The organism is Streptomyces sp. NPDC031100, assembly GCF_055570785.1.
This window is the reverse complement of the sequence record NZ_JBVIGN010000004.1, coordinates 301964-415630: the sequence shown is the minus strand read 5'-3', so window position 1 is coordinate 415630 and position 113667 is coordinate 301964. Positions and strand designations below refer to the sequence as shown.

The 113667-nt window shown below is 71.0% G+C and carries 99 protein-coding genes and 1 tRNA gene (2 of these 100 only partly in view); 38 read left to right on the top strand and 62 right to left on the bottom strand.

All coding sequences use genetic code 11. The features are described 5' to 3' along the window. Positions 1 to 889, bottom strand: the 5' portion of a protein-coding gene (locus ACZ5DS_RS13785) for an acetyl-CoA C-acetyltransferase (RefSeq protein ID WP_468237289.1). 311 nt of this gene lie to the left of the window's left edge; the window shows 889 of its 1200 coding nt (coding positions 1–889); it begins with the start codon at positions 887 to 889; its stop codon lies beyond the left edge, outside the window. Between the two features lie 149 nt (positions 890 to 1038). Between ACZ5DS_RS13785 and mce the strand changes: the two genes are divergently transcribed. From mce to ACZ5DS_RS13770, 3 genes are all read left to right on the top strand, one after another. After that, a complete protein-coding gene (gene mce / locus ACZ5DS_RS13780; protein ID WP_468237286.1) occupies positions 1039 to 1479 on the top strand; it encodes a methylmalonyl-CoA epimerase in 441 nt (146 codons plus the stop codon). A 275-nt stretch (positions 1480 to 1754) separates the two neighbouring features. After that, a complete protein-coding gene (scy, locus tag ACZ5DS_RS13775) occupies positions 1755 to 5603 on the top strand; it encodes a polarized growth protein Scy (protein WP_468237283.1) in 3849 nt (1282 codons plus the stop codon). Positions 5604 to 5787: 184 nt separating this feature from the next. Beyond that, entirely contained in the window at positions 5788 to 6723 is a 936-nt protein-coding gene (locus ACZ5DS_RS13770) for a cellulose-binding protein (protein ID WP_468237281.1), read from the top strand. Between the two features lie 67 nt (positions 6724 to 6790). Here ACZ5DS_RS13770 and ACZ5DS_RS13765 read toward each other — a convergent pair whose 3' ends face one another. Next, positions 6791 to 8302 (bottom strand): outer membrane protein assembly factor BamB family protein, encoded by a 1512-nt coding sequence (locus tag ACZ5DS_RS13765; protein ID WP_468237279.1) that lies wholly within the window; start codon positions 8300 to 8302, stop codon positions 6791 to 6793. Between the two features lie 150 nt (positions 8303 to 8452). Between ACZ5DS_RS13765 and ACZ5DS_RS13760 the strand changes: the two genes are divergently transcribed. The 4 genes from ACZ5DS_RS13760 (at position 8453) to ACZ5DS_RS13745 (ending at position 12398) form a co-directional block, all read left to right on the top strand. Then, entirely contained in the window at positions 8453 to 9406 is a 954-nt protein-coding gene (locus ACZ5DS_RS13760; protein WP_468237277.1) for an ABC transporter ATP-binding protein, read from the top strand. Positions 9407 to 9409: 3 nt separating this feature from the next. Next, entirely contained in the window at positions 9410 to 10183 is a 774-nt protein-coding gene (locus ACZ5DS_RS13755; RefSeq protein ID WP_468237275.1) for an ABC transporter permease, read from the top strand. A 131-nt stretch (positions 10184 to 10314) separates the two neighbouring features. Beyond that, the gene (locus tag ACZ5DS_RS13750; RefSeq protein WP_468237273.1) at positions 10315 to 11544 is read left to right on the top strand and encodes an ABC transporter ATP-binding protein; all 1230 of its coding nucleotides are present in this window, start codon (positions 10315 to 10317) and stop codon (positions 11542 to 11544) included. After that, on the top strand, positions 11541 to 12398 hold the full coding sequence (locus tag ACZ5DS_RS13745; RefSeq protein WP_468237271.1) for an ABC transporter permease: 858 nt from the start codon (positions 11541 to 11543) through the stop codon (positions 12396 to 12398). Before ACZ5DS_RS13750 ends, ACZ5DS_RS13745 begins: the two co-directional genes overlap by 4 nt. 10 nt (positions 12399 to 12408) lie before the next feature. Here the strand turns inward: ACZ5DS_RS13745 and ACZ5DS_RS13740 are convergent, their stop codons facing one another. Next, positions 12409 to 12741 (bottom strand): ATP/GTP-binding protein, encoded by a 333-nt coding sequence (locus ACZ5DS_RS13740; protein ID WP_468237268.1) that lies wholly within the window; start codon positions 12739 to 12741, stop codon positions 12409 to 12411. A gap of 220 nt (positions 12742 to 12961) precedes the next feature. On the opposite strand from ACZ5DS_RS13740, the gene ACZ5DS_RS13735 reads away from it, so the two are divergent. Further along, complete coding sequence (locus tag ACZ5DS_RS13735; protein ID WP_468237266.1) at positions 12962 to 13990, top strand: LLM class flavin-dependent oxidoreductase; 1029 nt, start codon at positions 12962 to 12964, stop codon at positions 13988 to 13990. A gap of 116 nt (positions 13991 to 14106) precedes the next feature. On the opposite strand, the gene ACZ5DS_RS13730 is transcribed toward ACZ5DS_RS13735, so the two are convergent. Then, the gene (locus ACZ5DS_RS13730; RefSeq protein ID WP_190188623.1) at positions 14107 to 14499 is read right to left on the bottom strand and encodes an SCO5389 family protein; all 393 of its coding nucleotides are present in this window, start codon (positions 14497 to 14499) and stop codon (positions 14107 to 14109) included. Positions 14500 to 14798: 299 nt separating this feature from the next. On the opposite strand from ACZ5DS_RS13730, the gene nucS reads away from it, so the two are divergent. Then, a complete protein-coding gene (gene nucS / locus ACZ5DS_RS13725; RefSeq protein WP_468237264.1) occupies positions 14799 to 15470 on the top strand; it encodes an endonuclease NucS in 672 nt (223 codons plus the stop codon). Between the two features lie 69 nt (positions 15471 to 15539). On the opposite strand, the gene ACZ5DS_RS13720 is transcribed toward nucS, so the two are convergent. The 4 genes from ACZ5DS_RS13720 to ACZ5DS_RS13705 form a co-directional block, all read right to left on the bottom strand. Next, the gene (locus ACZ5DS_RS13720) at positions 15540 to 17963 is read right to left on the bottom strand and encodes an ATP-binding protein (RefSeq protein WP_468237262.1); all 2424 of its coding nucleotides are present in this window, start codon (positions 17961 to 17963) and stop codon (positions 15540 to 15542) included. A gap of 302 nt (positions 17964 to 18265) precedes the next feature. Further along, positions 18266 to 18589, bottom strand: coding sequence for an STAS domain-containing protein (locus ACZ5DS_RS13715; RefSeq protein ID WP_365700581.1), 324 nt, complete (start codon positions 18587 to 18589; stop codon positions 18266 to 18268). A gap of 164 nt (positions 18590 to 18753) precedes the next feature. Continuing rightward, positions 18754 to 19602, bottom strand: a complete 849-nt coding sequence (locus ACZ5DS_RS13710; RefSeq protein WP_468237259.1) for a 3-hydroxyacyl-CoA dehydrogenase family protein — start codon at positions 19600 to 19602, stop codon at positions 18754 to 18756. A gap of 461 nt (positions 19603 to 20063) precedes the next feature. After that, a complete protein-coding gene (locus ACZ5DS_RS13705) occupies positions 20064 to 20705 on the bottom strand; it encodes a TetR/AcrR family transcriptional regulator (RefSeq protein WP_468237257.1) in 642 nt (213 codons plus the stop codon). A 79-nt stretch (positions 20706 to 20784) separates the two neighbouring features. Here ACZ5DS_RS13705 and ACZ5DS_RS13700 point away from each other — a divergent pair, with 79 nt between their 5' ends. The 3 genes from ACZ5DS_RS13700 to ACZ5DS_RS13690 are packed head-to-tail and all read left to right on the top strand — an operon-like array spanning position 20785 to position 22942. Then, positions 20785 to 21570, top strand: coding sequence for an ABC transporter ATP-binding protein (locus ACZ5DS_RS13700; RefSeq protein WP_468237255.1), 786 nt, complete (start codon positions 20785 to 20787; stop codon positions 21568 to 21570). A 36-nt stretch (positions 21571 to 21606) separates the two neighbouring features. Next, positions 21607 to 22356 (top strand): ABC transporter permease, encoded by a 750-nt coding sequence (locus ACZ5DS_RS13695; protein WP_468237253.1) that lies wholly within the window; start codon positions 21607 to 21609, stop codon positions 22354 to 22356. 13 nt (positions 22357 to 22369) lie between these two features. Next, the gene (locus ACZ5DS_RS13690; RefSeq protein WP_468237250.1) at positions 22370 to 22942 is read left to right on the top strand and encodes a cob(I)yrinic acid a,c-diamide adenosyltransferase; all 573 of its coding nucleotides are present in this window, start codon (positions 22370 to 22372) and stop codon (positions 22940 to 22942) included. A gap of 6 nt (positions 22943 to 22948) precedes the next feature. Here the strand turns inward: ACZ5DS_RS13690 and ACZ5DS_RS13685 are convergent, their stop codons facing one another. Then, the gene (locus tag ACZ5DS_RS13685) at positions 22949 to 23218 is read right to left on the bottom strand and encodes a type II toxin-antitoxin system RelE family toxin (RefSeq protein ID WP_390855613.1); all 270 of its coding nucleotides are present in this window, start codon (positions 23216 to 23218) and stop codon (positions 22949 to 22951) included. Continuing rightward, positions 23215 to 23502 carry a type II toxin-antitoxin system Phd/YefM family antitoxin gene (locus tag ACZ5DS_RS13680; RefSeq protein ID WP_390855614.1) on the bottom strand — a complete coding sequence of 96 codons (288 nt, stop codon included), beginning with the start codon at positions 23500 to 23502 and terminating at the stop codon, positions 23215 to 23217. The genes ACZ5DS_RS13685 and ACZ5DS_RS13680 overlap by 4 nt, the downstream gene beginning before the upstream one ends. 119 nt (positions 23503 to 23621) lie before the next feature. On the opposite strand from ACZ5DS_RS13680, the gene ACZ5DS_RS13675 reads away from it, so the two are divergent. From ACZ5DS_RS13675 to ACZ5DS_RS13665, 3 genes are all read left to right on the top strand, one after another. Further along, complete coding sequence (locus ACZ5DS_RS13675) at positions 23622 to 24794, top strand: sensor histidine kinase (RefSeq protein WP_468237247.1); 1173 nt, start codon at positions 23622 to 23624, stop codon at positions 24792 to 24794. Next, positions 24791 to 25432, top strand: a complete 642-nt coding sequence (locus tag ACZ5DS_RS13670) for a response regulator (RefSeq protein WP_468237244.1) — start codon at positions 24791 to 24793, stop codon at positions 25430 to 25432. The genes ACZ5DS_RS13675 and ACZ5DS_RS13670 overlap by 4 nt, the downstream gene beginning before the upstream one ends. A 140-nt stretch (positions 25433 to 25572) precedes the next feature. Beyond that, positions 25573 to 27393, top strand: a complete 1821-nt coding sequence (locus ACZ5DS_RS13665) for a glycosyl hydrolase family 18 protein (protein ID WP_468237242.1) — start codon at positions 25573 to 25575, stop codon at positions 27391 to 27393. 7 nt (positions 27394 to 27400) lie between these two features. Here ACZ5DS_RS13665 and ACZ5DS_RS13660 read toward each other — a convergent pair whose 3' ends face one another. From ACZ5DS_RS13660 to ACZ5DS_RS13540, 25 genes are all read right to left on the bottom strand, one after another. After that, positions 27401 to 27847, bottom strand: a complete 447-nt coding sequence (locus ACZ5DS_RS13660; RefSeq protein ID WP_468237239.1) for a DUF2550 domain-containing protein — start codon at positions 27845 to 27847, stop codon at positions 27401 to 27403. Between the two features lie 152 nt (positions 27848 to 27999). Beyond that, the gene (locus ACZ5DS_RS13655; RefSeq protein ID WP_468237236.1) at positions 28000 to 28377 is read right to left on the bottom strand and encodes a F0F1 ATP synthase subunit epsilon; all 378 of its coding nucleotides are present in this window, start codon (positions 28375 to 28377) and stop codon (positions 28000 to 28002) included. 110 nt (positions 28378 to 28487) lie between these two features. Further along, positions 28488 to 29924, bottom strand: coding sequence for a F0F1 ATP synthase subunit beta (gene atpD, locus ACZ5DS_RS13650; protein ID WP_468237234.1), 1437 nt, complete (start codon positions 29922 to 29924; stop codon positions 28488 to 28490). Further along, a complete protein-coding gene (locus ACZ5DS_RS13645) occupies positions 29924 to 30841 on the bottom strand; it encodes a F0F1 ATP synthase subunit gamma (protein WP_468237232.1) in 918 nt (305 codons plus the stop codon). Before ACZ5DS_RS13645 ends, atpD begins: the two co-directional genes overlap by 1 nt. A gap of 21 nt (positions 30842 to 30862) precedes the next feature. Next, positions 30863 to 32458: a F0F1 ATP synthase subunit alpha gene (gene atpA, locus ACZ5DS_RS13640; RefSeq protein ID WP_468237230.1), complete on the bottom strand. Its 1596-nt coding sequence runs from the start codon at positions 32456 to 32458 to the stop codon at positions 30863 to 30865. A 129-nt stretch (positions 32459 to 32587) separates the two neighbouring features. Next, positions 32588 to 33403 carry a F0F1 ATP synthase subunit delta gene (locus ACZ5DS_RS13635; protein WP_468237228.1) on the bottom strand — a complete coding sequence of 272 codons (816 nt, stop codon included), beginning with the start codon at positions 33401 to 33403 and terminating at the stop codon, positions 32588 to 32590. Next, entirely contained in the window at positions 33400 to 33951 is a 552-nt protein-coding gene (locus tag ACZ5DS_RS13630) for a F0F1 ATP synthase subunit B (protein WP_468237225.1), read from the bottom strand. Before ACZ5DS_RS13630 ends, ACZ5DS_RS13635 begins: the two co-directional genes overlap by 4 nt. Before the next feature lie 38 nt (positions 33952 to 33989). Continuing rightward, positions 33990 to 34229: an ATP synthase subunit c family protein gene (locus tag ACZ5DS_RS13625; RefSeq protein WP_053670587.1), complete on the bottom strand. Its 240-nt coding sequence runs from the start codon at positions 34227 to 34229 to the stop codon at positions 33990 to 33992. Positions 34230 to 34300: 71 nt separating this feature from the next. Further along, positions 34301 to 35071 (bottom strand): F0F1 ATP synthase subunit A, encoded by a 771-nt coding sequence (gene atpB / locus ACZ5DS_RS13620; RefSeq protein WP_468238213.1) that lies wholly within the window; start codon positions 35069 to 35071, stop codon positions 34301 to 34303. 273 nt (positions 35072 to 35344) lie between these two features. Then, a complete protein-coding gene (locus ACZ5DS_RS13615) occupies positions 35345 to 35782 on the bottom strand; it encodes a hypothetical protein (protein ID WP_468237221.1) in 438 nt (145 codons plus the stop codon). A 280-nt stretch (positions 35783 to 36062) separates the two neighbouring features. Continuing rightward, entirely contained in the window at positions 36063 to 37394 is a 1332-nt protein-coding gene (locus ACZ5DS_RS13610) for an MraY family glycosyltransferase (RefSeq protein ID WP_468237218.1), read from the bottom strand. Between the two features lie 150 nt (positions 37395 to 37544). Continuing rightward, on the bottom strand, positions 37545 to 38783 hold the full coding sequence (locus tag ACZ5DS_RS13605) for a serine hydroxymethyltransferase (protein WP_468237216.1): 1239 nt from the start codon (positions 38781 to 38783) through the stop codon (positions 37545 to 37547). A 69-nt stretch (positions 38784 to 38852) separates the two neighbouring features. After that, positions 38853 to 39530: an arsenate reductase/protein-tyrosine-phosphatase family protein gene (locus ACZ5DS_RS13600; protein ID WP_468237213.1), complete on the bottom strand. Its 678-nt coding sequence runs from the start codon at positions 39528 to 39530 to the stop codon at positions 38853 to 38855. After that, a complete protein-coding gene (locus ACZ5DS_RS13595; RefSeq protein ID WP_468237210.1) occupies positions 39527 to 40174 on the bottom strand; it encodes an L-threonylcarbamoyladenylate synthase in 648 nt (215 codons plus the stop codon). Before ACZ5DS_RS13595 ends, ACZ5DS_RS13600 begins: the two co-directional genes overlap by 4 nt. 46 nt (positions 40175 to 40220) lie before the next feature. Continuing rightward, positions 40221 to 41066 (bottom strand): peptide chain release factor N(5)-glutamine methyltransferase, encoded by an 846-nt coding sequence (gene prmC / locus ACZ5DS_RS13590; protein ID WP_468237207.1) that lies wholly within the window; start codon positions 41064 to 41066, stop codon positions 40221 to 40223. A 30-nt stretch (positions 41067 to 41096) separates the two neighbouring features. Further along, positions 41097 to 42164 (bottom strand): peptide chain release factor 1, encoded by a 1068-nt coding sequence (gene prfA, locus ACZ5DS_RS13585; protein ID WP_468237204.1) that lies wholly within the window; start codon positions 42162 to 42164, stop codon positions 41097 to 41099. Positions 42165 to 42273: 109 nt separating this feature from the next. Beyond that, positions 42274 to 42498 (bottom strand): 50S ribosomal protein L31, encoded by a 225-nt coding sequence (gene rpmE / locus ACZ5DS_RS13580; RefSeq protein WP_014675000.1) that lies wholly within the window; start codon positions 42496 to 42498, stop codon positions 42274 to 42276. Between the two features lie 136 nt (positions 42499 to 42634). Further along, positions 42635 to 43771 carry an LCP family protein gene (locus ACZ5DS_RS13575; RefSeq protein ID WP_468237201.1) on the bottom strand — a complete coding sequence of 379 codons (1137 nt, stop codon included), beginning with the start codon at positions 43769 to 43771 and terminating at the stop codon, positions 42635 to 42637. Positions 43772 to 44125: 354 nt separating this feature from the next. Next, positions 44126 to 46132: a transcription termination factor Rho gene (gene rho / locus ACZ5DS_RS13570; RefSeq protein WP_468237198.1), complete on the bottom strand. Its 2007-nt coding sequence runs from the start codon at positions 46130 to 46132 to the stop codon at positions 44126 to 44128. 404 nt (positions 46133 to 46536) lie between these two features. Then, positions 46537 to 47454: a homoserine kinase gene (thrB, locus tag ACZ5DS_RS13565; protein WP_468237195.1), complete on the bottom strand. Its 918-nt coding sequence runs from the start codon at positions 47452 to 47454 to the stop codon at positions 46537 to 46539. A gap of 283 nt (positions 47455 to 47737) precedes the next feature. Then, on the bottom strand, positions 47738 to 48796 hold the full coding sequence (gene thrC / locus ACZ5DS_RS13560) for a threonine synthase (RefSeq protein WP_468237193.1): 1059 nt from the start codon (positions 48794 to 48796) through the stop codon (positions 47738 to 47740). Between the two features lie 6 nt (positions 48797 to 48802). Then, positions 48803 to 50095, bottom strand: a complete 1293-nt coding sequence (locus ACZ5DS_RS13555; protein WP_468237191.1) for a homoserine dehydrogenase — start codon at positions 50093 to 50095, stop codon at positions 48803 to 48805. A gap of 155 nt (positions 50096 to 50250) precedes the next feature. After that, positions 50251 to 51642, bottom strand: coding sequence for a diaminopimelate decarboxylase (gene lysA / locus ACZ5DS_RS13550; RefSeq protein ID WP_468237188.1), 1392 nt, complete (start codon positions 51640 to 51642; stop codon positions 50251 to 50253). 59 nt (positions 51643 to 51701) lie between these two features. Beyond that, entirely contained in the window at positions 51702 to 52673 is a 972-nt protein-coding gene (gene nrtL, locus ACZ5DS_RS13545) for an ArgS-related anticodon-binding protein NrtL (protein WP_468237186.1), read from the bottom strand. Between the two features lie 84 nt (positions 52674 to 52757). After that, positions 52758 to 53291, bottom strand: a complete 534-nt coding sequence (locus tag ACZ5DS_RS13540) for a response regulator (RefSeq protein WP_468237184.1) — start codon at positions 53289 to 53291, stop codon at positions 52758 to 52760. Positions 53292 to 53454: 163 nt separating this feature from the next. On the opposite strand from ACZ5DS_RS13540, the gene ACZ5DS_RS13535 reads away from it, so the two are divergent. Continuing rightward, positions 53455 to 53526, top strand: a tRNA-Arg gene (locus ACZ5DS_RS13535). 290 nt (positions 53527 to 53816) lie between these two features. Here the strand turns inward: ACZ5DS_RS13535 and ACZ5DS_RS13530 are convergent. From ACZ5DS_RS13530 to ku, 5 genes are all read right to left on the bottom strand, one after another. Next, positions 53817 to 55535 (bottom strand): DEAD/DEAH box helicase, encoded by a 1719-nt coding sequence (locus ACZ5DS_RS13530; RefSeq protein WP_468237181.1) that lies wholly within the window; start codon positions 55533 to 55535, stop codon positions 53817 to 53819. 86 nt (positions 55536 to 55621) lie between these two features. Next, entirely contained in the window at positions 55622 to 55825 is a 204-nt protein-coding gene (locus ACZ5DS_RS13525; protein ID WP_086728636.1) for a cold-shock protein, read from the bottom strand. A 367-nt stretch (positions 55826 to 56192) separates the two neighbouring features. After that, positions 56193 to 56579 carry a VOC family protein gene (locus ACZ5DS_RS13520; protein WP_468237178.1) on the bottom strand — a complete coding sequence of 129 codons (387 nt, stop codon included), beginning with the start codon at positions 56577 to 56579 and terminating at the stop codon, positions 56193 to 56195. A gap of 544 nt (positions 56580 to 57123) precedes the next feature. Then, complete coding sequence (locus ACZ5DS_RS13515; RefSeq protein ID WP_468237175.1) at positions 57124 to 58185, bottom strand: hypothetical protein; 1062 nt, start codon at positions 58183 to 58185, stop codon at positions 57124 to 57126. A gap of 412 nt (positions 58186 to 58597) precedes the next feature. Next, a complete protein-coding gene (gene ku / locus ACZ5DS_RS13510; protein ID WP_468237173.1) occupies positions 58598 to 59662 on the bottom strand; it encodes a non-homologous end joining protein Ku in 1065 nt (354 codons plus the stop codon). A 62-nt stretch (positions 59663 to 59724) separates the two neighbouring features. Here ku and ligD point away from each other — a divergent pair, with 62 nt between their 5' ends. Beyond that, positions 59725 to 60606: a non-homologous end-joining DNA ligase gene (gene ligD, locus ACZ5DS_RS13505; RefSeq protein ID WP_468237170.1), complete on the top strand. Its 882-nt coding sequence runs from the start codon at positions 59725 to 59727 to the stop codon at positions 60604 to 60606. 363 nt (positions 60607 to 60969) lie between these two features. Here ligD and ACZ5DS_RS13500 read toward each other — a convergent pair whose 3' ends face one another. Further along, positions 60970 to 61773 (bottom strand): nuclease-related domain-containing protein, encoded by an 804-nt coding sequence (locus tag ACZ5DS_RS13500; RefSeq protein WP_468237167.1) that lies wholly within the window; start codon positions 61771 to 61773, stop codon positions 60970 to 60972. A gap of 101 nt (positions 61774 to 61874) precedes the next feature. Between ACZ5DS_RS13500 and ACZ5DS_RS13495 the strand changes: the two genes are divergently transcribed. The 6 genes from ACZ5DS_RS13495 to ACZ5DS_RS13470 all read left to right on the top strand — a co-directional run bounded on the left by ACZ5DS_RS13495 (position 61875) and on the right by ACZ5DS_RS13470 (position 67907). After that, positions 61875 to 62381: a protein-tyrosine phosphatase family protein gene (locus ACZ5DS_RS13495; RefSeq protein ID WP_468237165.1), complete on the top strand. Its 507-nt coding sequence runs from the start codon at positions 61875 to 61877 to the stop codon at positions 62379 to 62381. A 104-nt stretch (positions 62382 to 62485) separates the two neighbouring features. Further along, positions 62486 to 63214, top strand: coding sequence for a hypothetical protein (locus ACZ5DS_RS13490; protein ID WP_468237163.1), 729 nt, complete (start codon positions 62486 to 62488; stop codon positions 63212 to 63214). Beyond that, positions 63211 to 64464, top strand: a complete 1254-nt coding sequence (locus ACZ5DS_RS13485) for an ATP-binding protein (RefSeq protein WP_468237161.1) — start codon at positions 63211 to 63213, stop codon at positions 64462 to 64464. The genes ACZ5DS_RS13490 and ACZ5DS_RS13485 overlap by 4 nt, the downstream gene beginning before the upstream one ends. 57 nt (positions 64465 to 64521) lie before the next feature. Then, positions 64522 to 65883 carry an FtsW/RodA/SpoVE family cell cycle protein gene (locus tag ACZ5DS_RS13480; protein WP_468237158.1) on the top strand — a complete coding sequence of 454 codons (1362 nt, stop codon included), beginning with the start codon at positions 64522 to 64524 and terminating at the stop codon, positions 65881 to 65883. Positions 65884 to 65906: 23 nt separating this feature from the next. Then, entirely contained in the window at positions 65907 to 67364 is a 1458-nt protein-coding gene (locus tag ACZ5DS_RS13475; protein ID WP_468238211.1) for a penicillin-binding transpeptidase domain-containing protein, read from the top strand. A 45-nt stretch (positions 67365 to 67409) separates the two neighbouring features. After that, on the top strand, positions 67410 to 67907 hold the full coding sequence (locus ACZ5DS_RS13470) for a DUF3291 domain-containing protein (RefSeq protein ID WP_468237155.1): 498 nt from the start codon (positions 67410 to 67412) through the stop codon (positions 67905 to 67907). On the opposite strand, the gene ACZ5DS_RS13465 is transcribed toward ACZ5DS_RS13470, so the two are convergent. Further along, positions 67891 to 68745 carry a hypothetical protein gene (locus ACZ5DS_RS13465; protein ID WP_468238209.1) on the bottom strand — a complete coding sequence of 285 codons (855 nt, stop codon included), beginning with the start codon at positions 68743 to 68745 and terminating at the stop codon, positions 67891 to 67893. The two genes, ACZ5DS_RS13470 and ACZ5DS_RS13465, sit on opposite strands and share 17 nt — an antisense overlap. A 37-nt stretch (positions 68746 to 68782) precedes the next feature. Then, positions 68783 to 69892 (bottom strand): ferritin-like domain-containing protein, encoded by a 1110-nt coding sequence (locus tag ACZ5DS_RS13460; protein ID WP_468237153.1) that lies wholly within the window; start codon positions 69890 to 69892, stop codon positions 68783 to 68785. 122 nt (positions 69893 to 70014) lie between these two features. On the opposite strand from ACZ5DS_RS13460, the gene ACZ5DS_RS13455 reads away from it, so the two are divergent. From ACZ5DS_RS13455 to ACZ5DS_RS13440, 4 genes are all read left to right on the top strand, one after another. Next, positions 70015 to 70953 (top strand): AurF N-oxygenase family protein, encoded by a 939-nt coding sequence (locus tag ACZ5DS_RS13455; protein WP_468237150.1) that lies wholly within the window; start codon positions 70015 to 70017, stop codon positions 70951 to 70953. 35 nt (positions 70954 to 70988) lie between these two features. Further along, complete coding sequence (locus ACZ5DS_RS13450) at positions 70989 to 71639, top strand: TetR/AcrR family transcriptional regulator (RefSeq protein ID WP_468237148.1); 651 nt, start codon at positions 70989 to 70991, stop codon at positions 71637 to 71639. A gap of 11 nt (positions 71640 to 71650) precedes the next feature. Beyond that, on the top strand, positions 71651 to 71968 hold the full coding sequence (locus ACZ5DS_RS13445; RefSeq protein ID WP_468237145.1) for a hypothetical protein: 318 nt from the start codon (positions 71651 to 71653) through the stop codon (positions 71966 to 71968). Positions 71969 to 72079: 111 nt separating this feature from the next. Beyond that, positions 72080 to 73147, top strand: coding sequence for a C40 family peptidase (locus tag ACZ5DS_RS13440; protein ID WP_468237142.1), 1068 nt, complete (start codon positions 72080 to 72082; stop codon positions 73145 to 73147). A 9-nt stretch (positions 73148 to 73156) separates the two neighbouring features. On the opposite strand, the gene ACZ5DS_RS13435 is transcribed toward ACZ5DS_RS13440, so the two are convergent. From ACZ5DS_RS13435 to ACZ5DS_RS13410, 6 genes are read right to left on the bottom strand one after another with little or no spacing between them, the layout of a single operon-like run. Then, positions 73157 to 73384, bottom strand: a complete 228-nt coding sequence (locus ACZ5DS_RS13435) for a hypothetical protein (protein WP_468237140.1) — start codon at positions 73382 to 73384, stop codon at positions 73157 to 73159. A 31-nt stretch (positions 73385 to 73415) separates the two neighbouring features. After that, complete coding sequence (locus ACZ5DS_RS13430) at positions 73416 to 74669, bottom strand: styrene monooxygenase/indole monooxygenase family protein (protein WP_468237138.1); 1254 nt, start codon at positions 74667 to 74669, stop codon at positions 73416 to 73418. 40 nt (positions 74670 to 74709) lie between these two features. Further along, positions 74710 to 75357, bottom strand: a complete 648-nt coding sequence (locus ACZ5DS_RS13425; protein WP_468237136.1) for a GTP-binding protein — start codon at positions 75355 to 75357, stop codon at positions 74710 to 74712. After that, positions 75338 to 75757 (bottom strand): DUF742 domain-containing protein, encoded by a 420-nt coding sequence (locus tag ACZ5DS_RS13420; protein WP_468237133.1) that lies wholly within the window; start codon positions 75755 to 75757, stop codon positions 75338 to 75340. The genes ACZ5DS_RS13425 and ACZ5DS_RS13420 overlap by 20 nt, the downstream gene beginning before the upstream one ends. Then, on the bottom strand, positions 75754 to 76251 hold the full coding sequence (locus ACZ5DS_RS13415; RefSeq protein WP_468237131.1) for a roadblock/LC7 domain-containing protein: 498 nt from the start codon (positions 76249 to 76251) through the stop codon (positions 75754 to 75756). Before ACZ5DS_RS13415 ends, ACZ5DS_RS13420 begins: the two co-directional genes overlap by 4 nt. Then, the gene (locus ACZ5DS_RS13410) at positions 76248 to 78983 is read right to left on the bottom strand and encodes a sensor histidine kinase (RefSeq protein ID WP_468237129.1); all 2736 of its coding nucleotides are present in this window, start codon (positions 78981 to 78983) and stop codon (positions 76248 to 76250) included. The genes ACZ5DS_RS13415 and ACZ5DS_RS13410 overlap by 4 nt, the downstream gene beginning before the upstream one ends. A gap of 372 nt (positions 78984 to 79355) precedes the next feature. Here ACZ5DS_RS13410 and ACZ5DS_RS13405 point away from each other — a divergent pair, with 372 nt between their 5' ends. Continuing rightward, positions 79356 to 80144 (top strand): protein phosphatase 2C domain-containing protein, encoded by a 789-nt coding sequence (locus ACZ5DS_RS13405; protein WP_468237127.1) that lies wholly within the window; start codon positions 79356 to 79358, stop codon positions 80142 to 80144. Positions 80145 to 80163: 19 nt separating this feature from the next. Here the strand turns inward: ACZ5DS_RS13405 and ACZ5DS_RS13400 are convergent, their stop codons facing one another. After that, positions 80164 to 80655 (bottom strand): MarR family winged helix-turn-helix transcriptional regulator, encoded by a 492-nt coding sequence (locus tag ACZ5DS_RS13400; RefSeq protein ID WP_468237124.1) that lies wholly within the window; start codon positions 80653 to 80655, stop codon positions 80164 to 80166. 219 nt (positions 80656 to 80874) lie between these two features. On the opposite strand from ACZ5DS_RS13400, the gene ACZ5DS_RS13395 reads away from it, so the two are divergent. Then, positions 80875 to 81699 (top strand): lysozyme, encoded by an 825-nt coding sequence (locus tag ACZ5DS_RS13395; RefSeq protein WP_468237122.1) that lies wholly within the window; start codon positions 80875 to 80877, stop codon positions 81697 to 81699. A 244-nt stretch (positions 81700 to 81943) separates the two neighbouring features. After that, positions 81944 to 84304 (top strand): SpoIIE family protein phosphatase, encoded by a 2361-nt coding sequence (locus ACZ5DS_RS13390; protein WP_468237120.1) that lies wholly within the window; start codon positions 81944 to 81946, stop codon positions 84302 to 84304. Positions 84305 to 84933: 629 nt separating this feature from the next. Here the strand turns inward: ACZ5DS_RS13390 and ACZ5DS_RS13385 are convergent. Both ACZ5DS_RS13385 and ACZ5DS_RS13380 read right to left on the bottom strand, forming a co-directional pair. Then, the gene (locus ACZ5DS_RS13385; protein WP_468237117.1) at positions 84934 to 85710 is read right to left on the bottom strand and encodes a hypothetical protein; all 777 of its coding nucleotides are present in this window, start codon (positions 85708 to 85710) and stop codon (positions 84934 to 84936) included. 26 nt (positions 85711 to 85736) lie between these two features. Beyond that, the gene (locus tag ACZ5DS_RS13380) at positions 85737 to 86321 is read right to left on the bottom strand and encodes a hypothetical protein (protein WP_468237114.1); all 585 of its coding nucleotides are present in this window, start codon (positions 86319 to 86321) and stop codon (positions 85737 to 85739) included. On the opposite strand from ACZ5DS_RS13380, the gene ACZ5DS_RS13375 reads away from it, so the two are divergent. After that, the gene (locus tag ACZ5DS_RS13375; RefSeq protein WP_468237112.1) at positions 86322 to 86990 is read left to right on the top strand and encodes a transposase family protein; all 669 of its coding nucleotides are present in this window, start codon (positions 86322 to 86324) and stop codon (positions 86988 to 86990) included. An 81-nt stretch (positions 86991 to 87071) separates the two neighbouring features. Here ACZ5DS_RS13375 and ACZ5DS_RS13370 read toward each other — a convergent pair whose 3' ends face one another. Continuing rightward, positions 87072 to 87407, bottom strand: coding sequence for a hypothetical protein (locus ACZ5DS_RS13370; protein ID WP_468237110.1), 336 nt, complete (start codon positions 87405 to 87407; stop codon positions 87072 to 87074). Between the two features lie 708 nt (positions 87408 to 88115). Here ACZ5DS_RS13370 and ACZ5DS_RS13365 point away from each other — a divergent pair. From ACZ5DS_RS13365 to ACZ5DS_RS13355, 3 genes are all read left to right on the top strand, one after another. Beyond that, positions 88116 to 88553 (top strand): hypothetical protein, encoded by a 438-nt coding sequence (locus ACZ5DS_RS13365; RefSeq protein ID WP_468237106.1) that lies wholly within the window; start codon positions 88116 to 88118, stop codon positions 88551 to 88553. A 172-nt stretch (positions 88554 to 88725) separates the two neighbouring features. Continuing rightward, a complete protein-coding gene (locus ACZ5DS_RS13360) occupies positions 88726 to 89241 on the top strand; it encodes a hypothetical protein (protein ID WP_468237108.1) in 516 nt (171 codons plus the stop codon). A gap of 921 nt (positions 89242 to 90162) precedes the next feature. Further along, the gene (locus tag ACZ5DS_RS13355) at positions 90163 to 90600 is read left to right on the top strand and encodes a hypothetical protein (protein ID WP_468237106.1); all 438 of its coding nucleotides are present in this window, start codon (positions 90163 to 90165) and stop codon (positions 90598 to 90600) included. Positions 90601 to 91451: 851 nt separating this feature from the next. Here the strand turns inward: ACZ5DS_RS13355 and ACZ5DS_RS13350 are convergent. The 3 genes from ACZ5DS_RS13350 to ACZ5DS_RS13340 form a co-directional block, all read right to left on the bottom strand. Beyond that, on the bottom strand, positions 91452 to 92441 hold the full coding sequence (locus ACZ5DS_RS13350) for a serine/threonine-protein kinase (protein ID WP_468237103.1): 990 nt from the start codon (positions 92439 to 92441) through the stop codon (positions 91452 to 91454). A gap of 130 nt (positions 92442 to 92571) precedes the next feature. Beyond that, the gene (gene lon / locus ACZ5DS_RS13345; protein ID WP_468237101.1) at positions 92572 to 94992 is read right to left on the bottom strand and encodes an endopeptidase La; all 2421 of its coding nucleotides are present in this window, start codon (positions 94990 to 94992) and stop codon (positions 92572 to 92574) included. 95 nt (positions 94993 to 95087) lie between these two features. Continuing rightward, entirely contained in the window at positions 95088 to 95891 is an 804-nt protein-coding gene (locus ACZ5DS_RS13340; RefSeq protein WP_468237099.1) for a rhomboid-like protein, read from the bottom strand. 244 nt (positions 95892 to 96135) lie between these two features. On the opposite strand from ACZ5DS_RS13340, the gene ACZ5DS_RS13335 reads away from it, so the two are divergent. From ACZ5DS_RS13335 to ACZ5DS_RS13320, 4 genes are all read left to right on the top strand, one after another. After that, the gene (locus tag ACZ5DS_RS13335; RefSeq protein ID WP_468237097.1) at positions 96136 to 96813 is read left to right on the top strand and encodes a spermine/spermidine synthase domain-containing protein; all 678 of its coding nucleotides are present in this window, start codon (positions 96136 to 96138) and stop codon (positions 96811 to 96813) included. 109 nt (positions 96814 to 96922) lie between these two features. Further along, positions 96923 to 97663 (top strand): response regulator transcription factor, encoded by a 741-nt coding sequence (locus tag ACZ5DS_RS13330; RefSeq protein ID WP_468237095.1) that lies wholly within the window; start codon positions 96923 to 96925, stop codon positions 97661 to 97663. Continuing rightward, the gene (locus tag ACZ5DS_RS13325) at positions 97660 to 98781 is read left to right on the top strand and encodes a HAMP domain-containing sensor histidine kinase (protein ID WP_468237092.1); all 1122 of its coding nucleotides are present in this window, start codon (positions 97660 to 97662) and stop codon (positions 98779 to 98781) included. The genes ACZ5DS_RS13330 and ACZ5DS_RS13325 overlap by 4 nt, the downstream gene beginning before the upstream one ends. Positions 98782 to 99083: 302 nt before the next feature. Further along, positions 99084 to 102893, top strand: a complete 3810-nt coding sequence (locus ACZ5DS_RS13320; RefSeq protein ID WP_468237090.1) for a multifunctional oxoglutarate decarboxylase/oxoglutarate dehydrogenase thiamine pyrophosphate-binding subunit/dihydrolipoyllysine-residue succinyltransferase subunit — start codon at positions 99084 to 99086, stop codon at positions 102891 to 102893. Positions 102894 to 103060: 167 nt separating this feature from the next. On the opposite strand, the gene fxsT is transcribed toward ACZ5DS_RS13320, so the two are convergent. The 6 genes from fxsT to ACZ5DS_RS13290 form a co-directional block, all read right to left on the bottom strand. After that, positions 103061 to 106063, bottom strand: a complete 3003-nt coding sequence (gene fxsT / locus ACZ5DS_RS13315) for an FxSxx-COOH system tetratricopeptide repeat protein (RefSeq protein WP_468237088.1) — start codon at positions 106061 to 106063, stop codon at positions 103061 to 103063. Between the two features lie 80 nt (positions 106064 to 106143). Next, a complete protein-coding gene (locus tag ACZ5DS_RS13310; RefSeq protein ID WP_468237085.1) occupies positions 106144 to 107415 on the bottom strand; it encodes an aKG-HExxH-type peptide beta-hydroxylase in 1272 nt (423 codons plus the stop codon). Beyond that, on the bottom strand, positions 107412 to 107669 hold the full coding sequence (locus ACZ5DS_RS13305; protein ID WP_468237083.1) for a hypothetical protein: 258 nt from the start codon (positions 107667 to 107669) through the stop codon (positions 107412 to 107414). Before ACZ5DS_RS13305 ends, ACZ5DS_RS13310 begins: the two co-directional genes overlap by 4 nt. Before the next feature lie 91 nt (positions 107670 to 107760). Then, on the bottom strand, positions 107761 to 111024 hold the full coding sequence (locus tag ACZ5DS_RS13300) for an SAV_2336 N-terminal domain-related protein (protein ID WP_468237081.1): 3264 nt from the start codon (positions 111022 to 111024) through the stop codon (positions 107761 to 107763). Positions 111025 to 111031: 7 nt separating this feature from the next. Then, positions 111032 to 112045: an AAA family ATPase gene (locus ACZ5DS_RS13295; protein ID WP_468237079.1), complete on the bottom strand. Its 1014-nt coding sequence runs from the start codon at positions 112043 to 112045 to the stop codon at positions 111032 to 111034. A 178-nt stretch (positions 112046 to 112223) separates the two neighbouring features. Then, on the bottom strand, positions 112224 to 113667 hold the 3' portion of the coding sequence (locus tag ACZ5DS_RS13290; RefSeq protein WP_468237077.1) for a VMAP-C domain-containing protein. The gene runs 716 nt beyond the window's last position; the window shows 1444 of its 2160 coding nt (coding positions 717–2160); its start codon lies beyond the right edge, outside the window — the gene reads right to left on this strand; the stop codon is at positions 112224 to 112226.

Here is a 113667-nt window from a genome sequence, read left to right as displayed (position 1 = left end):
GCTGGGACTGCAGGGAGTTGTCCGGGCCGGCCACGTTGCCGTGGGCGCCGATCTCGGCGAGCCACTCCAGGCCCAGCTCCTCGGCCTTGGCCTTGCTCATCACGACCACGGCCGCCGCACCGTCCGAGATCTGCGAGGAGGTGCCGGCGGTGATCGTGCCGTCCTTGGCGAAGGCCGGGCGCAGCTTGCCCAGGGACTCCACGGTCGTGTCGCCGCGGATGCCCTCGTCCTTGCTGAAGACGACCGGCTCGCCCTTGCGCTGCGGGATCTCGACCGGGGTGATCTCGGCCTCGAAGACACCGTTCTTCTGCGCAGCGGCGGCCCGCTGGTGGGACAGTGCGGCGATCTCGTCCTGCTCGGGACGGGCGATGCCGAGGCGCGTGTTGTGCTTCTCGGTGGACTCGCCCATGGCGATGCCCTCGAAGGAGTCGGTCAGGCCGTCGTAGGCCATCGCGTCGAGCATCTCCACCGCGCCGTACTTGAAGCCCTCACGGGACTTCGGCAGCAGGTGGGGGGCGTTGGTCATGGACTCCTGGCCGCCCGCCACCACGATGTCGAACTCGCCGGCGCGGATCAGCTGGTCGGCCAGCGCGATCGCGTCCAGTCCGGACAGACACACCTTGTTGACGGTGAGCGCCGGGACGCTCATCGGGATGCCGGCCTTGACCGCGGCCTGGCGGGCCGGGATCTGCCCCGCGCCGGCCTGCAGCACCTGGCCCATGATCACGTACTGCACCTGGTCGCCGCCGATCCCCGCACGGTCGAGGGCGGCCTTGATCGCGAAGCCGCCGAGGTCGGCTCCGGAGAAGGACTTCAGCGAGCCCAGCAGCCGCCCCATGGGCGTACGGGCGCCCGCGACGATCACCGAACTGGTCGTTCCAGAAGACATGAGCTGCGATCCCCTTCCAGCTGCGAAAGAGCCGAGGAGTGAACGAGGGTTTACCTCGAATGTACTGATGGCACTCCGTGCCGTCATCGGGCCGTCGGTGTGATCGCGCGCACGTTGCGTAACCACGTCCGTAGCGCTGCACTGAATCCATGCTGACGCGAATCGACCACATCGGGATCGCCTGCCACGACCTCGACGCCACCGTCGAGTTCTACAAGGCCACGTACGGCTTCGAGGTGTTCCACACCGAGGTCAACGAGGAGCAGGGCGTGCGCGAGGCCATGCTCAAGATCAACGAGACGTCCGACGGCGGCGCCTCCTACCTCCAGCTGCTGGAGCCCACCCGCGAGGACTCGGCGGTCGGCAAGTGGCTGGCGAAGAACGGGGAGGGCGTCCACCACATCGCTTTCGGTACGGCGGATGTGGACGGGGACTCCGAGGAGATCCGCGGCAAGGGCGTACGCGTTCTGTACGACGCGCCACGACGCGGCTCCATGGGGTCGCGGATCACCTTCCTGCACCCCAAGGACTGCCATGGTGTCCTGACAGAACTGGTCACTTCGGCCCCTGTTGAGTCGCCCGAGCACTGACCGCCGTACATAAGGGCCGGTAGGGTTGGGGGCGGTCGTCCTCACAACCGGGGCGACCCGGTCCCTCCATCAAAGGTGACGTCTGCCTCGCGACGCCTGGCACGCACGCTCGCCGCGTTACCGGAGGGACCGCCGGGGTCCGGGTTTCGGGGGACGAGCGTCGGGGCAGCAGCCCGTGCTCCGCCGTTGATCTGACACCATTCCCCGGGGGCCCCGTTCGGCGGATGGACGGAGCTCGTTGGAGATTGCGACCAGGGGACGGATGGGACCGCGCAGTGCGGGGCTACGAGAGCCAGGAGCGAGAGCCGGCGGCTGACGTCGACCACCTCTCTCGGTTCGAGGCCGAGATGAAGCGGCTGAAGACCGAGCGGGAAAAGGCGATCCAGCACGCCGAGGACCTCGGCTACCAGGTCGAGGTGCTGCGCGCCAAGCTGCACGAGGCGCGACGCACCCTGATGACCCGGCCCGCCTACGACGGCGGTGACATCGGCTATCAGGCCGAGCAGTTGCTCCGCAATGCCCAGATCCAGGCCGACCAGCTGCGCCAGGACGCCGAGCGGGAGCTGAGCCAGGCCCGCGCGCAGACCCAGCGCATCCTGCAGGAGCACGCCGAGCAGGCCGCCCGGCTCCAGGCCGAGCTGCACCAGGAGGCGGTCACCCGCCGGCAGCAGCTGGACCAGGAGCTGGCCGAGCGCCGGCAGACCGTCGAGTCGCACGTCAACGAGAACGTGGCGTGGGCCGAGCAGCTGCGCGCCCGCACCGAGTCCCAGGCCCGCCGGCTCCTCGACGAGTCCCGCGCCGAGGCCGAGCAGGCGATGGCCGCCGCCCGCGCGGAGGCCGAGCGGCTGACGAACGAGGCCCGGCAGCGGCTGCAGAACGACGCCGAGGCGGCCCGCACGGAGGCCGAACAGATCCTGCGCCGCGCCCGCACGGACGCCGAGCGGCTGCTGAACGCCGCCTCCACGCAGGCGCAGGAGGCCACCGACCACGCCGAGCAGCTGCGCACCTCCACCGCCAGCGAGTCGGATGCCGCCCGCCGGCAGGCCGCCGAGCTGAGCCGGGCCGCCGAGGAGCGCATGGCACAGGCCGAGGAGGCGCTGCGCAAGGCGCAGGCCGAGGCCGAGAAGCTGGTCACGGAGGCCGAGCAGGCCGCCACCAAGACGCTGTCGAGCGCCGAGGCCGCGGGCGAGGCCCGTACGCGCACGGCCAAGGAGCAGGTCGCCCGGCTGGTCGAGGAGGCCACCAAGGAGGCCGAGAACACCAGGTCCGAGGCCGAGCAGCTGGTCGCCGACGCGCGGGCCGAGGCCGAGAAGATCGTCGCGGAGGCCTCCGAGAAGGCCCGTACGGTCACCGCCGAGGAGAGCGCGACCCAGCTGTCCAAGGCCGCCAAGACCGCCGAGGACGTCCTGAACAAGGCGTCGGAGGAGGCCAAGAACACCACCAAGGCCGCGGCCGAGGAGGCCGAGCGGATCCGCACGGAGGCCGAGGCCGAGGCGGACCGGCTGCGCGCCGAGGCGCACGACATCGCCGAGCAGCTCAAGGGCGCGGCGAAGGACGACACCAAGGAGTACCGCGCCAAGACGGTCGAGCTGCAGGAGGAGGCCCGCCGGCTGCGCGGCGAGGCCGAGCAGCTGCGGTCCGACGCGGTCGCCGAGGGCGAGTCGATCCGCGCCGAGGCCCGCCGCGAGGCCGTGGTGCAGATCGAGGAGGCGGCCAGGTCCGCCGAGGAACTGCTGGCCAAGGCCAAGGCGGACGCCGACGAGCTGCGGCAGAAGGCGACCACGGACAGCGAGAAGGTCCGCACGGAGGCCATCGAGCGGGCCACCACGCTGCGCCGGCAGGCCGAGGAGACCCTGGAGCGCACCCGCAAGGAGGCCGAGCGGCTGCGCGAGGAGGCCGGCGAGCAGGCCGAGGCGGTCAAGTCGGACGCCGAGCAGGCCGCGCGCGAGCTGCGCGAGGAGACCGAGCGGGCGGTCGAGGCCCGTCGTACCGAGGCCGCGGAGGACCTGACCCGGCTGCAGACGGAGACCCAGGAGCGGCTGGCCGCGGCCGAGCAGGCGCTCACCGACGCCCGTGCGGAGGCGGCCCGGATCCGCCGGGAGACCGCCGAGGAGACCGAGCGGCTGCGCACCGAGTCCGCCGAGCGGATCCGTACGCTCCAGCAGCAGGCCGAGGCCGAGGCGGACCGGCTGCGCACGGAGGCCGCGTCCGACGCGTCCGCCTCGCGCGCCGAGGGCGAGGCCGTCGCCGTACGCCTGCGGTCGGAGGCCGCGGCCGAGGCCGAGCGGCTGAAGGCGGAGGCCCAGGACACCGCCGACCGGGTCCGTGCGGAGGCGCAGGCCGCCGCCGAGCGGCTCGGCACCGAGGCGTCCGAGACGCTGGCCGCCGCCCAGGAGGAGGCCGCCCGGCGCCGCCGCGAGGCCGAGGAACTCCTCGGCGCCGCGCGCGCCGAGGCCGACCAGGAGCGCGAGCGGGCCCGCGAGCAGAGCGAGGAGCTGCTGGCCTCGGCGCGCAAGCGGGTGGAGGACGCGCAGGCGGAGGCGGTCCGGCTGGTCGAGGAGGCCGACCGGCGCGCCACCGAGATGGTGTCCGCCGCCGAGCAACACGCCCAGCAGGTACGGGACTCCGTCGCCGGGCTGCACGAGCAGGCGCAGGAGGAGATCACCGGGCTGCGCTCGGCCGCCGAGCACGCGGCGGACCGTACCCGCAGGGAGGCCGAGGAGGAGGCGGACCGGGTCCGCTCCGACGCCTACGCCGAGCGGGAGCGGGCGAGCGAGGACGCGTCGCGGGTGCGGCGCGAGGCGAACGAGGAGGCGGAGGCCGCCCGGGCGCTCGCCGAGCGTACGGTCGCCGAGGCGATCGCGGAGTCCGAGCGGCTGCGTTCGGAGGCGTCCGCACACGCCCAGCGGGTGCGCACGGAGGCGTCGGACGCGCTCGCCGAGGCCGACCAGGCCGCGGCCCGCACCCGGGCGGACGCCCGCGAGGACGCCAACCGCATCCGCTCGGACGCGGCAACCCAGGCGGACACGCTCATCACCGAGGCGCGCAACGAGGCCGAGCGCCTCCAGTCGGAGACCGTCGCGGAGGCGGACCGGGTCCGCGCCGAGGCCGTCGCGGGTGCCGAGCAGCTCATGGCGGACGCCACCGACGACGCCGAGCGGCTGCGTGCCGAGGCCGCCGAGACGGTCGGCTCGGCCCAGCAGCACGCGGAGCGGCTGCGCAGCGAGGCCGAGCGGCACCGGGCGGACGCGGACGCCGAGTCCGAGCGGCTCGTCAACTCCGCGCGCGAGGAGGCCGAGCGGACCCTCGACGAGGCCCGCAAGGACGCCAACAAGCGGCGTTCGGAGGCGGCCGAGCAGGTCGACAAGCTCATCACGGAGACCACGGCCGAGGCGGACAAGCTGCTCACCGAGGCCCAGCAGCAGGCGCTGAAGGCCACCGCGGACGCGGAGTCGCAGGCCGACACGATGGTGGGCGCCGCCCGCTCCGAGGCCGAGCGGCTCGTCTCCGAGGCGACCATCGAGGGCAACTCGCTGGTGGAGAAGGCCCGTACGGACGCGGACGAGCTGCTGGTCGGCGCCCGCCGGGACGCGACCGCCATAAGGGAGCGCGCGGAGGAGCTGCGCGACCGCATCACCTCCGAGATCGAGGAGCTGCACGAGCGGGCCCGCCGGGAAGCCGCCGAGACGATGAAGTCCACCGGTGACCGCTGCGACGCGCTGATCAAGGCGGCAGAGGAGCAGCTGGCCAAGGCGCAGGCGAAGGCCAAGGAGCTGGTGTCGGAGGCCAACTCCGAGGCGGGCAAGGTCCGGATCGCCGCGGTCAAGAAGGCGGAGGGCCTGCTCAAGGAGGCCGAGCAGAAGAAGGCCTCCCTGATCAAGGAGGCCGAGGAGCTGAAGGCCGAGGCGATCCGCGAGGCCCGGCGCACGGTCGAGGAGGGCAAGCGCGAGCTGGAGGTCCTGGTGCGCCGGCGCGAGGACATCAACGCCGAGATCTCCCGTGTCCAGGACGTCCTGGAGGCGTTGGAGTCCTTCGAGGCCCCCTCGTCCGGCAAGGACGGCGGAGTCAAGGCGGGTGCCACCGTCGGCGCCCCCCGATCGGGTGGCAAATCGTCGGACGGCTAGCGCGCGCTGACGTTTTCCGTGTCTGCTGGGGGGCTTTGACCCAGTATTTGGCAAGCCGTCCGACGGTCAGCCACCCAAAAGAGGTGTCATTCTCCAGATCAAACACGTATCCGCTCGATGACACACCGCTTCGGCCCCTAGGATTCCCCCTATCACCTCACCGGTCTCTTTCGACAGGAACCCCATGAGCGACACTTCCCCCTACGGCTTCGAGCTTGTGCGGCGTGGGTACGACCGCGCTCAGGTGGACGAACGTATCTCCAAGCTCGTCTCCGACCGTGACAGCGCTCTTTCCCGCATCACCTCCCTGGAGAAGCGCATCGAGGAGCTGCACCTCGAGACGCAGAACGCCCAGGCCCAGATCACCGACGCCGAGCCGTCGTACGCGGGTCTCGGCGCGCGGGTCGAGAAGATCCTGCGCCTCGCCGAGGAAGAGGCGAAGGATCTGCGTGAGGAGGCCCGGCGCGCGGCCGAGCAGCACCGCGAGCTCGCCGAGTCGGCGGCCCAGCAGGTTCGCAACGACGCCGAGTCGTTCGCCGCGGAGCGCAAGGCCAAGGCGGAGGACGAGGGCGTCCGGATCGTAGAGAAGGCCAAGAGCGACGCGGCGCAGCTGCGGTCCGAGGCCCAGAAGGACGCGCAGTCCAAGCGCGAGGAGGCGGACGCCCTCTTCGAGGAGACCCGCGCCAAGGCCGCGCAGGCCGCCGCCGACTTCGAGACGAACCTCGCCAAGCGCCGCGAGCAGTCCGAGCGCGACCTGGCCTCCCGTCAGCAGAAGGCGGAGAAGCGCCTCGCCGAGATCGAGCACCGCGCCGAGCAGCTGCGTCTGGAGGCGGAGAAGCTGCGCACGGACGCCGAGCGCCGCGCCCGCCAGACGGTGGAGACGGCCCAGCGCCAGGCCGAGGACATCGTGGCCGACGCCAACGCCAAGGCCGACCGCATCCGTTCGGAATCCGAGCGCGAGCTGGCCGCTCTCACCAACCGCCGCGACAGCATCAACGCCCAGCTGACGAACGTCCGCGAGATGCTCGCCACGCTGACCGGCGCCGCGGTCGCCGCGGCCGGCTCCCCCGCCGAGGACGAGCCGATCTCCCGGGGCGTTCCGGCGCAGCAGTCCCGGTAGGTTCCGGCAGTCGTACGACGCCGTGAGGGGCGGTGGGACTCAGGTCCCGCCGCCCCTTCCGCATGTCCTAGCGCAGTCCCAGCAAGGGCGGTCTGCTCGTGCCGTCGCCGTTGACGACGACCCAGGTGTCGCCGGCGCGCAGCAGGTGGCCGCCGGTGGCGTACCGGTCCGTGCGCACCGTCGTTCCATCGTCCTCGCCGATGCGGTGGCCGTGGGCCACCTCGAGCGTCCACAGCCGGCCGTTCCCGAGCACCGCCACCCGGTCGCGGCCGGCCGGAGCCAGCGCGGCGACATCACCCAGGTCGGCGTGCCACAGGTGCCGGCCGTCGCGCAGCGCGTAGCCCGAGACGCGGTCGGGAGAGGAGGTACCCGGCTTGGCACCGGCGACGACGAGCGTGTCCCCGCTGACGGTCGCCCAGAGCGCCGGCCGCGCCGTGAAGGTGTCGTAGGTGTCCGGGAGCGGCGTGAGGTCCTCGTCGTCGCCGGTGAGCGGGATCTGCACCGGGTCGCCGTGGGGGTCGGGGTAGGCGAGGACGGCCGCGACACCGCGCTTGTCGCTCTCCTTCAGCAGGAGGGTGAAGGGGTCGGCGCAGAGCACCATGACCGTGTCGGCGGGGCTCTCGATGGGCAGGTCCAGGCTGCCGCGCTGCTTGCCGGTGGCGCTGTCCAGGGTCACCAGACGTCCGCTGCCGCCGTCCCCGGTTGTGCAGGTGACGACGACACGCGTGGTGCCGTCGCTCGCGGAGACGACGTTCGGCCCGCACGTCTCGCCGTCACGGCTCTTCTTGACCAGGTCGGCGTTCCAGCGCGGCCGGCCGTCGGCGAGGCCGTACGCCTGGACGCCCGTGTCGGTCAGCGCGAGGGCCACGCCTCCGTCGGCCGCGAGCAGGCTGTCGCTGCCGGAGGTGAACTGGGCGACGCCCTTGAGGGGCCGCTCCCACAGCTTGCGTCCGGTGCGGGTGTCGACGCCCCACACCGTGTCGCAGGGCATCTTGTAGCGCGCGAAGGCGACCAGTCCGACGCCGTCGACGACGCGCTCGCTCATGCCGCACACCGACTCACGCACGGGGGCGCGCAGCGTCCAGCGGCGGTCCCCGCCGTGGGAGTCGTAGGAGACGAGCGCGTCGTCGCGCACCCGGACGACGGTCGCGGCGTCCCGGCCCACGGTCCACACGCCCTGTGCCCGTACGGTCGTCGGTCGGTCCGGCGCGGCCTGCCAGGCGGAGTCGAGCACCGGACCGCGCATCCAGACGTACGCCTGCCAGCCGGGCCACAGCGCGAGCAGCACGCCCGTCGCGGTGAGGACGGCGGGCACGGCCATGCCAGGACGCCGCTCGGTGAACGCCTGGATCGCGCGGGCCAGGACACCGAAGCCGACGAAGGTCAGCAGGAACGCCAGAAGGAGAGTGGGCACGGTGCCCTCCGGGCAGGAGTCGCCGCCGCACTCGCCGCCGGGAATGGACGTCCACCCCAGCACATGGAACTCCACCGCGAGCCCGACCGAGGCCCCCGCCGCCACGACCGCCAGCCCCGCCCGCACCGCGCCCCACCCCGTGCGCGGTCTGCTGTCCTCAACCACTTCCGCCCCCGCCCGTGTTCTGTTTTCCGGCGCCCCCCGGCACCGCCCCGTCGATCAGGCGAGCTGGAGCATAACCCGCCGGTGGCGGCTCAGGGACTCCCTCCGACCCCTCAAGTGGCAGCCGCCCAACACCCGTCTTAGCGTGGCCGCATGATCGAGCTGGAGGGGCTGACCAAGCGGTACGGCGAGAAGCTGGCGGTCGACGGACTCACCTTCTCGGTCAGGCCCGGCATCGTCACCGGCTTTCTCGGACCCAACGGCGCCGGGAAGTCCACCACCATGCGGATGATCCTCGGTCTCGACCGGCCCACCGCCGGGGATGTCCGGATCGACGGCCGGCACTACGACCGGCTGAAGGACCCGCTGACGTACATCGGGGCCCTGCTCGACGCCAAGGCCGTGCACGGCGGGCGGAGCGCCTACAACCATCTGCTGTGCCTGGCGCAGAGCAACGGGATCCCCCGGCACCGGGTGGACGAGGTGCTCGACACCGTGGGGCTCACCGCCGTGGCCCGGAAGAAGGCCAAGGGGTTCTCGTACGGCATGGGCCAGCGGCTCGGGATCGCGGCCGCGCTGCTCGGTGATCCGCGGATCGTGATGTTCGACGAGCCGGTCAACGGGCTCGATCCCGAAGGCATCCACTGGATCCGGAACCTGATGAAGTCGCTGGCCGCACAGGGGCGGACCGTGTTCGTGTCCAGTCATCTGATGAGTGAGATGGCGCTGACCGCAGACCATCTGGTGGTCATCGGACAGGGGCGGCTGCTGGCCGACACCTCGATGGCGGACTTCGTCCGACAGAACGCGCGCAGTTACGTCCGGATCCGTACTCCGCAGCGCGAGCGGCTCATGGACGTGCTGCACGAGGCCGGCATCACCGTCGTGCAGGCGGGCGGCGGGGCGCTGGAGGTGGAGGACGGCAGGGCCGAGCGGATCGGGGAGCTGGCCGCGCGGCACGGGATCGTGCTGCACGAGCTGAGCCCGCAGCAGGCCTCACTGGAGGAGGCGTTCATGCAGCTGACGGCGGAGTCGGTGGAGTACCACGCACACGCCGGGCCCGCTCCCGTCCCGCAGGACTGGGGCGCCGGCTGGAAGGGGGCCTGAGCGATGGCGGCCGTGCAGGTGATCCGGTCCGAGTGGACCAAGATCCGGTCCGTTGCGTCCACCGTGTGGACACTCTCGCTCGCCGTCGTGGTCACGCTCGCACTCGGGATGCTCATCTCCGCGCTGTCGAGGAGTCAGTACGAGAACATGCCGTTGCGCGAGCGGCTCTCCTTCGACCCCACGGTCATCAGCTTCGCGGGCATGACCCTCGGCCAGCTCGCCATGATCGTGTTCGGTGTGCTCGTCGTCTCCAACGAGTACAGCACCGGCATGATCCGCGTCTCCCTGGCCGCCGTACCGCAGCGCGGCACGTTCCTGTTCGGCAAGATCGCCGTGGCCACCGCGCTCGCCCTGGCCGTCGGCATGGCCACCAGCTTCGCCGCCTTCTTCCTCGGGCAGGCCATGCTCGGCCCCCTCGGGACCCGGATCGACGAGCCCGGAGTGCTGCGCGCGGTGATCGGCGGCGGGCTCTACATGACCCTCATCGCGATGTTCTCCATGGGCGTCGCCACGATGCTGCGCTCGCCCATGCTCTCGCTCGGCATCCTGATGCCGTTCTTCTTCCTGATCTCCACGATCCTCGGCAACGTGGACGCCACCAAGAAGGTCGGCCGTTTCCTGCCCGACCAGGCCGGCCGCCGGATCATGCAGGTGGTGCCGAGTGCCGTCGACGACACGCCCTACGGCCCCTGGGGCGGGCTCGGGATCATGGTGCTGTGGGTGGTCGCGGCGGTCACGGGCGGCTACGTCCTGCTGAAGCGCCGGGACGCGCAGTAGCCCCTCCTGCCACGATCCGTAACGCTCTGGCTTTACTTTCTCTTGGGCGGAACCGTCAGCGCCCGGATATCCTCCTAACCCTTACGGGGGCGTGTGCCCCGCTGTCCTGAACCTTTCGATGGGTGCGGAGCATGATCGAGGCTGTAGGCCTGACGAAGCGCTACGGCGACAAGACCGCCGTGTACAACCTTTCCTTCCAGGTGCGACCGGGAGCCGTGACCGGCTTCCTCGGGCCCAACGGCTCGGGCAAGTCGACGACGATGCGAATGATCCTCGGGCTGGACAACCCGACGTCCGGCACGGTCACCATCGGCGGCTACCCGTACCGCAAGCTGCCCAACGCCCCCCGCCAGGTCGGCGCGCTGCTCGACGCCAAGGCGGTGCACGGCGGCCGGGCCGCCCGCAACCACCTGCTGAGCCTCGCCCAGCTGTCGGGCATCCCGGCCCGGCGGGTGGACGAGGTGCTCGGGGTCGTCGGCCTGCAGGAGGTGGCGAAGAAACGTTCCAAGGGCTTCTCGCTGGGCATGGGACAGCGCCTCGGCATCGCAGCCGCGCTGCTCGGCGACCCCCAGGTGCTGCTCTTCGACGAGCCGGTCAACGGCCTCGACCCCGAGGGCATCCTCTGGGTCCGCAACCTGATGAAGGCGCTCGCGGCCGAGGGCCGTACGGTCTTCGTGTCCTCGCACCTGATGAGCGAGATGGCGCTGACCGCCGACCACCTCATCGTCATCGGGCGCGGCCAACTGCTCGCCGACATGAGCGTGAAGGACTTCATTTCGGCCAACTCCGCCGACTTCGCGCGCGTCCGCACCCCCGACACCGAGCCCCAGCTGCGCGAGAAGCTGTCCTCCGCGCTCACCGAGGCGGGCGGCCATGTGCTGCCGGAGCAGGACGGCGCGCTGCGCGTGACCGGGCTGCCGCTGCCCCGCATCAGCGACCTCGCGCACGAGGCGGACGTACGGCTGTGGGAGCTGTCGCCGCACCAGGCCTCGCTGGAGGAGGCGTACATGCGCATGACGCAGGGCGCCGTCGACTACCGCTCCACCGTCGACCAGAAGGCGGGCCTCCAGCAGCCGCTGCCGCCGGGCGCCCAGCCGCCCATGCCGATCCCCGGCCAGGGCCAGCCGGGCTGGTACGCCCCGCCGCCGCCCCAGCAGGGCGGCCAGCCGTTCGCGATGCCGACGCCGCCCTCGGGGCCGTACGGCGGTGCGCCCGCGGGCGGGTATGCCGCTCCCGGCGCGGGAGCCAACCCGTACGCCGCACCGGCCGCACCGGCCCCGCAGGCCCCCCAGGGGCAGCCCCCGGTGGCCGCCTCCCCGGTCCCCACCGCCGACACGACCCAGCCCGAGGACGCCCGATGAGCACCCACCAGACCGCGATGCCGCAGGCCCCCGCCGCCGCGCCCGGCGGGGCCTACCCCGGCTACAGCTCGCCGATCCCGGTCGTGCGCACCCACCTGGGACACGCGCTGGCCTCCGAGTGGACGAAGATCAAGTCGGTGCGTTCGACGATGTGGACGCTCGGCGTCTTCATCCTGCTCGTGGTCGGCATCGGCCTGCTGGCCGGTTTCGCGGTCCGGGGCTCCGGCGACCTGTCCGGCCAGAGCCCGCTGACCCTCGGCTTCTTCGGCCTGCTGATCGGCATGATGTGCATCATCACGCTCGGCGTGCTCACCACGGCGTCCGAGTACGGCACGGGCATGATCCGTACGACGATGACCGCGTGCCCCAGCCGGGGCCGGGTGCTGGCGGCCAAGTCGATCGTGTTCTTCGTCATCGCCTTCGTGGTGACGCTGGCCACCGTGTCGTTCGTGGCGATGGTGCAGACGTCCATGCTGGAGGGCCACGGCGCGAGCAGCCCGACCGGCGGGGAGTGGCTGAAGGCCACCGTCGGCATCAGCCTCTACATCGCCCTGCTCGGGCTGCTCTCGCTGCTCGTCGGCTCGATCATCCGGCACTCGGCGGGCGCCATCACGATCATGATCGGCGCGGTGCTCGCCCCGCTCGTGATCGCGCTGTTCATGAACGCCTCGTCGCTGGAGAAGGTGCAGAAGGCGCTGCTCGAGTACTCGATCCCGAGCCAGATGGGCGTCTTCTACGACAACACCCTGAGCCAGTCCGGCCCGACGGGCTGGGACCCGCTGTGGATCATGCTGGGCGTGACGGCGGCCGCGTACGCCGGCGCCTACGCGCTGCTGCAGAGCCGGGACGTGTAAACCGGGCGGCTCAGAACTTCGGCGCGTTGCGGGACCGCTGCACCCGGGTGGTGCGGCGGTCCTTCGCGTTCCAGCACGCCTTGTGCCAGTGGCGGCGGTCGTCGACGCCCGCGTGCTCCGGCCAGGCCACCACGTGCGGGACGCCGGAGGGGATCAGCTGGTCGCAGCCGGGGCAGCGGTAGGTCTTGCCCTCGGCGCTCGCCCCGGCGACATGGCGCACGCTCCACTCCTCGCCCTGCCAGCTCTCGGTGGACTGCCAGCCGCCGTACCGGCCGGTCCGGTCGTCCTCGGCGCTCCGGCCGGACGACTCGGCTGCCTTCGGTCGGTTGCGACGCGGGGACACGGGACACCTCTCGGGGCTATACAGGAAGCACGGGCTGGATCCAGCGTACGCGGCCCCCGACGGGGTACGCGAAGCGCACCAACCCGCACAAGTCCCCCTCCAGGGCGGCCCATTCTGCAGACAATCCGCAAATCTCCCCGCCAGGCCGTGTCCTCGGCACGTGTCAGACGGTTATGCCGGGTGGGGGAGCTCCGGTCGGAGCCAAGGAAGCAGGAAAGCGATGCGCGTAGGAAGTTTTGTGCTGGCGGCCCAGTTCCCGGGCCAGGGCCCGGGGGAGGCCCTGTACCGGGCGGTCCGCTCGGCAGAAGTCACCGAGGAGGCCGGGCTGGACGCCGTATGGCTGGCCGAGCACCACTTCGTGCCGTACGGCACATGCCCGTCCGCCATCACCCTGGCCGCCTTACTGCTCGGCCGCACCGAGCGTATCCGGGTCGGCACGGCGGTCAGCGTACTGCCCACCGCCCACCCGGTCGCCCTCGGCGAACAGGCCGCGCTGCTGCACCTGACGAGCGGCGGTCGGTTCACGCTGGGCGTGGGGCGCGGCGGACCGTGGGTGGACCTGGAGGTGTTCGGCTCGGGCCTGGAGGCGTACGAGCACGGGTTCCCGGAATCACTCGATCTGCTGGTGCGCTGGCTGCGCGAACCGTCGGTATCGGCTTCGGGGGAACGGTTCTCCTTCCGTGAAGTCCCCGTCGTCCCCCGCCCGTCGGAGGCGCTGACGGAGATGCCCGGACCCGAGGTCGTCGTCGCCTGCACCTCGTCGGCGAGCGTACGGCTGGCCGCCGAGCGCGGGCTGCCGATGCTGCTCGGCATGCACGTCGGGGACGAGGAGAAGGCCGAGATGGTCGCCCTGTGGCGGCAGTTCGCGCGGGCCGCGGGCCGGCCGGCCGAGGAGATCGCCGACGCGGCCCATGTCTCGGCCGGTGTCTGCCAGATCGCCGACCGGCGCACGGACGCGGCGGAGACGCTGCTGAAGGCGATGCCGGGATGGCTCAAACAGGGCCTTGAGGCGCATGTGACGGTCGACGGCCGGGCGCGCTCGATGCGTGATCCGCTCGCCTACACCGAACTGCTCTGCGGGCTGCACCCGGTGGGCACCCCGCGGCTCGCCGCCGACCGGCTCGCGGCCACCTCGGAGCGCACCGGCATCTCCCGGTTCGCCCTGCTCGTCGAGGGCTCGGGCGACCTCGCGGCGACGGAGGAGAACCTACGGCGGCTGGGCTCCGAGGTGCTGCCGCAGCTGCGCTGACCGGCCGCAGACTCCCTTGCGCCACGGGTGGCTTGCCGCCCCAGGAGGTATGCACCTCCCACAGGTGGAGCGGCAAGCAAGCGGCTCACTGCGCCGGCGGCCCGGCAACTGCCCCGTCAGCAGTCCCGAAGCTCCGGCGACTGGTTCAGCAACTGACTGCGCACCGAGGTGAAGCGGGCCAGCGTCTCGTCCACCGAGGCGTCCAGTGGGAACACCGCCACCCGGTGGCAGTTCTGGAAGGCCAACCGCACTCCGAAGTGCCGCTGCAGCGCGCCGCGGATGGCGTCACTCGCGAGCGCACGCAGCAGCTGACCGCGTGCCTGCTCGTCCGGCGGGGGCGTCTGGTTGTCGGCGAATGCTCCGCCGTCCACCTTCAGCTGGGCCACCAGGGAGCTGATCATCTCCCACGCATAGGGCAGGGAGGTCCGGACGCAGTCGACGAATGCTGCTTCGTCGACCTCGCCTCGCTCGGCCTGTTCGAGTAGGGCCGGTGAGACGTCGAGCGACATGGGTTCTCCTCTCGCACCCCCGATGAGCAGGGGTTGCCGGACAGGTAACGGAGTTCGCGATATCGAACACGCTCAGTACACAGTTCGCGACCTCCCGTTCACTACGGTAGGCAACGGACGGTGACGGCACCAGCAGAATGGGTATATGGGACAGTCCCTTTAGGCGCACAATCGGCCAGGGATGAACAAGAGTTATCAGGGATGAAAGGGATGCCCGGGTGAGCCGCTGCGACCGGTGGGAAGGGGCGGACAGAGGGCGAATCGCGTGCACCGGTGTGTGTCGAGTAGCGTTGCCGACCATGCGTCTCGTCATTGCCCGATGCTCGGTCGACTACGCCGGCCGGCTCACCGCCCACCTGCCCTCGGCGCCCCGCCTGATCCTGGTCAAGGCGGACGGCAGCGTCTCCATCCACGCGGACGACCGGGCCTACAAGCCCCTCAACTGGATGTCGCCGCCCTGCACGCTGAAGGAGGGCGCGGGCGAGGACGAGGGGGTGTGGACCGTCGTCAACAAAGCGGGCGAGAAACTGATCATCACAATGGAGGAAATCCTCCACGACTCCTCGCACGAACTAGGCGTGGACCCCGGTCTGATCAAGGACGGCGTGGAGGCGCACCTGCAGGAGCTGCTCGCCGACCGCATCGAGACGCTGGGCGACGGCTACAGCCTCATCCGCCGCGAGTACATGACCGCGATCGGCCCCGTGGACATCCTGTGCCGGGACGCGGACGGGCAGACGGTCGCGGTGGAGATCAAGCGCCGCGGCGAGATCGACGGCGTGGAACAGCTCACGCGCTACCTGGAGCTGCTGAACCGCGACCCGCATCTCGCCCCGGTCCGCGGCGTCTTCGCCGCCCAGGAGATCAAGCCCCAGGCCCGCGTCCTCGCCACGGACCGCGGCATCAACTGCCAGATCCTGGACTACGACGCCCTGCGCGGCATCGAGGACGACAAGCTGCGGCTGTTCTGAACAGCTTCCCCGTACGAGCGTGAGGGCCGGCCCAGGAAAGGACCGGCCCTCGTGCTGTGTGCGGGAACGTCAGATCACGGAACCCGAGCTGCTCGACGACGGGCCGCCGGCCGAGTTGGTGGTCGACGGGGAAGTGGTCGAGGAGGTCGCCGAGGGCGACGTCGAGGGCGAGGTCGAGGGCGACCGCGAGGGAGACGGGGAACTCGACGGGCTCGACTTGCTCGGTGACGGTGATCCGCCCGGCCTCGTCGTCTGCGACCTGGACGGTGTGGGAGTCGTACCCCCGCCGCCCGTGCCCTTCGTGCCGGACGCACTCGGCGAGGGCGCCGTCGGCGGCGGTGTCGGGTCGTCCGAGGTGCCGGAACTGCCGTCCGGACCGGGGTCGGTCGGAGAGCCGGAGGGCCTCCCGGTGGGGCCGGCGGCGCCGTCGTCCTGCTTGGGGTCCGCGCCCAGGCTGCCGTCGTCGAGGCCCTGGCTCGCGGACGGGTTGACGTCCACGTTGCCGGCCGGGTTCCGGTTCGCGTTCTCGTTGGACGTCATGCCGAGGGTGACGACCGTGCCGAGTACGGCGGCGAGCAGGGCACCGGAGCCGACCGCCACCAGGTTGCGGCGGGCCAGGCGGCGGATGCCGCCCAAGGACTTGGCGGCCGGCAGCTCATGGGTGACCAGGACCTCGCCGGACGACCCGTAGGGCGGGTAGGCCGGGGGTGTGCCGCCGGGCGGCGAGGCGGACTCCTCCTGGCGTGCGTCCGGCACCTCCTCGCCCGCCATCGCCGCCGCCCCGGGCAGCTCGCCCGAGCGGTCGGCGACCAGCGCCAGCGCGCGGCGTCCGGCCACGGTGCCCCGCTTGTCGGCGAGGGCGCCGCGCAGACCGGCGGAGGCCTCCAGCTCGGCGCGGGCCCGGTCGAGCTGTCCGCCGCAGAGCGCAAGGATGCCCAACTCATGGTGGAAATAGGCCTGTTCGGAGACCTCGCCGGACAGCCGGGAGGCCTCGGCGCCGGCGCGCAGCGCGCGTTCCCAGGCGCTCCAGTGCAGTCCGGCGGCGAAGGCGGGCGCAGCCGTACGGGCGAGCCGTACCGCGACGCTCTCCTCGCCCTCCACGGGAGGCAGGGTGGACGGCACCACGACCGCGAGCGCGGCGAGGGCCGCGTCGGCCTCGGCACACACCCGCTCGGGCGTGACCGAGGGGTGCCCGGCCCACCAGGCGTAGTGCTCGGCGGCGGTGAGGGCCTGCGCGGGGGCGTCGGCTGCGTAGCCGGCGGCCTCCAGCTGGGTCTGCACGCCGGCCGCGAGGCGGTAGCGGGAGCCGACCGGGGAGACCAGGCCACAGCCCGCGAGTTCGCCGAGGGCCGCGTCCGCGTGGGTGTCGCCGACCAGCGCGGGCAGGTGCGCCTGGTGCGGCAGTTCGCCGCCGAGGGCGACGGCGAAACGGAGGGTGGCACGGGCGGAGGCGCTGAGCCGGGAGGCGAGCAGCGGGGCGGGCGCGGCGGCCTCGCCGAGGGAGGGCAGCGGGACGTCCTCCGCCTCCGCCGTCTCCACGGGTGCCTCGGCGGGGTGGCGTACGTCCTCGAAGACGCCGTACTCGTCCACCGCGCCGGCGCTGGCGCGCAGCTCGTCGCGCTGCCGGAGCAGGGCGCCGGCCTGGACGAAGCGCAGCGGCAGGCCCTCGGACTCGAACCACAGGTCGCCGGCCCAGTTGGACTCCTCCTCGGTGAGGACCCGGCCGACGGCCAGCTCCAGGATCTCCACGCCGGCCGCGCGGTCCAGGCCGGCGAGGAAGACCTCCTCGACCTCGGAGTCGGCGGCGGGCGCGGGGACGTCCGGGGTCGCGCCGAGCAGGAAGGCGCACTCGGGGGTGGCGTCGAGCAGCTCGTCGAGGGCGGCGCCACCGAACTCCAGGTCGTCCACGACGACGACCGCGCCGATCTCGCGGACGAGGGCGCGCAGGTGCTCCTGCTCGGGCCGGTACCGGGGGGCGTCGTAGACGGCGTGGAAGAGGTCGTGCAGGAGGTCGGTGGCCGTGCGGTGGAAGCCGGTGAGCCGGACCACGCCGTCGGGGGCGAGATCGGAGCAGTCCTCGGCGACCAGGTCGAGCAGGGCGGTGCGGCCGGAGCCGCCAGGGCCGGTGAGGCGCACGGAGCGGCCGCGGGCGAGGAGGCGGACCAGGCGTTCGCGTTCGTCCTGGCGCTCGAGGAGGGCGGGCGTGGGCTGCGCCGGGCCCGGCGGTACGGGCGGCCGGGCGGCGCGCTCGGTCTCGGCGCGCTCGGCGGCGGTGCGCTTGCGCGGCCGCTCCGGCCGCTCGAGCGGCGGGCAGGGCTCTATCTCGCTGCCGTCGACGGGGTTGACGGTCAGCAGGAAGTCGCCGGAGACGAGCTGCGCCGTCCGCGCGAGCGCGGGCGTGCTCTGGCCGAAGTCGGAGGTGAGGGATTCCCGGGGCGGTCGGCGGCTCGGAGCCTGGCCGTGCTCCCCGGGTCCCGGAGTCGTCGGGTCCATAGGTTCAAGCCCCCAAAAGCGTCGTGTGCCCTGGCAAATACCGGCCCCTCCCGGCCTGCTGCACGCCGCGCTGTCGCTTCTGGTCCGGGCCCGCTCGAGGGTGGCTGAGGCAGCGGGCGACCGAACCCTAAACCTTCGCACAGTATCTACGACAGAGCGGGGGTCCGTGCGGTCCGAGACATCACAGTCCGGTGAGGATTGCCCTCGACGTACGGTTCGGCGGCTGCGTCCGGGTCTCCCCCGTCGCCCGGTTCACACCCGATCGGGGTGTTGCGTTCCGGGCGGGGCACCGGCTGGGCGCATCACACCCGGGGCAGCGACTCCACGCCGATGCCCCCCTCGATGGCGAGGATGCGGTGCAGCCGGGTGGCCACCAGCAGGCGCTGCATCTGCGGCGGGACGTCGCGCAGCACCAGACGGCGACCGCAGCGGCCGGCCCGCCGGTGGGCACCCATGATCACCCCGAGGCCGGTGGCGTCCCAGGAGTCCAGCTCGGACAGGTCGAGCACCAGGTCGCCGACTCCGGTGTCGACGGCCGAGTGCAGGGCCGTACGGGCGTCCGCCGCGCTGCGGACGTCGAGGCGGCCCCCGACGACCAGCTCGGCGTGGTCGCCCCTGATGTACATATGCGCTCCCCGTTGAGTGCGGTCTGGCGTACTCCGTGACGGTGCTGGTGCTGTGCAACGTCTGACTGCCTGGGTGGCAGACCGGTTGCTGTTTGTAAGCGAACCGATACCGAATTCACCCCCGGGAGTGATGCTCCCGGGGAGTGTGTCCGGTCTTGGACGGATCAGTACTTGTAGAAGCCCTGCCCGCTCTTGCGGCCGATGTCACCGGCATCCACCATCCGGCGCATCAGCTCCGGCGGGGCGAACTTCTCGTCCTGGGACTCGGTGTAGATGTTGCTGGTGGCGTGCAGCAGGATGTCCACGCCGGTCAGGTCCGCGGTGGCCAGCGGGCCCATGGCGTGGCCGAAGCCCAGCTTGCAGGCGAGGTCGATGTCCTCGGCGGTCGCGACGCCGGACTCGTAGAGCTTGGTCGCCTCGACGACGAGGGCGGAGATGAGCCGGGTGGTGACGAACCCGGCGACGTCCCGGTTGACGACGATGCAGGTCTTGCCGACCGACTCGGCGAACTGCCGTGCGGTGGCGAGGGTTTCGTCGCTGGTCTTGTAGCCGCGGACGAGCTCGACGAGCTGCATCATCGGCACCGGCGAGAAGAAGTGCACGCCGACGACCCGCTCGGGGCGCTCGGTGGCCGCCGCGATCTTGGTGATCGGGATGGCGGAGGTGTTGGAGGCGAGCACGGTGTCCTCGCGCACGAGCTTGTCGAGCGCGCGGAAGATCTCGTGCTTGACCTCCAGCTTCTCGAAGACGGCCTCCACGACGATGTCGGCGTCGGCTGCGGCGTCCAGGTCGGTGGTCGCGGTGATGCGGGCGAGGGCGGCATCGGCGTCGTGCGCCTCCAGCTTGCCCTTGGCGACGAACTTGTCGTACGAGGCCTTGATGCCGTCGGTGCCACGCCTGAGTGCCTCATCCGTGACGTCACGCAGGACGACGTCCCAGCCCGCCTGCGCGGCGACCTGGGCGATACCGGACCCCATGAGTCCGGCCCCGATGACGGCGAGCTTCCCTGCCACTCCGACTCCCTGAACGCTGTTGACGTCTGCCTCTTCGGCGGACCATAGCGCTCGTGAGAGGCTGTGTGAGGGGTTAGTAATGCGTGTCACGTCTCAACGCGTGAGACGCCCGTCACGTCTCAATTGACGGACTTGGCGATCCTCCCGCCGACCGAGGCCGGAGGGATTGCGACCTCGCGGCCGCAGTGCTAATTCCTTGCGGGTTCGCACTGGTTGGCGCTTCACGGACCGGCCTACGCCGAGGTCTCCACGCCCTGTGACCCGCGTGCCCGCGGGCCAGAGTGTTCTTCGCGCCTACGGTGTCCGCGTGTAGCAGCCGCCACCACAGCAGGCCTTGACCCAGGGTGTGATGCAGGGCCCGCTGAGCCGGCGCGCCATCAACCACGCGCCGGCCAACGAAGTATGGGAGGAGTCCGCAACGCCGTACCGGCAGGCGGTCGCCATGCTCTCCCCTGTGGGCCTCAGGAGGCGCTACGGACGGCGTAGTTGAGGACCTTTTCGCTCAGCAGGTCCTCGATGTCATCGAGGAGAACGAGCACCTCTCGTGATACTTCGCGCGGTTCGCGCCCCTTGACCATCTCGCGTGAGATGACCGCCATGACCGTACTGTGCACCCAGCCGATCTGACCCGCCATCAGGGTGGGCAGTTCGTCGCCGTCGGCCGCGCCGGTCTCTTCGCGCAGCGCCTGCTCCAGGTTGGCCTGGACCTCCTGGGCGATGGCCCACAGCCGGGAGCGCAGCGCGGGGGTCTCCTCGATGACCCGCATGAAGCTCGCGTACCCGGGGATCAGGCCGACCCGGGGCGAGACCGCCTCGACCTCCTCGCGCAGCTCGCGCAGGACCGCGCCGACCGCGGACTCGCCGGCGGGGCGGCCCCGCACCCAGCGGGCGAGCCGGTCGACCATGCCCGCGGAGCGGTCGAAGAAGAGGTCCTCCTTCGCGGGGAAGTAGTTGTAGACGGTGTTGACGGAGACGTTCGCGGCCTCGGCGATCTCCGCGACCGTCACGGCGTCGAAGCCGCGCTCCAGGAACAGCCCGGTGGCGACATCCGAGATGTACTGCCTGGTCTGCCGTTTCTTCCGTTCCCTGAGTCCCTCAGCCATGCCCGCATCCTAACTTCGCTGGACCCACTGAAAACTTGGTGTCATTGCAAAATTTCAGGGACTCTGTTTTTCTGTGGACATGGCAGCAGTCATCAGCGCGGCCGGACTGGCCCGCACCTTCCAGACGAAAACCGGCCCCGTGGAGGCCGTGCGATGCGTCGACCTCACCGTCCGCGAAGGCGAGATCCTCGGCTTCCTCGGTCCCAACGGCGCCGGCAAGACGACCACCCTGCGCATGCTCACCACCCTGCTGAAGCCCACCGGCGGCGCGGCCACCGTCGCCGGGTGCGACCTGGCGACCAACCCGGCCGGGGTACGCCGGGCGTCCGGCTATGTCGCCCAGTCCGGCGGGGTGGACCCGCAGATCACCGTCCGGGAGGAGCTGGTCACCCAGGCCCGGATGTACCGCCTGTCGAAGGCCGAGGCCGTCGAGCGCACCGCGGAACTCGCCCGGGAGCTGGACCTCACCGGACTGCTCGACCGGAAGACGGGCGCCCTCTCCGGCGGACAGCGGCGCCGCCTCGACATCGCGATGGCGCTCACCCACCGCCCGAAGGTGCTGTTCCTGGACGAGCCGACGACCGGACTGGACCCGGGCAGCAGGGCCGACCTGTGGGACCTGGTCCGCCGGCTGCGCGACGAGCACGGCACCACGGTGTTCCTGACCACCCACTACCTGGACGAGGCCGACGCCCTCGCCGACCGGCTGGTCGTCGTCGACCGGGGCGTCGTCGTGGCCGACGGCACTCCGAGCGCGCTCAAGCTGGCCCACGGCGGCTCGATCGACGCCACCCTCCAGGACACCTTCCTCGCCATCACCGGCCGCGGGCCCTCACCGGCCGACACCGCCCCCGTCGCCGTATAGGACCGCTCACCTCGGACCGCTCACGGAATCAGAGAGATGCTTCTTCACGACACCGGCCTCGTCTACGGCCGTTACCTGCGCCAGTCCCTGCGCTCCCGCTTCGCGCTGCTCTTCGGCGTGCTGACCCCGCTCCTCTATCTCCTGTTCTTCGGCCCGCTCCTCACCGACCTGCCGCTCGGCGGGAAGGGCAGCTCCTGGCAGGTCCTCGTGCCGGGGCTGCTGCTCCAACTCGGCTTGTTCGGGGCGCTGTTCGCGGGCTTCACGATCATCATGGAGAACGCCCAGGGAGTGGTGGAGCGGATGCGTGTGACGCCCGTCAGCCGGCTCGCCCTGCTCCTGGGCCGGGTGCTGCGGGACGCCACGGTCTTCGTCTTCCAGGCGGTGCTGCTGGTGCTCGCCGCGGTGGTGATGGGCCTGCGCGCACCTCTGCCGGGCGTCCTCATCGGCTTCGTGTTCGTCGCCCTGCTCACACTCTCGCTGGCCTCGCTTTCGTACGCGCTGGGCATGCGGGTCCGCACCCCGCAGGAGTTCGGTCCGCTGATCAACGCGCTGTCGATGCCGTCGATGCTGCTGTCCGGCCTGATGCTCCCGATGACGCTCGCGCCCACCTGGCTGGACGTGCTCTCGCACTTCGTCCCGTTCCGCTATCTGGTGGACGCGGTGCGCGACGCGTACGTCGGCCAGTACACGAGCGCGCACATGCTGTACGGCGTGCTCGTCGCGGTCGGCTTCGCGGGACTCGCCGTGACAGTGGGCACACGCGTGTTCCGGACGGCCGGAGCGTAACTACGCTGGTCACATGGTCAATCTGACGCGCATCTACACCAGGACCGGCGACAAGGGCACCACCGCCCTCGGTGACATGAGCCGGGTCGCCAAGACCGACCTCAGGATCTCGGCGTACGCCGACGCCAACGAGGCCAACGCGGTGATCGGCACCGCGATCGCGCTGGGCGGCCTGGACGAGGAGGTCGTCAAGGTCCTCACCCGCGTCCAGAACGACCTGTTCGACGTGGGCGCGGACCTGTCGACGCCGGTGGTGGAGAAGCCGGAGTTCCCCCCGCTCAGGGTCGAGCAGTTCTACATCGACCGGCTGGAGGCGGACTGCGACCGCTTCAACGCGCAGCTGGAGAAGCTGCGCTCCTTCATCCTCCCCGGCGGCACCCCCGGCGCGGCCCTGCTGCACCAGGCCTGCACGGTGGTCCGCCGCGCCGAGCGTTCCACCTGGGCGGCCCTGGAGGTGCACGGCGAGATCATGAACCCGCTCACCGCGACCTACCTGAACCGGCTCTCCGATCTGCTGTTCATCCTGGCCCGGATCGCCAACAAGGAGACCGGGGACGTGCTGTGGGTGCCGGGTGGGGAGCGGTAGCGGCCTTCACAGGCGCCGGTAGATGTCCCTGCGATGACCGACCTCGACCACGAGGATGACGAGCTTGCCGTCGTCGATCAGGTAGGCGATCCGGTATGCACCGACGCGCAGGCGGTACAGGTCGTCGTGGCCGGACAGCTTCTTCACGTCGGCGTCATCGCGGTACGGGTCGTCGCCCAGGCGGCTGAGCGCGTGCAGGATGCGCAGCGCGGTCGTCTGGTCGATGGTCCGGAGCTGGCGGCGCGCCGCGGCGGTGAACTCGAAGGCGTACTTCACGCGGCACCGGTTGAGGACGCGTCCGAGGGCGGTCCGAAGATGTCCGCCAGTACGTCCGCCAGCGAGGCTCGCGGCGCGTCGCCCTCCTCCTGAAGCGTTCGCAAAGCCTTACGCGCGAGCACCTCGTCGGCAGCTTTCTCCAGCGCGTTGTACTCCTCTATAGGCACGATCGCGGCCACCGGGGTGCCGCCACGGGTGATCACCGTGGGCTCCCCCTCCTCGGCCTGGTCGAGCAGCCTGGCAAGGTTGGCTCGGGCTTCGCGCATGGATACGGAGTCGTCCATGGCATCGAGTGTACTCACATTCGTGTACACCGGCGCTCCGACGCCTGCACCCTTCGATGTACTTGCGGACCCTCCTCCCGGCCCACGAGAACCATGCCGTCCCCGTGTTGGATGGACCCATGCCCCTCGCACTCCCCCGCCCGCACCGCGACGACCTGCGCATTGCCGTGGGCGGGCTGCTCGGCGGAGTGCTGCTGTGGGCGCTCGGCATCCACCCGCGCGTGGCCTCGGACAGCCTCGTGCTGTGGCACGCGCCCTGGGCTCCGCTGGTCCCGCTCGCGGTGACCGTCGCCTGCGAGCCGCTGCGCCGCATCCGGCCCCGCGTCGGTCTGCTGATCGGCACCGCCGCGCTGACCCTGGACACGATGACCCTGGGCAGCATCGTCACAGTCGTGCTGTACACCGACCTGGTCTACGCGGCCGTCCTGTACGGCAGCCCCGCCGCCGCCCGGCGCATCCCCTGGATCACCGGGATGCTGACGGTCCTCGGCGGAGTCGTGCCCGCCGCCCTCTGGCGCGATCCGCAGGGGCTGCTGATCGGTGTGGGCGTCGGCGTGGTCGCGTTCGCGCCCGCCTCCACGGGCTGGGTGGTCCGCAACCACCGCGACGCGGCCGAGGCGGCCCGGCTGCGCGCCGAACAGACCGCGCTGCTGGCCGAGAGGGACCGTGTCCAGGCGGTCACCGCCGAACGGGCCAGGTTCGCAAGGGAGTTGCACGACATGGTCGCGGGCCGTCTGTCGGCGATCGCCATCCACTCCACGGCCGCGCTCTCCCTGGACGACCCGAAGACCTCCCAGGAAGCCCTGGCCGTCATCCGGGAGAACAGCGTCGAGGGGCTGGCCGAGATGCGGCGGCTGATCGGGATCCTGCGGGACAGCTCCGGCGACCATGAGCCCGCCGCGTCCCCCACGCTCGACGGCCTCGGTGCCCTGGTGGACGGCGCCCGCGCCAACGGCCTGGACATCACCCTCGACGCCGGCCACGACAGCGTGCCCGCGCCGGTCGAGCTGGCCGCCTACCGGATCGTGCAGGAGTCGCTGACCAACGCACTGAAACACGCGGCGCCGGGCCACGTCCACGTCGGCCTCAGCCAGCAGAGCGGCACCCTGCACGTGCGGGTGACCAGCCCCTACCGGGCCGGCGACACCCCACGCGCCCCCGGCTCCGGCTCCGGTCTCGCCGGGATGCGGGAACGGACGGCGCTGCTCGGCGGCAGCTTCGAGGCCGGGCCCGAGGGCGCCCTGTGGGCCGTACGCGCCACGCTTCCGCTCACCGAAGGAGACCCCGCATGATCCGCGTCCTCGTCGCAGAGGACCAGTCCGCCGTACGCGCCGGGCTCGTTCTGATCCTCCGCAGCGCGCCCGACATCGACGTGGCCGGCGAGGCGGCGGACGGCGAGCGGGCGGTCGAACTGGCCCGGGAGCTGCGGCCGGACGTGGTGCTGATGGACGTGCAGATGCCGCGTCTCGACGGGGTGTCGGCGACCCGGCAGATCGTCGCCGAGCAGAGCGCGGACGTGCTGGTGCTGACCACCTTCGACCTCGACGAGTACGTGTTCGGGGCGCTGCGGGCGGGTGCGGCCGGGTTCCTGCTGAAGAGCACCGAGGCGAAGGACCTGCTCCAGGCGGTGCGGACGGTGGCGCGCGGGGAGGGGATCGTCGCGCCGGCGGTCACCCGGCGGCTGATCGCCGAGTTCGCCGCGAAGCCGGTGCGCGAGCCGACGGCCGACCCGGCCGTGCTGGCCGGGCTCACCCGGCGCGAGCGCGAGGTGCTGTCGTGCATCGGCGAGGGGCTGTCCAACGCCGAGATCGCAGAGCGGCTGGAGATGGCGGAGGGCACGGTGAAGACGCACGTCAGCCGACTGCTGGCGAAGCTGGAGCTGCGCAGCCGTGTCCAAGCGGCCGTATTGGCGCAGGAGTTGGGGATTTAGCGGGAACTCGGGGGCAAGTGGTCCAGACCTATTGACCTGTGGTCCAGACCTTTCTATTCTCGCGGCACCGTGGGCGTGAAGGCTCAGTCATGCCCCTGACACCCCCAAGGGAACATCCCCATACAAGAGGGAGGCGCCGCATGCGCTTCAGACACAGAGCCGCGGCAGGGTTCGCGACCCTGTTGCTCCCCCTGGCCGGCCTGGTCGGCCTCGCGAGCCCCGCCCAGGCCGCGGGCAACGCCACCGCCACGTACGCCAAGACCCAGGACTGGGGTACCGGCTTCGAAGGCAAGTGGACCGTCAAGAACACCGGTACCACCGCGATCAGTTCATGGACGATCGAGTGGGACTTCCCCTCCGGTACGTCCGTCACCTCCGCGTGGGACGCGGACGTCACGAACTCCGGCACCCACTGGACCGCCAAGAACAAGTCCTACAACGGCTCCATCGCCCCGGGTGCCTCCGTCTCCTTCGGCTTCAACGGCGCCGGCTCCGGTTCCCCGTCCAACTGCAAGCTCAACGGCGACAGTTGTGACGGCACCACCGTTCCCGGCGACGCGGCCCCCTCCGCCCCCGGCACCCCGACCGCGTCGAACATCACCGACACCTCGGTGAAACTCGGCTGGAGCGCGGCCACCGACGACAAGGGCATCAAGAACTACGACGTGCTGCGCGACGGCACCAAGGTCGCCACGGTGACGACGACCTCGTACACGGACACCGGCCTCACCGCCGGCACCGACTACTCCTACACCGTGCAGGCCCGTGACACCGCCGACCAGACCGGCCCGGTCAGCAGCGCGGTCGCCGTACACACCACCGGCGGCGGCACCACGCCCCCGCCCACCGGGAACAAGGTCAAACTCGGCTACTTCACCGAGTGGGGCATCTACGGCCGCAACTACAACGTCAAGAACCTGGTGACGTCCGGCTCGGCCGCGAAGATCACGCACATCAACTACGCGTTCGGCAACGTCACGGGCGGCCAGTGCGCCATCGGCGACTCCTACGCCGACTACGACAAGGCGTTCACCGCCGACCAGTCGGTGAGCGGCGTCGCCGACACCTGGGACCAGCCGCTGCGCGGCAACTTCAACCAGCTGCGCGAGCTGAAGGCCAAGTACCCGAACATCAAGGTGCTGTGGTCCTTCGGCGGCTGGACCTGGTCCGGCGGCTTCGCGCAGGCCGCGGCCAACCCGGCCGCCTTCGCCCAGTCCTGCTACAACCTGGTCGAGGACCCGCGCTGGGCCGATGTCTTCGACGGCATCGACATCGACTGGGAGTACCCGAACGCCTGTGGTCTGAGCTGCGACACCAGCGGGGCCGCGGCCTTCAAGAACCTGATGTCGGCGCTGCGCGCCAAGTTCGGCTCGAACAACCTGGTCACCGCGGCCGTCACGGCCGACGGCTCCGCCGGCGGCAAGATCGAGGCCGCGGACTACGCGGGCGCCGCCCAGTCCGTCGACTGGTACAACGTGATGACGTACGACTTCTTCGGTGCCTGGGACGCCAAGGGCCCGACGGCTCCGCACTCCCCGCTCACCTCGTACAGCGGCATCCCGAAGGCGGGCTTCACCACCGCCGACGCGATGGCCAAGTACAAGGCGATCGGCGTCCCTGCGAGCAAGCTGCTCATCGGCATCGGCTTCTACGGCCGCGGCTGGACCGGCGTGACACAGGACGCCCCGGGCGGCACGGCGACCGGCCCGGCCACGGGCACCTACGAGCAGGGCATCGAGGACTACAAGGTGCTGAAGACGTCCTGCCCGGCGACCGGCACCGTCGCCGGTACGGCGTACGCGCACTGCGGCAGCAACTGGTGGTCGTACGACACTCCGGCCACCATCGCGACGAAGATGGCGTGGGCCAAGAACCAGGGCCTCGGCGGTGCGTTCTTCTGGGAGTTCAGTGGTGACACCGGCAACGGCGAGCTGGTGAGCGCCATCAGCAACAACCTGTAAGAGCGCCTCAAGCGACGTTGACGCGCTGACCGGGCGGGGCTGCCTCCAGCCACGCGAGGAAACCGGTCAGCGCGTCTTCGCTCATGGCGAGTTCGAGGCGCGTGCCCCGGTGGGTACAGGCCAGGACCACCGCGTCGGAGAGCAGCGCCAGCTCCTCCTCGCCCTCGGGCAGCCGGCGGCCGACCACCTCGATCGCGGCGCGCTCCAGGGTGCGGCGCGGGCGAAAGGCGTAGGAGAAGACGCGGTACCACTCGATGCGGTCGCCGTTGTAGCGGGCGACGCCGTAGCTCCAGCCCTTGCCGCTGGTGTCCGGTTTCTCGGGCAGGTCCCAGCGCAGGGAACAGTCGAAGGTGCCGCCGGAGCGCTGGATCAGTCTGCGGCGCAGTCCGAACAGGAAGAGTCCCACCACCACGAGCGCGATCACGATTCCGCACACAGTCAGAGCGAGGACCATCGGCACCGACCTCCTCGTCTCCCAGGTACTGGAACTAGGCTCGAACTAGGTAATGGAACGGAAAAAACACCCACATCTGCCTCAGCCGCGGTCAGCACCGGATTGCTCCGGGCCGACCGCGGCTGAGTGACGTCATCACACGGCGCGATGGATCAACGCGCCGCCTCCGCCGCCCGCAGGCGGACGTCCGCGCGGCGCTCGGCCTCCGCGTCATCCTCCGCCTTCGCGCGCTCGAGCTCGCGCTGAACGCGCTGGACATCGATCTCGTCCGACAGCTCGGCGACCTCGGCCAGCAGGGACAGCTTGTTGTCCGCGAACGAGATGAAACCGCCGTGCACCGCGGCGACGACCGTTCCACCATCACTCGTACGGATGGTCACCGGGCCCGACTCCAGCACACCGAGCAGCGGCTGGTGACCGGGCATGACGCCGATGTCGCCGGACGTGGTGCGCGCGACGACCAGGGTGGCCTCGCCGGACCAGACCTGGCGGTCGGCGGCGACCAGCTCGACGTGCAGCTCAGCAGCCAAGGTTGGCTCCTCGGGTCACCACCCGGCGGTAGTGCCGGGTGTTGGGGTCAATTCTAGTAGGCGTGGATGAGGGGGCGGGACGCGCCCGCCCCCTCACACGAGCGCGAGGCTCAGGAGACGCCCAGCTCCTTGGCGTTGGCCTTGAGGTCCTCGAGGCCACCGCACATGAAGAACGCCTGCTCGGGGAAGTGGTCGTACTCACCGTCGCAGATCGCGTTGAACGCGGCGATCGACTCGTCGAGCGGCACGTCCGAGCCGTCCACGCCGGTGAACTGCTTGGCGACGTGGGTGTTCTGGGACAGGAAGCGCTCCACACGACGGGCACGGTGGACGACGAGCTTGTCCTCCTCGCCCAGCTCGTCGATACCGAGGATCGCGATGATGTCCTGGAGGTCCTTGTACTTCTGCAGGATCGTCTTCACGCGCATGGCCGCGTTGTAGTGATCCGCAGCGATGTAGCGCGGGTCCAGGATCCGGGACGTGGAGTCCAGCGGGTCCACGGCCGGGTAGATGCCCTTCTCGGAGATCGGACGGGACAGAACCGTCGTCGCGTCGAGGTGGGCGAAGGTGGTGGCCGGGGCCGGGTCGGTCAGGTCGTCCGCGGGGACGTAGATCGCCTGCATCGAGGTGATCGAGTGACCACGGGTCGAGGTGATGCGCTCCTGGAGGAGACCCATCTCGTCGGCCAGGTTCGGCTGGTAACCCACCGCGGAGGGCATACGGCCGAGCAGGGTCGACACCTCGGAGCCCGCCTGGGTGAAGCGGAAGATGTTGTCGATGAAGAACAGCACGTCCTGCTTCTGGACGTCACGGAAGTACTCGGCCATGGTGAGGCCGGCCAGCGCGACGCGCAGACGGGTGCCCGGGGGCTCGTCCATCTGACCGAAGACCAGGGCGGTCTTGTCGATGACGCCGGAGTCCGACATCTCCTCGATCAGGTCGTTGCCCTCACGGGTGCGCTCACCGACACCGGCGAACACGGAGACACCGTCGTGGTTGTTGGCGACACGGTAGATCATCTCCTGGATGAGCACCGTCTTGCCGACGCCGGCGCCGCCGAACAGACCGATCTTGCCGCCCTTGACGTACGGGGTCAGCAGGTCGATGACCTTGACGCCGGTCTCGAACATCTCGGTCTTCGACTCGAGCTCGTCGAAGTTCGGGGCCTTGCGGTGGATGCCCCAGCGCTCGCCCTCGTAACGCTCGTCGACGTTCAGCACCTCACCGAGGGTGTTGAACACCTTGCCCTTGGTGAAGTCACCGACGGGCACCGTGATGGAGTTGCCGGTGTCGACGACCGGGGCCTGGCGGACCAGACCGTCGGTGGGCTGCATGGAGATCGCGCGGACCAGGCCGTCACCCAGGTGCTGGGCGACCTCCAGGGTCAGCGTCTTCTTCTCGCCGGCGTTGGCCGGGTCGGCCACCTCGACGTGAAGGGCGTTGTAGATGTCCGGCATCGCGTCGACGGGGAACTCCACGTCGACGACCGGGCCGATGACCCGGGCGACGCGGCCCGTGGCCGTCGCGGTCTCAACAGTGGTGGTCATTATCGGTCACTCCCCGCGGTCGCGTCGGCCAGGGCGCTCGCGCCACCGACGATCTCGCTGATTTCCTGGGTGATTTCGGCCTGGCGGGCCGCGTTGGCAAGACGGGTGAGGTTGTTGATCAGCTCACCCGCGTTGTCGGTCGCCGACTTCATCGCGCGCCGCGTGGCGGCGTGCTTCGAAGCGGCCGACTGGAGCAGCGCGTTGTAGATACGGCTCTCCACGTAGCGCGGCAGAAGGGCGTCGAGGACGTCCTCCGCCGAGGGCTCGAAGTCGTACAGCGGGAGGATCTCGCCCTTGGGGGCGGCCTCCTCGGCGACCTCTTCGAGGCGCAGCGGCAGCAGGCGGGCGTCGAGCGCCGTCTGCGTCATCATCGAGACGAACTCGGTGTAGACGATGTGGAGTTCGTCCACACCGCCGTCCGCCGTCTCCTTCTCGATGGCCTCGATCAGAGGCGCCGCGACCTTCTTGGCGTCCGCGTACGTCGGCTCGTCCGTGAAGCCCGTCCACGACTCCGCGATCTTGCGCTCACGGAAGTTGTAGTGGGCGACACCGCGCCGGCCGACGATGAACACGTCGACCTGCTTGCCGTCGCGCTCCAGGCGCTCGGTCAGCTGCTCCGCCGCCTTGATGGCGTTGGAGTTGAAGGCGCCGGCCAGACCGCGGTCGCTCGTGAGGAGCAGGACCGCGGCACGGGTCGGGTTCTCCGCCTCCGTGGTGAGCGGGTGCTTGGTGTTCGAACCCGTACCGACCGCCGTGACCGCGCGCGTCAGCTCGGTCGCGTACGGCGTGGAGGCCGCCACCTTGCGCTGCGCCTTGACGACGCGCGAGGCGGCGATCATCTCCATCGCCTTGGTGATCTTCTTGGTCGCGCTGACGGATCGGATGCGACGCTTGTAGACCCGGAGCTGGGCTCCCATGAGTCAGGTCCCTTCCTTACGTCACTTGGACACGGAGACAGCCGGAGCTTCCTCGCCGAGCAGCTTGCCGTCGGAGGTCTCGAACTGCTTCTTGAACGCGGCCACGGCCTCGTCGATCGCCTGGATCGTGTCGTCGGACATCTTGGCGCCCTCGCGGATCGAGGTGAGCAGACCCGACTCCTGGCGCTTCAGGTAGTCCAGCAGCTCGCGCTCGAAGCGGCGGATGTCGGCGACCGGGACGTCGTCCATACGGCCGTTGGTGCCGGCCCAGACGGAGACGACCTGCTCCTCGGTGGCCATCGGCTGGTACTGGTCCTGCTTCAGCAGCTCGACCATGCGCTGACCGCGCTCCAGCTGGGACTTGGAGGCCGCGTCCAGGTCGGAACCGAAGGCGGCGAACGCCTCCAGCTCACGGAACTGGGCGAGGTCCACGCGCAGACGGCCGGAGACCTGGCGCATCGCCTTGTGCTGGGCGGAACCACCGACTCGGGAGACGGAGATACCGACGTTCAGCGCGGGACGCTGACCGGCGTTGAACAGGTCCGACTCCAGGAAGCACTGGCCGTCGGTGATGGAGATGACGTTGGTCGGGATGAACGCCGAGACGTCGTTGGCCTTGGTCTCGACGATCGGCAGACCGGTCATCGAGCCGGCGCCCATGTCGTCGGAGAGCTTGGCGCAGCGCTCCAGCAGGCGGGAGTGCAGGTAGAAGACGTCACCCGGGTAGGCCTCACGGCCCGGCGGGCGGCGCAGCAGCAGCGACACGGCGCGGTAGGCGTCGGCCTGCTTCGACAGGTCGTCGAAGATGATCAGGACGTGCTTGCCCTGGTACATCCAGTGCTGGCCGATGGCCGAACCGGTGTACGGCGCCAGGTACTTGAAGCCGGCCGGGTCGGACGCCGGGGCGGCGACGATGGTCGTGTACTCCAGAGCACCGTTCTCCTCCAGCGCGCGGCGCACGCCGGCGATGGTGGAGCCCTTCTGGCCGATGGCGACGTAGATGCAGCGGACCTGCTTCTTCGGGTCGCCCGAGCGCCAGTTGTCGCGCTGGTTGATGATCGTGTCGACGGCCAGGGCGGTCTTGCCGGTCTGGCGGTCACCGATGATCAGCTGACGCTGACCACGGCCGATCGGGGTCATCGCGTCGACGGCCTTGTAGCCCGTCTCCATCGGCTCGTGCACCGACTTGCGCTGCATGACCGTGGGGGCCTGCAGCTCGAGGGCGCGGCGGCCGTCGGTCTCGATCTCGCCGAGGCCGTCGATCGGGTTGCCGAGGGGGTCGACGACACGGCCGAGGTAGCCCTCGCCGACCGCGACGGAGAGGACCTCACCGGTGCGCTGCACCGGCTGACCCTCCTCGATGCCGCTGAACTCACCGAGGACGATGGCACCGATCTCGCGCTCCTCGAGGTTGAGGGCGAGGCCGAGGGTGCCGTCCTCGAACTTCAGCAGTTCGTTGGCCATGGCCGAGGGCAGGCCCTCGACCTTCGCGATGCCGTCGCCGGCAAGGGTGACCGTACCGACCTCCTCGCGCGAGGCCGCGTCCGGCTTGTACGACTGGACAAAGTTCTCCAGCGCGTCCCGGATCTCCTCCGGCCGGATCGTGAGCTCCGCCATCTGGGTTCCCTGCTCTCCTTGTTGGGCCCGAAGTTTCACTTGGGGGGATGGGGACTCCCCCCATAAAGAGGTGAATCCTCTGCACGGCCCAACCAGGGCCGTAGGTACGTACTGCTTCTTGAGTTGCTGCTAGCTCGCCATGCGGCGGGCGGCGTCGTCCAGCCGGTCCGCGAGGGAGCCGTTGATGACCTCGTCACCGACCTGCACCCGGATCCCGCCGATCACGTCGGGGTCCACGTCCAGGTTGAGGTGCATCCGGCGGCCGTAGAGCTTCGCCAGGGCGTCGCCCAGGCGCTGCTTCTGCCGGTCGCTCAGCGGCACCGCCGAGGTGACGGTCGCCACCAGACGGTCCCGGCGGTCGGCGGCGAGCTTGGACAGGGACTCCAGTCCCGCTTCCAGGCTACGTCCACGCGGAGCGGTGACCAGGCGTGCCACCAGACGCTCGGTGGCGGGCTTGGCCCGGCCGCCGAGGAGCCGGCGCAGCAGCTCGACCTTGGCCGCGGCGCTCGCGGCCCGGTCGGTCAGCGCGGCGCGCAGCTCGGTGTTCGAGGAGACGATCCGGCCGAACCGGAACAGCTCGTCCTCGACGTCGTCGAGCGTGCCCGTCTTCTCCGCGGCGGTGAGGTCGGCGATGTTCGCCAGCTCCTCCAGCGCGTCGACCAGGTCGCGGGGCTGCGACCAGCGGGCACGGGCCAGCCCGGACACCAGGTCGGCGGTCGCGCCGCCCACCTGGCCGCCGATCAGGCGCTGGACCAGCTCCGCCTTGGCCTCTCCGGGCTGCGCCGGGTCGGTGAGGACCCGGCGCAGGCCGGCCTCGCGGTCGAGCAGCGCGGTGACGGCCGCCAGCTCGTCGGCGAGCTGCACGGCGTCCACGGACGTGGAGTCCGTCAGCGCGTCGAGACGCTCGCGTGCGGCTGCCAGGGCCTCGCGGCTCGCTCCGTTCATCGCGCGGCCTCGGCCTTCTCCTCAAGCTCGTCGAGGAAGCGGTCGATCACACGGCTCTGGCGGGCGTGGTCCTCGAGGGACTCGCCGACGAGCTTGCCGGCCAGGTCGGTGGCGAGCCTGCCGACGTCCTGCCGCAGCGACTGAGCGGCGGCGTTGCGGTCGGCGTCGATCTGCGCGTGGCCGGCGGCGACGATCTCCTCGCGCTGCCGCTGGCCCTCGGCGCGCATCTCGGCGATGAGCGCGGCACCCTGCTCCTGCGCCTCCTGGCGCAGGCGCGCGGCCTCGTGCCGGGCTTCGGCGAGCTGGGCCTTGTACTGCTCCAGAACGCTCTGGGCCTCGACCTTCATGGCGTCGGCCTCTTCGATACCGCCTTCGATCGCCGCGCGGCGCTCCTCCAGAACCTTGTTGATGTTCGGAAGCAGCTTCTTCCAGAAGAAGAAGAACACGATGGCGAAGGCGATGGTGCCGACGAGCAGCTCGGGACCGGCCGGGATGAGCGGGTTCTGCTCAGTCTCCTCGGCCGCCAGCTGTGCCAGGTTGGCGATCACATCAGTGCCTTTCGTCGATACGTGTCGGTACGGAGGTCTTACTTGGTACCGAACACGAACGGCATGACGATGCCGATGAGGGCGAGCGCCTCACAGAAGGCGAAGCCGAGGATCTGGTTGGCACGGATCAGGCCGGCGGCCTCGGGCTGGCGGGCGAGGGCCTGGGTGCCGTTGCCGAAGATGATGCCGACGCCGATGCCGGGGCCGATAGCCGAGAGGCCGTAACCGACGGAACCGATGGAACCGGAGACAGCGGCAAGGGTCTCAGTGGCAGCCATGCTGAATCTTCCTTCTCTTTACGGACCGGTGGGGGTTGGCCACCGGACGACCGGGGGGGTGTGGGAGGGGCTCAGTGGTGCTCGGCGAGAGCGCCCTGAATGTACGAGCAGGCCAGCAGTACGAAGACGTACGCCTGGACGGCCTGGACGAAAAGCTCGAAGCAGATCATGGCCATGGTCATCACGAAGGAGACACCGGCGGCCGGGATCATCCAGCTGTTCAGCAGGTACCAGGAGGCGACGGTGAACATCACCAGCATCAGGTGACCGGCGAACATGTTGGCGAAGAGTCGCACCGCGTGCGTGAACGGGCGGACCAGCAGGTTCGAGAAGAACTCGATGAGCATGACGAGCGGGAGCACCCCGCCCAGCGACTTGTCGTAGCCCGTGATGTTCTTGAAGAAGCCGACGAAGCCGTGGCGCTTGAAGGTGAGCCCGACCCAGAGGATCCAGACCGTGACGGCCAGGACCACCGGGAACGCGAAGACCGAGGAGACCGGGAACTGCGCCAGCGGGATCACGGACCAGATGTTCATGATCCAGACGAAGAAGAAGAGGGAGACCATGAACGGCACCCACTTCTCGCCCTCGCGCTTGCCGAGGGTCTCGTACACGATGCCGCGGCGCACGAAGTCGTAGCCGGCCTCGCCGATCATCTGGAGCTTGCCGGGGACGACCTTGGCCTTGCCGAACGCCGCCCAGAAGAACGCGACGACGAGCACGGAGGTGACGAGCGCGAGCAGCATCACCTTGTTGAACTCGAACCCGCCGACCGTGGCGAGCGGCTTGAACAGGAACGAGTGCAGGCCCGGAGCCGGGAAGCCACACCCGTTGTCGGACATGATCCGACAACTCCAGTCAAAGGCGAGCTGGGTCTGGTCAGCACTCACCGCGGGCTCCTTCGGCGTGACGCATGGGTACGGCAACCTCGTTGTGTCGGCGCGGCGCGCGGCCGCGGATCGGCACCGGACTGGTGTTACGGATGTGGGGGCGGCTTGGGGGCATCGAGCCTCGCGAATGAGCAGGCGTCAGCTCAGATGCCCGCGCCCGCGATGCCGCAGTTGGCACCGGACGATAGCAGGAGATCTCACAGGCCTTTATCCCGCCCCTACTCCTCACGACGACGGCCCTGTCTTCTCGTGCTTCTCGCTCTTCGCGGAGTCGGGATCGACGTAGAAGATCTTGGCCTTCATGTGGGCGCGCGCCTGCGCGGCCATCCACACGACGGTGGTGACGACCAGCGACAAGGCGAACGCCTTCGCGTTGAAGAGGGAGGTGCCCTTGAAGACGGCGACGAAGATGAAGAGGAGCAGCAGCTGGGCCATGTAGAGCATCAGGCCCATGGCCTGGAAGAGCTGCGGGAGCGTTTTTGCCGTCCACTGCAGCACGTAGAGGCCGATTCCCATGAACAGGATGGCCAGCAGCGTGCCGAGAGCCGCACCGAGCGCGCCCTTGCCCCCCGCGACCGCGGCGCTCACGGCGACGGCGATCACGCCGGCGGCCGCTGAGGGCACAGCGATCTGCAGAAGGTTCCGGGCGTCATTGGACGGCATGGCGGCAACTCCGCTTTCACAGGGGGGCAGGTGTCGTCATGGACGAGCGTAGTCCCGGGCTGAGTGATCGAGACCTCACACCGATGGCCCGTCGCACTACGGTCCTTCGGCTCCATCCCGGGTTCTCGTGAACCGTATCACAAACTATTTGATGAGGTCTTTACCTGCTGGGTGTGCTTGCTGTCACACATGAGAGTGACAGCGCCCGTCTGTGCAAAAACCGTGCCCACTTGTCTGGTATTGGGGAAGTTTGCTCCCCCATGAGTCGGCAATGCTCTCGTCAGATTCTTACCTTGCGGCCCTTACCGAGACGCGAACGGGGGCCAATGGCAGTCGCCCCGTTGACGCCCGTGACACCGGCCGTGACCGGGGTCCGGTGCTCCTCCTCCGCGGGCTCGCACACAGGGGTCTCGACGCTCCCGGCCGTCGCCTCGGCGGCCCGCCGGCGCCTGCGGTAGCGCGGCGGCACGAACCGCTCCGCCCAGACCGGGGCGCGCGGGGTGAAGCGCGGGAGCAGCAGCAGGACCAGGCCCACGGCGCTGAGGAAGACCACGCCCAGCACGATCCACATCGAGGCCGAGTTGACCGAGTACGCCAGCGTGCCGAAGGCGATCAGGGCCGACCAGAAGTACATGATCAGCACCGCCCGGCTGTGCGAGTGGCCGATCTCCAGCAGCCGGTGGTGCAGATGGCCGCGGTCCGCGGCGAACGGGGACTGGCCGCGCCAGGTGCGGCGGACGATGGCGAGGACCAGGTCCGCCGTCGGCACCGCGATGATCGTCAGCGGGAGCAGCAGCGGGATGTAGACCGGCACGGTCTGATGCACCGCCGCCTTCTCCGAACCCGCGTACAGGTTCAGCGCGTCCGGGTCGAGCTGGCCGGTGATCGAGATCGCGCCGGCCGCCAGCACCAGGCCGATCAGCATCGAGCCGGAGTCGCCCATGAAGATCCGCGCGGGATGCATGTTGTGCGGCAGGAACCCCAGGCACATGCCCATCAGGATCGCCGCGAACAGCGTGGCGGGGGCGGCGGCCTCGATGCCGTACGACACCCAGACGCGGTAGGCGTACAGGAAGAACGCGGCCGCCGCGATGCAGACCATGCCGGCGGCGAGGCCGTCCAGGCCGTCCACGAAGTTCACCGCGTTGATCGTGATGACGACGAGCGCCACCGTCAGCAGCGTGCCCTGCCACTGGGTCAGCGCCACGTTGCCGACGCCCGGGATGGGCAGCCACAGGATCGTCAGACCCTGCATGACCATGACGCCCGCGGCAATCATCTGGCCGCCGAGCTTGATCAGCGCATCGATCTCGAACTTGTCGTCCAGGACGCCGATCAGCCAGATCAGGGCGGCCCCGGAGAGCAGTGCCCGCGGCTCGTTGGACTTGGCGAAGACCTCGTTGAGGTTGGTGAGGTGGTCCGCGACCAGCAGGCCCGCACACAGGCCGAAGAACATGGCGATCCCGCCGAGGCGCGGAGTGGGCTCCCGGTGCACGTCACGGGCCCTGATCTCCGGCATGGCCCCGGCCACGATCGCGAACTTCCGCACCGGCCCTGTCAGCAGATACGTCACCGCGGCCGTGACACAGAGCGTCAGCAGGTATTCACGCACGGGCTTCCCCACAGGTCTCGCTGGCCATCACAGCCCCACACCCTAGCGACGGACGCATATGGATGAGGACTTCCGGGTAGCGACGATGGTTGCACGTGTGGCTGTGCACGACGGTCACTCCGGGGTGTACGGACGTGCGCCTACCCTCGCTCAGCCGGGATACGGCGGAAATCTACCGGTGAGTTCGCGCACCTCCTCCCGCGCCCCGGCCGGTTCCGCCTCGCCCCGCAGCACGGCCGCCAGCAGCGCGGCGATCCGCACCATCTCCGGCTCCCCCATCCCCTGCGTGGTCACCGCGGCCGTCCCCAGACGCAGCCCGCGGCCGTCGCCGTGCGGCAGCACGCAGCAGTCCAGCACCATTTCGGCGGCGGCGAGCCGGCCGCGTGCGGTGCGCCCGTCCACGCCGAGCGGGGCCGGGTCCGCGGTGATCAGATGGGTGTCGGTGCCCCCCGTGGTGACCGCGAGTCCCTCGGCGGCCAGGTGACCCGCCAGAACCCGCGCATTGGCCACCACCTGATGGGCGTACACACCGAACGCCTCGGTTGCCGCCTCGCCGAACGCGACGGCCTTGGCGGCGATGGTGTGCATCTGCGCGCCGCCCTGGGTGAAGGGGAAGACGGCCCGGTCGACCCGCTCGGCCAGCTCACCGCCGCACAGGAGCATCCCGCCGCGCGGACCGCGCAGCACCTTGTGGGTGGTGGCGCACACGATGTCGGCGTACGGCACCGGGCTGGGCGCCGCTCCCCCGGCGACCAGGCCGATCGGGTGCGCCGCGTCCGCGATCAGATACGCCCCCACCTCGTCGGCGACCTCGCGGAAGAAGGCGTAGTCGAGATGGCGGGGGTAGGCGATCGAGCCGCACACGATGGCCTTGGGCCGGTGGTTGCGGGCCAGGTGGCGCACCTGGTCGTGGTCGACGAGTCCGCTCTCGGCGTCGAGGCCGTACCCGACGAAGTCGAACCAGCGGCCGGAGAAGTTCGCGGGCGAGCCGTGGGTGAGATGGCCGCCGTAGGGCAGCCCGAGGGCGAGGACGGTGTCGCCGGGGCGCAGCAGGGCGGCGTAGGCGGCCAGGACGGCCGAAGAGCCCGAATGGGACTGGACGTTGGCGTGTTCGGCGCCGAAGAGCGCCGTGGCCCGCTCGACCGCCAGGCGTTCGGCGACGTCGACCAGTTCACAGCCGCCGTGGTACCGGGCACCGGGATAGCCCTCGGCGTACTTGTTGGCGAGCGGCGAGCCGAGGGCGGCGAGCACCGCCGGCGAGGTGAAGTTCTCGGCGGCTATCAGCTGCAGCGTCGTCGACTGCCTCTCCAGCTCCCCCTGCAGGATCTCGGCCAGCTGCGGGTCCTGCCGCCGCAGGACATCGGTCTCGAGGGTATGGGTGACCGACATGGCGGGCTCCCGGGCGGTCGACGGTGACGTAGGTCCAATGTAGGCCCGGGGTCGGTGCGGTGCTCGGCGTCACATCCGCGCAGGTACGCCGGTCAGCGCAGTCACCACCGGATCCAGCGCCTCGTGTATCTCGTCGCCGATCGACTGGAAGAACGGCAGCGGCGCACCGTACGGGTCGAACACCTCGTCCGCCTCCGCGGTGGGCGCGAGCAGCCACCCGCGTAGAGCGGCCGCCGCACGCACCAGGGCCCGCGCACGCGCGACCACGCCGTCCTCCAGGGGCGGCAGCGTCGTCGGGTCGATGGCGCGCACCAGACGGGTGAACTCCTTCAGGGTGAAGGTGCGCAGACCCGCCGAGTGGCCCATGGAGATGACCTGGGCGCGGTGGTCGCGCGTGGCCGTCAGCACCAGGTCGGCCATGATCACGTGCTCGTCGAGCAGCTCCCGGCCGACGAAGCCGGAGGCGTCCGCGCCGAACTCGGCGAGCACGGCCTCCGCGTTGGCCTCCATAGGCGCGCCCTCGTGGCCCCAGGTGCCCGCGCTCTCCACGATCAGCCCGCCGCCGAGTACGCCGAGCCGCTCCGTCACGAAATGGCGGGTCAGCCGCTCGGTGATCGGCGAGCGGCACACGTTGCCGGTGCTGACATGGAGGATCCGGAAAGTGTCGCGCGGGAATCCGAACGTCGTCGTCTCGTCCCCGCTGGTCACCCCGTTGCCTATGCCACGCCCCGCGTCAGGGGCCGTCAATTCGCCACCTCGAGGTCGGGTACGACCTTTCGCAGCTCGTCGGGGGAGATCGCGCCCTCGCGCAGCAGCACCGGCACCGGGCCGGTGACGTCCACGATGGACGAGGGCACGTTGCCGGGGGTGGGGCCGCCGTCGAGGTAGACGGAGACGGCGTCGCCGAGCATCTCCTGGGCGGCGTCGCAGTCCTCCGGCGCCGGGTGGCCGGTGAGGTTCGCCGACGACACGGCCATGGGGCCGACCTCGGTGAGCAGCTCGATGGCGACCGGGTGCAGCGGCATGCGGACGGCGACCGTGCCGCGGGTGTCGCCGAGGTCCCACTGCAGGGACGGCTGGTGCCGGGCGACCAGCGTCAGGGCACCCGGCCAGAACGCGTCGACCAGCTCCCAGGCCAGCTCGGAGAAGTCCGTGACCAGGCCGTGCAGGGTGTTCGGGGAGCCGATGAGGACAGGGGTGGGCATGGCGCGGCCCCGGCCCTTGGCGGCGAGCAGGTCGGCGACGGCCTCCGAGGAGAACGCGTCGGCGCCGATGCCGTACACCGTGTCGGTCGGCAGCACCACCAGCTCGCCCCGGCGGACGGCGGACGCGGCTTCGCGCAGACCCGTCACGCGGTCGGTCGCGTCGTTGGTGTCGTATCGCCGTGCCATGTCTAGCTGGCCTCCTCGTACACGTACTGCGGGCTGGAAGTGGTGGTCACGGCAGCGCCCTGCGGGCGGTCGCGAACCGGGGGCGGTTGTTGAGGTCCGGGTGGTCGGCCGCGTCGGCCCAGCCCCGCTCCTCGGTGAAGATCCACGGCACCTGGCCGCCCTGGGTGTCGGCGTGCTCGATGACGACGACACCGCCGGGCCGCAGCAGCCGGTGCGCGGTGCGCTCCAGGCCCCGGATCAGGTCGAGGCCGTCCTCGCCGGAGAACAGGGCCATCTCGGGGTCGTAGTCGCGGGCCTCCGGGGCGACGTACTCCCACTCGGTCAGCGGGATGTACGGCGGGTTGGAGATGACCAGGTCGACCTGTCCGTCGAGGTCCGGGAAGGCCGTCAGGGCGTCGCCCTGGCGCAGGTCGACCCTGGACCCCGCCACGTTCTTGCGGGTCCACACCAGGGCGTCCTCGGACATCTCCACGGCGTGCACACGGGAGCGCGGGACCTCCTGGGCGAGGGCCAGCGCGATGGCACCGGAGCCGGTGCACAGGTCGACGATGCAGGGCTCGACGACGTCCATGGCGCGCACGGCGTCTATGGCCCAGCCGACCACGGACTCGGTCTCCGGCCGGGGCACGAAGACGCCCGGCCCGACCTGGAGTTCCAGATACCGGAAGTAGGCGCGCCCGGTGATGTGCTGCAGCGGCTCGCGCTGCTCACGCCGGGCGATGACCTCCCAGTAGCGGGCGTCGAAGTCGGAGTCCTTCACGGAGTGCAGCGCTCCCCGCTTCACGCCGTGCACGAACGCGGCGAGCTCCTCCGCGTCGTTGCGCGGCGAGGGCACGCCGGCGTCGGCCAGCCGCTGGGTGGCCTGTGCCACCTCTGCGAGCAGCAGGTTCACGCAAGTCCTCCGGTGGTACTCGTACGTGCCTTATGCAGCTGCCAGCTTCGCCGCCGAGTCGGCGTCGACGCAGGCCTGGATCACCGCGTTGAGGTCGCCGTCCAGGACCTGGTCGAGGTTGTACGCCTTGAAGCCGACCCGGTGGTCCGAGATGCGGTTCTCCGGAAAGTTGTAGGTGCGGATCTTCTCGGAGCGGTCGACCGTGCGGACCTGGCTGCGGCGGGCGTCGGCGGCCTCCCGCTCGGCCTCCTCCTGCGCCGCCGCGAGCAGCCTGGAGCGCAGGATACGCATCGCCTGCTCCTTGTTCTGCAGCTGACTCTTCTCGTTCTGGCAGGAGGCGACGACTCCGGTCGGGATGTGCGTGATGCGCACGGCGGAGTCGGTGGTGTTGACGGACTGGCCGCCGGGGCCGGAGGACCGGTAGACGTCGATGCGCAGATCGTTGGGGTTGATCTCCACGTCCACCTCCTCGGCCTCGGGGGTGACCAGGACACCGGCCGCGGAGGTGTGGATACGGCCCTGGGACTCGGTGGCCGGCACCCGCTGGACGCGGTGCACGCCGCCCTCGTACTTCATCCGGGCCCACACGCCCTGGCCGGGTTCGGACTGCCCGCGCGTCTTCACCGCGACCTGGACGTCCTTGTAGCCGCCCAGCTCGGACTCGGTGGCGTCGATGATCTCGGTCTTCCAACCGATGCGCTCGGCGTAGCGCAGGTACATGCGCAGCAGGTCACCGGCGAACAGCGCGGACTCGTCGCCGCCGGCGCCGGCCTTGATCTCCAGAATGACGTCCTTGTCGTCACTCGGGTCACGCGGGATCAGCAGGAGGCGCAGCTTCTCGGTCAGCTCCTCGCGCTGCTTCTCGAGATCCTTGACCTCTGCGGCGAAGTCAGGATCGTCCGCGGCGAACTCGCGCGCGGTCTCGATGTCGTCGCCGGTCTGCTTCCAGGAGCGGTACGTGGCGACGATCGGGGTCAGCTCGGCATAGCGCTTGTTCAGCTTGCGCGCGTTCGCCTGGTCGGCGTGGACCGACGGATCGGCGAGCTTCGTCTCCAGATCGGCCTGCTCGGCGACGAGTTCCTCGACGGCCTCGAACATCTTTCGGCTCCTGTACTGCTGGGGAAGGGGAAGGCGGGCGACCAAAAACGCCGGTCCCGGGCGCACCCCGGCGAAGGGATACGACCGTGGACCGGCGAAATGGGGCTCGCTACTTCTTGGAGCCGGCAGCAGCCTTGCCGAAGCGGGCCTCGAAGCGGGCCACACGGCCACCGGTGTCGAGGATCTTCTGCTTGCCCGTGTAGAACGGGTGGCACTCGGAGCAGACCTCGGCCCGGATGGTGCCGGACTCGATGGTGCTACGGGTGGTGAACGACGCGCCGCAGGTGCAGCTGACCTGCGTCTCGACGTACGCGGGGTGGATGTCGCGCTTCAAGGTGTCTCCTAGATTTCGGGAGGGCGCCGGGTCGCTGCCGCGGGATGCGGAAGCGTGAACCGGAGCCGACGTACCAGTCTGCCAGGACTGGCGCCATCCCCCAAAACCGGGGGTACAGGCGATCTATTCCCGCACCTCACGAGGCGCTGACAACGCCCTTGGCTTCGCCGGTCGCCGTTCCCTGTGTGGCCGCCTTCGGGATCGGGCGGTCGTTCTTCAGGGCGTCCCAGACCTGCTGGGCCTTCGTCTTCGCCACCAGGACCCGGTTGGGGTTGGCCGGGTCGTAGCGGACCGGCAGCGTCACCATCCTCATGTGGGACGAGCTGATGCCCTTCAGGCCGCCGGCGAAGTCGGCGAGGCGGCCCACCGAGCCGAGGTCGGAATCGGTGGTGACGGCCTTGGTCGCGGTGTCGGCGAGGTCGTACAGCTTCTTGGGGTTGCTGAAGACGCCGACCTTCTCGACCTGGTCGAGCAGCGCCTTGACGAAGGCCTGCTGGAGCTGGATGCGGCCCAGGTCGGAGCCGTCGCCGACGCCGTGCCGGGTGCGGACCAGGCCGAGCGCGTGCTCGCCGTCGAGGGTGTGCGTGCCGGCCTTGAGCTTCAGGTGGCTCTGCGGGTCGTTGATGTTCTTGGTCGTGGTGACCGGGACCCCGCCGAGGTCGTCGATGAGCTTCTGGAAGCCGGAGAAGTCGACCTCCAGGTAGTGGTCCATGCGGATCTTGGTGAGGGACTCGACCGTCTTGACGGTGCAGGCGGCGCCGCCGGTGGAGTACGCCTCGTTGAACATCACGCCGGACGCGGCCGGGTGCTTGGTGCCGCTCGTGTCGGTGCACGTGGGGCGGTCGATGAGGGTGTCCCGCGGGATGGAGACCACGCTGGCCTTCCTGTGGCCCTCGTAGACGTGGACGATCATCGCCGTGTCGGAGCGGGCGCTGCCGTCGTCGGTGCCGCCGCCGAGCTTTTTGTTCGTCCCGGAGCGGGAGTCGGAGCCGAGGACCAGGATGTTCTCGGAGCCGTTGTCGACCTTCTGCGGGCGGTCTGCGCCGAGCGCCTGGTTGATGTCGACGCTCTTGAGGTTGCCGTTGAGCTTGAAGTAGACGTACCCGGCGCCCGTACCCGCCAGCACGACCACGCCCGCGGCCGTCCAGGCCGTGGCCCGCAGGGCCTTGCTGCTGGTGCTGCGGGCCTTGCGGCGGCGGCCCTTGCCCCGGCGAACGGGGCCGGTCTCGGCCGGCTCCGGTATGCCGGACTCCGGCGTGCTCTCGGCGGACACGTCACTCCTAGGTCTCGTCCGGTCGGTACCCCCTGCATTCAGGGTCGGGTGCGGTCGTCGTCGCACCATCGTCGCTCTGCCTGGTCAGACGGAGAAACTCGGGAAAGGGTTGCACAACGCACCGTGCCCACCGCGTACAGCGATGGGCACGGTGCGTAACCGAGTGAAACGGGATGAACCCCGCTCACCTGCGTTTTCAGCTGAACAGGTCGTACACCTGGAAACCGGTGCCGACCGAGACACGTGTGGCAGAGATCTCGCCGGCGGCCCCTGCCGACCGTGCCGGGCAGCGCAAAGGGCCGCTCCCCGTCACTGGTGGACGGGGAGCGGCCCTGACTCCCTGGGGCGCGGTGACTAGTCGCCGTTGCCCGGAGCCGGCGTCGTCTTCTGAATCTGCATCAGGAACTCGGCGTTCGACTTCGTCTGCTTCATCTTGTCGAGGAGCAGTTCGACCGCCTGCTGCTGGTCGAGGGCGTGCAGCACCCGGCGCAGCTTCCAGACGATCGCGAGCTCGTCGCTGGCGAGCAGGATCTCTTCCTTACGGGTACCGGACGCGTCCACGTCCACCGCCGGGAAGATGCGCTTGTCGGCGAGCTTGCGGTCGAGCTTGAGCTCGGCGTTGCCGGTGCCCTTGAACTCCTCGAAGATCACCTCGTCCATGCGGGACCCGGTGTCCACCAGGGCGGTGGCGAGGATGGTCAGCGAGCCGCCGTCCTCGATGTTGCGGGCCGCACCGAAGAAGCGCTTCGGCGGGTACAGGGCGGTCGAGTCGACACCACCGGACAGGATGCGGCCGGAGGCCGGCGCGGCCAGGTTGTACGCACGGCCCAGACGCGTGATCGAGTCGAGCAGCACGACGACGTCGTGGCCCAGCTCCACCAGGCGCTTGGCACGCTCGATGGCGAGTTCGGCGACCGTGGTGTGGTCCTCGGCCGGGCGGTCGAAGGTCGAGGAGATGACCTCGCCCTTGACCGACCGCTGCATGTCGGTGACCTCTTCCGGACGCTCGTCGACGAGGACGACCATCAGGTGGCACTCGGGGTTGTTGTGCGTGATCGCGTTGGCGATCGCCTGCATGATCATGGTCTTGCCGGTCTTCGGCGGGGCCACGATCAGACCGCGCTGGCCCTTACCGATCGGCGACACCAGGTCGATGATGCGGGTGGTCAGCACGCCCGGGTCCGTCTCCAGGCGGAGGCGGTCCTGCGGGTAGAGCGGGGTCAGCTTGTTGAACTCCGGGCGGCCACGGCCGTGTTCGGGCGCCATGCCGTTGACGGAGTCCAGGCGGACCAGCGCGTTGAACTTCTCGCGGCGCTCGCCTTCCTTGGGCTGACGGACCGCGCCGGTGACGTGGTCGCCCTTGCGCAGGCCGTTCTTGCGGACCTGGGCGAGGGAGACGTACACGTCGTTCGGACCCGGCAGGTAGCCGGAGGTCCGGATGAACGCGTAGTTGTCGAGGATGTCCAGGATGCCCGCGACGGGGATCAGGACGTCGTCCTCGGCCAGCTGCGGCTCGGCACCCATCTCGTCGCGGCCACGACGGCCACGGCGGTCGCGGTAGCGGCCGCGACGGCCACGGCGGCCGCCCTCGAAGTCGTCGTCGTCCTGCTGCTGCCGGTCCTGGCGTCCGCCGCCCTGCTGGCCCTGCGGCTGGCGCTGCTGGCCGCCCTGCTGCTCGTCGCCCTTGCCGCGGCGGTCACGGTCGCGCCCGCGCTCACGGCGGTCGCGGCGGCCACGGCCCTCGCCGTCACCGGCGTCGCCCTTGGCCTCGCCCTGCTGGGGCTGCTGCGCGGGCGTCTCGGCCTTGGGCTCGGCCTTCGCCTCGGCGGCAACGGTCTCGACGCTGCTCGCGGCGGCCGGGCTGCCCGCCTCGGCGGTGGCGCGGCGGCGACGGCGCTCGGCCGGCGCCTCTTCTCCCCCACGCTCGGCCTCGGTCCCGCGGGAGGTGCCCCCGGCGGGCTGGCCGGGAATCTCGATCTGCTGCTGGGCCACGGCCTTCTCGGCAGGGGCCTCCGCGGCCTTCTCCGCCTTCTTCTCGGCGGCGCCCTCGCCCGTACGGGCCTTCGAGGTGGCCCGGCGCTTGGGCTTGGTCTCGGTGGCGGCCTCGGCCTTGGGAGCCGCGCCCCCGCCGGCCTGCGCCTCCTTGATGACCTCGATCAGCTGGCTCTTGCGCATGCGCGCGGTGCCCCTGATGCCGAGGCCCGAGGCGACCTGCTGCAGCTCGGCCAGCACCATGCCCTCGAGGCCGGTACCGCGGCGCCGCCGGGAGCCGGCACCGGTGGCAGGCGCGGAGGCGTCCGTGGCGGGCGCGGCAGCGGTCTCCTCGACACGTGCGCCCATCAGATCGGTGGTGTCGCTCACGAAGGGTCCTTCCCTGGAGCGGACGTCGGCCTGTCTGGCTCGGCGACCGGTTGTGCTGTCCGGCTACGGTCCTGTCTCTGCGAACCGTGCCGGGGCGGTGGTCCGCCCAAAGCGGCGGAAGAGATTTGCTGGTGATGGCGCTTCCGCGAGCCGTGGCACCCAGTGTCACGTGGCGTGGTAGCACCGATTCCGGAGCGTGCCCGGTGTCCCGCTCAATGCCCGCATACGACGTACTGCCCAGGTACGGCGCACGGAACACGGAGTGGCTCGGGAGGCTCCCGGAAGGATGTCTGTCCCGGACGGGGACACGAAGCACCTCGCCATGGTGGGGTCGGGTGCAGACTTGAGGTTAACACTACCGGATCCAACAAACATTCCCCCTCTCCAAATCCGGCAACCGCGTGTCAGGTCGCAAGCGGCAGCACGCTCGCTCCCTGGACGTCCAGGCGCAGCCGGTTGGCGGCCCAGTCGGTGCCGGCCAGGGCCTCCACCTTGTCGGCGGTGTCGGCGTCGGCCAGGGCCATGACGGTGGGCCCGGCGCCCGAGATGACCGCCGGGATCCCGTCCGCCCGCAGCCGCTCCACCAGCGCGGCGCTCTCCGGCATGGCCGGGGCGCGGTACTCCTGGTGGAGACGGTCCTCGGTGGCGGGCAGCAGCAGCTCGGGGCGCCGGGTGAGGGCCTCGACGAGCAGGGCGGCACGGCCCGCGTTGGCGGCGGCGTCGACGTGCGGCACGGTGCGCGGGAGCAGGCCGCGCGCGGTCTCGGTGAGGACCGGCTTTCCGGGCACGAAAACCACCGGAACGATGGAATCGCTGGGCTCCATCCTGATCGCCCGGGCGGCGCCGGCCTCCATCCAGGACAGGGTGAAGCCGCCGAGCAGACAGGCGGCCACGTTGTCCGGGTGGCCCTCGATCTCGGTGGCCAGCTCCAGCAGCGCGGCGTCGTCGAGCCGGGCCTCGCCGCCTATGGTCACCGCGCGGGCGGCGACGATGCCGGCGCAGATGGCGGCGGAGGAGGAGCCCAGGCCACGGCCGTGCGGAATGCGGTTGGCGCAGACGATTTCGAGGCCGCGGGGTTGTCCGCCCAGCAGATCGAAGGCGGTGCGCAGGGAGCGGACGAGCAGGTGACTCTCGTCCCGGGGCAGGGTCTCGCTGCCCTCACCCGCGATGTCGATGTGCAGCCCGGAGTCGGCCACCCGGACGACGACGTCGTCGTAGAGCCCCAGCGCGAGGCCCAGGGCATCGAAGCCCGGGCCGAGATTGGCGCTGGTGGCGGGAACGCGCACCCGGACGGCGGCGGCGCGGAACGCTGGACCGGCCATCGCTCGTTGACTCTCCTTGAGCTGCGTGACTGTCGAATGACATCCGATGGACTCGAATGCCGCTCGGTGGAATCGATGGACATTCGATGGCGTACGAAGACCCGTCGGGGCGCGGAGACGGCACGGTCCCGTGCCCACACGCAGGGGCATATGCGGTAGGCGGGTTCGATACAGCCTATCGAAGGAAGGTTCTGTGGCGACATAGGGCGCACAGGAGGCGCACGATGCGTGTCGTAAGCCCCCTGTGCCACCCCTGGAGGGATCGCCCCTCGTCAGACGGCTGTCAGACGAGCCCGAGCCGCTGCGCGGCGGTCGCCGCGTCGACCGGGACGGTGACCGGCTGCGGGGCGCCGGCGACGGCCCAGTCGGGGTCCTTCAGACCGTTGCCGGTCACGGTGCACACGATGCGCTGCCCCGGGTCGACCTTGCCCTGCTCGGCGGCCTTGAGCAGACCGGCCACGGAGGCGGCGGAGGCGGGCTCCACGAAGACGCCCTCCTGCGCGGCCAACAGCCGGTAGGCGCGCAGGATTTCACGGTCCGTCACCTCGTCGATGGCACCGCCCGACTCGTCGCGCGCAGCGAGGGCGTACTGCCAGGAGGCCGGGTTGCCGATGCGGATCGCGGTGGCGATCGTCGAGGGGTCCTTGACGATCTCGCCGCGCACGATCGGGGCACTGCCGGAGGCCTGGAAACCCCACATGCGCGGGGTCTTGGCGGAGATGCCGTCGGCGGCGTACTCCTTGTAGCCCTTCCAGTAGGCGGTGATGTTGCCCGCGTTGCCGACCGGGAGGACGTGGATGTCGGGCGCGTCGCCGAGCATGTCCACGATCTCGAAGGCGGCCGTCTTCTGGCCCTCGATCCGCACCGGGTTGACCGAATTGACCAGCGCCACCGGGTAGTTCTCGCTCAGCGCGCGGGCGAGCGTGAGGCAGTCGTCGAAGTTGCCGTCGACCTGGAGGATCTTCGCGCCGTGCACCAGGGCCTGGCCCATCTTGCCGAGCGCGATCTTGCCCTGCGGCACGAGCACGGCGGAGACCATGCCCGCGCGGACGGCATACGCGGCGGCCGAGGCGGAGGTGTTGCCGGTGGAGGCGCAGATGACGGCCTTCGCCCCCTCCTCCTTCGCCTTGGAGATGGCCATGGTCATACCGCGGTCCTTGAAGGACCCGGTGGGGTTGGCCCCCTCCACCTTCAGGTGGACCTCACAGCCCGTGCGCTCGGAGAGCACCTGCGCGGGCACGAGGGGCGTGCCGCCCTCGCGGAGCGTCACGACCGGCGTGGTGGCGGAGACCGGCAGCCTGTCCCGGTACTCCTCGATGATTCCGCGCCACTGGTGGGTCATTGCTGGTTACTCTCCTTCAACCCGCATGATGCTGGCGACACCCCGCACGGTGTCGAGCTTGCGCAGCGCCTCGACGGTCCCGGTCAGGGAGGCGTCGGACGCGCGGTGGGTGACGACGACGAGGGAGGCCTCGCCGTCCTTGCCCTGCTGCCGAACCGTATCGATCGACACCCCGTGCTCGGCGAAGACGGTCGCGACCTGGGCGAGTACACCCGGTTTGTCCGCGACGTCGAGGCTGATGTGGTAGCGGGTGACGACCTCGCCCATGGGCGAGACGGGCAGGGCGGCGTACGCCGACTCACCGGGCCCCGTTGCGCCGTTGAGCCGGTTGCGACAGACGGCGACGAGGTCGCCGAGCACGGCGGAGGCGGTCGGGGAACCGCCGGCGCCGGGGCCGTAGAACATGAGCTGCCCGGCCGCGTCCGACTCCACGAAGACGGCGTTGTACGCGCCGCGCACGGAGGCGAGCGGGTGGCTCAGCGGAATCATGGCGGGGTGCACGCGCGCGGTGACGGACGCCCCGTCCTCGGCCCGCTCGCAGATGGCGAGCAGTTTGATGGTGCAGCCCATCTCCTTGGCCGAGCGGAAGTCGGCCGCGGTGACCTCGGTCATGCCCTCGCGGTAGACGTCGTCCAGGCGCACCCGCGTGTGGAAGCCGATGCCGGCGAGGATCGCGGCCTTGGCGGCGGCGTCGAACCCCTCGACGTCGGCGGTCGGGTCGGCCTCCGCGTACCCGAGGGCGGTGGCCTCGTCGAGGGCCTCCTGGTAGCCGGCCCCCGTGGAGTCCATCTTGTCGAGGATGAAGTTGGTCGTCCCGTTGACGATCCCCAGCACCCGGTTGACCTTGTCCCCGGCGAGGGACTCGCGCAGCGGCCGGATCAGCGGGATGGCACCGGCGACGGCGGCCTCGTAGTAGAGGTCCTTGCCGTGCTCCTCGGCGGCGGCGTGCAGAGCCGCCCCGTCCTGGGCGAGCAGCGCCTTGTTCGCGGAGACGACGGAGGCGCCGTGCTCGAAGGCGGTGGTGATGAGGGTCCGGGCGGGCTCGATCCCGCCGATGACCTCCACCACGACGTCGAGGTCGCCGCGTTTGACGAGGGCGGTGGCGTCGGTGGTGACGAGCTCGGCGGGGATGCCCTCACGGACCTTGGAGGGCCGCCGTACCGCGACGCCCGCGAGCTCGACCGGGGCCCCGATCCTGGCGGCGAGGTCGTCGGCGTGCGTCGTCATGATGCGCGCCACCTCTGAGCCGACCACTCCACAGCCCAGCAGCGCCACCTTCAGCGGACGCGTACGCATCATCCGACCTCGTTTCCTCATACCTACGGTTGGACCAGTCTCACTCACCGGACGGCAGTTTCTACCCTTCGTCCGGATCGTGAGACATCAATTTCATTTCACCGGGCCGGAAGACCGGAGATCTTACGGCCCGGATTTCCTGCGGTTTCCGTTGTTTCTCAGCCGACGTCGAGACGCAGGAGGTCGTCCTCCGTCTCACGCCGGACGATGACCCGGGCCTCGCCGTCCTGCACGGCGACGACGGGCGGCCGGAGCACGTGGTTGTAGTTGCTGGCCATGGACCGGCAGTAGGCACCGGTGGCCGGTACGGCGACGAGGTCACCGGGTGCCAGGTCGGCCGGCAGGAACGCGTCCTTCACCACGATGTCCCCGCTCTCGCAGTGCTTGCCGACGACCCGGGCGAGCATGGGCTCGGCGTCGCTGGTGCGGGAGACGAGGGCGACGCTGTACTCGGCGTCGTACAGCGCGGTGCGGATGTTGTCGGACATGCCGCCGTCGACGGAGACGTACGTCCGCAACCCGTCGAGCGGCTTGACGGTGCCGACCTCGTACAGCGTGAACGCGGTGGGACCGACGATGGCGCGCCCCGGCTCGACGGAGATCCGCGGGGTCCGCAGCCTGGCGGCCTCGCACTCGCGCGTGACGATCTCGTTGAGCGCCTTGGCGATCTCGTGCGGCTCGCGGGGGTCGTCGTCACTGGTGTAGGCGATACCGAGCCCGCCCCCGAGATCGATCTCCGGCAGCTCGACCCCGTGCTCGTCCCGGATGTCCTTCAGCAGCCCGACCACACGATGGGCGGCGACCTCGAAGCCGGACATGTCGAAGATCTGCGACCCGATGTGCGAGTGGATACCGGTCAGCTCGAGCCCGTCGAGCTGCAGCGCCCGTCGCACGGCCTCGGCGGCCTGCCCGCCGGCCAGCGGAATCCCGAACTTCTGGTCCTCGTGGGCGGTGGCGATGAACTCGTGCGTGTGCGCCTCGACCCCGACCGTGATCCGGATCTGGACCTTCTGCCGCTTGCCGAGGGACTGGGCGATGTGCGCGACCCGCACGATCTCCTGGAACGAGTCGAGGACGATCCGCCCGACGCCGGCCTCTATGGCCCGGGTGATCTCCTCGACGGACTTGTTGTTGCCGTGGAAGGCGATCCGCTCGGCGGGCATGCCGGCGGTGAGGGCGGTGGCCAGCTCACCGCCGGAGCACACGTCCAGATTGAGCCCCTCCTCGTTCAGCCACCGCACGATGGCACGCGACAGGAAGGCCTTGCCCGCGTAGAACACGTCGGCGTCGGCGCCGAAGGCGGTACGCCAGGCACGCGCCCGGGCACGGAAGTCGGCCTCGTCGAGGATGTAGGCGGGCGTACCGAACTCCTCGGCGAGCCGGGTCACGGGAATCCCGCCGACGGTCAGGACACCGTCGTCGTCCCGGCCGACGGTCTGGGACCACACCTTGGGATCGAGGGCGTTGAGGTCGGCGGGCGGGGCGTAGTAGTGCCCCTCGGGCAGGACGTCGGCGTGGCGGGGCCCGGCGGGATGGGCGGAACGGCTCATGACGTGGACTCTCAGACTCTCTGTCTCTCTCCGGGGCTCATACGGGCGTCCGTATGCCCTCAGAGATGTTCGGGTGCGTCGATGCCGAGCAGGGACAGGCCGCCGGCCAGCACCGTCCCGGCGGCTTCGGCGAGCGCGAGCCGGGCCCGGTGGGCGGCCGAGGGTTTCTCCTCGCCGCGCGGCAACACGGCGGGCAGAAAGGGCAGGACGGCATCGGCGACGGTGACGAGATGCCGGGCGAGCCGGTCCGGGGCGCGATGGGTGGCGGCCGCGGTGAGGATACGGGGGTGGTCGGCGAGGGCGGTGACGATGCCGCGCGCCTCAACGGGCCCGGGCTCGGCCCCGAACCCGAGGCGGCCGGCGTTACGACGAACAGCCCGGACACGAGCATATGCGTACCGCACCCGGAACAACGGATTGCTCTCCCGCTGCACGAGATGGTCGGCGGTGATCCGCGGCCGGTCGTGCGGCGCGGGATGGAGCAGGGCCCACTGGGCGGCGTCGGCCCCGAGCGGAGCGGGATCCTCCGGCGCCGGCACGGGCCGCAGATTCACGGGTTCACCGTGCTCGACCTCACCGCGCCCGCCCTGGGTCGCGACGATCCGCACCACGGCATCGGCGACGACCTCGGCACGGACCTCGTAGGGAATGCGCAGGACGACCACCTGCCCGGCAAGGGCGTCACTCCGCCCGTACTCCGCGCCGCGCTCACGGACCTCCCGTACGACGGCGAGGGCGAGGTCGGCCCGCTCCCCCAGGGTGATGTTGAGGAACCCGGGCCCGGTGACGACGACGTCCTGGATCCCCTCGGCACGGATGAGATGGGCCCGCAGAATCTCGGCAACCTCCCGCGGCTGCTTCCGGGCCCCCCGGGCGAGCTGGAGCGCGACATTGGTGGCGAAGTCCCCACACCCCCCGGCCCCCGGCTCGGTCACCACGACCCGCTCCGGCACGGTCACACTCAGCTCCCCCTGAGCAACAGCACAACGCACCGCGTGCAACACGGTGCGGGAGAGCTCGACGGGGGTCACGGCACAAGCGTAGGGGAGGTGGGGGGTGGGTATGCGAGGTGGTTTGTGTCGGGGTGGGGCGCGGAGTCGGCCGAGCCCGTTCTGCTACCCGCCGTACGAGACCCCATCGGTCACCTCATCCGGAACCCCACCATCCGCACCGCCTCCGTCCCCATCCCCCTCAGTCTCCTCTCCCTCCCGATCCCTGCCCCCGGGCCTCCGCTCGATGAGGTGCTTGACGAGCCGGACGAGCTCCGAGGGTTCGAAGGGCTTGGCGAGGAAGGCGTCGACGCCGACGTCGAGACCGGTCTCCACCTCGTACTGCGTGCACGCGCTGATGATGGCGAGGGGAAGATCATGTGTCCGGGGGTCGGCACGGAGCCGAGCAGCGGTCCGCAGCCCGTCCAGCCGGGGCATGACGACATCCAGCGTCACGACATCGGGCCGCACCTGATGCACCACATCCAGACACTCGGCACCATCGGCCGCGGTCACGACCTCAAGCCCCTCCAGCTCGAGATTGACCCTGATCAGCTGCCGGATGACCTTGTTGTCGTCCACAACAAGCACCCGACCCGACGCGCCTGGCACAAGTCGAGAGTAGGTCCGGACCGGCCACCGCGTCCGGGTTTTCCCCACTTCCAACCCCCGCGAGGGACCCACGCCGCGCCCTGCCCGACCGCTCCCACCCTCACCGGTGAACCCGCCCCCGAGCCACCCCGGGAAACCCGTTCCTGATCACCCCGAAAGACCTGCTAGGGTTCTACTCGTCGCCGCAAGCAAGAAGCTCAGCGCCCGACACGCCCCCGTAGCTCAGGGGATAGAGCAACGGCCTCCGGAGCCGTGTGCGCAGGTTCGAATCCTGCCGGGGGCACTCGCCGGACCACCTCCCAAATTTGGGATGTGACCAGGGCGGATGCCGACAGAAGAGGGCGGGAGTCAGTCTCACTGACTCCCGCCCTTTCTCGTTGTCTCCCGCAAGGATGGGCCCCTGCTTAGGCCCTTGGGCGTGGCGACAATTCGGGCAACGTCGATCCGGTATCCGTCGCCGAGACGCCGAGCGGGCCGCCGGACATGGCGGCGCCGTAGCTCACCGTCCTGCGCTGCTTCGCGCAGGACGGCTATGCGAGGTATACGCCAGGGCGAACGTTGCCTGGTGCCGCACTACGTGGCGGAGATGCGGCGGCCACCTCGGCGCTCGGAGTTGCCACCGCCGGTGCCGGCAGCGCCTCGCGAGGCTTCGCCGGCCTTGGCCCGTCGGCCGGATCCGCGGACCATCTTCCCCGAGGCGGCGCCGGCCGCAGCCCTGCGGTCGGAACTGCGGCCGCCCGCGCCATCGGCACCACCGGCGGCCCCGCCGCCTGCCGCCCGGCGCGCAGAAGCGCGCCCGCCGGTTGCCGAAGTACCACCAGCCGCTGCCGCCCCGGCCGCGACCCGGCGGTCCGAGCGCCGGCTCCCCGTCCCGGTGGCCGCACCTGTCGCAGCCCCGGCCCCGCCGCCGCTTCGGCGTCGGCGGCTGGACCGCCTGCCCGGCTCGGTGCCGGTCTTCCGGTCCGGGCGGGGCGCCGTCGGTGTCGTGGGCTGGGGGACCTCGATGGTGACGGGCACACCGGAGGGCTCGCGGGCGCCGGTGATGGTGGCCAGTTGCGCGTCGCTCGACGTGATGCGGGCCGTCCGGGGGCGAATGCCCGCGTCCGACATGAGCCGGGTGACGTCCCGTTTCTGGTCGGGCAGGACCAGTGTGACCACACTGCCGGAGCCGCCGGCGCGAGCCGTGCGGCCGCTGCGGTGGAGGTAGTCCTTGTGGTCGGTGGGGGGATCGACGTTCACGACGAGGTCGAGGTTGTCGATGTGTATGCCCCGGGCTGCGACGTTCGTCGCCACCAGCGCGGTGACCTGGCCGTTCTTGAACTGATCCAGGGTGCGGTTGCGCTGTGGCTGGGAGCGGCCACCGTGCAGTGCCGCCGCGCGGACACCGACGGCCAGGAGCCGCTTGGTGAGCCGGTCGGCAGACCTCTTGGTGTCGAGGAAAAGAATGACCCGGCCGTCCCGGGCGGCAATGCGGGTGGTGACGGCCTTCTTGTCGGTCTCGTCCTGGACGTGGAGCACGTGGTGCTCCATGGTGGTCACCGCTCCCGCGGACGGGTCCACGGAGTGCACCACGGGGTCGGTCAGGAACCGCTGCACCAGGCGGTCGATGTTGCGGTCCAGGGTGGCCGAGAAGAGCATCCGCTGTCCGTCGGGCCGCACTTGCTGGATCAGCTTGGTGATCTGCGGCAGGAAGCCCATGTCGGTCATCTGGTCGGCTTCGTCCAGCACCGTGATGCGTACGCTGTCGAGCACGCAGTCGCCCTGTGCCACCAGGTCGTTGAGCCTGCCGGGGGTCGCCACGAGCACCTCGGCGCCGCGCCGGAGTGCCGTGGCCTGCTTGGTGATGGACAGCCCGCCGACCACGGTGGCCATCCGAAGGTTCACAGACGTCGCGTAGGGGGTCAGCGCTTCTGTCACCTGCTGGGCGAGTTCACGGGTGGGTACCAGCACGAGGGCGAGGGGTGCCTTGGGCTCCGCGCGCAGTCCGGCCGTGCGGGCCAGGAGCGCCAGCCCGAACGCGAGGGTCTTGCCGGAGCCGGTACGTCCCCGGCCCAGCAGGTCACGGCCGACGAGCGAGTTGGGCAGCGTGGCGGCCTGGATGGGAAAGGGGGTGGTCACGCCTTGCGCGGTGAGGGTTTTCAGCAGCCCCGCCGGCATGTCCAGACCGGCGAAGTCCTCGACGGCGGGAAGTGCGGGTGTCGCGCTTTCCGGCAGCCGGAACTCCCTCGGCGACGATGTGGAGGGCGGGGGTGACGAGGGGCGCCGGTTCGACTTCTGGGGCCTGCGGGACATGCAGTTTTTGCCTTCCTGGAAACAGCACAAACCGGGGTCCGCACCATAACGGTGCAGACCCCGGTGAGCGAATACGCGTCCGGCGATCAGGCGGGGACGATGTTCTCCGCCTGCGGGCCCTTCTGGCCCTGCGTGACGTCGAAGGTGACCCGCTGGCCCTCCTGGAGCTCACGGAAGCCCTGGGTCGCGATGTTCGAGTAGTGAGCGAAGACGTCGGGGCCGCCGCCGTCCTGCGCGATGAAGCCGAAACCCTTTTCGGCGTTGAACCACTTCACGGTTCCCTGTGCCATGACCTTCTCCTTCTGTAGGCAGAGGCCCCATCCGGAGATGCCGGAAAACAAATAATGCGCCTCAAGGAAAGCATTCCCGTCAGGCGCACATAGCTTCATGGGTACCACAACTGCAACGCCAAGACCCTAGCACAGCTTGGCGGCCTGCGGTGGATCACGTCTGGAGCCCGAGGCTGGATCACCTCCGGTGAGCTACCGACCCGCCTGGCTACCTCAGCGGTCGGCACGCCCGCGTTCAGCCACCGCGTGATGCAAGCATGCCGCATGTCGTACGAGCGCCCGGCCAACGACACACCTCCGACACAGCCCGGGGCTCTGCAAGGAGTAAGGCAACTTGCGGGCATGCTTTAGGCACCGGTCCGGGGTATCAGTCCCCGCCGCTGCCGTACGGCCTGGTCAGAATCTCCAGGTTGTGTCCGTTCGGGTCGTCGAAGTACGCCCCGCGGCCGCCGTCATTGTGGTTGATCTCGCCGGGGCGGTGGTGATGCGGGTCCGCCCAGTAGGTCAGACCCGCCTCGCGGACGCGGGCGAAGATCGCGTCGAAATCGTCCTCGGAGACGAGGAACGCATAGTGCTGCGGGGTGATCGAATCGGCCGTTTCCATATAGTCCAGCGTCACGCCGTTCGGTATCTGTACCGGGACGAACGGACCGTACTCCGGTGCCACCTCCAAGCCCAGCAGATCCGCGAGGAACCGTGCGGACGCCGTCTTGTCGTGTGCGGCGACGATCGTGTGGTTGAGTTCGACAGCCATCGGTCGGCTTCCTTCCCCCTGGGTGCCAGAACCACTTTCCAAGCTAGCAACCGCCCGGGGCGACGCCATCCGCCTCTGGTCCCGTCCTGCTCCGACCTGCGACCGTCGAGATCGACGGCGTTGCCGTCGTCGCCGCACAGGGGCAGAGGGGCAGAGGGATAAGGAAATAGTGGCGAAGGCGCGGTGTCCGGCGGCCCGTTGGGGCGACTGTCGGCTGCCTGGACACGGCCGCGATCAGGCATTTGGCCCCCGCGCGGCCCGCCGTCCCGGAACTGGCGGGCCAGCGTCCCGAAGGACGCCGTCGCGGGGTAAACGGAACCTACGCCTCCGCCCGCCAAAACGGAAGGGCCCTGATTCCGCTGGGTCGGATCGTCCACTTGTGGGTGGTTGGGACGGGTCTCCGCATAGTTTTTCCGGCTTGTACGTCTCGGCCCCGCAACCAGCCCCACGTCGTGAGGCATGATCCATGACGCTCGTCGAAGCGGCTGTATGCAGAGCTCGGGGTGGACCTGCCGGTCGGCGACCTCACGGCTTGACGCGGGGCTCACCGCGGAGCAGGGCCGTGCAAGGACTCCTCGTCGTCGTGGGCCGCGTACGGGTGGACGAATCCCTCGTCGTCGAACGGCGTGAACCAGTCGGCGACGTCCGTGACCTCGATGTCCACGTCCTCCTCTACGGCGTCCGCGAACGTCTCCAGTGCCGTGCCGACCTCCTCCGTCAGGAGGTCGTAGAGGTCGACCGTCACCTCGGCCTGGGTGAGCAGGAATCTCAGCAGGAGTTCCTCGGCGACGCAGGTCGGGCGGGTGACGCGGGGCTGGGCGAGGCGGGAGGTCAAGGTCACCGCCGTGACGGTGAGTCGGCGGGCGAACAGGACCGTGTACTCCTGGGCGAACTGCGGGGGCAGGTCGTCCAGCAGCATGAACGTGGCGTCGCTGACCGCCACCGTCGGACCGTCCTCCTCCAGACTGGCGAGGTCGGTGAAGAGTTCGTCCACCAGGAGGTCGATGGCGAACACGACGGCACCGGCCGCGATTTCGGCCGCCTCCCGGGACACGGTCCGCTCCTCCGGGTCGTCGGAGTAGCCGAAGAAGTGCAGCGGGAAGGCCGCCAGAGCGGGTGCCAGCTCGCGGAGTCTGGAGCGCATGGTCTCGACCTCGGCCGGGTCGAGACGGCCCGGGGCCGGCGCGGGCTCGACCGCCGCGTGGCGTCGTGCGCGTTCCGCAGGGTCGGCGGGCGGGGCGTCGGGGCCGTCGGCCGCGTCGAGGCTCTCCTGGAGGAGCTCGGAGTTCAGCTCCACCGCGCACCGGGTGATCCGCCAGTCGGCGAGCGGTTCGGTGCGGTCCATGAGTTCTGCTACGACCTCACGAGCGGCGTCCTCCGCGAACTCCAGCGCCGGTGCGTCCACGAAGAGCTTCAGCAGGCCCCCGGTGGGATGGGCGGCGATGACGTCGTCCATCAGCTCGATCTCCATGCCGTCGGGCCCCTCGATCGCCTCTAGCGAGTCGAACCCCTTCCGCAGCAGGAAGATGACGCCCTCGCGCTGGAGCGCGTCGAGTTCCGGAGCGCCCTCGGGAGGGGCCAGGGCCACGGTCACCAGGTAAGTCACACCCTCATCGTGCCCGAGTCGTCCCGTCTCGGGGGAGGGAATCCGGGGGACGAACTCAGCCGCCTGCCGGCCCGCCCTCGGAGCTCGTGATCTTCGCGGAAGACGGGCGGGCGGCCCGGTGCCGTCCCTTCCATGGCGGCGGTGCCCGCCGAGCGCATGCGGCCGTAGGCGTACATGCAGCCCGCCAGGGCCAGGCCGTGACCAGTGTGCAGCCGGCGGCGGCCCGGGTGCGCGCGTCGGTGGGGCTGAGGCTGTACCGGGTCTTCCCGGTCGTTATCGTCACGCTCGCAGCGGGTCGGTCTCCCCCTGAGCAGCAGTGTTTCTCTTGATCGGTGATCGGTGCGCGGTCCGCATCCGGGCGGTGCGTGCTCGGCCGCCCGGCCTTCGGGGGCGCCCTGGCCTCCTGCCGCCCTCAGGCCGTGCGCTTGCGGGACGTCGTCTTCTTCGCCGTGGTCTTGGTGGCGGTCGTCTTCTTGGCGGACGTCTTCTTCGCCGCCGTGGACGTCGACTTCGCCGTGGACTTGGACGCCGTCTTCGCCGCGGTCGTCTTGGCCGTCGACTTCTTCGGGGTCTCGGCCTTCTTCGCGGCCGTCTTCTTCGCCGCGGTGGACGTGGACTTCTTGCCGCCCGTCTCCTTGGGGGTGGCACGGCGTCGGGTGATGGGCCTGACCTCGGCCTCCTCGGCCGGTGCCGGTTCCTCGCCCCGGGAGACCCGGGCCTCGCGGACGCTCTTCTCCAGGGCCGCCATCAGGTCCAGCACCTTGCCGCCGGCGGCGGGCTCGGGGGCCTCGGGCGGGGTCTCGCCGGCCGCCTTCGCCGCGATGACCTCCTCCAGCGCCTCGCGGTACTCGTCGTGCAGGTCCTCCAGCTCGACCTCGCCGAGGGTGTCCATCAGGGCGTCCGCAAGGTCGAGTTCCTTGTCGCGGACGGTGACGTCGACGTCCGGGGCCACGCCTTCGGGGGCGCGGACCTCGTCCGGCCACAGCAGGCCGTGCATGGCGATGGCGTCGCCGACCACGCGCAGCATGCCCAGGCGTTCGCGGCCGCGCAGCGCGTACTTGGCGATGGCGACCTTGTTGCTGCGTTTGAGGGCCTCGCGCAGGAGGGTGTACGGCTTGGCGGCGGGGGCTCCGCCGGCGGCGAGGTAGTAGGCCGCGTCCATCTGGAGCGGGTCGATCCGGTCGCCCGGCACGAAGGCGACGATCTCGATCGTGCGGGCGGTCGGGATCGGGAGGTGGGAGAGGTCCTCGTCGGTGATCGGGATGATCGTGCCGTCCGCGTCCTCGTACCCCTTGCCGATCTCCGCCTGGCTGACCTCGCGGTCCTCGAGTTCGCACACCTTGCGGTAGCGGATGCGGCCGTTGTCCTCGGTGTGGATCTGGCGGAAGGAGATCGAGTGGCTCTCGGTGGCGTTCACCAGCTTGATCGGGATGGTGACCAGGCCGAAGGAGATGGCGCCGTTCCATATGGATCGCACGTGCAGCACCCGTCCTTCCGGCTTCTGGTGTTACGTGGCTGAATGTCTGGGATTGTCATCCTATGACGCCTATCACAGAGGTGGAGGGGCGACGGGTCGCGCTCAGCAACCTGGAGAAGGTGCTGTATCCGGAGACCGGCTTCACCAAGGGGGAGCTGGTGCACTACTACGCGACCACCGCCGGGGTGCTGCTGCCGCATCTGCGGGACCGCGCGGTGTCCTTTCTGCGCTATCCGGACGGGCCGGACGGGCAGGTGTTCTTCACCAAGAACGTGCCGCCGGGTACGCCCGAGTGGGTCACGACCGCGGAGGTCCCCCGGTCGGAGGGGCCGGCTCGGATGGTGGTCGTACAGGATCTGGCGAGTCTGGTCTGGGCGGCGAACCTGGTGACCGAGTTCCACACGCACCAGTGGCTGGTGCAGTCGCCGGACGAGGCCGATCGGCTGGTGTTCGACCTGGACCCCGGGGCGCCCGCGACGATCGTGCACTGCTGCGAGGTGGCGCTGTGGCTGCGGGAGCGGCTGGCTGCGGACGGGATCGAGGCGTATGCGAAGACGGCCGGGTCGAAGGGGCTGCATGTGCTGGCCGCGGTGCGTGGGGGGTCGTCGGAGCGGGCGAGCGAGTATGCGAAGGCGCTGGCGGTGGAGGCCGAGCGGGCGATGCCTCGGCTGGTGGTGCATCGGATGACGCGGAGTCTGCGGCCGGGGAAGGTGTTCGTGGACTGGAGTCAGAATGCGGGGCGCAAGACGACGGCCGCGCCGTACACGTTGCGGGCTCGGCGGGCTCCGATGGTGTCGGCGCCGGTGACGTGGGAGGAGGTTGCGGAGTGTGGGGCTCCGGCGCAGCTGGAGTTTCTGGCCGGGGACATCGCGCCGCGGGTGCAGGATCATGGGGATCTGTTGGCGGGGCTGCTGGATTCCGGGCGAGCGGTGGTGCTGCCCTGACGTTTCTCGCCCCCGCCGCCCCTACCCGTCCCGTCAAGGGGACTCCGTCCCCTGCCACCCCTGCTGGGGGCTGCCGCCCCCAGACCCCCGCTTCGGCCCTGAACGGGCCTCGTCCTCAAACGCCGGACGGGCTGTTTTCACGGGCCCTCGTCCCCAGACACCGGACGGGTTGCTTTCGTGGACCCTCGTCCTCAGACACCGGACGGGTTGCTTTCGCGGGCCCTCGCCCTCAACCACCGCACGGGCTGATTTCACGGACCCTCGCCCTCAACCACCAGACCGGCTGATTTCGCAGGCCCTCGCCCTCAACCACCGCACGGCTTGTTCAGCCGCCCCGGCAGGAGAGCACACCCCCACCCCCTCCTACACCCTCCCCCACGTGTTCCGGTCCCGGGCCATCGCATGGAGGGCCTCCACGTCCGCCGGCTTCAGTACTCCGCCCAGGCGGGCCAGGGTCGGCAGTTCGGTGTCCTGGAGGATGCGGAGGGCGCGGGGTGGGGCCGCGAGGCGTAGGTCGGTGGGGCCCAGGAGGGCGAGGACGGGGTGGACCTCGGCGGTCAGGGCGTAGGAGGCGCGGTCGGCGTCGGCGCGGAGGCGGCGGAGCAGGGGCTCGGGCTCGTGGCGGCCCAGGGCGATCATCGGGTCGGCCACGTGGACGCGCTGCTTGCGGGCGTACAGGGCGTGCACGGCGAACAGGCCGCCGGGGCCGATGAGCAGGTGGTGGATGCGGTCGCCGCCGGGGAGCGGGACGGAGTGCAGGGCGTGCCAGCCGGTCCCCTCCATCCGGTCGAGCGCCTCGCCGACGGTCTGCTCGGCGGTCAGGGCGCGCCGGCGCGGGTCCGGGCGGAGCCGGTGGGCGGGTCCGGGGTTCCGGTCGAGGGCGACGAGCAGGGCCTCGCCGGGGCGGTTGGGCGCGAGGTCGTCGTCCGGGTGCAGGGTGAGCCGGGCCAGTTCCGCGGGCGTGGGCACCGGGGGCGGGCCCACGGTCACCGGGCCGGTCAGGAACGGCTTCAGGGCCTCCAGTACGTCGTCCTCGCGGTCCTCGGCGATCAGGTTCACCCGGCCGGTCTCCCGGTCGTACCAGGCGACGTTCCCTCCGTCCGGGCCGCAGACGTACAGCCGTTCTCGGCCGTGCCGCCGGGTCGGCACCACACGCAGTCCGCTCATGCGCCATCACCCCTCGACCATGGGAACAGGCGGGGTGCTCCCACGCAAGAACCCGGCTACCGTGGAGAACGGCCCTGCGAGGGGGAGTTGGGGAGGCGTCGTTGCGGACCCGCGGAGAGCAGCCTGACGTACCGGCTCCGGAGAGTCCGTGGAGCGAGATCGAGCCCGGGCTGTGGATGGGCGGGCACGAGTTCCGGGGGCGTTCGGGGCGGCTGGAGTCCGCCGTCGTACGAGATCAGTTCGACGTGGTGCAGAGCCTGCTGAGGCTGCCGGGGTACGGGCCGGGGCCGGGGACCGAGCATCATGTGTGGCCGATTCCGGACGGCCCGCTGGACGGGACGCAGCTCGCCGGGGTGATGCGGCTGGCGCGGGCGGCGCAGGAGGCCATGGACGCGGGCCGCTCGGTGCTGGTCCGCTGCTACCACGGCTACAACCGCTCGGGCCTGGTCGTCGGGCACACCCTGGTCCGGCGGGGCCGCAGCGCCGAGGAGGCGATCGAGCTGATCCGGGCCCGGCGCTCCCCGTGGGCGCTGCACAACGACCTGTTCGTGGAGTACCTGCGCGCGGGACTGGCCACCGCCCGACTGCTGGAGGAACTGGCCGAGTAGCCTCTGCTCCAGCACCGCCCCGAGTGCACAAAACGGACTTCCCTACGAATCTACGAATAAGGTGTACGGGGCCACGACCGTCCCGAGCCCAGGAGCCCCACCCCGTGTCAGCCCGTCGCATCGCGCGCACCGCCCTCGCCGCGGCCGCCGTAGCCCTGCTGTCGGTGACGGCGGCGGCCTGCGGGGACGCGGGCGGGCTGCGGGGTGCCGGAGCGACCCCGACCGCCATCAGCCCGGCCAAGCTCTGGCCGGACCTCAGGCCGGCGTCCAGTCCGGCGTACCCGTACGACGTGGCGACCAGGGCGATCGTCAAGGGCGTGACCGTCCCGGGTGACGACATCCGGAAGGTCGATCCGGTGGACGTCGTCGAGGCGGAGATCAAGGCGCATCCGGACGACTACGGGTCGAAGGGCGCGTACCACGGGGCCGCGGACCGGATGAAGGAGTGCCGCGCGGGCGGGGACCGGGCCCGCTGTCCGCTGCTGAAGCCGTACTACCGGGACCTCACCGGAGAGGGCCGGGCCGACCTGACGCTCGGCTTCCGGCTGTACCCGACCAACCAGACGGGCGTGCGGGTCTACACCGTGGAAAAGCACAAGCTGGTGCAGGTGCTGGCCGACAACGACGCGATCATCGGGGTGGAGCTGGCCGGCCGGGCCCTGATCGAGCGCTCGCCGGCCGACATCTCCGGCTACGAGTACCGCACCACCTGGGTGTGGGACCCCGAGCAGCGCGCGATGGCGTTCTCCCGCGACGAGTACCTGCACACCGGCAGGGGCCGGCAGAGCAAGAAGCCGTCCCCGTCGGCCAGCCCCTCCGCGAGCGCGCCATGAGGCTCGCGCTGCCCCAGTGGGCCGGGACACTCGCGGTGAAGTCGGCCGCGTTCATCACGGTGATGTGCTGCGCGCTGGCCGCGCTGCTCGGCGTCCTGGTGCATGTCTCGGTGACCAACCAGACCGTCGGCCAGGCCCGCAACCTGGCCCTGTCCCGGCTCCAGGACGCCACGCAGGCGTACGAGGCCGGGGACACGCTGCTGCCGGGTGCCGGGGTGGACCCCGCGGGCCTGCCCGAGCGGCTGCGGGCGCTCGCGCTGGCCGGGAGGCGCGGCACGATGGTCTCCGCGCACCAGGGCCGGCCGACCATGTGGGCGGCGGGCCCGGCCGACGGCCACCGGGCGCTCGCGGTGGAGGTCGACTACTCGCAGCAGGCCCGTACGATCGCCGGGCTCGACCGGTCCATCCTGTGGTCCTCGGCGCTGGCGATCGGGGCGACGCTGCTGGTCGGCGCGTTCGCGGTGACCCGGGTGACCCGGCGGCTGCACGGGACCGCGCAGGTGGCCCGGCGGATCAGTGCGGGCGACCTGGACGCCCGGGTGAACGACCTTCGCACCAAGGATCCGACGCGGCCGCAGGACGAGGTGGCCGCGGTCGCCGCCGCGCTGGACTCCATGGCGTCCTCGCTGCAGAGCAAGCTGCAGAGCGAGCAGCGGTTCACCGCGGACGTGGCCCATGAGCTGCGCACCCCGCTGACCGGGCTGCACGCGGCGGCCGAGCTGCTGCCGCCGGGCCGGCCGACCGAGCTGGTCCGGGACCGGGTGGCGGCGCTGCGCACGCTCACCGAGGACCTGCTGGAGATCTCCCGGCTGGACACCGGCCGGGAGAGGCTGGAGGTGGACACCGAGGAGCTGGGCGCGCTGGCCGGGCGGGTGGTGCGGGCATCGGGGACCGATACCGAGGTGCGGATCGTGCGGGACGTCCGGGTGGAGACCGACCGGCGGCGCCTGGAGCGGGTGCTGGGGAATCTGGTGGCCAACGCGCACAAGCACGGAGGTCCTCCGGTGGTTCTGACGGTGGAAGGGCCCGTGGTGACCGTGCGGGATCACGGGGGCGGGTATCCGGATTACCTGGTGGCGCACGGGCCGCAGCGGTTCCGTACGGAGGGCGGGGCCAAGGGGCACGGGCTGGGGCTGACGATCGCGCTGGGGCAGGCGGAGGTTCTGGGGGCGCGGCTGTCCTTTGCCAATGCGGTGGATGGCGGGGCCGTGGCAACCCTCAGACTGCCCCTGACGGAGGACTGCGTTTAGAGCTCGGGGGTGGGCGCGTCCGGCACACATCACTCACCATTTGGGTAGGTTCCGGACATGACCAAGGCCGGAACCGCCGTAGCGGCGCCGCAGGCACCCGCCCGCGCCGTACGCCTGCCCCGCCGCCGTGGCATCGAACTCGCCCTGATCGTGCTGGCCGTGCTGCTGGCCGTGTACGGCTACTGCGCGGTGGGCCTGGCGAAGACCGGTTCCGTCCCGCCCGGTGCCGCCGGTTACGGCGCCGGGCTCGGCGTGCTCGCCCTGTGCGCACATCTCGCGGTCCGCATCCGGGCGCCGTACGCCGATCCCCTCCCGCTGCCCATCGGCGTGCTGCTCAACGGCCTCGGCCTGGTGCTGATCTACCGGCTGGACCTGGAGACGCCGGGCGACCGGGCGGCGCCCGCCCAACTGGTGTGGTCCACGCTCGGGGTGGGCCTGTTCATCGTCGTCGTGCTGGTGCTGCGCGACCACCGGGTGCTCCAGCGCTACTCCTACGTCTGCGTGGCCCTGGCCCTCGCCCTTCTCCTGCTGCCGATCCTGTTCCCGGCGGTCAACGGCGCCCGGATCTGGATCCGGATCGCCGGACTCTCCTTCCAGCCGAGCGAGTTCGCGAAGGTGCTGCTCGCGGTGTTCTTCGCCGCCTACCTGGCCGCCAACCGCAACGCGCTCGCCTACACGGGCCGCAGGCTGTGGCGGCTGCAGTTCCCGACCGGGCGGGTGCTGGGCCCGATCGTCACCATCTGGCTGCTGAGCGTCGGTGTCCTGGTGCTGGAGCGCGACCTCGGCACCTCGCTGCTCTTCTTCGGCCTGTTCGTCGTCCTGCTGTACGTCGCCACCGGCCGCACCGGCTGGATCGCGGTCGGCCTGGTGCTCGCCGTGCTCGGCGCGGTCGCCGTCGGCCGCCTGGAGCCGCATGTGAACGGCCGGATCGAGGACTGGCTGCACCCCTTCGCCACCATCGAGGCCGGACAGGGCCCCAACCAGCTGGCCCAGTCGCTGTTCGCCTTCGCGGCGGGCGGGGTCCTCGGCACCGGGCTCGGGCTCGGCCACTCCGTCCTCATCGGCTTCGCCGTCAAGTCGGACTTCATCCTGGCGACGGCCGGGGAGGAACTGGGCCTCGCGGGCCTCGCGGCGATCTTCCTGCTCTACGCCCTGCTCGTGGAGCGCGGCTACCGGGCGGGCCGCGCGCTGCGCGAGCCCTTCGGCCGGCTCCTGGCGGTCGGTCTCGCCTCGATCGTGGCGCTCCAGGTGTTCGTGATCGCGGGCGGGGTCACCGGCCTGATCCCGCTGACCGGCATGGCGATGCCGTTCCTCGCCCAGGGTGGTTCCTCGGTCGTCACCAACTGGGCGATCGTGGCCCTGCTGATCCGGGTGAGCGACTCGGCCCGCAGCCAGTACGACGGACAGGTGGCCCCGTGACCGAGTACGGAGGCGGACGGCCCATGGCCCGGTACATCCGGCACGCGTCCGCGTTCTGCGCCCTGCTGCTGGCAGCCTTGCTTGGCAACGCCGCCCGGGTGCAGGTCGTCCAGGCCGGCTCCTACGACACCAACCCGGCCAACCGCCGCCCCACGATCGCCCGTTACCACCAGCCGCGCGGCGACATCCTGGTCGGCGACGAGCCGGTCACCGGCTCCACGGACACCCGCGAGCAGCTGCGCTACGAACGCACCTACCGGGACGGCCCGCTGTACGCGCCGGTCACCGGCTTCTCCTCGCAGATGTACGGCACCACGTTCCTGGAGAACGCGGAGGACGGGGTGCTCTCCGGCACCGACCCGCTGCTGTCGCCGTTCCCGGTGTGGCACGACGTGGCGCGGGTGGCCGGCCCGGGCGGGGACGTCGTCACCACGCTCGACCGGGGCGCGCAGGAGGCGGCGTACCGCGGGCTGCACGGGCGCCGGGGCGCCGTGGCCGCGATCGAACCGGCCACCGGCCGCATCCTGGCGCTGGTGTCGACCCCGTCGTACGACCCCGGCGAGCTGTCCGGCAACAGCGAGGCGACGGCCTCGGCGTGGGCGCGGCTGAACCACGACCCGGAGAAGCCGATGCTCAACCGGGCGGTACGGCAGACCTATCCGCCGGGGTCGACGTTCAAGGTGGTCACCGCGGCGGCGGCGCTGGACGCGGGCGTGACCACGGACCTGGACGCGCGGACCGACTCCCCCGACCCCTACCGGCTGCCCGGCACCACCACCCGGCTGACCAACGAGGGCGACGGCTGCGCGGACACCTCGCTGCGGGACGCCTTCGCGTGGTCGTGCAACACGGTGTTCGCCAAGCTGGGGGTGGACGTCGGGGTGGCGGACATGGCGGCCACGGCCGAGGCGTTCGGCTTCAACGACACCCGGCTGCGCGTGCCCTTCGCCGTCTCCCCCAGCACCTTCGACACCCGCGTGGACAAAGCCCAGTTGGCGCTGTCCTCGATCGGTCAGTACAACACCCGGGCCACTCCGCTGCAGATGGCGATGGTCGCGGCGGCCGTCGCCAACGGCGGCCGGCTGCGGACGCCGTACCTGGTGGAGCGGATCACCCGGCCGGGCGGCGAGACGCTCGGGGGCGGCGGGATGCGGTCCGACCGGCAGGTGATGCGCCCGTCGACGGCCGTGCAGCTGAGGAAGCTGATGGCCGACGTGGTCACGGAGGGCACCGGCACCAACGCGGCGATCCCCGGTGCCGTCGTCGGCGGCAAGACCGGCACCGCCCAGCACGGCGTGGGCAACTCCGGTGTGCCGTACGCCTGGTTCGTCTCCTGGGCGCAGGCCGACGCCGACCTGGAGCCGAAGGTCGCGGTCGCGGTGGTGGTCGAGGACGCCTCGGCGGACCGGGGCGAGATCAGCGGCGGCGGGGACGCGGCACCGATCGCCCGGGAGGTGATGCGGTCCGTTCTCGGGATGTGAGACGGGGGGTACCGCGACCCGTACCGACCGACCTACCGTTCGGTCATGACGCATGCGCCGGTCGCCCACGAACTCGCCCAGGTCAACATCGCCCGCCTCAAGTTCCCGCTGGGCTCGCCGCAGTTGAAGGACTTCGTCGACGGGCTCGACCCGGTGAACGCCACGGCGGACGCCTCGGACGGGTTCGTCTGGCGGCTGCAGAGCGACTCCGGCGACGCGACCGACATCGCCGTCTTCGGCGACGAGTGGCTCATCATCAACATGTCGGTGTGGCGGGACGCCGACGCGCTGACGGCCTTCATGTACCGGGGACTGCACCGGGAGTTGCTGTCCCGGCGCCGGGAATGGTTCGAGCATCCCTCCGAGGCGATGGCCACCCTGTGGTGGGTTCCCGCCGGCCACCGCCCGACCGTCGCCGAGGCGGAGGAACGGCTGTTGCACCTGAGGGAGCACGGCCCGACGCCGTACGCCTTCACGCTGCGGACGTCGTTCCCCGCGTCGGAGGCAGCGGCGGAGGCGAAGGCGGTCAGCCGATCGGCTTGATCATCTCGTCGCGGACCTTGAGGGTGTTCCGGGCGGCGGCGTCGAGATCCACGTCGGTGGAGTCCTTCCGCTGCAGGTCGACCTCGGCGACCACGGCCGCCGTGTTGCCGTCGGACCAGGCGCAGACCGGGTAGGTGAGCGTCAGCAGAGCCTTCTTCTGGGTGAGGACCTCGCAGCTGACGGCGACGTCGGAGCCGGACGGGGTGACGTCCTTCTCGGGTTCGACGACCGTCACACCGTCGGCCTCGGTGGCCCCCTTGAGCATGTTGCTCCGGATGTCGTCCTCGTTCCTGAACCGGCCGTACATGCTCGACACCAGCAGCGAGCCCTTGGAGTCGTCGCCGCCCGGGCTGTAGCGGCCGACCAGGGCGTGGACGTCCTTGACGTCCCAGGCGCCGTCGGCCTCGTCCTCGACCTGCCGCCCCGCGGTGTCGGAGAGGTCCTGGGCGAGGACGTACTTCCCGTCCAGCAGTTCGTGGGGCAGGACGAGCTTGTTCTCGGCCGCGGGGAAGTCGGTCCCGAGCACCGCCCCGATGCCTCCGATGCTGCCGAGCACGGCCAGACCGATGACCCCGCCTATGATCCCCAGCGCCAGACCGGGCCCGCGCTTCTTCGGCGGCGGACCCATCGGCGGCACGCCCCACCCGGGGTACGGCTGCTGCGGATACGGCTGCGGGGGGTAGGGCTGCTGCTGCGGGTACGGGGAGCCGTACGGCCCCGGGGGCGGCGGGGCCTGCGGCGGCTGCTGCCCGTACGGGTACTGCGGCTGCGGGGGCTGGTGCGGGTACGGCTGCTGCGGCGGCTGGTGCGGATACGGCTGCTGTGGCGGCGGAGGCATGGACACGCCAGCACGCTACTGCACCCGGGGGAGCCGGTCAGACCCCGTCCGCCCCGGACTCGATCGCCGCCTGCACCTCGGCCACCCGCTCCCGCTCCTCCGCGGCGAAACGTTCCGCGTCCAACTGCTCGGCGATCTCCTCGTCCTGGGCCATCAGCAGGTCCAGGTTGGAGTCGCCCATCTCGAACACCCCCATGTCGACATAGGCCTGCTGGAGCCGCTTGCCCCACAGGCCGATGTCCTTGACGCAGGGCACGATGCGACTGAAGAGGAGGCGCCGGAAGAGCTGGAGGAACTCGGAGTTCTCGCTGAACTGCTCGGCCTCCGCCTTCGGGATGCCGAAGTTCTCCAGGACCTCGACGCCCCGCAGCCGGTCCCGCATCAGATAGCAGCCCTCGATGACGAACTCCTCGCGCTCGCGCAGCTCGGCGTCCGTGAGCTGCTTGTAGTAGTCGCGCAGCGCCATGCGACCGAAGGCCACGTGCCGGGCCTCGTCCTGCATGATGTACGCCAGGATCTGCTTGGGCAGGGGCTTGTCGGTCGTGTCCCGGATCATGCCGAAGGCGGCGAGGGCGAGCCCCTCGATGAGCACCTGCATCCCGAGGTAGGGCATGTCCCAGCGGCTGTCGCGGAGGGTGTCCCCGAGCAGCGACTGGAGGTTGTCGTTGATCGGGTAGACCATCCCGATCTTCTCGTGCAGGAAGCGGGCGTAGATCTCGGCGTGCCGGGCCTCGTCCATCGTCTGGGTCGCCGAGTAGAACTTGGCGTCCATGTCGGGCACCGACTCCACGATCCGCGCCGCGCAGATCATCGCGCCCTGCTCACCGTGCAGGAACTGGCTGAACTGCCAGGACGCGTAGTGCTGCCGCAGCTCGCCCTTGTCCTTGTCGGAAAGCTTGGCCCAGTACCGGGTGCCGTACAGCGACATCGCCTCCTCGGGGGTGCCGAGCGGGTCGTGCGGGTCGACCTCCAGCTCCCAGTCGATGCGCGTCTGTCCGTCCCACTGCTTGTCCTTGCCCTTCTGGTACAGGGCGAGCAGGCGGTCCCGGCCCTCGTCGTACTCCCAGCTGAACCGGGCCGCGCCACTGGCGGGTACCTGCCAGAGGGGGTCTCCGGGGTTGTTCGTGTACAGCTCATGCGTCGGCATACCTCGCAGGCTCACACGTAGACGCCGAGTCAACAAGTCATGCGCAGGGGATTGACGGTCTTGCTGACAAGCAGTCTCATAAGAGCCGGATGACGTACCCCCGGTAACGAGGTGAGGGAGCCATGACGACCCTGACGGAAGCGGACGCGCTGGAGGGGCTGCGCGACGCGCTCGGCCTGCTGAAGGACCGGGAACAGGTGGCCGAACGGCTGCTCGTCTCTTCCGCCAAGCACTCCTTCGACCCGGACAAGGAGCTGGACTGGGACGCGCCCTTCGAGGAGGGCAAGTGGTTCTGGCCGCCGGAGCTGGTCTCGCTCTACGACACCCCGCTCTGGCAGCGGATGAGCGAGGAGCAGCGGATCCTGCTCTCCCAGCACGAGGCCGCGGCGCTGGCCTCGCTCGGCATCTGGTTCGAGCTGATCCTGATGCAGCTGCTGGTCCGGCACATCTACGACAAGGCGGCGACGAGCGCGCACGTCCGGTACGCCCTCACCGAGATCGAGGACGAGTGCCGGCACTCGAAGATGTTCGCGCGGCTGATCGCCCGGGGTGACGCACCCTGGTACCCGGTGAGCCGGGCGCACCAGAACCTCGGCCGCCTGTTCAAGACGATATCGACCACCCCCGGCTCCTTCACGGCCACGCTGCTCGGCGAGGAGGTGCTGGACTGGATGCAGCGGCTGACCTTCCCGGACGAGCGGGTGCAGCCCCTGATCCGCGGGGTCACCCGCATCCATGTGGTCGAGGAGGCCCGGCACGTCCGGTACGCCCGCGAGGAGCTGCGCCGCCAGATGCTGACCGCTCCGCGGTGGTCGCAGGAGTTCACCCGGGTCACGTCCGGCGAGTTCGCCCGGGTGTTCTCGATCGCCTTCATCAATCCCGAGGTCTACACCAACGTCGGCCTGGACAAGCGGGAGGCGATGGCCCAGGTGAAGGCGAGCGGGCACCGGCGGGAGGTCATGCAGACGGGCGCGAAGCGGCTGACGGACTTCCTGGATGACATCGGGGTACTGCGGGGGGTCGGGCGACGGCTGTGGAGGTCGTCCGGGCTGCTGGCGTAGGCCGGGGCTGGGCCAGGGCGGCTAGTCTGCCAGGCATGACCCCGGCCGCCACCCCCGCCTACCGTCGCCTCAGTGTCGAGGAGCGGCGCAGCCAGCTCCTCGACGCCGCGCTGTCCCTGTTCGCGCACCGCGCCCCCGAGGACATCTCGCTCGATGACGTGGCCGAGGCCGCCGGGGTCTCGCGGCCGCTGGTGTACCGGTACTTCCCCGGAGGGAAGCAGCAGCTGTACGAGGCCGCGCTCAGGTCGGCCGCCGAGGAACTCCAGCACTGCTTCGACGAGCCCCGGCAGGGCCCGCTACTGCCCCGCCTGGCCCGGGTCCTCGACCGCTATCTGACCTTCGTGGACGAGCACGACACCGGCTTCAGCGCACTGCTCCAGGGCGGCAGCGTGGTGGAGACCTCCCGGACGACGGCCACCGTGGACGGGGTGCGCCGGGCCGCCGCCGAGCACATCTACAGCCACCTCGGCGTCGGTGACCCGGGCCCTCGCCTGCGCATGACCGTCCGGATGTGGATCACGGCGGTGGAGGCGTCCTCCCTGATCTGGCTGGACGAGGAGAAGCAGCCCCCGGCCGGCGAGCTGCGCGACTGGCTGGTCGAGCAGTTCGTGGCGGTCCTCACGGTGACCGCCGGTCACGATCCGCAGACGGCGGCCCTCGTCGGCGCGCTCGCCGAACATGGCTGAGACTTGAAGTCGTGAAGAGTCAGGACACCCCCTTCGAGGGCGGCCCCATGGACGGCCGCGTGCTGCCCGTCCTGCTGGGCATGACCGGCCATCCCCCGAAGACGTACCGCATCCCCGTCCCGGACGCGGCGGGCGGCCCGCCCACCGTGCTGGTCTACCGCCGCGTGCCGAGGGCTCACAGCAAGAAGCTCGGCCTCGTGCAGGGGTGGAAGTACGAGTATGCCGCCGAAGGTGAAAGGGAGGCGGGCAAGCCGGGCGGCAGGATCAGGTGGCCCTGGTCCAAGCCCCAGAACGCGCCGTCCCGCAAGCCGGATGACGCATCCGGGTGACAGGGTTGCGCCGAACCGCGTAGGCGGGGCACACACATCTCCCTACATGTCTGATTATCGCGGTGCGATAGCGGGTGGAAAGAACACCCGCTTCGCACCGGAGGTGATGACGTGTCAGGAGTCCTTCTGCGCCTGACCTGTACGGCCGCGATGGCGGCCCAGGCGGCCCTCGCGCCCGTACCGGCGGCGGCCGCACCCCAGCCGGAACGGTCCGTCTCCCAGTTGCTGACGGACCTTCAGCAGCTGTACCGGCAGGCCGAGCAGGCCACCGAGACCTACAACGGCACCGCCGAGAAGCTCAAGCGGCAGCGGGCCGAGGTCAGCCGCCTCGACGGCGAACTGGCCCGTGCCCGGCTCGCCCTGCAGGACAGCCGCATCGACGCCGGCCGGCTGGCCCGGCAGCAGTACCAGAACACCACCGACCTCTCCCCCTACATCCGCCTGCTCCTCGCCCCCGACCCGCAGCACGCGCTGGACGAGGGGCATGTCATCGGACAGCTGGCCCGCAAGCGGGCCGAGACGGTGGCCCGGCTGACCGGCACGGAGAAGAGGCAGGCCGCACTGGCGAGGGCGGCGCGCAAGGCCCTGGACGGGCAGCTCGCCCTCGCCGGGCAGCAGAGGAAACAGCGCAACGACGTGACGGCGAAGCTCGCCGACGTGGAACGGCTCCTCGCTTCCCTCACCCCTCAACAGCTGAGCGCCATCGCCCAGTTGGAGCAGCAGGACGTGGCCGACGCGCAGGGCAGGCTCATGACCTCGGGCGCCCTCGGCGACGACCGGCCGCCTTCGTCGACCGAGGGCGACCGGGCGGTCAGCTACGCCCTGGACCAGGTCGGAAAGCCGTACCAGTGGGGAGCGGCGGGCCCGAAGTCGTACGACTGCTCGGGCCTGACCTCCCAGGCCTGGGACCACGCGGGCACCCCCATCCCCCGCACCAGCCAGGAACAGTGGGCCCGCCTGAAGAGGATCCCGCTCGCCGCACTCCGTCCCGGTGACCTCGTCGTCTACTTCCCGGAGGCGACCCACGTGGCGATGTACGTGGGAGACGGACAGGTCGTACAGGCCCCGCGGCCGGGAGAGAAGATCGAGCTCTCTCCCCTGGCGTCCTATCCCGTACTCGGCGCCGTACGCCCGGACGAGAACCCGCCCGACGGCGCCCAGGTCACAGAGGCCAGGTGAGCCCGGGCCTCACCCGTGGGTGTGCTCGCGGTTGTTGCAGGCATCGTTCACCGAGTCGCCGGTCCACGGTGCGGCCAGGGGGATGAGCCCGAACGCCTGCCTGCAGAGGTAGGCACCGTCGAGGTTCCGGCCGGCGATGTTGACGTGGCCGACGGGGTCGCCGCCGCCGGCGTGGGCCGGCGTGGCGAGGGCGAGACCGGCCACGGTGAGCGCGGTGAGGGCGCTGATCTTCTTCATAGCCGGGTCAACGACATCGGATCGGCCCAGGTCACGCGCCGGTGACCGAGGCCAGATAGGCGGCAGTCCGCTCCGGCTCGTAGAAGAAGTCCTCGAAGTCGGCCGGATCGTTGAACGCATTGGCGAAACGATCAGCCACCGGCTGCAGCTGACCCGCCGCACCGAGGAGGTTCAGGACGTGCTCCGGCGGCGGCGCCAGCATGGCGTTGGTCCACTTGGTCACATGGGACGCGGTCGCCCAGTACCGGTCGAACGTGCTCCGCATCCACTCCTCGTCGAACGGCTTGTCCTCCCGCTCGAGGATCGAGGCGAGGTACGCGGCCGCGCACTTGGACGCCGAGTTGGAGCCCTGGCCGGTGATCGGGTCGTTGGCGACGACCACGTCGGCCACGCCGAGGACCAGACCGCCGGAGGGAAGAACACCGATGGGGTTGCGGACGGTCGGGGCGTAGCGGCCCGCCAGCGTGCCGCCGGCGTCCGTCAGCTCGACCTTGGTGGCCCGCGCGTGCTCCCACGGAGTGAACGTCTCCATGAGTTCCAGGGTCAGGGAGAGGTGCTCCGCCGGGTCCTTGACGCCGTTGAAGACGTCGAGCGGGCCGCCGGGTATGCCCTCCCAGAAGAGGATGTCGGCGCGGCCGGAGGTGGTCAGCGTCGGCATGATGAACAGCTCGCCGACGCCGGGGACCACGTTGCAGCGGACCGCGTCGAACTCCGGGTGCTCGGGGCGCGGGCCGAGTCCGTTGACGTACGCCACCGCGAGGGCGCGCTGCGGCTCGCGGTACGGGGAGCGCTCCGGGTCGCGGGCGAACATCGACACCAGCTCGCCCTTGCCGGCCGCGACCAGGACGAGGTCGTAGGTGCGGGAGAAGTAGTCGAGGTCGCCGACCGCCGCGCCGTGGATGACCAGCTGGCCGCCGCGCTGGGCGAACGTCTCCATCCAGCCGGCCATCTTCACGCGCTGGTCGACCGACTGGGCGTACCCGTCGAGCCTGCCCACCCAGTCGATCGCCCGCTGGGTCGGACCGGGGTCGTGCGAGCCGGGGGCCGCGACCGAGACGCCGAGTCCTTCGATCTTCGGGGCCTGGGACTCCCAGAAGTTCAGCTGGAGATCGCGCTCGTGCTGCAGTGCGGTGTCGAACATGCACTGCGTCGACATGACCCGGCCGGAGCGGATCTCGTCCGCGGTCCGGTTCGACATCAGGGTGACCTCGTAGCCGTGCGACTGCAGGCCGAGGGCGAGCTGGAGTCCGGCCTGGCCGGCTCCGACGACGAGTATCTTCCGCATGCGGGTGTGTCTCCTACGGGGGCTGGGGACTACTCGGGGGCTACTCGGGGGTTTCGTCCAGCGCGTGGGCCACCAGGGCCAGGAGGGTCTCGATCACCGAGATCCGGCGCCGCGCGTCCATGATCATGACAGGGACGTGCGCGGGGACCGTCAGCGCCTCCCGCACGTCCTCCGGGTCGAACAGCTCGCTGTCGTCGAAGTGGTTGACCGCAACGACGTACGGCAGTCCGCAGCTCTCGAAGTAGTCCAGGGCGGGGAAGCAGTCCTTCAGCCGGCGGGTGTCGGCGAGGACGACGGCGCCGACCGCGCCGCGCACCAGGTCGTCCCACATGAACCAGAACCGCTGCTGGCCCGGCGTGCCGAACAGGTAGAGCACCAGGTCGTCGTCGAGCGTGATGCGGCCGTAGTCCATGGCCACCGTGGTGGTCAGCTTGCCGGGCGTGGCGGTGAGGTCGTCGGTGCCCTCGCTGGCCTCGGTCATCAGCGCCTCGGTCTGCAGCGGCGTGATCTCCGAGACGGCCGCGACCAGGGTGGTCTTGCCGACGCCGAAGCCGCCCGCCACCACGATCTTCGTGGCTACGGGCGCCCGGGTACGGTCCTTCTGCCAGGCCTTCAGGTCCTCGTCGGGCTCGGTGAAACCAGCAACGAGGGGGGTGACGCCGGTGGCGTCAGAGACGGCGGAGTCCACTCAGCACCCTTTCCAGCAGAGCGCGGTCCGGGCGGCCGGTGCCGTGACCGGTGCCGGTGCCGTACACACGGATCTTTCCCTGGTCCGCGAGGTCGCTCAGCAGGACGCGGACCACGCCGAGCGGCATTCGCAGCAGCGCGGCTATCTCGGCCACCGTGCGCATACGGCGGCACAGTTCGACGATGGCCCGCAGCTCCGGCATGACCCGGGTGGTGAGGGCTCCGTTCGTCAGTTCCTTGCGCTCCTCAGGGGCCTCCAGCGCGGCTGTGCTGGCCACGAACGTCTCCACGAGGAGGACGTGGCCGAAGCGGGTACGGCCGCCGGTGAGCGAGTAGGGGCGGACGCGGGCGGGTTTGCGGTCGCCGCCGCGCACGGGGAGTTTCTTGGGCGTGCCGCTCATCGGGTGCTCCCCGTCGACTCGGCCTCCAGGGATTTCCGCAGCTCGCTGCGGAGTTCGGGGGTGAGCACGTGGCCGGCGCGGCCGACGAAGAGCGCCATGTGGTACGCCACCACGCTCATGTCGCACTCCGCGGAGCCGTGCACGCCGAGCAGCGAGCCGTCGCTGATGGACATCACGAACAGGCTGCCCTCGTCCATCGCGATCATCGTGTGCTTGACCCCGCCGAACTCCAGCAGTCTGGCGGCGCCGATGGTGAGGCTGCCGATGCCGGAGACGATGGTGGCGAGGTCGGCGGAGGAGCCTCGGGGGCCCTTCGGGCGGCGCTTCTCCTTGGATTCCGCGGTGCGGGCGGGGTCGGAGGAGAGCAGGAGCAGGCCGTCGGAGGAGACGACTGCGACGGACTGGATGCCGGGTACGTCCTCGACCAGGTTGGTCAGCAGCCAGTGCAGATTGCGGGCTTCACTGCTCAGTCCGTAGGTGCTGGGCGCGGTCAACTGCTTGCCTCCTCGGCTGTGCCCCCCGTGGCTTGTTCGGTGTGTGCGGCGATCTCTGCCTCTACGTCCCTGTAGCCGGCCTGGGCTCCCTGGCGGAAGCCGCCGAGCCGGAGGCGCAGGGCCTCGGCGTCCACGCCTGCGGCGCGCTGGCGCGGCGGTGCTGTGGGCGCGGTGATCCTGGGTGTGCGCTTGGGGAGGCCCTTGCTGGTGAGCGCCTCGGCTTCGGCATCGGCGGATTCGTTCCCACCCGCACCACCCGTGCGGCTCTCGTCGTCGGGTGCAGGTGGCCCCTGTGGGGCGTCCTCATCGTCGGCGGCCGCGGGATCCGTCGTGGCTTCCGGGAGCAGCAGCTCCATCGTGGTCTCGGCGAAGGCCTCCGTGGGCTCCTTCGGCCGGGTCACCGCTTCCTCGGTGGTCGGCTCGTCGGCCTCCGCCCTTGCGTGGGCCTCGGGGCCCTCCGCTTCTCGTGCCGCCCTCTCCGCCAGCGCCACCAGCGGATCCGTGCTCTTCGTCCGCGCGTGCAGGACGTTGGAGTTGACCTCGGCGTCGGCGCCGGGGAAGGAGAAGGTCTGGGTGGTGTCGGCGGAGGTGGCCGGGGGCGGGACCGCTGCCGCGGGGGGCTCGGCGAGGAGGGTCTGGGGCAGGACGACGACCGCCGCCACCCCGCCCTGCTTCTGCTCGCGCAACTGGACGCGGGCGCCGTGCCGGTGGGCGAGGCGGGCCACGACGTACAGGCCGAGGCCGAGGCCGTCCTCGCCCTCCTGGTCGTACGGCGACTCGGGGTCGAAGTCGGCGAGGCGGGAGTTGAGGCGGTCGAGGCGCTCCGCCGCCACGCCGATGCCCTCGTCCTGGACGGACAGCATGATCTCGCCGGACTCCAGCAGCCAGCCGGAGACCTCCACGGGCAGGTCCGGCGGGGAGAACGAGGTGGCGTTCTCCATGAGTTCGGCGAGGAGGTGGGAGAGGTCGTCGGCGACGAAGCCCGCCAGGTGGGCGTGCGGGGGCAGGGCCGCGATGCGGACGCGCTCGTAGCGCTCGATCTCGCTGACCGCCGCACGGACCACGTCGACCAGCGGGACCGGGCCGTGGTGCTGCTGGACGTGCTCGGTGCCGGAGAGGACCAGGAGGTTCTCGCTGTGGCGGCGCATGACCGTGGCGAAGTGGTCGAGCTTGAAGAGGGTGGCCAGGCGGTCGGGGTCCTGTTCGCGCTCCTCCAGGCCCTCGATGACCGCCAGCTGGCGCTCGACCAGGCCCAGCGTGCGCAGGGCGAGGTTGACGAACGTGCCGCCGATGCTGGTGCGCAGCCGCTCCAGCTGGGCCGCCGACTCGGCGAGTTCGGCGCGCAGTTCCTCGCGGGCGTCGGCCATCTTCTGCCGCTGGCCGACCAGGTGCTTGCGGTCGGTCTCCAGGGTGGTCACCCGCTCGTGCGCGGCGACGGTCTGTTCGCGCAGGGCGAGCGTGTGCGCGTGCAGGGCGTTGACCGAGCGGACGACCTGGGCGAACTCGTCGTTGCGGCCGGTGAAGGTGATCGGTTCCTGCGTGGCCGGGTCCTCGGCCCCGGCCAGCCGGGCCGAGCCGCGGCGCAGCACCGACAGCGGGCGGGTGAGGGTGCGGGCCATGGCGGTGGCGATGCCGACGGCGACCAGCATCAGGGCGCCGAGGACGGCGATGCGGATCTCCAGGGCGGTGACGTCGTCGTCCCGGAGCTTGGCGAGGTCCTTGGTGCGGTGGTCGTAGAGGGCCGCCTCCGCGCCCCGCATGAGGTCCACGCGGGCGGACAGGGCCGCGTCCAGCTTCTTGGTGCCGGTGGTCGGCTCGCTGCCTTGCAGCGTCGGCTGGTCGGTGAGGAGGGCCAGGTACTTGTCGGCGGAGTTGACCTCGGGCCCGGTGACCGTGGAGTCGTACGAGGCGACGGCCGCCTTGGGCGCGGTGGCCCGGAAGTCGGCGAGGGCCGCGTCGGCGCGCAGCCGCGCCTGCTGGGCGGCGGCGGTGAGCGCGTCGCGCTGCTTGCGGTCGGCCTCGGTCGTGGTGGAGGTGGTGGTGGGCAGACCGGTGGCGGGGTTGATCACCGTCTGGGTGGTGGACGGGATGTTCAGCGCGGCCAGCAGCAGGCCGCGAGCGGCGGCGGACTGCTGGACGGCGGAGTCCAGTTCGGCGAGGGAGTAGGCGCCGGAGCCGGCCCGCGGGGGCAGCTGCTCGGCCAGCTGGTCGGCGAGCCGGTGCAGTTCGCCGATGGTGGCCGAGTACGCCTGGTGGGTCTGCAGCGCGTTCGACTTGCCGGTGAGGGCGGAGCGGCGCACGGCCGCGATGCCGTCGAGGTCGGTGCGCAGCGAGGCCGGGGTGTCGGTGTCGGCCCGCAGATCCTCGACCTGGCGGTCGACGCGGGCGCTGCGCTGCTCCGAGGGCGCCTTGGGCTTGGGGCGGCCGGCGGCGATGTAGGAGGTCACCTCGTCGCGTTCGTCGGCCAGTGAGTGGGCGAGCGCGAGCGCGTCCTGGGTGCGGGCGGCCAGCGTCACGAGGTCCTGGGAGTCGCTGACGTCCTGGGAGGCGGCGAGCAGCGAGGGTGCGCCCGCTCCGGCGATGGCGGCGGCCACCACGGCCACGGCAACGATCAGCCGGTTGCGCACATGGGTGGGACGGCCGGTGCCCACGGGGGTCTGCTCGGCGGCTCCCTCGGGGGCCGTCTGCCTGCCTGTGCGCCGAGGCCGCTTCATCTGCACCGGTGCTCGCATTCCTGAACTCGTCTACCCAAGGGACCGGGTGGCGGCCCGTCATCTCGGTGCCCAGTGGTGTATGCACCCGGTTCGTACGGCTCCCGACCCTCCCAGCGCCGGTGGGCAGGGGTCCCGCATCACCTGACCCGCCACCCGAAGGAGTGAACATCGGAGGGGAGTTGGCGGGCAAGTTCCCGTGGCGTGTGCAGCGCTCCCGTACGGCGGGCCGGTTGGACGCGCGCGGCAGGCTTTGACAGTATTCGCCACCGCGCCTTTCCGGAGCGTGTCATTTACCCCCAAACCAGGCGCGTGACCTGCGCGGCCGTGCCAATTCGGCGGTGCTTGCCAGCCTTTGGCGAAGCCTGTGAAGGGCTCGTGCAGACTGGCCGAATGCGAACTGATCTGGTTTCGGAACCCGGCGACGCGAACCGCCCCAACGAGGACTTCGCCGGAGTCGGACTACCCGCGTCCGGTCAGGGAGGTTGCGTGATCTTGCTGGACGGAGTGACGCCGCCGAAGAGCGGGACGGGGTGTCTGCATTCCGTGCCGTGGTTCACGGCGCGGCTCGGCGGCGCACTGACCGAACTGACCGTTTCGGGCCGAGATCTGACGCTCCCGGAGATTCTTTCGCGGGCGATCGCTCGCACGGCCGACGCGCATGCGCACACCTGTGAGCTTTCTCACCCGCGGACTCCCCAGGCGACCGTCGTCCTGACCCGCTGGTCCGCCGACGCCGTGGAGTACCTGGTCCTGTCCGACTCCGTACTGCTCCTGCAGTCCCCCGACGGCACGGTCACGCCGGTCCTGGACGACCGCCTCGACCGGCTGCCCCGCTCCGCCCTGGCCACCGACGCCCTGATCGACGCGAATCTGCGCAACAAGGAGGGCGGCTTCTTCACGGCCGCCGCCGACCCCTCGGTCGCCTCCCGCGCGGTCACCGGCACCCTTCCGCGCCCCGAGGTCTCCGCGCTGGCCGCCCTGACGGACGGCGCGACCCGCTGGACGGAGAAGTTCCACGAGGGCGACTGGACGGCCCTGTTCGACCTGGTCGCCAAGGAGGGCGCCCGCTCCCTGGTCGACCGGGTACGCGAGCGGGAGCGGGCGGACCGGGAGGAGCGGGCGTTCCTCGGGCTCAGCAAGACGCATGACGATGCGACGGTGGTGTACGCGGAGCTGTGAGGCCTGCGCGAGGTGCGGCCTACTTCTCCATGACCCTGTTCAACTGGTTCAGCAGCCGGGCGAGTTCGGCCACCTCGCGGCGGTCCCAGTGGGCGAGCTGGCTGACGTAGCGGGCGCGGCGGGCCTCGCGGACCTTGGTGACGCGGCCGCGGCCCTCGTCGGTCAGGGTGACCAGCCAGGCACGGCCGTCGGCCGGGTCGGGCTCGCGGGCGATCAGGCCCAGGTCCTCCAGGGCGCGCAGCTGGCGCGACATGGTGGCCTTGCCGACGCCGATGTAGGCGGCGAGTTCGGTGGCGCGCTGGCCGCCGAGTTCGTCGAGGCGGATGAGCAGACCGTACGCGGAGGACTCCAGGTCGGGGTGGACCTCGCGGGCCATCTCGCCCTGGTTGGCCCGGGCACGCCTGAGCAGCACGGTCAACTCGCGCTCCAGCGCGAGGAATTCCTGGTCTGCTCCACTCGGCGTCACCTGCCCGGTGACCCGGTGTCCGTCGCCGTTTCCGTCCTCGTGCACGTCAGCACCCCTGCTTGGTTTCGCTGTCCTGAAAGTTTCTGTCAAACGCCGTCATAGCCGCAGCTCCGTCAGTATTTCGCAGGCGTAGACCAACGGCAGCCTCCGGACCCTCTTCCCACGCCGTCATCTACGTGCGTAGCTTCTTCAGCAGGCAATCAATGACATGCCCACGCCTAAAGGTCGTCCGCGGTCCCCCACCTCACTCCTCGGAGGCACGTCATGCCCGTGCTCAGACCTGGTTACCTCCACCCCCGCCCCCTCACCGTCCTCGTCGCCGCCCTGCTGGCGGCACTCTCCCTCGCCTTCCCCCTCACCTCCGCCCGGGCCGCGGGCACGCCCGGCCGCGGCTCGGCGTACATGGGCATGGGAGTCCTCGCCCACGTCGGGCGGAACGGCACCCCCAGCACCGGTGACGTCACCCAGACCGAGGGCGTCGACGTCTCCGGCCACCAGGGCAACGTCGCCTGGAGCACCCTGTGGAGCAGCGGCGTCCGCTGGGCCTACACGAAGGCCACGGAGGGCACGTACTACACGAACCCCTACTTCGCGCAGCAGTACAACGGCTCGTACAACGTCGGCATGATCCGCGGCGCCTACCACTTCGCGACCCCGGACACCACGAGCGGCGCCACCCAGGCCAACTACTTCGTCGACCACGGCGGCGGCTGGTCCAGGGACGGCCAGACCCTGCCGGGCGCGCTCGACATCGAGTGGAACCCGTACGGCGCCGCCTGCTACGGAAAGTCAGCGAGCGGGATGGTCGGCTGGATCGCCGACTTCCTGAACACCTACAAGGCGCGTACCGGCCGGGACGCCGTGATCTACACGGCCACCAGCTGGTGGACCCAGTGCACCGGCAACTACGGCGGTTTCGCCGCGAACAACCCGCTGTGGATCGCCCGCTACGCCTCCGCCCCGGGGACGCTGCCGGCGGGATGGTCGTACTACACGATGTGGCAGTACACCTCCTCCGGCCCGACCGTCGGGGACCACGACAAGTTCAATGGGGCACTGGACCGGGTGGTGGCATTGGCCAACGGCTAGTTCAGCACCCTCTCGGCCGGGGGTCCGGGGGTTGCCCCCCGGACAAGCACAGCAATGGGGCGCTGGACCGGGTGGTGGCATTGGCCAACGGCTAGTTCAGCGTTCGCCAACGGGTGGTTCCTGCTCGTGCTGCGCGGCGGCTGTCCCTTCCGGGCGGCCGCCGTTTCTGCGTTGGTGCTCGACGCCGGCCGGGATCATGCTGGTCAGGAGAGGAGCCTGCCGAGCAAGGGCGAGATGAGCGGCGATGGAGCGACACTCGACGTACACGGCCACGGCCACCATCGATGAGCAGGGCATCCTGACCGGCTGGAGCGAGGGCGCCCAGTGGCTGCTCGGCTACGAGGCCTCGGCGGTCGTCGGACGTCCGGCCGGCACGCTGCTCGCCGCCGAGGCCGGGTCGGCCCGCCGGACCCTTGCCGGGCGGGAGCGCTGGAACGGCACCGTACCCCTGCGCCACCGCGACGGCCGGCGCCTGGAGCTGGGGCTCCTCGCCCACCGCCGGACGTCGGACACCGGCGCCACCGACTGGCTCGTGGTGGCCGCCGTGGGCGACCGGCCGCAGCCGCCCCGCGGCGAGCCGCTGGAGGAGTGGACGTTCATCCAGTCCCCGTTCCCGCTGGCGATCTTCGACACCGAGCAGCGCCTGATGCGCGCCAACCGCCGCCTGGAACGCGCCCTGTCCCTGCCCGAGGCGGCGATGCGCGGACTGCGTCTGACGCACATCGCGCCCGGTCCCACGAGCGACGAGGCCGAGCGGACGATGCGCCGCGTGCTGCAGACCGGCGAGCCGCAGGAGGTGCAGTCCGGCCTCGCCCCGGACCTCGGCCGGCCCACCGTCCTCACCCCGCTCAAGGACGGGACCGGCACGGTGCGGGCCGTCTGCCTCGCGGCGAGCCGGCGCTCCCCGGGCCCCGCCGCCCGGCCGGGTACCGCGGGCGAGACCGGCTCCCAGGCCGGCACGGCCCCCGACCTCGGGCGCGCCGCGCAGGAGCTGGCCGAGGCCACGGTCCCCCGGCTCGCCGACTTCATGGCCGTGGACCTGTTCGACTCCCCGCAGAACTCGGGCGCCCCTGTCGACGCGTCGGCCGGCCCGGTGGTCCTGCGCCGCGTCGCGCTGCGCACCGTCCCCGACGGCGACGTACGCCCGGCCGGGGCTCGGGTGGGCGAGGCGATCGCCTACGAGCCGGGGTCGCCTCCGGCGGAGTGCCTGGCCACCGGCCTGTCCGTGCTCTACGACGCCTCGGACCCGGTCGTCGCGGGGTGGGCGGCCGTGGACCCCGCTGCCGCGTGGCTGCACGCGTACGGCACGCACTCGCTGATGGTGGTGCCGGTGCTCGCCGAGGGCAGCACGCTCGGGGTGGCCCTCTTCGGCCGCCACCGGCGCCCGCAGCCGTTCGGTCCGGAGGATCTGCGGCTCGCCGGGGAACTCACGGCCTCGGCCGCCGTCGGCCTGCACAGCGCCCACCGGTACTCCCGGGCGCGCACCACCACCATGGCCCTGCAGCGCAGCCTGCTTCCGCACACGCTGCCCGACCAGGCAGCCCTGGACATCGCCACCCGGTACCTGCCCGCGGCCACCCGGGCCGGCGTGGGCGGCGACTGGTTCGACGTGATCCCGCTGTCCGGGGCCCGGGTCGCCCTCGTCGTCGGCGACGTCGTCGGCCACGGCATCCGGGCCTCCGCCACCATGGGCCGGCTGCGCACCGCGGTGCGCACCCTGGCCGATGTCGACCTGCCCGCGGACGAGCTGCTCACCCACCTCGACGACCTCGTCCTGCGGCTGGCCGCGGACGAGGGCAGCGCGGACCCGGCCGCCGAGACCGCCGGGGGCATCGGCACCACCTGTCTGTACGCGGTCTACGACCCTGTCTCGCGCCGGTGCACCGTCGCGCGGGCCGGCCATCCGCCGCCCGCCGTGGTCACCCCGGACGGCGCGGTCCGCTTTCTCGACGTGCCCGCCGGTCCGCCGCTGGGGCTCGGCGGGCTGCCGTTCGAGGCCTTCGAGACCGAGCTGCCGGAGGGCAGCCTGCTCGCCCTCTACACCGACGGACTGCTCGAAGCACGCGACCACGACATCGACGAGGCGCTGGACAAGCTGTTCGCCGCGCTCGGCCACCCCGCGCCGACGCTGGACGCGATCTGCGACCGGGTCCTGACCGAGATGCTCAGCCACCGCCCCGACGACGACATCGCCCTGCTCGTCGCCCGCACCCGGGCGCTGCACACCGACCGGGTCGCCGCCTGGGACCTGGACTGCGAGTTCACCGTGGTGGCCCGGGCCCGCAAGCACACGAGCGACCAGCTGGCCGCGTGGGGGCTGGAGGAGGCCGCGTTCACCACCGAGCTGATGGTCAGCGAGCTGGTCACCAACGCCATCCGCTACGGCCAGCCGCCCATCCAGCTCCGGCTCATCCACCAGAACTCCACCCTGATCTGCGAGGTGTACGACTCCAGCGGCACCACCCCGCACATGCGGCGGGCCCGGATCTTCGACGAAGGGGGCCGGGGCCTGCTGCTGGTCGCCCAGCTGGCCAAGCGCTGGGGCACCCGGCACGACCGGGTGGGCAAGACGGTGTGGGCGGAGCAGTCTCTGTCAGTGGGCTGACAGGGGCTGCCCCGCCGGGGGGCCTTGGTGGCCGGGTCCTGATGCTGTCTTTGACCGGCGTGGCGAGGGCTACGGCTACTTCTGGTTGGTGTTGGCCTGGTTGACGTTGTCGCCGTTCTGGTTGACGTTGGCCTGGTTGACGCCGTCCCTGCCGTCCTGGTTGGTGTTGGACTGGCTGACGTTGTTGCCGTTCTGGTTGACGTTGGCCTGGTTGACGCCCTTGCCGCCGCTTTGGTCGATGTTGATGGTGTCGGCGTGGGCGTCGCCGCTGGTGGCGTTGCCGGTGATGATGGTGCAGATGCCACGGCAGTTGACGATCAGGCCGCTGGTGGCGTCAGCAGCTCAAGCAACCGCTCCTCGCTCAGGCCAGATCTTTCTGCGCAACGTGCACGCGCCGGAACCGCCTTGGAGCGCGCGCCCTGCCGAGCCGCCTTCGGCACCAGAAGCTGTGTACGCGAATCCCGAAGGCAGATCAGCGGATCGCCCGCGCCCGGTGAACGGCTATGAGCAGCGCGAGATCGACGGGGGATTCGTCCTGGGTGAGCTGCTCCCATGCACACGCCAGCTTCGGCAAGATCGACGGCCCATCATGGGCGCTGGGCTTGAGCAGGGTGATCCGAAGGAAACGCCTAGGTCTGCGTGCAGCGTGGTCGCAGGATCGGGTTCCAGGCGAACCAGTCCAGGTTCTCGGCACCCAGTTCCCACGGCGACTCCAGCAGCAGTTCCCGGGTCGCCTCAAGGTCCGCGGTGACGGCAGCTGGCGCCGGGCCAATCCGGGCCATCCAGTCGCCCTCCGCACGCCAGAACTCCTCGTCCTCGCCGCGCAGGCGGCACGCCGCTGCTTCCACGCAAGCAGGCCATCTCGGCATCCCGTAGTGGTCGTCGCGGAACCCGGACCAAGGTGCGCTGGCGAAGACAAGGAAGTCGTCCGGCGACAGCCTCTGCTCGAGGTGCGCGAGCATGTCGAGGCGCTGTTTCGCGTGCTTCTTGATGTCTCCGAGGAATCCCCAGCCGAAGTCCGTCAGGGTTCCCTCGCATCCCGGCCAGACCTGGTCCCGGTCCAGGACCAGATCCTCCAGCTCGTAGAGACGGAACTGGTCGTCGGAGCCCAGGACGTCGAAGGCCTGCCGGGTGAGCCAGGTGTTGCGGGCGAACATCGTCCCGTCGTGCAATGCCTTGCGCCGACTGGTCGGCCGTGAGGCATGCACGTTCTCGATCGGGCCGTTGCGCCACACGGACCGGACCAGCCCGTAAGCGGCTGCCCACCGCAGTCCGTCCTGCGTCTTGAAGAAGCCCAACTTCGTCAGACGCAGCCGTGCCCACTCCAGCGCGTCCTGGATGTCCCCGTCCGTCGGCTGCTGCTCCCCCACGATGTCCCGCTCCCCCGCGTCGGTGTGCCTTCCCATTTGCGCTGCAGCGCCCGCAGGAAGAGTCAGATCGTACGCGGCCCCACTGACACCTCGCTGCCGTCTTCCACGACGTTCACAGCGTCCACCGGACCGCTCCGAGAGAGGCCGCACCGCTGGAAGTCCGCGCTGAGCGCGTGCAGTTCAGCGCGACGGGCGAGCATGAGTTCCTCCGGCTGCCGCAGGGCGGTGTCCAGGAGCCAGACCCCGCGGCGGAACCGCTGGAAGCCGATGCTCTCCCACAGCGCGGCGATCTTCTCCTTCGCCTGACGGCGGTACGCCTCGGTGACCTGCTCGCGGTCCTCGGGGTATTCGCCCATGGCCGGATACGCCGCCACCGCACAACAGCCGCCGGACAGCCGGCGGATCGCCTCAGCCGCCAGGATCGGTCCCAGCCCGAAGCCCCTCCATGCCCTGTCGAGATGGACACGGTCGAGGATCAGCAGATCACCGACGGGGTGGGTGACGGCCTTCTCGAACGCGGCACTGTAGCCCGCGCGTCCAGACCGACGGAGAACGGCTGAGGCGATGACCTCGAGATCACCGGACTCGGCATCAGCCGCCTCCCACCCACTGTCACCGGTGTCATCACGCAGCCGCCACAGGATCACATGCCCGACCTTGATGCCCGCAGCGGGAGCACGGCTTTCCTCGCCCTCCTCGTCCTACTGCTTGCCGCACGGGGCTTCGCCGTTCCCGGCCAGCCCGACCTGCGGCTTCGCACGCTTGCGGACGTGTTCGCGTACGCCGCTGCCAAGGGCGTCGAGCTGCAGATCGACGGCACCGAGGTCCAGGTCCGCCGCCCGCGGGCGAACAAGCCCGGCCGCCGCGCCTTCGTCTCGGGCAAGCACAGGCAGAACACCAAGAAGGCCACCGTCATCACCGACGGGAAGGGCCGCACACTGTGGACCGGGGCGTTCCGGCCCGGCCGCATGCATGATCAGACGGCGTTGAAGACCGATGACATCTGGGATCTGTTCGAGCAGTTCCCCGAGGTCAGGACCAAGGTCGACGCCGGTTATCTGGGCCTGGCCAGAGACTTCCCCAACCAGGTCGAGGCGCCTCCGAAGAAACCGAGCAAGGACGCCACCCCCGAGGAACTGGCCGTCTGGGAAAGGGTCCGACACCAGCAGTCCTCGGAGCGGATCTGCGTCGAGCACGGCAACGCCGAGCACAAGCAGTGGCGGCCCCTGCAACGCTGGATCGGACGCCGCGAGTACTACGACGAGACTCACTCGGCCATCGCCGGCCTGGTCTCCGACCGCGCCGCCGAGAGGTGATCATCCACCCGGCGACTCGCCAGGCCAGCACGCCCCACCCTCAATCGCGCACCACCTTGTAACCCTGCTCCCCCCCTGGCGTCAAGCTGGGACCGCCCCCGGCTTCGTCCCGTCCGGCTTGCCCGGGGTCGTCTTACAGAAGACTTCACCCTTGTAGAAGTGGCAGCCCGGCATGTTCTTGATGTCCTTGGGTTCACCCTTCCCTCCGCCCTTCTTCTTGCTCTTCTTGTCCTTCTTGTCCTTGTCTGCCTTGTCGCTCTTGGCGTGGCCGGCCTGGCTCACCGCCGCCGTCCTGGTGGCGACATCGGTGTGCGGTGCGGTGGCGAATGCACTGGCGGGCACCATCACACCGCCTGCGGCCAGTGCGGCCGAAGTGGCCAGCAGCGCCAGACGCCGGCTGTGACATATACGAGGCATGGAAATTCTCCTCCTGAAAGGAATAGTGATCAGATTCACCGGATATCGCCCCCGCTGCTCGGGGGTGCTCTGCGGCAGCGGGAGTCATCTCGTGGACCGCACCGGCGGGGCTGCCCCGCACGGAGCTGTGGGGCCGCACGCTGTACGTGAGGGCCGTACGTCAAGTAAGTCCCTCCCGGCGCATCACATCACGACACGGCATTTCGGGGCTTGACAGTCGGTGGCCGCACCCGTTGTCCCAGCTCCAGCAGGCGTTCAGCTCCGTGACAGACCCGGCTGGTGGAGTGGCGGGTCGGGGAGTGCTCGAGGAGCCGGCCGGCACCACGCTCGGGTGGGGGTTTGCCTTCCGGGTGCAGGGGCGGGGTGCGGTGTGGAGGGGGCCGGGGCGGGCGCCATATCGCCGGGTCTGGCCCGGTCAGGGCCGGCAGGCGGCGTGATCGCGGCGGGGCGGGCGGTGATGCCACGGCCGGAGTCTGAACGCTGCGGGCCGGCCAGGACGGGCCACGACCACACGCGCGGCACCTTTTATCAATATCGTTCCAGGGTGTCAAGTCACGTATTGCGGTGACATGACGGACTCTTCCCGGTGGGGTTTATTTGAAGCAAGCCCGCCGGGGAAATCCCCGGAAAACCCGAGGCCTGAAAATATCCCACTCTTCCTGTGTGGGACGGATACCAATCCCCTGCAACACCGAATGGAGAATTCTCATGACCAAGATTTCCTGGACCCGCCGTATCGTCTTCGCCGCCAGCTCGGCAGCCCTGATCGGCGGCGGTGTGGCTCTGCCGGCCACCGCGATGGCCGCTCCCGCCCCCCAGCACGTCGTCGCCCAGGTCCCCACGGACGACAGCGCCGACAGCGCCGACGCCATCACCGGCAGCAACGGGGACCAGACCCAGGTCGGCGGCGACAACAACAACTCCCCGGCCACCGCCAACGGCGGCACCACCGGCGATGTGAACGTCGACCTCAAGGGCCGCCAGGACGGCAGCACCATCAACGCCGTCAGCGGCGACGCCAACGGCGGCACCGCCTCCACCCGCGGCGGTGACACCAACGGCGACCAGACCCAGGTCACCGGTGACGCCCACGGCGGCCAGGTCAACAAGGCGCAGATCAAGCAGGCCGCAAAGGGCAAGAAGTGACCCCACCACCCAGCCCGCCGGGGCCTGCTCCCTGCAGCACGACGAGCCGGTGACCACAGCGGATGCCGGGGAGGCAGGGCAAGCCCGCCTCCCCGGCATCCGCATGGCCGGCGCCCTCGACCGAGGGCCTGCCGAACAAGAACCTCGTATCAAGGACCAGGGAGAATTCCTGATGACCAAGCTTTCCTTCACCCGCCGTACCGTGCTGGCCGTGGCCGGGGTGCTGGTGGCCGGTGGCGGTGTGGCTCTGCCGGCCACCGCGATGGCCGCCCCTATGCCCCACACCGCACCGCACGCCGTCAGCGCCGCCGCGCAGACCCTCGTCCAAGACGACGGCAGCGGCGACCGGGGCGATGCCTCCGTCGATCTCACGGGCCGCAGCGATCACACCACCACCACCGCTGACGGCGGCACCTCCTCCATCGACCTCAAGGGCCGCAGCGACAACAGCAGCAACACTGCCGAGGGCGACAATGCCTCCGTCACCTGCCACGGCCGCTGCGACAACAGCAGCAACACCCTCCCCGGTGACGACGCCACCCTCAAGGTCAGGGGCAGATTCGACAACAGCACGGTCACCGGCGACGACGTCACCGTCGACTGCAAGGGCAAGGGCTGCCCCGGTCCCGCGCCGGGCAGCGAGCAGAAGAAGGCCGCGAAGGACTCCGCCGCCGCTCTCAAGGGGTGACCAGGGCCGGCACCATGAGCCCTTTGAGCGTGGCCACCGGCCGGGTGAGGACGGAGGTGTCCGCCGACCGACAAGGCTTCTGTGCCGGTGGGTGAGGTGTTCGACGTCTCACCCCACCGGCACAGGAGCCTTGTCGGTTTTCCCTTCCTGGCGCACCGGGCCCGCCTCATGCCCTGGCCGGCGGGGTCACCCTGCTCATCGTCACCCGCTTCCTTCGTAGCGCTTACGAGGTGCCGGGTGGGATCAGCGGGGTGTTCGAGCAGTGAGGTCCGTCACGCCTTCCTCGAGCTGGGCTCGTGAAGCCTCCGGTCACAGCGAGCGGGCGGATCTCGTGCTCTGGCGGTCGCGAAGATGTCGGGGAGACGGCTACCTGTCACCGGGCGGCTACCCCTCACATGAGATCGGCAGTGTCGGCATGTTCACGTCCGCCATCACGCTGGGTGCCGGCGACCGTCGGCGCCGTCGGATGCCTCCGGATGACCAGGCGGTCCACGCCTGGCGTGCAGACCGGCAGCGTCCAAAGCCGCCGAGCGTCAACACCTTCAGCCTCATCACTCGTTGGTGTCGGCGGGACGAGCCCGCCGTACGGTGACCTCCCGATATGCCCGAGCCCGCCGGAGCTCCTGCATGGCAGGCAGGCCCACCGAATCGGCCGCCGCGGCGAAAGCCGCGCAGATCACCGGAGTCTGAACGCTGCGGGCCGGCCAGGACGGGCCACGACCACACGCGCGGCACCTTTTATCAATATCGTTCCAGGGTGTCAAGTCACGTATTGCGGTGACATGACGGACTCTTCCCGGTGGGGTTTATTTGAAGCAAGCCCGCCGGGGAAATCCCCGGAAAACCCGAGGCCTGAAAATATCCCACTCTTCCTGTGTGGGACGGATACCAATCCCCTGCAACACCGAATGGAGAATTCTCATGACCAAGATTTCCTGGACCCGCCGTATCGTCTTCGCCGCCAGCTCGGCAGCCCTGATCGGCGGCGGTGTGGCTCTGCCGGCCACCGCGATGGCCGCTCCCGCCCCCCAGCACGTCGTCGCCCAGGTCCCCACGGACGACAGCGCCGACAGCGCCGACGCCATCACCGGCAGCAACGGGGACCAGACCCAGGTCGGCGGCGACAACAACAACTCCCCGGCCACCGCCAACGGCGGCACCACCGGCGATGTGAACGTCGACCTCAAGGGCCGCCAGGACGGCAGCACCATCAACGCCGTCAGCGGCGACGCCAACGGCGGCACCGCCTCCACCCGCGGCGGTGACACCAACGGCGACCAGACCCAGGTCACCGGTGACGCCCACGGCGGCCAGGTCAACAAGGCGCAGATCAAGCAGGCCGCAAAGGGCAAGAAGTGACCCCACCACCCAGCCCGCCGGGGCCTGCTCCCTGCAGCACGACGAGCCGGTGACCACAGCGGATGCCGGGGAGGCAGGGCAAGCCCGCCTCCCCGGCATCCGCATACCACGTCAGCGCATACAGCCGGTACTCGTGCGACCAGTAGGAGCACGCACCACCGGCGTCTTGGGATGAGACAGACGCAAGCCTTGTTCCGCCCCGGCAGCCACCCCATAGAGCACGTCCGCCAGGTCAGCCCCGCCAGTCCCATCAAGGGAACGACCCCGCCTCGAGTAACGAAGGAGAAAGCACCCCCTCAAGGGAGAAAACGACCTCTCAGACGGCCAAGGCTCTGCCCAGCGTGGTGCAGGACGCCAATCAGGCGAACGTGAGCCAGGGCGACGGCGACACCAACCAGGCCAACGTCGCCCAGGGCGACGGCGACACCAACCAGGCCAACGTCGCCCAGGACTAGTCGTGACCTTGGCCGCGAGACCGGACCCGCACCCGTGCTGACCGGCCTCGACGACGGAACCCGCCACACACCCGTGGCGGGTTCCGTCGTGCGCGTCCTGAAGGTCACGACCCGCTTCGCTCATGGCCCTGACGTCTTGCGCCGGTGCCGTGCCGGCTCGCGGCGCAGCCCGGCGTTCTCCTCCATGACCGTCCTCTCGTCGAGAGACGAATTCACCGCTTGCGGGGCTGCTCTCCCGGGTGCTTGTCCATGCCCTTCATGACTGTCTCCTACGCGAACGGGGACCGTTTCGATTTCCGGCGTTTCCGGCGCGGCCCGGGCTTCGCATAGGCAGGAGCACAAAAAGACCGGCACATTCCGAGTGCCCGAGACTTGGCAAAGAAAAGAAGCCCGGAATTACTCCGGCCCCCTGAGTACCGGGCCGGCCCAGGCGGGCGGGTCGGGCACCGGGTCGGTGGCGACGGGGACGCGGGCCAGGTGGGGGTCGACCAGCGTGGGGGTGCGGCCCTGCGGGGCGGGCTGGTCGGCCAAGGCCTCGCGCAGGGCCGCGACGAACTCCAGGCAGGTGCCGTGACGGTCGTCCGGGGACTTGGCCAGCGCCTTGCGCAGAACGCCGTCGGCGGCCGGGGGGATCCCGGGGCGCTCCTCGCTCAGGGCGGGCGGCGGGTCGTACTGGTGCGCCCACAGCAGGTCCAGGGCGTCCTCGCGCCGGAAGGGCGGGGCGCCCGCGAGGGTCTCGTAGACGACGCAGGCCAGGCTGTACAGGTCGGATCTGCCGTCCACCGGCAGGCCCGCGACCCGCTCCGGCGCCACGTAGTCGAGGGTGCCGACGAACTCGCCCGCGGTGGTGAACCCGGTGAGCGACAGGGACTTCTTGGCCAGCCCGAAGTCGGTGAGATAGACGTGTTCGGGGTGGTCTGCGTCGACGCCCTTGGCGACCAGGACGTTGCCGGGCTTGACGTCCCGGTGCACCAGATCGTGCTCGTGGGCGGCGTCGAGCGCGGACGCCAGCTGGGCGGCGATGCGCACCGCGGCCGGCACCGGGAGCGGGCCCGACCGGTCGAGCAGGGCCCGCAGATCCTGCCCGGTGACGTAGCACATGGCGATGTAGAGGACCCCGTCGGTCTCGCCGGCCTCGAAGATGGGCACGATGTGCGGGTGCTCGATGGCCGCCGCCACCCGTGACTCGTGGGTGAAGCGGCGGCGGAAGGCGTCGTTGCGGGTGTACTCGGGGGCGAGCAGTTTGAGGGCGACCGTACGGCCGAGGCGCAGGTCCTTGGCGCAGTAGACGACGGCCATGCCGCCGCGGCCCAGCTCGCGCTCCACCCGGTAGCCGGCGATCTCCGTCCCGATCGGGCCGGAGGGTTGCACCACCCGCTCGCTCACGCCCGAATTCTATCGAGTTGATCGATATACGCGCTTGTTCACCTGATCCCTGTGTGCGCTTGTCCAGGGCATGACGAAGGCCCGGGTCTCCCTCACGGGGCCCGGGCCTTCCCTCATCCGATCACGTCCGTCACGCCGCGACCGGAACCTCCGGCGTCGCACCGTTCGTGGCGGGCGCGAGCGCCAGCTCCAGGACCTGGCGGACGTCCGTCACGGTGTGGACGTCGAGCTTGTCCAGCACCTCGGCCGGGACGTCGTCCAGGTCGGGTTCGTTGCGCTTGGGGATGATCACGGTGGTCACCCCGGCGCGGTGGGCGGCGAGCAGCTTCTGCTTGACGCCGCCGATGGGCAGCACCCGGCCGGTCAGCGAGACCTCGCCGGTCATCGCCACGTCCGTGCGGACCAGGCGGCCGGAGAGCAGGGACGCGAGGGCCGTGGTCATCGTGATGCCCGCGCTCGGGCCGTCCTTGGGGACCGCGCCCGCCGGGAAGTGGATGTGCACGCCCCGGTCCTTCAGGTCGGCCACCGGCAGCTCCAGCTCTGCACCGTGGCTGCGCAGGAAGCTCAGCGCGATCTGTGCCGACTCCTTCATCACGTCGCCCAGCTGGCCGGTCAGGGTCAGCCCGGCCGCACCCGTCTCCGGGTCGGCCAGCGAGGCCTCCACGAAGAGGACGTCGCCGCCGGCTCCGGTGACCGCGAGACCGGTCGCCACGCCCGGGACGGACGTACGGCGCTCGGCCGGGTCCTGGGCGGACTCGGGCACGTGGTGCGGGCGCCCGATCAGCGCGCGCAGGTCCTCGTCCCGGACGGTGAACGGCAGCTCCCGCTCGCCGAGTTCGTGCTGGGCCGCGACCTTGCGCAGCAGCCGCGCGATGGACCGCTCCAGGGTGCGCACGCCCGCCTCGCGGGTGTACTCGCCCGCGAGCTTGCGCAGCGCGCCCTCGTCGATCGCGACCTCGTCCTTCGCCAGGCCGGCCCGCTCCAGCTGGCGCGGGAGCAGGTGGTCCCGGGCGATGACGACCTTCTCGTCCTCGGTGTAGCCGTCCAGGCGGACGATCTCCATACGGTCGGCGAGTGCCTCCGGGATGGCCTCCAGCACGTTGGCGGTGGCGAGGAAGACCACGTCGGACAGGTCGAGTTCGACCTCCAGGTAGTGGTCGCGGAAGGTGTGGTTCTGCGCCGGGTCCAGGACCTCCAGCAGGGCCGCCGCCGGGTCGCCGCGGAAGTCCGAGCCGACCTTGTCGATCTCGTCCAGCAGGACCACCGGGTTCATGGACCCGGCCTCCTTGACGGCACGGACGATACGGCCGGGCAGCGCGCCGACGTACGTACGCCGGTGGCCGCGGATCTCCGCCTCGTCGCGGACGCCGCCGAGGGCGACCCGGACGAACTTGCGCCCCATGGCATGGGCGACACTTTCCCCCAAACTGGTCTTTCCGACTCCAGGAGGACCAACCAGGGCCAGTACGGCACCGCCGCGCCGCCCGCCGATGACGCCCAGGCCGCGGTCGCTGCGGCGCTTGCGCACCGCCAGGTACTCGGTGATCCGCTCCTTCACGTCCTCCAGACCGGCGTGCTCGGCGTCCAGGACCGCCTTGGCGCCCTGGATGTCGTACGCGTCCTCGGTACGGGAGTTCCACGGCAGTTCGAGCACCGTGTCCAGCCAGGTGCGGATCCAGGAGCCCTCGGGCGACTGGTCGCTGGACCGCTCCAGCTTGTCGACCTCCTTGAGGGCGGCCTCGCGGACCTTCTCCGGCAGGTCGGCGGCCTCCACGCGGGCGCGGTAGTCGTCGGACTCCTCGCCGTCCTGCTCGCCGTTCAGCTCGCGCAGCTCCTTGCGGACGGCCTCCAGCTGACGCCGCAGCAGGAACTCGCGCTGCTGCTTGTCGACGCCGTCCTGGACGTCCTTGGCGATGGTCTCGGCCACGTCCTGCTCGGCGAGGTGGTCGCGCAGCTGCTGCGCGGCGAGCTTGAGGCGGGCCACCGGGTCGGCGGTCTCGAGCAGTTCGACCTTCTGCTCGGTGGTCAGGAAGGGCGAGTACCCGGAGTTGTCGGCGAGCGCGGAGACGTCGTCGATGGCCTGGACGCGGTCCACGACCTGCCAGGCGCCACGCTTCCTCAGCCAGCTGGTGGCGAGGGCCTTGTACTCCTTGACGAGTTCGGCGACATGGCCGGGCAGCGGCTCGGGCACGGTCTCGTCGACCCGCGCGCCCTCGACCCACAGCGCGGCGCCCGGACCCGTCGTACCGGCGCCGATCCGCACCCGGCCGCGGCCGCGGATCAGGGCCCCCGGGTCGCCGTCGGCCAGCCGGCCGACCTGCTCGACCGTGCCCAGCACACCGGTCTTGGCGTACGTCCCGTCGATGCGCGGCACCAGCAGGACCTTGGGCTTCCCGGGCTCCGACCGGGCGGCGGCCTGGGCGGCCTCCACCGCGGCCCGCACCTCGGTGTCGCTCAGGTCGAGCGGAACCACCATCCCGGGCAGCACGACCTCGTCGTCGAGCGGCAGCACGGGCAGAACGAGCGTGAACGCCGTGGACTCAGCAGCCATGATCTCCCCTTAGGCAGTCAACTTGAGCTATGCCGACTCAACCTGCGGAGCTGTGCTGGTGTTCCCGGGATGGTGTTCGCCGTGAGCGATCGCGTTCAGGCCGGCCGCGCCCAGCGGCGCACCAGAGGCCAGCTCATGACTCCGAGCGTGAGGGCAATCAAATGGCCCCAGTTGGTCATCGGGTCGAGGAAGGCGATCAGGTCGCTCACCAGGGTGCCGGTGACCAGAGTGAGGAGGGGCCAGCGGACCCAGGGTGTGAGCAGGCCGGACAGGGCGCCGATGCTGGCGGCGACGCCGAAGCTGATGCCGTAGTCGAGGCGGTGCAGGGAGGTGTCCGGGAGGTCGCCGAACAGGACCGCAAGGCCCACCGGGACCTCCGTGGCGAGGGTGGCCAGGACGTGGCCCGCCAGGAACACGCAGGCCGCCCGGGCACCCCCTATCCGCCGCTCCAGCGCGGTGAGCACCAGCACGAACGCGGCCGCGTACGGCGACAGGACCCCGCCCGCGATCCACAGCGCGCTCGCCAGCAGCACCAGGACCGGCGTGCGCACCAGGTGGGCGACGTCGGTGCTGGAGTCCTCGTACAGCCGGTGCACCAGCGCGGGGTCGGCCCAGGCCGCCACGAGTGAGGTGACGGCGAGGAGGGCCGCGTAGGCGAAGGTGAACGGAGTACCGGCGGGGGTGGGCAGAAGGCGCCAGGGGCGGAAGGCGGGACGGGTCGCAGCCGGGGCCGGGGCCTGCACCACCGCCGGTGCCTGCACCACTGCCGGGGCGGGCAGCTCGCGCTGGCGCGGGACCCCGTCGAGCAGGCCGGCGACGTCCGGCAGCGGACCGGCGGGAAGAGGCATGCCCAGGGGCGGGGACGCGGCCGTCGCAGGGCCGGTCACGGTGCGTTCCACGTGAGGCGCTCCTTCCGTCGCGCCCCACCCTTCGTGTTCATGAGGCCGCTGTCTATGACCGACGCCACGCGAGAGCGGATTCACAGCAACCTGAAAGGTGTCGGAGGCGTCCGCCTCCGGTTCGTACGCGAGTTCGCCGGGCGCCCGGCCGTGTCCCGCGAACGGGTGCACCGCGTCGCCGGTTCGCGGCCGGTTCCCGGCTAATTCCCGTGAACGCAACGCCCCGTTCGAGCAGGATGGGGGTATGACTGCCGTGCATGACTCCCCCGTGGTCCTGGACCGTCGCGACGGCCCCTATGGCGAGGTGGTGCTGCGCAGGCACGGCACGCTGCTGCAGATCATCGCCAACGGCTGCTTCCTGATGGACACCTCCGACGGCCGCTCGGAGCGACTGCTGGTCGACGCCGCGTACGGCGCCCTGGACGGTCGCCCGGCGCCGGACGTGCTGATCGGCGGGCTGGGGGTGGGATTCTCGCTCGCACACGCCGCGGCGGACGACAGGTGGGGGCGGATCACCGTCGTCGAGCGGGAGCCCGCGGTCATCGACTGGCACCGCCGCGGACCGCTGCAGCAGCTCTCCGCTGGTGCGTTCGCCGATCCGCGCACCGAGATCGTCGAGGCCGATCTTGTGAGGTACGTCAATGAGACTTCGGACACGTTCGACGCCCTGTGTCTCGACATCGACAACGGCCCCGGCTGGACGGTCACCGAGGAAAACGACGGTCTGTACGCACCGGCCGGACTCGCCGCCTGTGCAAGGGTGTTGAAGCCGGGCGGGGTACTGGCGGTATGGTCTGCCGAACCCTCTCCGGAATTTGAAGGAAGCTTGTGGAATGCCGGGTTCCGTCAGGTGCGTACCGAAGAGGTGCCCGTTGCCCGGGGCGTTCCGGACGCCGTACACCTCGCCGTCCGCCCTGGATAGCGACGGCGCGGTGAGTCCCCGTAATGTGCTGCCCTGACGCGGATCATTCAAGCGTCAATCGCAGTCATGGGATCACCCCACGGATTCCGGAAAGCAACAGGGGCGGGCGATGGAGCAGACACACACCTCCCAGACCGGAGCGGCCACGACGACCCAGGGCGCGCAGCGCCGCGTGCTGGTCGTCGAGGACGATCCCACGATCGTCGACGCCATCGCGGCCCGGCTCCGCGCCGAGGGATTCCTCGTGCAGACCGCGGCCGACGGTCCGGCGGCGGTCGACACGGCCGAGGCCTGGCAGCCCGACCTGCTGATCCTCGACATCATGCTGCCCGGCTTCGACGGCCTGGAGGTCTGCCGCCGCGTGCAGGCCCAGCGTCCGGTGCCGGTGCTGATGCTCACCGCGCGCGACGACGAGACCGACATGCTGGTCGGCCTCGGCGTCGGCGCCGACGACTACATGACCAAGCCGTTCTCCATGCGGGAGCTGGCCGCGCGGGTGCACGTCCTGCTGCGGCGCGTGGAGCGGGCGGTCGTCGCCGCGTCCACGCCGCGCTCCGGCATCCTGCGCCTCGGCGAGCTGGAGATCGACCACGCGCAGCGCCGGGTCCGGGTGAAGTCCGAGGACGTCCACCTCACGCCCACCGAGTTCGACCTGCTGGTGTGCCTGGCGAACACCCCGCGCGCGGTGCTCTCCCGGGAGCAGCTGCTGGCCGAGGTGTGGGACTGGGCGGACGCCTCCGGCACCCGGACCGTCGACAGCCACATCAAGGCGCTGCGCCGGAAGATCGGCGCCGAGCGGATCCGTACCGTGCACGGCGTGGGTTACGCCCTGGAGACACCGACGCCATGAGCGACGGGCGGGAGGCCGCACGGAGGAGCCCCCAGGCCCCCGGAGAGGAGCCCTGGGGCGGCGTACGCCCGTTCTCGATCAAGACGAAGCTGGGTACGCTCGTCGTCATCTCGGTGCTGATCACCACGGGCCTGTCGATCGTCGCGGTGCACACCAAGACGGAGCTGCGCTTCATCACGGTCTTCTCGATGATCGCCACACTGCTGATAACGCAGTTCGTGGCCCATTCGCTCACCGCGCCGCTGGACGAGATGAACGCGGTGGCCCGTTCGATCTCGCACGGCGACTACACGCGCCGGGTGCGCGAGAACCGCCGTGACGAGCTGGGCGACCTGGCCGAGACGATCAACGTCATGGCCGACGAGCTGGAGGCGCAGGACCGCCAGCGAAAAGAGCTGGTGGCGAACGTCTCGCACGAGCTGCGCACCCCGATCGCGGGCCTGCGCGCGGTGCTGGAGAACATCGTCGACGGGGTCACCGAAGCCGACCCGGAGACCATGCGGACGGCCCTGAAGCAGACGGAGCGCCTCGGCCGGCTCGTGGAGACCCTGCTGGACCTCTCCCGGCTCGACAACGGCGTCGTCCCGCTGAAGATGCGCCGCTTCGAGGTGTGGCCGTACCTGTCGGGCGTGCTGAAGGAGGCCAACATGGTCGCCTCCGCGCGCGCGGGCATGACGTCCGGCTCCGGGAGCCACACGCGTACGGACGTCCATCTGCACCTCGACGTCTCCCCGCCGGAGCTGACCGCGCACGCGGACCCCGAGCGCATCCACCAGGTCGTGGCCAACCTGATCGACAACGCGGTCAAGCACAGCCCGCCGCACGGGCGGGTCACCGTGAAGGCGCGGCGCGGGCCGCAGCCGGAGTCGCTGGAGCTGGAGGTCCTGGACGAGGGCCCCGGTATCCCCCGGTCGGAGTGGCGCCGTGTGTTCGAGCGGTTCAACCGCGGTGCGGTGACCCGGCCGCACGGTCCGGGCAGCGACGGCGGCACCGGCCTCGGTCTCGCGATCGCCCGCTGGGCGGTGGATCTGCACGGCGGCCGGATCGGTGTGGCCGAATCCGACCGAGGGTGCCGGATCATCATCACTCTCCCGGGACTGACTTCCGTCCCAGGTTGACGTAAAGTCCGAATCGGAGCCACAAGATCCACGGGCGTCCGCGCAGCCGGACACGTGTGATCTGGGACGGGCCCGGGACGCGCAGCGGACGCAGCCGCGCCGGGCCCCGCTCGGCGATCCCGCACACCCTCGTGCACACACGGAACCACGCTTGTTTCCCGCCATATCAAGCCCTGAAACAAGATCTCCGGTGTGACTTACGCGACGATGAACGGGCCCGACCTCACCTTCACCGGCTTGGAGGCGTAGCCTTTATTCCCGCTGTCCATCACCTTGTGAAGCGGAAGAGGGCGGTTGCCGCCGTGTCGCCACAGTCCCCCAGTAACTCGAGCATCTCGACCGACGACCAAGCCGGGAAGAACCCCGCTGCTGCGTTCGGCCCCAACGAGTGGCTCGTCGACGAGATCTATCAGCAGTACCTCCAGGACCCGAATTCGGTAGACCGTGCCTGGTGGGACTTCTTCGCCGACTACAAGCCGGGCGCTCCTGCCGCCGCGGCTCCGGCGGGTACTGCGGCCGCGGGGGCCGCAGGGACCACCACCACGGCTCCCCCGGCCCCGAGCGCGCCCGCGGCCCCGGCCGCTCCCGCGCCCGCCCCTGCGGCCCCGAAGCCCGCCGCAGCCGCTCCGGCCCCTGCTCCCGCGGCGCAGGCCGCGGCCCCCGCCCCGGCCAAGCCGGCGACGCCCGCACAGGCGCCGGCTCAGCCGAAGGCCAAGGCCGCCCCCGCCGCGGAAGCCCCCGAGGGCCCCGAGCTGATCACGCTGCGCGGCCCGGCCGCCGCGGTCGCGAAGAACATGAACGCCTCGCTGGAGCTGCCGACCGCCACCTCGGTCCGCGCGGTCCCGGTGAAGCTGCTGTTCGACAACCGGATCGTCATCAACAACCACCTGAAGCGCGCCCGGGGCGGGAAGATCTCCTTCACGCACCTGATCGGCTTCGCGATGGTCCAGGCCATCAAGGCCATGCCGTCGATGAACTGGTCGTTCGGCGAGAAGGACGGCAAGCCGACCCTCGTCAAGCCGCCCCACGTCAACCTCGGCCTCGCCATCGACCTGGTCAAGCCCAACGGCGACCGCCAGCTCGTCGTCGCGGCGATCAAGAAGGCCGAGACGCTGAACTTCTTCGAGTTCTGGCAGGCCTACGAGGACATCGTCCGCCGCGCCCGCGACGGCAAGCTGACGATGGACGACTTCACCGGCGTCACGGTCTCCCTGACCAACCCCGGCGGCCTCGGCACCGTCCACTCCGTGCCGCGTCTGATGCCCGGCCAGTCCGTGATCATGGGCGTCGGCTCCATGGACTACCCGGCGGAGTTCCAGGGCACCAGCCAGGACACCCTGAACAAGCTCGGCATCTCGAAGGTCATGACGCTCACGTCGACCTACGACCACCGGGTGATCCAGGGCGCCGCCTCCGGCGAGTTCCTGCGCCAGGTCGCGAACCTGCTGCTGGGCGAGAACGGCTTCTACGACGACATCTTCAAGGCGCTGCGCATCCCCTACGAGCCGGTGCGCTGGCTCAAGGACATCGACGCCTCGCACGACGACGACGTCACCAAGGCCGCCCGCGTCTTCGAGCTGATCCACTCCTACCGGGTCCGCGGCCACGTCATGGCCGACACCGACCCGCTGGAGTACCGCCAGCGCAAGCACCCCGACCTGGACATCACCGAGCACGGCCTCACCCTGTGGGACCTGGAGCGCGAGTTCGCCGTCGGCGGCTTCTCCGGCAAGTCCCTGATGAAGCTGCGCGACATCCTCGGCGTGCTGCGCGACTCGTACTGCCGCACCATCGGCATCGAGTTCATGCACATCCAGGACCCCAAGCAGCGCAAGTGGATCCAGGACCGGGTGGAGCGCCCGCACACCAAGCCGGAGCGCGAGGAGCAGCTGCGCGTCCTGCGCCGGCTGAACGCGGCGGAGGCCTTCGAGACCTTCCTGCAGACGAAGTACGTCGGCCAGAAGCGCTTCTCGCTGGAGGGCGGCGAGTCCGTCATCCCGCTGCTGGACGCGGTCATCGACAGCGCCGCCGAGTCGCGCCTGGACGAGGTCGTCATCGGCATGGCCCACCGCGGCCGCCTGAACGTCCTCGCCAACATCGTCGGCAAGTCCTACGCACAGATCTTCCGCGAGTTCGAGGGCAACCTCGACCCGAAGTCGATGCACGGCTCCGGCGACGTGAAGTACCACCTGGGTGCCGAGGGCACCTTCACCGGCCTGGACGGCGAGCAGATCAAGGTCTCCCTGGTCGCGAACCCCTCCCACCTGGAGGCCGTCGACCCGGTCCTGGAGGGCGTCGCCCGCGCCAAGCAGGACATCATCAACAAGGGCGGCACGGACTTCACCGTCCTGCCGGTGGCCCTGCACGGCGACGCGGCCTTCGCGGGCCAGGGCGTCGTGGCCGAGACCCTGAACATGTCGCAGCTGCGCGGCTACCGCACCGGCGGCACGGTCCACATCGTCATCAACAACCAGGTCGGCTTCACCGCGGCCCCCGAGTCCTCGCGTTCCTCCATGTACGCGACGGACGTGGCCCGCATGATCGAGGCCCCGATCTTCCACGTGAACGGCGACGACCCGGAGGCCGTGGTCCGCGTCGCGCGGCTCGCCTTCGAGTTCCGCCAGGCGTTCAACAAGGACGTGGTGATCGACCTCATCTGCTACCGCCGCCGCGGTCACAACGAGTCGGACAACCCGGCCTTCACCCAGCCGCTGATGTACGACCTGATCGACAAGAAGCGCTCGGTGCGCAAGCTCTACACCGAGTCCCTGATCGGTCGCGGCGACATCACCCTGGAAGAGGCCGAGCAGGCCCTGCAGGACTACCAAGGCCAGCTGGAGAAGGTCTTCACCGAGGTCCGCGAGGCTACGGCCCAGCCGGCCGCCGGACAGATCCAGGAGCCGCAGGACGGCTTCCCGGTCTCGGTCCCGACCGCGGTCTCCGCGGAGGTCGTCAAGCGGATCGCCGAGTCCCAGGTCAACATCCCCGACCACATCACCGTCCACCCGCGTCTGCTGCCGCAGCTGCAGCGCCGGGCGGCCATGGTCGAGGACGGCACGATCGACTGGGGCATGGGCGAGACCCTGGCCGTCGGCTCGCTGCTGCTCGAGGGCACCACGGTCCGCCTCGCGGGCCAGGACTCCCAGCGCGGCACCTTCGGCCAGCGGCACGCGGTGATCATCGACCGCGAGAGCGGCGACGAGTTCACCCCGCTGATGTACCTCTCCGACGAGCAGGCCCGCCTGAACGTCTACAACTCCCTGCTCTCCGAGTACGCGGCGATGGGCTTCGAGTACGGCTACTCGCTCGCCCGCCCCGACGCGCTGGTGATGTGGGAGGCGCAGTTCGGCGACTTCGTCAACGGCGCGCAGACGGTCGTGGACGAGTTCATCTCGTCGGCGGAGCAGAAGTGGGGCCAGACGTCCGGCGTCACCCTGCTCCTCCCGCACGGCTACGAGGGCCAGGGCCCGGACCACTCCTCGGCCCGCCCGGAGCGCTTCCTTCAGCTGTGCGCCCAGAACAACATGACGGTCGCGATGCCCACGCTCCCGTCGAACTACTTCCACCTCCTGCGGTGGCAGGTGCACAACCCGCACCACAAGCCGCTGATCGTCTTCACCCCGAAGTCGATGCTGCGTCTGAAGGCGGCGGCCTCGAAGGCGGAGGAGTTCACGAGCGGCGAGTTCCGCCCGGTCATCGGCGACGCGTCGATCACCGACCCGGCGGCCGTGAAGAAGGTCGTCTTCTGCGCGGGCAAGGTCTACTACGACCTGGAGGCCGAGCGTCAGAAGCGCGGTGCCACGGACACGGCGATCATCCGTATCGAGCGTCTGTACCCGCTGCCGGGTGCGGAGGTCCAGGCGGAGGTCAACAAGTACCCGAACGCCGAGAAGTACCTGTGGGCCCAGGAGGAGCCGGCGAACCAGGGTGCGTGGCCGTTCATCGCGCTCAACCTGATCGACCACCTGGACCTGGCGGTCGGCGCGGACATCCCGGCCGGCGAGCGGCTGCGGCGCATCTCGCGCCCGCACGGCTCGTCCCCGGCGGTGGGCTCCGCGAAGCGCCACCAGGCGGAGCAGGAGCAGTTGGTGCGTGAGGTGTTCGAGGCGTAAGCCTCCGGCGGTTCGCCGAACACCAGGGCCCGGTGCCGAGTTCTCACTCGGTACCGGGCCCTTTGCCTACCCGTCGGGGCGGTCGAGACCGTACGCGGCTGCGGGTGCGTGGGGGCTGGTCGCGCAGTTCCCCGCGCCCCTTGGGGAGCTGCTGTCCCGAAGCACACTCAGCCCAGGTACGGCTCGAAGTCCCAGTAGGGGCGGGTGCGCTGGCGGGCCGAGATGGTGTGCGGGTGCTGGGCGCCCAGGGTTCGGGTGAGGCCCAGGAGGCCGTCCTCCTCCAGTTTTCCGGCCTCCTCCTGTTCCCGGGCGGCGCGCAGATCGGCGGACAGGGCCACCTGCGCGGACAGGGTGAGCGGGTGGTCGTGGCCGAGCGTGTGCCGGGCCCGGCGCAGGGTGTCCCGGCTCAGCTCCACGGCGTCGGCGATCCGGCCGTTGAAGTTCCGGGCGCTGGCCGCGTTGAGGGCACAGCCGAGGACCCAGGGGTGGTCGGGGCCGAGGGGGGCGGTGAGCCCGCCGAGGGCCGCCTCGAACATCGACAGGGCCTCGGCGCGTTCGCCGGCCGCCTGCATGACCAGACCGGTGTTGGAGAGCATGCCGGTCGCCACCGGGTGCGCCGGGCCCAGCAGGCTGCGGTAGCCGGCCTCGGCCTCGTCGATCAGCTCGCGGGCCTGCACGAGGTCGCCGTGCTCGCGCAGATAGTTGCCGTAGTTGGTGATGAAGGCCAGGGTCCGGTAGTGCTCGCGGCCGTGCACCTGCTCCAGCTGGTCCAGGAGGCTCGCCATGTACGGCCCCACGTCCTGCTGGTGGCCGCCCTCCCGGCGCCGGCACATGGCCAGGTGGGTGCGGGCCCCGAGGGTCTGCGGATGCTGCGGGCCGAGCACCTGGACGTGCAGCCGCACCAGCGGTTCCTGCCGGGCGAGCGCGTCGCGGTAGCGGCCCAGCAGGCGCAGGTCGTGGGTGACGGCGCTGCCGGAGTTGAGCGTGCTGATGTGCCGGGGGCGCAGCACGTTCTCCCGCTGGGTGAGGGTGTCCAGGTCGAGCTCGTACGCCTCCTGGTAGCGGCCGAGGAGCCGCAGGCCGACGGCGACGTTGTGCCGGGCCATCAGCGTGGAGACCTCGTCGGCGCCGAGGAGTTCGGCGTAGCCGTCGAGGACGCCCCGCTGCAGTTCGTCCGCCTCCCTGTACCGCCCGAGGTGGCGCAGGCTGTTGGCCATGTTGCCCTTGGTGGACAGCTCGGCCAGCGGGGAGGGCCGTTCGGCCGCCTGGAGCCGCTGGTGGAGGCCGTTGTCGAGGTCGTAGGCGTCGCGGAACCTGCCGCTGGCGCGCAGGATGTTGCTCTCCTGGTAGGTCAGGTCGAGCATCAGCTGGGACAGCGGGTCCATGGTGCGCGACCAGCGCTCGCGGATCCGCTGGGCCAGGTCGAGTCCGCTCTTGTACTCCCCGCTGCGGAAGCAGTACCGCAGGCAGTTCAGGACCATCTGCTGGACCCGGGGCTGGGTGCTCTCCAGCGCCCCGGAGGGTTCCAGGTGCGGGAGGAGTTCGGCGTACCGGGGCCAGTTCCTGCTGTCCATGGGGTTGCCCGGGTCGGCCTCGGCCAGCAGGCTGCGCACGGCCCGCTGGTGCGCGGCCCGGCCGGGCTCGCCGGTCAGCTTGGAGACGATGTCGTGGACGAGCCGGTGCATGTGCACGGACTCCTGGTGCGGCCCCATGTCGGCGCCGACCGGGCCGCGGGTCTCCCGGGTGAGGACCGAGTAGTTGACCAGGGTGTCCAGGGCCCGGGTCCAGGCGGGCAGGTCGCTGGTCATCCACCGCAGCTCCTCGGGGAGGTCGATCTGCGGGTAGGCGCGGATGAGGCCGAGCGGGATGCGTCCGGGCGCGAACGACGTGCACAGGCCGAGGACGTCGATGGCGTGCGGCTGGGACGCGCGGAGCCGGTTGAGCAGTATCGACCAGGAGGTCATGGAGGACTGCGGGAAGCCGTCCCCGGTGGCGGGCTCGTCCACCGTGGAGAGCCGGCGCTCGCGCACCATGCGCAGATACTCGGCCACCTCCATCCCGGACTCGCCGAGCCAGGAGGCGGCCTGCACCAGCGGGAGCGGTACGTCCCCGAACTCGGCGGCGACCTCGTCGGCCTCCGCCCCGGTGATGTGGGTGGCGCGCCGCATCAGGTAGGCGGTGGACTCGGCCCGCAGGAAGGCGGGGATCTCGAGGATGTCGGTGTGTTCGCTCCAGCCGCGGTTGCGGGAGGTGATGATCACGTGTCCGGGGCCCTGGGGCAGCAGCGTGTTCACCCCGGCCATGTCGTCCCAGCCGTCGAAGATGATCAGCCAGTTGGTGTGCGGCTCGCCGCGCCGCAGCGCGTCGCGGACCGCGCGGATGCGCTCGCCCGGCTCGCTGCCGATGCTCAGGCCGAGTTCGACGGCGAGTTCGCCGAAGCGGTCGCGCTGGATGTTGCGGTCGTCGGAGTTGACCCACCACACCAGGTCGTAGTCGGTGCTGAAGCGGTGCGCGTACTCGGCGGCGAGCTGGGTCTTGCCGATGCCGGACATGCCGAGCAGGGTGCAGATCGCGTTGCCGCGTTCGGCGTCGGCCAGGCGCTGGTGGAGGTCGGTGAGCAGGTCGTCGCGGCCGGTGAAGCGCGGGTTGCGGCGGGGGACCTCGCTCCAGATCTCGCAGCGGGTGTCGGGGTAGCGGACGCGGGTGGAGGGGGTGCGCGGGGTGCGGCGGCGCTCCACGCCGAGCCGGCCCAGCAGCCGTTCCTCGGCGGCGTCCTCGCTCAGCCCCCACAGGCTGGCCGGTTCCAGGACGGCGGTGGCCGGGAGCAGGGAGCGGTTGGTGAGGTTGACGGCGGCGAAGCGGTCGGCGTGGTGGGCGACGAAGCCGCGCAGGACGTCGTTCCACTCGCCGGCCGGGCGCGGGCCGAGTTCGAAGAACCAGTCGTTGAGGACCAGCAGGACGCGGCCGCTGGAGAGCAGCAGGTCGCCGAGCGAGTCCTCCAGCGGTACCTCGCGCGGCGGATCCCAGCGTTGCAGGGTGGCGCGATGGCCGTGGCGTTCCAGGGTCTGCGCGATCCACGCCGCCCACGAGCGGTGGTATCCGGGGAAGACCACCAGGAAGTGCTCGGGTGCCGTCGCACCGTCCGTGTCCGACCGCCGCTGTCCCACCATCGTCACTCCCTGCTCCCGCACCTGGCGCACTCGCGGACATCCGTCTGCATAACGTAACGCAACCGTCGGCTCATGCAGCGTCACTCCCGGGCGTGGGCCATCGAGCCGAGGCCGGCGTGATGTCCGCTCATCACTCGGACGAACTCCCTTCCGGCTGAGGTCAGTTCATCGGATTCCCGGAGAACGGACAAGGCGTCGCCCACCTGGTCGCGGTAGACGGCGAACTGCTGCGCCGCCCGGGACCGCCAGGCCGCCGGAAGGGTGCCGTCGGCCCGGGCCCGCCACCACAGATCGGCCAGCGCCAGATGCGCGTACGCCCCCTGGAGCACTCCGGGGACGGGCCGCGGGTCGGGCCGCCAGCCGACGCGGTGCAGGGCTCCGGGACCCGGCCGGCACAGCGCCACGACCCCTTCGAGGGCGGCCAGTTTGGTGTGGTGCGCCTCGTGCACCAGGCACTCCGCCAGTTCCGCGGCGTCGGCGGGCAGTTGGGCCAGTACGGCACCGGGGGCGGCGCGCAGGGTGGCGCTCATCGGTTCGACGCCGGGTCGGCCGGCCGGCGCGAGCGGCACCACGGCGCGGACCAGGGCCCCGACCTCGGCGCTGCGGCCGGGGTCGGTCGCGGCGAGCAGGGCGTGCGCCGCGCGCCAGCGCCGGGTCCAGGCCTCGGGGGCGGAGTGCGGGCGTTCTGCCGCCGGTACGCCCTGGGGGCCGATCCCGGGCGGCGGCACCCGGTAGGGGTCCAGATCCTCGAGGACGGCGGCGCCGCCGGGCAGGGTGTGCAGCCCGGACCAGCCGTGCGGCTCGCCGACCGGCTCCGCGCCCGCCTCGGCCCGCGGGCGCAGGGCGACACCGCTGCCGCCCAGGGCGTCGCCGATGCGTAACGCCCCGGGGCCGCCGCCGAGCCGGACCCGGCCCGAGGGGACGCTCAGCACGCCGAGGCCGGGCAGGACCAGTGCGCCCGAGGGCACGGCCAGGATGCCGCCGACGCGCTCTCCCGCGCGGACGGCGGCGGCGACGGCGACCCCGCCCAGCTGGGCCAGATGCGCTTCGAAGAGGTCGCCGTCGGTCGTGGTGAGCGTCTCGGCCAGCCACACCCCGGTGGTCGGATAGTCGACGACGTCCCGGACGGCGCCGGGCGCGGCCCGCTCCAGCAGCGCCCAGTCCCGCTCGAACCGGCGCCGTACCGAGGGCGCGGTCCGGGCCTGCCGGCCTTCCACGCGGACGAGGAGGGCCTTGAGAAGCAGCATGCGACGCGCGTGGAGTGCGGCGCGCAGTGCCCCGGTGCTCGCGGGCAGGGGACGGGTGCTGGCCACCTCCGTCAGGATCGCGGAGGCGGCGCCCGGCCCCGTCATCCCCCGGTGTCCTCGTCCTGGACGCCCTCGGAAAGTGCGGCCGGAAACAGTCGCTGGGGCCCCTCGCCGCCGCCGGAGTACCAGACCTCGTGGAACTCACCGGAACGGTGCAGCAGGTGCTCCACGGCGGCGATGAGCCCGGGGTCGTCCATGGCACGCAAGGACGCCACGTCGATGCCGGTCAGGTCGGGCAGGAGCGCGGTCCGTCCGGCGTCCTCGCCGGGGCCGGCCGCCCATGTCCTTGGCTCCCCCACCCTCTGCTCCTCCCTGCCTGCGCCTGCCCCGCACAGCCACAACGGCTGCCCAGTTCTTCCCGACAGACCGGAGGCAGAAACACTCCCCGGATCAACTCCGGTCAAGGTCGGCCCGGTTGGCCCACTCCTGCGACCACGGCCACCAGGGCGGGGCCGTCTCGGACCAGTCGGCCTCGGGGGGGCGCCGGGCCGTATCGGCCGCCAGTTCCTCCTCCGCCCGCCGGCTCAGCTCCACGTCCGCCCAGTCCACCTCGCGCAGCGCGCCCACCAGCCGCTGCCACTGCTCCCGGGCCGCCCGGTAGGCACTGCGTGCCGCTCCGGTCCGCCCCATCAGCGCGAGCACCGCCCCGCTGCCGTGCCGTGCCCGGGCGGCGGTCACCGAGCCCGGGTCGCCGCCGTGGGCGGCCCGCGCCTCCCGCTCGGCGTTCTCGTACGCCTGGAGCGCGTCCGTGAGCACCGGCGCTCCGGCCTGGTGCCAGCCCTCCAGCCGCACCCGCCCCAACTGGAGCCACACCTCGGCCCGCAGGGCGGCGTCGGCGGCCGCGCGCACCGCCTGGCCGAGCAGGTGCCGGCTCTCGAACAGGTCGGGAAGGAAGCCGAGATGGCGGAACCGCTGGGCGAGTGCGCTGCCGACCAGGCCCTGGAGGCGGCCGCGCTGCGCGGACCGGGCGGGCAGCGCCTTCAGCGCCTCGCGCAGCACGTACTCGGCCCGGTCCACGATGCCCGCGCCGTCCCGTGCCGAGGCCCGCCGCAGCAGCGACTCGCCCCAGGCGGTGAGGAGCTGGCAGCGCACGGTGCCCTCGGCCGGTGCGAGCAGCGCGGCCCGCTCGTACGCCTCGTCGGCCTCCCGGGCCTCGCCCGCCGCGTCGTGGAAGGCGGCCAGTGCGGCCAGGCAGGGCAGCAGCAGATCGGGGTCGTCCCCGGCGACCCGCCGGGCCCGCAGCAGCACCCGCCGGGTCTCGGCGTCCTCGGCCCCGGCCTCCCGCAGCGCCCGCGCCAGATCGAGCAGCGCGGGCCCGCGTACGGCGTCGGCGGTGCCCTCGGCGTCCAGGATCCCGCAGGCTTCGCGGAGTTCGGCGACGGCGGCCTCGGGATGCCTCAGGTCCAGCAGGATCCGGCCGCGCAGCAGCAGCCGGGACCGGTGGGCGGTGACGGCCCAGGGCGCGGCGCCCCGACGGCTGCCTGCGGTGTCCTGGGACTCGGTCTGCTCCCCCTCTCCGGCGTCACCGACGGCATCACCGACTCCGACCGCGTCGACCGCGTCGTCCGGGATCCTGGGGCGGGACCATTCCCGTGCCTGCCCGGTCAGCCCGGGCCAGGGAGCCAGGTCGGGATCCAGGACGTCCAGGGCGGCCGTGAGGTGGTCGCTCTCCGCCGTCAGCTGCCACACCTCGCGTCGGCAGGCGGCCAGTTCCAGGGCCGCCTCGGCCCGTTCGCGGCTGTCGGCGGGGGCCGCCGCATGGGCCGCGGCGAGTTCGGCCGCGGCCTCGCGCAGCAGCTGGGCACGCCGTCCCGTCGTCCGCGCGGCGGCCAGGCCCGCCTCGGCGCGCAGGATGCGGCCGAGGACCAGGTGGGGCCGCAGTCCGGTGCCGGGGGCGGTCCCGGTGCCGGGCCCGGCTGCCGCGAGGGCCTGTTCCCGGGCACTGCGCAGCACGTCGGGGTCGGCCAGATGGTGCCACTGGGCGAGCAGCCGCTCGGCCTCGGTCAGCGGGTCGGGCGTGACCAGGTCCGGCAGGTAGAAGCGCAGGACCCGGGCCGGGATGCGGGCGAACAGCTCGGCCTCGACGCTGCCGCCGCCCTCCGGCGCGCCGGTGTCCTCGGGCAGGGTCCCGGCGCCGGCGGCCGGGTCGTGGTCGGCGAGCCGGGCCGCGGCGAGGGCGGCGAAGTTGCGGGTGCCCTTGCCGAAGTGCCGCTCCACATAGGCCGAGCAGTGCTTGAGCACGAGGCCGGCCGTGTCCTGGTCGAGGGAGGACAGCAGCAGGTCCTGGACCCGGCCCGAGTAGGCGAAGCAGGGCTGTTCCCCGGTGCCGGGGAGTTGCCTGAGCAGCCCGCCGAGCAGCACCTCGGCCAGCTCCATGGGGCCGGTGTCGGGCAGCATGGCCCGCTGGACCAGTTGCATCACGGGCAGCGTGAGGGGGGCCGCGGCGAGATAGACGGCCAGGCGCAGGGCGCCGGGTGAGGCTCCGGCGCGGAAGGCGCGCAGGAGGTCGTCGTCGCTGCGCGGTGCCGTACCGGCGGGAGCGGCGGCCGCGGGGGCCGTGTCCGGGTCGGTGAGAGCCGCCCAGGCGCGTTCGCGGGTGGGTCCCGCGCCGCCGAGCAGCCGGGCGAAGGCCTCGAAGGCCTCCGGGGTGGGCTGCAGCACCGGCACGGGCCGGGCGCCCGGCGCCGGTTCCTCCCAGGGCTCGTCGTCGGGCAGGAAGGCGAGCCGCCCGCCCACCTCCGCGGGGCGCAGCAGCAGTCCGGGCTCCGCGGGCAGCGCGGTGCGGCCCCACAGGCGGGGCGGCAGCGGCTGGACCACGGCCAGCGGGGCGGTGCGCGGCCACTGGTGCAGCAGGCGCTGCGCGCTGCCGTTCTGCCACAGCGGGCCCACGCAGTCGCTGATGACGAAGGTGAGCCGGCGGCCGGTGGGGTCGTGCAGTTCGTCGGCCGGGCGCAGCCGGGTGTGCCGGCCGGGACCGGCGGTCGTACCGACAAGGGGCGCGCCGGAGTCGTCGGCGTACAGGTGGTGGACGCGCACGGAGGCGAACGCGCCGGACTGCTGGCAGGCCTGGCGCAGTTCCTCGACCAGCTGTCCCCAGACGGCCATGGCGGGCCCGGTGTCCATGAGCAGCTGCACGTCGCAGCGCCGGCGGCGGCCGGGCCGGGTGACCGGGAGCAGGATGCCGCTGGCGGCGGCCCGGTCGGCGGTGGCCTCCTCGTCGAGGGGCTCGTCCGCGGAGCGGACGGAGGCGACCTGGTAGCGGCCGAGCGCGCGCAGCGCCTTCTCCAGGCCGAGCAGTCCGGGCAGCGCCCCGGCGGCCGGCGCGCGGACCGGGAAGGCGGCGGGGGCGCCGGCGTCGCCGTGCGGGCGCTCGGTGAGGCCGGGGGTGAGCAGTGGAACCGGGGCGGCGGGGGCGTCCGCCCGGGTCCTGGGCTCGTCGGGGACCGGGGCTGCGGCCGCGTCGGGGCGTGGTGTCTCCGCGTCGCCGTCGGACCGGCCGGCCGGGACCGTGCCGGGTGGTGCGGGGGCGTCGCGGGGCGGGGCCGCGCCGAGCCGCCGGGCCAGCCAGACCGCGTCCGCCACGTCCTCCGCGGTGAGGTCGAGCCCGCCCTGGCGCAGCTTGCCGATCAGCTCGTCCAGGCGCATCCCGGGCATCCGTCCCTCACCTCGTACGGTCGAGCGGCTGCATGAGCATCTCGGCGATCCGTTCCCGGGTGAGGCTCTGCGCGCGGGGGTCGTGCCGGGTGAGGAAGAGGGCGTTGAGGAGTTGGTCGGCGGCGAGCACCTCGCCGGGTTCGCGCTCGAGGAACCTGCGGATGAGATCCGCACCGGCCTCGACGCCGTCCGCGCCGAGGTGCGCCTCGACCATGGCGGTGAGCTGCTCCTCGCCGGGCGGGTCCAGCTCCAGCTGGATGCAGCGCCGCAGGAGCGGGGCCGGGAAGTCCCGTTCGCCGTTGGAGGTCAGGACGATCACCGGGAAGGCGGTGCAGGCGATCCGTCCGCCGTGCACGGCGACCCGGTCGCCGTCGTCGGTGAGCACCTCGACGACGGGTTCGCGGTCGGCAAGACGCTCCAGCTCGGGAATCGAGAACTCGCCCTCCTCCAGGGTGTTGAGCAGGTCGTTGGGCAGGTCGAGGTCGCTCTTGTCGAGCTCGTCGATGAGCAGCACGCGGGGCTGCTCGGCGGGCAGCAGCGCGGTGCCGAGCGGGCCGAGCCGGATGTAGGAGCCGATGCCGGGGGCGGCCGTCGTGCCCTCGGCGCCGCGGGCGCGCTCCAGCTGGACGTCCTGGAGGCGGCCGATCGCGTCGTAGCGGTACAGGCCGTCCTGGAGGGTGGTGCGGCTGACAATGGGCCAGCGCAGCACCTTGCCGAGGCCGAGTTCATGGGCGATCGCGTACGCCAGGGTCGACTTGCCGGTGCCCGGGTTGCCGGTCACCAGCAGGGGCCGGCGCAGATAGAGGGCCGCGTTGACCGCGTCCACCTCGGCGGGCCTGGGCGCGTAGTTCTCGACCATACGGCGCCGGACGCCGAGCCTGCGGGCGCTGCTGGGGTCCTCGGGGCCGCCCTCCGTGTCCTCCCGGGAGGCTGCGAAGTCGCGCCAGGGCGGCGGCGCCGGCAACCGCAGCATGCCGTCGTGCGGCTGACCCACTCCGCGGTAGATCCGCCAGTCGTTCACCTTGGGCTCCTCCCGGCTCTGGTGATCATGCAGCGGGCCCGGCCGTCCGACGTACGAGGCTACCGTCAGGCGGCCTCCTCTGCCGAGGTTCGGGGTGTCCGGCGTTCACTTCCGGCCCGCCGAACAGCCTTGCGAGTCAAGCGGGTTGACGGGGCGTCCGGCGGGTGCGCCGGACCGGTCAGCCGCCGGGCGCGGCCAGGGGAGGCGGTCGCATCGTCTCGGTGGCGTACGGCGGCCGGTCCGGCGGGTCGAACAGCACCGCCAGCTTCCCGCGCAGGCCTTGAGCCCGGGCCGAGTCGGGGTCGTACAGGCGGATGCGCAGGTCACGCACCGGGCCGTGCAGCCCTTCGGCGTGCCGGGCCTCCCCCAGGGCGTGTGCGGCCTGCCGGTGGAAGTCCTTGCACTCGTCGTGGTCGTGCCGGTCCCGGCGCCAGAGCACCACCGAGTGGCCGGCCATCAGGGCGTCCCTCATCGCCGCCTGCCCCTCCCCGCTGCCGACGGGACCGCAGTAGACCGGAACGCACCAGTCGTCCAGCGCCGACAGCGCACCGTAGTACGGGTACCTGCCCCCGGAGCGGGCCGCGGACGGGTGGCCGTCGGCCGGAGACCTGCCGTGCAGCGGCTCGTGCGCGAGCGGCCCGCGGACCGCGCCCCGCCAGCGCCTGCGCCACTCCGGGGCGGGCGGCCGGGTGCTGCGCCGCAGGTCCCGGACGACGACGGTCCGGCGCATCCCGAGCGGCATGGACCGCTCGTCGACGAAGTCCTCGTCGTCCTCATCGCCGTCGCTTCCTGCGCCCTCCAGGGCGGGCCCGTCGGGCAGCAGCTGCCACTCGTCCACCGGCAGGTCGAACAGCTTGCGGGGCAGGAACACCTCGATCGCGGCCAGATGCTCCCCGTGGTCGCCCTGGCTGAGCGCCCGGGCCAGCGGCTCGCGCAGCACCGCGGCCAGCTCCTCGACGCGGACACCCCGGTCGTCGGCGTCGACCGGGGTGACGTCCAGGCCGTCGTAGATCAGCTGCACGCTCCAGGGGTAGCGGCCGTCGTACATGGGGGCGCCCACCTTGACGAGGACGTCGGTACGGGTGGGGGACGGCTGGACGACGGGCGGGGCGGAGGGGCGCGCGACGGGCGAGGGCGCGGGGGTGGAGGGCCCCTGCGCGTCGGCGCCCTCCAGCAGCCCCCGGATGGCCTCGCCGACCGCCCAGTTCCGGTGGCCGTCGGCCTGCTCGCCGAGCCAGTCGGCGAACGCGCGCAGCCGCGCGGGGTCCACCTCTCCGGGACGCTCCAGTACGGTCCTGCGCACCGCCTTCGCCGCGTACAGCAGGACGGCGTCGAGGTCGACCGGCGTTCCGCCGCCGCCCGGTTCCAGGGTGCGCAGCCCGTACAGCAGCGCGGCGCCCTCACGCCAGGTCCGCACGTCCTGCAGCACCAGCGAGCGCAGCCGTTCGCCACGCACCTGCTCCTTGACCTCGTCCACGAGGTGGACGATCTCGCCCGCTCCGGCGGGCGGCGGCAGCTCGGCGAGGTGACCGTACAGCCGGGCGCGGAGGGCGGCGGTGATACCGGAGGCGGGAGGTGCGAGGCCGGGCAGTGCGGCCTGGAGCGTGGTCCAGTTCGCGTAC

Coding starts and splice junctions, on each gene's coding strand:
- mce (WP_468237286.1), top strand. CDS start 1,039: ATGCTGACGCGAATCGACCACATCGGGATCGCCTGCCACGACCTCGAC.
- ACZ5DS_RS13770 (WP_468237281.1), top strand. CDS start 5,788: ATGAGCGACACTTCCCCCTACGGCTTCGAGCTTGTGCGGCGTGGGTAC.
- ACZ5DS_RS13760 (WP_468237277.1), top strand. CDS start 8,453: ATGATCGAGCTGGAGGGGCTGACCAAGCGGTACGGCGAGAAGCTGGCG.
- ACZ5DS_RS13755 (WP_468237275.1), top strand. CDS start 9,410: ATGGCGGCCGTGCAGGTGATCCGGTCCGAGTGGACCAAGATCCGGTCC.
- ACZ5DS_RS13750 (WP_468237273.1), top strand. CDS start 10,315: ATGATCGAGGCTGTAGGCCTGACGAAGCGCTACGGCGACAAGACCGCC.
- ACZ5DS_RS13745 (WP_468237271.1), top strand. CDS start 11,541: ATGAGCACCCACCAGACCGCGATGCCGCAGGCCCCCGCCGCCGCGCCC.
- ACZ5DS_RS13735 (WP_468237266.1), top strand. CDS start 12,962: ATGCGCGTAGGAAGTTTTGTGCTGGCGGCCCAGTTCCCGGGCCAGGGC.
- ACZ5DS_RS13730 (WP_190188623.1), bottom strand. CDS start 14,499: ATGTCGCTCGACGTCTCACCGGCCCTACTCGAACAGGCCGAGCGAGGC.
- nucS (WP_468237264.1), top strand. CDS start 14,799: ATGCGTCTCGTCATTGCCCGATGCTCGGTCGACTACGCCGGCCGGCTC.
- ACZ5DS_RS13720 (WP_468237262.1), bottom strand. CDS start 17,963: ATGGACCCGACGACTCCGGGACCCGGGGAGCACGGCCAGGCTCCGAGC.
- ACZ5DS_RS13715 (WP_365700581.1), bottom strand. CDS start 18,589: ATGTACATCAGGGGCGACCACGCCGAGCTGGTCGTCGGGGGCCGCCTC.
- ACZ5DS_RS13705 (WP_468237257.1), bottom strand. CDS start 20,705: ATGGCTGAGGGACTCAGGGAACGGAAGAAACGGCAGACCAGGCAGTAC.
- ACZ5DS_RS13700 (WP_468237255.1), top strand. CDS start 20,785: ATGGCAGCAGTCATCAGCGCGGCCGGACTGGCCCGCACCTTCCAGACG.
- ACZ5DS_RS13695 (WP_468237253.1), top strand. CDS start 21,607: ATGCTTCTTCACGACACCGGCCTCGTCTACGGCCGTTACCTGCGCCAG.
- ACZ5DS_RS13690 (WP_468237250.1), top strand. CDS start 22,370: ATGGTCAATCTGACGCGCATCTACACCAGGACCGGCGACAAGGGCACC.
- ACZ5DS_RS13680 (WP_390855614.1), bottom strand. CDS start 23,502: ATGGACGACTCCGTATCCATGCGCGAAGCCCGAGCCAACCTTGCCAGG.
- ACZ5DS_RS13675 (WP_468237247.1), top strand. CDS start 23,622: ATGCCCCTCGCACTCCCCCGCCCGCACCGCGACGACCTGCGCATTGCC.
- ACZ5DS_RS13670 (WP_468237244.1), top strand. CDS start 24,791: ATGATCCGCGTCCTCGTCGCAGAGGACCAGTCCGCCGTACGCGCCGGG.
- ACZ5DS_RS13665 (WP_468237242.1), top strand. CDS start 25,573: ATGCGCTTCAGACACAGAGCCGCGGCAGGGTTCGCGACCCTGTTGCTC.
- ACZ5DS_RS13660 (WP_468237239.1), bottom strand. CDS start 27,847: ATGGTCCTCGCTCTGACTGTGTGCGGAATCGTGATCGCGCTCGTGGTG.
- atpD (WP_468237234.1), bottom strand. CDS start 29,924: ATGACCACCACTGTTGAGACCGCGACGGCCACGGGCCGCGTCGCCCGG.
- ACZ5DS_RS13645 (WP_468237232.1), bottom strand. CDS start 30,841: ATGGGAGCCCAGCTCCGGGTCTACAAGCGTCGCATCCGATCCGTCAGC.
- atpA (WP_468237230.1), bottom strand. CDS start 32,458: ATGGCGGAGCTCACGATCCGGCCGGAGGAGATCCGGGACGCGCTGGAG.
- ACZ5DS_RS13635 (WP_468237228.1), bottom strand. CDS start 33,403: ATGAACGGAGCGAGCCGCGAGGCCCTGGCAGCCGCACGCGAGCGTCTC.
- ACZ5DS_RS13625 (WP_053670587.1), bottom strand. CDS start 34,229: ATGGCTGCCACTGAGACCCTTGCCGCTGTCTCCGGTTCCATCGGTTCC.
- atpB (WP_468238213.1), bottom strand. CDS start 35,071: ATGTCCGACAACGGGTGTGGCTTCCCGGCTCCGGGCCTGCACTCGTTC.
- ACZ5DS_RS13615 (WP_468237221.1), bottom strand. CDS start 35,782: ATGCCGTCCAATGACGCCCGGAACCTTCTGCAGATCGCTGTGCCCTCA.
- ACZ5DS_RS13605 (WP_468237216.1), bottom strand. CDS start 38,783: ATGTCGGTCACCCATACCCTCGAGACCGATGTCCTGCGGCGGCAGGAC.
- ACZ5DS_RS13595 (WP_468237210.1), bottom strand. CDS start 40,174: ATGGCACGGCGATACGACACCAACGACGCGACCGACCGCGTGACGGGT.
- prfA (WP_468237204.1), bottom strand. CDS start 42,164: ATGTTCGAGGCCGTCGAGGAACTCGTCGCCGAGCAGGCCGATCTGGAG.
- thrB (WP_468237195.1), bottom strand. CDS start 47,454: ATGGCCGGTCCAGCGTTCCGCGCCGCCGCCGTCCGGGTGCGCGTTCCC.
- thrC (WP_468237193.1), bottom strand. CDS start 48,796: ATGACCCACCAGTGGCGCGGAATCATCGAGGAGTACCGGGACAGGCTG.
- ACZ5DS_RS13555 (WP_468237191.1), bottom strand. CDS start 50,095: ATGATGCGTACGCGTCCGCTGAAGGTGGCGCTGCTGGGCTGTGGAGTG.
- lysA (WP_468237188.1), bottom strand. CDS start 51,642: ATGAGCCGTTCCGCCCATCCCGCCGGGCCCCGCCACGCCGACGTCCTG.
- ACZ5DS_RS13530 (WP_468237181.1), bottom strand. CDS start 55,535: ATGTCCCGCAGGCCCCAGAAGTCGAACCGGCGCCCCTCGTCACCCCCG.
- ACZ5DS_RS13525 (WP_086728636.1), bottom strand. CDS start 55,825: ATGGCACAGGGAACCGTGAAGTGGTTCAACGCCGAAAAGGGTTTCGGC.
- ACZ5DS_RS13520 (WP_468237178.1), bottom strand. CDS start 56,579: ATGGCTGTCGAACTCAACCACACGATCGTCGCCGCACACGACAAGACG.
- ligD (WP_468237170.1), top strand. CDS start 59,725: ATGACGCCTATCACAGAGGTGGAGGGGCGACGGGTCGCGCTCAGCAAC.
- ACZ5DS_RS13500 (WP_468237167.1), bottom strand. CDS start 61,773: ATGAGCGGACTGCGTGTGGTGCCGACCCGGCGGCACGGCCGAGAACGG.
- ACZ5DS_RS13485 (WP_468237161.1), top strand. CDS start 63,211: ATGAGGCTCGCGCTGCCCCAGTGGGCCGGGACACTCGCGGTGAAGTCG.
- ACZ5DS_RS13480 (WP_468237158.1), top strand. CDS start 64,522: ATGACCAAGGCCGGAACCGCCGTAGCGGCGCCGCAGGCACCCGCCCGC.
- ACZ5DS_RS13475 (WP_468238211.1), top strand. CDS start 65,907: ATGGCCCGGTACATCCGGCACGCGTCCGCGTTCTGCGCCCTGCTGCTG.
- ACZ5DS_RS13470 (WP_468237155.1), top strand. CDS start 67,410: ATGACGCATGCGCCGGTCGCCCACGAACTCGCCCAGGTCAACATCGCC.
- ACZ5DS_RS13465 (WP_468238209.1), bottom strand. CDS start 68,745: ATGCCTCCGCCGCCACAGCAGCCGTATCCGCACCAGCCGCCGCAGCAG.
- ACZ5DS_RS13460 (WP_468237153.1), bottom strand. CDS start 69,892: ATGCCGACGCATGAGCTGTACACGAACAACCCCGGAGACCCCCTCTGG.
- ACZ5DS_RS13455 (WP_468237150.1), top strand. CDS start 70,015: ATGACGACCCTGACGGAAGCGGACGCGCTGGAGGGGCTGCGCGACGCG.
- ACZ5DS_RS13450 (WP_468237148.1), top strand. CDS start 70,989: ATGACCCCGGCCGCCACCCCCGCCTACCGTCGCCTCAGTGTCGAGGAG.
- ACZ5DS_RS13435 (WP_468237140.1), bottom strand. CDS start 73,384: ATGAAGAAGATCAGCGCCCTCACCGCGCTCACCGTGGCCGGTCTCGCC.
- ACZ5DS_RS13430 (WP_468237138.1), bottom strand. CDS start 74,669: ATGCGGAAGATACTCGTCGTCGGAGCCGGCCAGGCCGGACTCCAGCTC.
- ACZ5DS_RS13420 (WP_468237133.1), bottom strand. CDS start 75,757: ATGAGCGGCACGCCCAAGAAACTCCCCGTGCGCGGCGGCGACCGCAAA.
- ACZ5DS_RS13410 (WP_468237129.1), bottom strand. CDS start 78,983: ATGCGAGCACCGGTGCAGATGAAGCGGCCTCGGCGCACAGGCAGGCAG.
- ACZ5DS_RS13405 (WP_468237127.1), top strand. CDS start 79,356: ATGCGAACTGATCTGGTTTCGGAACCCGGCGACGCGAACCGCCCCAAC.
- ACZ5DS_RS13395 (WP_468237122.1), top strand. CDS start 80,875: ATGCCCGTGCTCAGACCTGGTTACCTCCACCCCCGCCCCCTCACCGTC.
- ACZ5DS_RS13390 (WP_468237120.1), top strand. CDS start 81,944: ATGGAGCGACACTCGACGTACACGGCCACGGCCACCATCGATGAGCAG.
- ACZ5DS_RS13385 (WP_468237117.1), bottom strand. CDS start 85,710: ATGGGAAGGCACACCGACGCGGGGGAGCGGGACATCGTGGGGGAGCAG.
- ACZ5DS_RS13375 (WP_468237112.1), top strand. CDS start 86,322: ATGCCCGACCTTGATGCCCGCAGCGGGAGCACGGCTTTCCTCGCCCTC.
- ACZ5DS_RS13370 (WP_468237110.1), bottom strand. CDS start 87,407: ATGCCTCGTATATGTCACAGCCGGCGTCTGGCGCTGCTGGCCACTTCG.
- ACZ5DS_RS13365 (WP_468237106.1), top strand. CDS start 88,116: ATGACCAAGATTTCCTGGACCCGCCGTATCGTCTTCGCCGCCAGCTCG.
- ACZ5DS_RS13360 (WP_468237108.1), top strand. CDS start 88,726: ATGACCAAGCTTTCCTTCACCCGCCGTACCGTGCTGGCCGTGGCCGGG.
- ACZ5DS_RS13355 (WP_468237106.1), top strand. CDS start 90,163: ATGACCAAGATTTCCTGGACCCGCCGTATCGTCTTCGCCGCCAGCTCG.
- lon (WP_468237101.1), bottom strand. CDS start 94,992: ATGGCTGCTGAGTCCACGGCGTTCACGCTCGTTCTGCCCGTGCTGCCG.
- ACZ5DS_RS13335 (WP_468237097.1), top strand. CDS start 96,136: ATGACTGCCGTGCATGACTCCCCCGTGGTCCTGGACCGTCGCGACGGC.
- ACZ5DS_RS13330 (WP_468237095.1), top strand. CDS start 96,923: ATGGAGCAGACACACACCTCCCAGACCGGAGCGGCCACGACGACCCAG.
- ACZ5DS_RS13325 (WP_468237092.1), top strand. CDS start 97,660: ATGAGCGACGGGCGGGAGGCCGCACGGAGGAGCCCCCAGGCCCCCGGA.
- fxsT (WP_468237088.1), bottom strand. CDS start 106,063: ATGGTGGGACAGCGGCGGTCGGACACGGACGGTGCGACGGCACCCGAG.
- ACZ5DS_RS13310 (WP_468237085.1), bottom strand. CDS start 107,415: ATGACGGGGCCGGGCGCCGCCTCCGCGATCCTGACGGAGGTGGCCAGC.
- ACZ5DS_RS13300 (WP_468237081.1), bottom strand. CDS start 111,024: ATGCCCGGGATGCGCCTGGACGAGCTGATCGGCAAGCTGCGCCAGGGC.